This window comes from Pseudonocardia sp. ICBG1293 (assembly GCF_020131355.1).
GTDB lineage: Bacteria > Actinomycetota > Actinomycetes > Mycobacteriales > Pseudonocardiaceae > Pseudonocardia.
Genome location: NZ_JAHLEL010000047.1, coordinates 1 through 115,343, shown reverse-complemented (window position 1 = coordinate 115,343; position 115,343 = coordinate 1). Strand labels below are relative to the sequence as shown.

The window sequence follows — 115,343 nt, the reverse complement described above, 5'->3', positions numbered from 1 at the left end:
CGTCAAGCGGCGGCGAGTTCTGGATCGGGGTTGTTGACCGTGGGCGGGTTGTAGGGGCGGCGGTCGCGGAGCATGGCGTAGATGACGTCGGTGCGGCGTCGGGCGAGGCAGATCAGGGCGGCGTTGTGTCGTTTGCCGGCGGCTCGTTTGCGGTCGTAGTAGGCGCGGCTGGCGGGGTCGGCCAGGGCGGCGAATGCGGACAGGAACAGCGCGGATTTCAGGGCGTGGTTGCCGCGCTGGGATCGGGTTTCGCCTTTGATCGAGGTGCCGGAGCGGCGGGTGACTGGGGCGAGGCCGGCGTAAGCGGCGAGGTGCCCGGCGGTGGGGAACCCGGAGCCGTCGCCGACGATGGTGAGGATCTTGATGGCGGTCCTGACCCCGAGTCCGGGCATCGAGGTCAGGACCGGTCCAAGAGGGTGGGCCTCCAGGCGGGCTTCGAGCTCGTCGGCGAGCTGGTCGCGTTCGGTGTGGACCTGGCGCAGCTGCCCGGCGACGCCGGTGATGACACGGGCGAACGCGGCCGTGCCGGGAACGGTCAGGCTCTGGGCGTCGAGCGAGGTCAGGATCTGGGCGGGAAGGGTGCGGGCCAGTCGAGGCGACCGGGCCCGCATCGTCTCGGCGATCCCGTCAGCGCCGAGCTCTCGCAGGGCTTGCGGGGTGGGCGCGGCCGCGAGCAGGTCGAGCACGCCACCGCGGTCCAGGCGTGGCCCGAGCAGGCGTTCCAGGGCGGGATGAACATGCAGCAGGGCGTCGCGCAGCCGGTTCGTCAGCCGGGTGCTCTGCCCAGCCAGGTCATCGTCGTAACCGGCGAGCACAGTGAGTTCGGCGAGGGTCTCGTCGTCGGTGCCGACCCGGCGCAGGGTGTGCGGCATCGTCCGGGCGGCCTCGGCGATCACGTGGGCGTCGCGGGCGTCGGTCTTGGCCTGCCCGGGATGCAGGTCGGCGATGCGGCGCATCGCCAGCCCGGGCAGGTAGGCCACCGTGATCCCCAGATCACGAGCGACGGCGATGGCCAGCGCTCCGATCGAGGCGGGCTGGTCGATGACCATCAGCACCGCGCCGTGCTCGGCCAGCCCGGACAGCACGGTGCGCAGCGCCGATTCGTCGTTGGGCAGGGCCTTGTCGTGCACCCGCTTCCCGTTGGTGTCGACCGCGCAGGCGTGGTGTTCGGACTTGCCCACGTCCAGGCCGCAGAACACCGCGAACCCGGTCGGGTGCTGGTCAGGATCGGGCAACCGCCGCTCCCTTCTCGTCGCGGCAGGCCGACCACGAGCACCCGCGCCGGCAGCCACGTTACGAGCAGACCACACGGGTCAGGTCTCTATCAGCGGTCGTTGGCGCCCTCCGGCCACGGCGACAACACCCCCCAGATCATCGGGCGACAGGGGCAGTCAGTCATACCGCGGCCGGCGGCCTGCAAGCCCTCAGCGGGCTTGATCAAGAAGGTAACGGGTGCAGTGACCGGGGTGAGACCCGGTCCACCGCCGAACCACCCCTCGGAGGCCGATCGCGGCGCGGTGCGGGTGTCGGCCTGCTCAGACGGGCCCTCTTCGAAGAAGACGGCGTCGAGCGCGGCGACGATCGGGAGGTCGAGCACGTCCATCCAGATCATCGGACGGTCGCCGGGATTGTGATGCTCGTGGAAGGTCCAGCTGGGGGTGAGCACCAGATCGCCGGGGCCCATGTGGATCGGGTCGCCGTCGACGAGGGTCCATACGCCCTCACCCTCCACGATGAACCGCAGCGCAGCCGGGGTGTGCCGGTGTGCGGGGGCCACCTCGTGGCCGCGCAGGTACTGCACGGCCGCCCACAGCGTCGACACCGCGTAGGGAGCGCCACCCAGGCCCGGATTGCAGCAGGCGAGGACCCGGCGGTCCCCGCCGCGATCCACCGGGACGAGTTCGCCCGCCCGGGCGCCCAGCTCGCGGAGGTCGCGGCCGGCCCACCGGTGGGGCACTCCCGCGACGTGCGGCTCCCGGGTGAGCAACCCGGACAGCTCCCACAGCGGTTGGACGGATCGTGCGGCGAGGTGACCGTAGAGCTCGTCCAGCTCCGGGTCGGTCGCGGCGAAGCGCCGAGTCGTCATCTCCACTCCGATCTGCAAAACGATCCGTGTACGTACTAACACAAGACGGTACGACGGGCCTGATGAGTCGTCAAGGAAGTCGGGGTGCCCCGGGGAGAGTGCTCCGTGTACAGGCTATTTCGCGAACGCCAGCGCGTGCAGTCCCTCGAGCAACGCCTGTCGCTGCGTCGCGTCGAGCGGTGACAGCACTCGCTCCTGCACCCGCCGCACGGCCGGGGTGAGCTCGGTCAGTTCGGCGCGCACGGCATCGGTGAGGCCGAGGAGGCGGCGCCGCGCATCCGCGGGGTCGCGGGTACGGCCGACCCAGTCGCGATTCACCAGCCGGCGCACGATGTCGGCCATGCTCGACTTGTCGACCGACGCGAGCTCGGCCGCGGTGGTCTGGTCGATGCCGCCGGGATGGGCCCAGAGGGCGCTGAGCACCGCGTACTGCGGCGCGGTCATCGTGCGGCCGACCTCCTCGCTCCAGATGGTCGTGTGCACCTGCTGGGCCCGCCGGATGAGGTGGCCCGGAGTGGTGTCCAGTGCGAGTACGTGCCCGTCGGCCCGTCCCCGCACCGGTGGGTCGCCCTCGTAGGCGACCAGCCGCAGAGCGGCCAGCATCTCCTCGCCCCCCTCGCCGGGTAACGGCTCGAGCAGTCGTTGCTGTACCTGCGCGACCCGGCGGGTCACGTCGCCGAGCGCGGTGCGGGCGAGCTGGGTCAGTCGCAGTGTCTTGCGGCGCGCGTCCTCCGGGTCGCGGGTCCAGCGCAGCCAGCCCTGCCCCTCCAGTCGGGCCACGACATCGGCGGTGCTGGACTTGTCCAGTGAGGCACGCTCGCCTGCTGCGCGCTGGTCCAGGGCGTCGTCCCCGGCGATCGCGCAGATCACCGCGTACTGCGGGCCGGTCAGGTCGCCGTGGAACTCCTGGCTCCACAGCAACGTGTGCCTCTGCTGGGAGCGGCGGATGAGGTGACCGGAGGCCTGGTCGAGCGACAACATCGGCGCCGACGCCACCCGGACCTCGTCCGGCCGTGCGTCCGTCACGTTGGGGAGACCTCCGCTGCAGTACGTCTTCCGTGTGCGAACGACTGTATCGCACCACGGTAGATGTTGTACGGAGTTTTTGGATCTGTCGGGGGATCGTCCTGCTGAGAGGCGGTTGACAGGGGTCCTGATCGCTCGTAGCTTCGCCAATCGATCCGTACACGTAATTTTTGAACCGGTCGGAGTGGTCGGTACGGAAACCGGACGTGCCGGGCCGCCGACGCCGTCGAGGAGGACGCCGTGACCACTGCAAGCATCACCGAGGCGCGCCATCCGGTCTTCAACGATCGGACCCTGCACCTCGGGACGTTCTCGTCGAACCTGAGCGGGGGCTGCGCGATCTCGACGGTCGACGGCGTCCTCGAGGCGACCTGGGAGCAGACTCTGTCCCTGGCGCGGATGGGCGACGACATGGAGTTCGAGGCGCTCGTGCCGGTCGGCCGTTGGCGCGGCTTCGGCGGTGAGACCAACTTCAACGGTGCCGGTTTCGAGTGCTTCACCTGGGCCGCCGGCATGGGCAGCGCCACCGAGCGGGCCGGGCTGTTCGTCACCTCGCACGTGCCGACCATCCACCCGGTGATGGCGGCCAAGCAGGCGACCACGATCGACCACATCTCCCGCGGCCGGCTCGCGCTGAACATCGTCACCGGCTGGCACACCCCGGAGATCGAGATGTTCGGGATCAAGCAGCTCGCCCACGACGACCGCTACGCCGTGGCCCAGGAGTGGGTCGACATCATCCGCCGGCTCTGGACGACCGACGAGCCGTTCAGCTTCGACGGGAAGTACTTCCGCGTCACCGACGCCTCCATCGCCCCGAAGCCGGTCCAGGGGCCGCACCCGGTGCTGATGAACGCCGGCGGCTCCGGCGCCGGCAGGCACTTCGGCGCCCGGAACTGCGACGTCGTGTTCGTCAGCGCCGATCTCGCCCAGCAGAACCCGCAGGCGATGCGCGCCAAGGTGGACGACTTCAAGCGGCTGGCCCGGGAGGAGTACGGCCGCGAGATCAAGGTCTGGACCAATGCCTACGTCCTCCAGGAGGACACCGAGGCCGAGGCGAAGCGGTTCCTCGACCACTACGTCAACGAGCGCGGCGACTGGGAGGCGGCGCAGAACCTGGTCACCGGGATGGGACTGAACTCGCAGTCGTTCGACCCGAAGACGCTCCAGGAGATGAAGTTCCACTTCATCGCCGGCTGGGCGGGCTACCCGATCGTCGGGACGAGGGAGCAGGTCGCCGACACACTGATCGCACTGAGCACCGAAGGTGGGCTCGACGGCGTGCTGTTGTCCTGGCCGCGTTACGTGCAGGACATGGCACGCTTTAGAGGTCGCGCGGATTGGTTGGTGATCATGGACGTCGTGCAGGTCGGGCGTTCCAGCGGTGTGTGGTCCAGGCCTGCCGAATCAAGCTACGGAGTGTGACGATCGTGTCGGCGAGGTCGAAGAACGCGTCGACGACGATTTCTCGTCGTTCGTAGCAGCGCTGCAGCCGGTTGAAGCTGTTGTGCCAAGCGTTGGTCCGCTCGACGTGCCAGCGGCGGGTGGCCTGGATCGGCGCTTTCTCACCCTTGTGCGCGATCTCGCCGTGCAGGCCTCGTTCGGCCAGCGTGTCGCGGGTCTTGCCGGAGTCATAGCCGGCGTCGAGGTGCACGGTGATGTCGTCGGGCAGCGGGCCGAGAGCATCGAGGCGGTCGAGGGTGGGGCCCAGTAGCGGGGAGTCGTGCCGGTTGGCTCCGGCCAGGACTCGGCCCAGCGGGATGCCGTATCCCTCGACGAGCACCGAACGTTTCATACCCTGTTTGCGCCGGTCCACCGGCGACGGACCGGCGACCTCGCCGCCGCCGGGGGCCTTGGTGATGGCGCCATCGACGGCGATGTCGTGCAGCAGCAGACCGACGATGCGGTCGTAGGCGTCCAGGACGATCCGACGCAGCTGGGCGAAGACCCCGAGCCTGATCCACTCGTCACGACGATCGCGGATGGTGGTCGCCGAGCAGGTGCTGTCAGCGATGCCCTCATACGAGCAGCCGAACCGCAGTACCTGCAGGAGCTTGTCGAACACGATCCGATCCGCGATCCGGCGGCGATGGCAGCCCAGCGGATGGGTGGGATCGAACTCGTCTCGATGAGGCAGCAGCGCGGTGAACTGGTCCCACAACGGCTCGGTCAGCCATGATGGCAGGGTGGGCACGCGGCCTCCAGACGATCACGAAGCGTAGATAACTTCATGATCGGCAGGCCCGTACCCGCCCTCGCCCCCAGACACTCGACCGCGGCCAAGCTGTGACCAATCCGCGCGACCTCTTAGAGGTCATTTCAGAACGAGGTCGACGTGTCTGTTGTAGACGACAAGCGGCTATCTGACCTGCCGTTTGATCTGTCGTCGAGGGGTCAATGGAAACTCGACAAGTCGTTCTGAAACGACCTCTAAGGCCGAGACCCATCCGCTGCTCGTCGAGGCCGGGGTGCGCTGATGGCGGTCGTCCTGCCGCCGGAGACCCTGGCCGTCAACGAGCGGCGGGCCGCTGAGCTGCTCGATCGCGAGTGGTCGTTGCTGATCGGCGGCGAGCTCGTCGGCGCGCGGGGCGGACGGACGTTCCCGGTGAGCAGCCCCTACACCGGCGAGGTCCTCGCCCACGTGCCCGACGGCGACCGGGAGGACGCCGACCGGGCAGTGGCCGCCGCCGCCGCGGCCTGTCCCGGATGGGCGGCGCGCAGCGCGGGGGACCGGGCAGCGGCGGTGCACGCGCTGGCCGACGCGATCGAGAAGCGGTCGCGGGACTTCGCGCTGCTGGACACCGTGAACGGCGGTTCGCCGATCGCGATCATGTCCGCCGACGTACGCGCCGCGGTCGCGACGCTGCGTTACTTCGCGGGCCTCGCCCTGGAGCTCAAGGGCGACACCGTCCCGGCCAGCACGGATCTCCATCTCACCGAGCGGCAGCCCTACGGGGTGGTCGCCAAGATCATCCCTTTCAACCATCCGTTCATGTTCGCCGCGGGCAAGATCGCCGCGCCGTTGGTCGCCGGGAACGCGGTGGTCCTCAAACCGGCCGAGGCGACGCCGTTGTCGGCGCTGCTGCTCGCCGAGGTCTGCCGGGACGTGCTGCCCGCCGGGGTGGTGAACATCGTCGTCGGGGACGGGACCGCAGTGCCGGACGCCCTGGTCCGCCACCCGGACGTGTTCCGCATCGGCTTCACCGGAAGCGAACCGGTGGGCCGGGCGATCCAACGGGCCGCGGCCGAGGTCGCGGTCAAGGTGATCACTCTCGAGCTGGGTGGGAAGAACGCGTTGATCGCCTTCCCCGACGCCGACCTCGACGAGGTGGCCGACGCGGCCGTGCGCGGGATGAACTTCACCTGGTCCGGACAGTCCTGCGGGTCCACCTCGCGGCTGCTCGTGCACGAGTCGATCGCCGACGAGGTGGTCGCCCGGATCGCCCGGCTGCTCGCGGACCGCGAGTACCGGCACCCGCTGGACCCCGCGGCGGTGCAGGGCACTCTGGTCAACCGCACCCAGTACGACCGGGTGCTCGGCTACCTCGACACGGCTCGTGCCGAGGGTGCCCGTGTGGTCACCGGCGGTGGCCCACCGGATGGCGCCGGCACAGCCCTCTTCGTCGCGCCCACCGTCCTCGACGACGTGACTCCCGACCACCGGGTGGCGAACGAGGAGGTCTTCGGCCCGGTGCTCACGGTGCTGCGCTGGACCGCCGAGACCGAGGCGGTCGCACTGGCCAACGACGTGCGATACGGGCTGACGGGCAGCGTGTTCACCCACGACATCCGACGCGCCCACCGCGTCGCACGTGCGCTGGAGACCGGCTTCGTATGGATCAATACGGCGGGTCCGCACTATCTCGGCCTGCCCTACGGCGGCTGGAAGAACTCGGGCACGGGTACCGAGGAGGGACTCGACGAGCTGCTCAGCTACACCCGCGTCAAGTCCGTGACCGTCGCCCTGTAGCCCGCCCCTCGCCACACCCGGTGGGGAACCCGGCCGTCGAGCCGGGGTGCGGCGGGCTCCCGGGGTCCGCAGTGCCCCCTCCGCCGTCGATCCACCCGGATCACCCTCAGCACGAGGACTCGTGAGCTGCCGGCCGGTCCGTCCGCGGACTGCCCCGGTGGTCGCAGAAGGGTAGTGACGTCCATGCACATCGATGTGCTGGCAGGAATCCTGCTCGTCGCGGTGTTCGTACTCGGAACCACGACCCGCGCCAACATCGGGATCCTCGGTCTGCTGGCGGCCTTCGCCCTCGGCGGGTTCGCGATGGGGGAGAGCACGACCGAGGTCCTGTCCGGGTTCCCGGCATCGCTGTTCCTGTTGATCCTGGGTGTGACGTACCTGTTCTCCGTCGCGAACAGCAACGGGACGATGGAATGGGTGATCGGCGTCGCCGCGCGGGCGGTCCGCGGGCGGGCTGTCGCGGTGCCGCTGGGCCTGTTCGCCGGCGCCGTGGTCATCACCGCGTTCGGCGCGCCTGCCCAGGTGGCGGTCGTGATGCTGGCTCCCGTCGGTATCCGGCTGGGCCGCTCGTGCGGGATCAGCCCGTTCATCGCCGGGCTCATGGTCATCCTGGGGGTCGGGGGCGGCAGCTTCTCGCCGCTGAACATCCTCGCGGCCATCGCGAACCAGAGCATGCGGGACAACGGACTCGCGCCCCAGCCCGCGGCCCTGTTCGCCGGGGTCCTGGGCGCCAACCTGGCGCTGGCCGCATCGGTGATCGTGTTCGGGGCCGTCCGGGCCCGACGGCTCGCGACGCAGCCGGTGTCTGCGACGGTGGGTAGTGCGAGTGGGGACGACCCGAGTTCTGGTGAGGGTGATGAACCGGAGTGCAGCAACGGGACCGACCTGCCGCCGCGCCGCCCGATCGACCTGACGGTGGCGACCACGCTCGCCGGGTTCCTGTTCGTGCTCCTGGGCTCGGTGGCCCTGGAGCTGGATCTCGGGGCGCTCGCACTGGCCGTCGCGCTGCTGCTGCACCTGCTGTTCCCCCGGCCGCACGCGATGGAGGGCATCAACTGGAACGTGCTGCTGCTGATCTGCGGGCTCGTCACCTTCATTGCGGTCATGACCCGAGCCGGGACCTTCGACCGGGTCGCGGAGGGGCTCGCCGGCGTCGGCTCGCCCGTCGTCGCCGCGCTGTTGATCTGCTTCGGTGCGGCGCTGGTGTCCGCTTTCGCCTCCAGCACCGCCACCATCGGGACCGGGGTGGTCCTGGCGGTCCCGCTGCTGTCCGACGGCACCCTGGGCGCCGTCGGACTGGTGATCGCCATCTGTCTCTCCTCGACCCTGGTCGATGCGAGCCCGTTCTCCTCGGTCGGTGCGCTCACCGTCGCCGCGTCGCCGAAGCGCAGTGCTCCGCGTCTGTTCCGCAGCCTGCTGATCTGGGGGTTCAGCATGATCGTCGTGGCCCCGGTGTCGTCCGTCCTGGTCTTCGTGGCCTGGTGACGTCCCTCGTCCTCGCCGGGGGACGCGCTGCCACGACCGGGGGTGTCCTCCGCCCGGGGACAACGCGTGCGACCGGTCAGGCGTCCGACGTGCTCCGGGGCGTGGTTGCCGGGCTCCCGGTCTGCACGCCGTCGTAGACGTCGCGGTCGATGTCGCCGTCGGGGTGGGCGACCAGCATGGCCACCAGGGTGTCGGCGTTGACGTTGAGGAAGGTCCGCAGGATCCCGGTGAACCAGTCGACGGCGATCAGCAGGCCGACGGCCGCGGGGGGCAGCCCGAGGGTGGTCGCGAGGAACAGAGCCACGACGGGGAACCCGCCGGGCACGGTGATCGTGCCCATGTTGAGCAGGATCGCCAGCGCCATCCCGAACACGATCTGACCGGCCGTCAGGTCGACACCACCGGCCTGGGCGAGGAACAGCACGACGATCGTGTAGTTGAGGACGGCCCCGTAGGAGCCCATGGTCAGCCCGACCGACAGCGTGAAGTTGGCGACCCGGGGGCTCACGCCGACCTTCTCGATCGTGGTGCGCAGGACGGTGGGGTAGGTGACGGCCGAGCTGGTCGTCGTGACCGCGACGGCGGTCTGTTCGGCGAGCATGCGTGGCAGGCGCGCGGGGTTGAGGCGAGTGCGCGCGGCGACGATCGCGACGACGAGCGCGGTGAGCAGGACGACGCCCAGCAGGGTGGTGCCGAGGTAGGCCAGCGCCGACCCGACCACGGCGAATCCGACGCGGCCGGACAGGTCGGCGAGCAGCGCAAAGACCCCGATCGGTGCGACGTACATGACCAGCCGGATGAGGGTGAGCAGGACCTGCTGGAACTGTCCGACGACGTCCAGGACCAGGGCGTTCCCGGTCGCATGGACGTGCCGGTTCAGCGCTACGCCGAACAGCAGCGAGAACAGGATGATCGGGACCATCGCCGCCTCGGCCATCGACTCGACGACGTTGGTGGTGAAGAACCCGAGGACCGTGTCCTGCCAGCTCTCCGGTGCCGCCGCGGGCGGCACCGCGGCGTCGGGCGCACCCGTCGCGACCATGCCGGCGCCCGGCCGGAACAGCAGACCGAGCACCACCGCGACCACCGCGGCCACGACCGAGAGGCCGATCATCCAGGCGAAGGTCCGCAGGGCGAGCCGGCCGGTGCCGGATCCGCTCATGGACCCGCAGGCCGCGATCACCGAAGTCATGACCAGCGGCACGATGGCCATCTGGACGAGCCGGATGAACGCGTCGCCGACGACCTTCAGGTTGCCGGCCCACTCCCCGGCCACCAGACCGAACGCGATTCCGGCGACCGCGGCGAGCGCGATCAGGACGGCGGGATGCTTCATCGCGGCGAGTCTCATCGGGTCCTCACGTCGAGGGTGGCCGGGACGCGGTGGCGGTCCCGGGTGCGGGTGGCGAGCAGGGCGCGGCCGGCGCGCTCGGTGACGATCTCCAACGAGGCGCCCATGTGCTGGTGCAGCAGGTCGCGGGCGGTGTCGAGCCGTCCGGCGAGAACCGCCTCGGCGACGGCGACGTGCTCGGACACGGCCGCCTCGACGCGGCCGGGGAGCAGGTAGTCGTTCATCCGGACCCGCCGGATCCGGCGATGGACGTCGGTCAGCACCGCGACGAGCTCGACGTTGCCCGACGCACCGAGCAGGGTGCTGTGGAACCGTTCGTCCTCCAGCACGAAGCCCGGGCCCGCCTCGGGCGGCTCCTCGAGCATCCGGTGCCAGCGGGCCAGCTCGGCGCGCAGCGCCCCGGCGTCGTGCACGGTGCCCGGGTTCTCCCGGCACCGGTCGATCCCGCGCAGCTCGACCGCGATCCGGACCTCCCAGAGGTCACGCACCCCCACCAGGTCGGGGACGACCACCGAGTAGCCGTAGTCCTCCTCGCGCTGCAGGAGGCCGTCCGCGACGAGCCGGCCGAGGGCCTCGCGGACCGGGGTGCGGGAGATGCCGAACCGTGCGTCGAGCTTCGGCTCGGTGAGGCGGGTGCCCGCGCCGATGTCACCGTTGACGACGTCGTCCCGCAGCACGGCGTAGACACGCTCGCGCAGTGACGACGTCCCCGTGGCGCCGAGGGGCTCCGACATCGACGAGCCTCCTCACCTGCTGTGTCCAGGGCTGGACACAGCAGGTGGGACGCTAGGGGCCCTGCGTTGCGGCAGGGTCTCGTGCCCGTGTCGCCGTGTTTCGTGCGCAGGTGGGTCCTGCCGTGCGCGGGCGGTGGCCGATGGCGGGAGTCCGCGGTGCGGAGGTCCGGCGTGGTGTCGACGCGCGCGGGCTCGGAGCGCGAGCCGCGGACCGACCGACGTGGCGATGCCGGCGCCGACCCGCATCCGTGTCCGGGGCGGCAGGTTCCAGGAGTACCTGATCTTCATAAACCCCGGCCCCGTCGTGGAGGCCGCACGCCGGGATCGACCGGTCCCGCCACGTCCCGGCTCCGCCGACCACGGGCGACGGTGCCGTGCTCGACTGCCGCCCGTGGCCCCGTGCCCGGAACACACACGAGCCGTCGCGGCCTCCCGACGGTGCGCCCGCTCGGCCCGGTCAGCCCGATGTGATCACCGTGGTGCGGTCACCGCGGCGTAGGCGTCGACGATCCCGTCGCCGTAGTGGCCGTTGCGCTCCGGGGTCCCCACGCACGGTGCGTCGTACTCGGGCCCCCGGCCCTGCGGGGCGTAGCTCAGCACCGGAGCCGGGCAGGCACGGTCCGCCGCGGTGTCGCGCAGGATCTGCTCGACCCGGAGCGGGTCCATCCCGAAACCGCCGCCGGGCTGCTCGGTGCCGAACCTGCTGACCACCAGCGCGGCGGCCGCCGCGACGTGCGGCGCGGCCATCGAGGTGCCCTGCAGGTAGGCGTAGTAGCCGCACCCGCCGGTGGCGTCGCAGCCGCGCTGCACGCCGAAGCCCTGGCCCTGCTCGGTGATCGAACCGTCGGGCGCGACGTCGCCGATCGCCTGCAGGATCTCCTTCGGGAAGGTCGACAGCGTGAGGTTCTCGTTGGACTCGTACGCCGGGGTCCCCAGACCGTCGCGGAGCCATCCGCCGGGCGCGGCCAGGTCGGTCTGCTCGATCCCGTAGTTGGAGTAGTCGGCCTTGATCCTCGACGGTCCGACCGAGGACACCCCGAGCACGAACGGTCCCTCGACCGGCAGGCTGTGACAGGTGGCGTTGTCGATCGGTCGCGGGTACGCGCTGCCCACCGGGTAGGTCGGGCTGAGCCGGTCGACCTTCGGGGCGCCGAGGTCGTCGTAGTTGTTGCCCATCGAGCCGACCAGGGTCACGCCGCGCTCGTGGACGTAGCGCAGGGTCCGGTCCATCGTGGCGACCACGGTCTGCTGCTCGATCCGGGCCTCCGCCGAGTCGGGCTCGGACGACGAGCAGTTGTAGACCCAGGGATCGACCCCGAACGACATGTTGATCACGTCGACGCCCACGTCGGCGCCGTGGGTGAGCGCGTCGACCACCGGCTGCAGGAACAGCAGTCCGCTGTCCTGGCCGCCGCGCAGGTCCACCAGGGTGATCTCGGGCGCCACGCCCGAGATGCCGCGTCCGTCGGCCGCGGCCGCGATGATCCCGGCGACGTGGGTGCCGTGCCCCAGGTCGTCCCGGCCGACCGGGTCCAGGCAGGACGGGTCCTCGCAGGGACCGTCGAACGGCGTGCCGTTCGGGTCGGTCGGGATGTCGGGTGCGAAGTTGCGCGACAAACCGGTGTCGAGCTGGCCCGCGAGGTCGGGGTGGCCGGCGTCGACCCCGGAGTCCAGCACTCCGACCAGGACCCGGCGGTCACCGGGCTCGACGGCGCGGGCGGCGTCGGCCCGGGTCATGGTCATCCCGAACCGGGTGGCGTCGAGCGGGTCGAGGCCCGGTGCCTGGGGCTCGGCGGGCGTACGCAACCGCGGGGACGGAGCCGGTCCGGGCCTGCTGCGGTGCTCCTGCTCCACCGGGTCGATCCCGGGGATGTCGGCGGCCGGTGCGGCCGTGCGCAGCCCGGCGGTCGGGAGCGAGCCGATCGGGCGCACCCGGCCGGCGCCGAGCACCGCGGGGGACTGGGCGACGCGCTCGACGAACCCGGTGGCCGGGCCCCTGGCGACGACCAGCCCGACGGCCGGGTTCTCCCGCACCACCGTCGCCCCCGCGTCCTCGACGGCCACCCTGGCGGCCGCGAGATCGGACGGGCGCTCGGCGAGCACGGTGTACTCGGTGTCGGCCGGCTGCGCCGCCGCCTCGGTGGCCACCACGGCGCCGGCCACCAGTGCGGTGACGGTGGCGGCGACCATGGTCACCGTCCGTACCCGGATCCCCCGGCGTCGTGCGCCCGACTTCTCACGTGTATCCCCCATAGGGGCAATCTAGTTCACCGTTTCGGATGGTTCGGGTGGATCACCCACTGTTCGCCGACCGATCACCGAATCGCGACCGACCGGTGCCCGCGCCCCCGGTCAGGCCAGCCGGGGCAGGGCGGCCCGGACCAGCCAGCCGTCACCGTCGGGGCCACCGGTCAGCCTGCCGCCGACGGCCTCGGCGCGTTCCCGCATGGTCACCAGGCCCCGGCCGCCGCCGGTCTCGGCGACCGACGCCGGCCCGGTGCCGAGGGGGAGGTCGTTGCGCAGTTCGACCAGCAGCGACGACCCGTCGTGGGTGATCGTGAGGGTCGCGGCGCAGTTCGGCGCGTGCTTGCACGCGTTGAGCAGGGCCTCCTGCACGATGCGGTAGGCGGTCAGCTCGACCGTCCCGGTGAGCTCCTCCGTCGCGGGCAGCGAGCGCAGCTCGACCCGCAGCCCGCTGCCGCGTGCCGAGTCGACCAGGAGCGGCACGTCGGAGAGCTTGCCCGGCGAGCTGTCCTCGGCCATCCCGACCCGTCGGCCCGCAGAACGTCGATCATGGACCGCATCTCGCGCAGCGCCCGCACGCTCTCCTCGCGCATCCGGCCGACCAGGTCGCTCACCGCAGGGTCGTGCACGGCCGCCGAGGTCACGGCGGCCTCGGCCTGCAAGGCGATCGACGCGACGTGGCCCGCGACGACGTCGTGCAGGTCGCGCGCGATCCGGTTGCGCTCGGCATGGACGGCCGACGCCCGGTCCAGGTCGGCGATGTGTGCCGCCTGCTCCGCGAAGCGCCGCTCGGCCGAGGCGGTCTCCTGGTGGTGGCGGACGTTGCGCCCCCAGGCGACCGGGATCAGCACGAGCGGGATGGCGCCCACGGCGGTGACCAGGCCGTCCTGCCAGGCGGGGTCCAGCGCCACCAGGGTGATCATCAGCAGCGCCGCGAGGACGGTGGCGAGCGGGACCATGTGGCGACTCAGACGCTGCGGCCCGTGGAGCGTCGCCGCGTAGAGCAGGTCGGCGTAGACGATCCACGCCGGGATGCTCGGTCCGGGTACGACGTCCATCAGCAGCAGCACGGTGCCCACCGCGAGCGCGGGCACCGGGGCCTGGCGGCGGAAGAGCTGGGCCACGCACAGCCCGAGGAAGGTGGCGACGAGCTCCACCGCGAGCGGGCCCTCGACCCGCCCGCCGAGCGCGGGCACGACCATCAGCGGGTACAGCACCGCCCCGATCGCGAGCGACCCGGTGACCAGCGTGAGGTCCTGCCTGTTCACCAGGGGGTACCGCCGCCGGAACCACGCGGGCGCGAGAGTCATGCCTCCAGCTGACCACATCCGGCCCGCTGTTTCGAATGCGACTTTCGCACGATGCCGGACCCGGATCCGTGCTGCCAGAATCGGATTCGAGCACGCGCACATCGACGATTCCGTCGAAGATATACGAGGAGAGACCCGTGGCCGAACCGGACAACCGCTGGGCACCCTGGTGGGTGTACCTGATCGCGATCATCGGATCGAACATGCTGAAACAGCAGTTCATGGACGGTGTCTCCGTCCCCGTCAACGTCGGCGTCACGGTGGTCGTGGTCGCGCTGGTGGTGGTCGTCGTCACCTGGGTCTGGCGGGTCTCGCACGGATCCGGATCCAAGTCCTCCCCGCGCTGACCCGTCCGCGACACCTCCCGACTCCGGCCGGGCGCTCTCCACCCCCCGGGAGCGCCCGGCCGGTCCTGTTCCGGGGCGCGGAAACACGTACGGAAATCGGCCGACCCGGGAAATGCGATGATCCTTCTTTCGTTCGATGCCGCCCCACGGCGGCACGGGCACGATGATCGTGTGCACCCTCCACCCGACTCACCCGGCCCCACCGGGCCGGATCCGGACCGGCCGCCGACCCCGTCCCGGGCCACCGCCTCCTGGCCGCGGTCCACGCAGCGTCGACGGGGCGCCCGGCTGCTCGGCCTCGATGCCGCCCGCGGCCTCGCGGTGCTGGGCATGTTCGTGGCGCACTTCAACCCCTACCAGACCTTCCCGGACTCGACCCTGCAGGCGATCGTCTCGGGGCGGTCCGCCGGGCTGTTCGCCGTGCTGGCCGGGATCACGACCGCGCTGCTCAGCGGCGCGGACGACCCGCCCGCCGGGGCCGCCATGCGGGAGCGGCGGGTACGCCTCGCGGTGCGCGCGGTGCTGCTGTTCGGGCTCGGTCTCGCGCTCACCGCGCTGGGCACCTCGGTGAAGGAGATCCTCACCGCGTTCGCCGCGCTCTTCCTGCTGGCCCTGCCGATCCTGCGGGTACGACCGGTGCTGCTCGCCGCCGCGGCGGCGCTGCTCGCGGTGCTGGGGCCGGTCGTGTCGTTCCTGCTCCGTGCGGGGATCGTCGGCGACGAGGGCGTCGGCGAGACCATCGCTCCGTGGCACCTGACCTCACCGGCCGGGATCGCCCATGCCGCGCTCGTGCTGACCGTGACCGGCGTGTACCCGCTCCTGACCTGGGCGCCCTTCCTGCTCGCCGGGATGGCGATCGGCAGGTTGCCGCTGCGCGAGGCCGCCGTGCGCCGGGCCCTGGTCCTGGGCGGGGCCACCGTGACGGCGGCCTGCTACGGACTGTCCTGGTTGCTGACCGGGCCGTTGGGCGGATACGCACTGATGGCGGCCGACCTCGGCACCGACGTCGCCGAGGCCAGGCGGCTGGCCACGACCGCGATCGGGGCGGTGCCGACCGTGCACCCCGTCGCGCTGCTGACCACGGCCGGGCACAGCGGCGCCCCCCTGGAGATCGGCGGCGTCATCGGGCTCTCGATGGTCCTGCTCGGTGTCCTGCTCGTCCTCGGCGACCGCGTGCCGGGACCGCTCACACCGCTCATCGCGGTCGGCAGCCTGGCGCTGACCTGCTACGTCGGTCACATCGTCGTGATCGCGATCCTGGGCCCCGAGCTGCTGGCCCGGCTGTTCATCGAGCACCTCTACCTGGTCCTGGTCGCGATGGTCGTCGGCGCACTGGTCCTCGCGACGGTGTGGCGCAGCCGGCTCGGGCAGGGGCCCCTCGAACGTCCCATCAGCTACCTGTGCCGGCGCATCGCCGCGCCGGCAGCCCCACGGCATCTGCACCCTTCCGAGCACAGGAGGCCGACATGACCACCGCGCGCTGGACCACCCTCATGATGGACGACGCGCAGCTGAGCGAGATGCCTGCGCTCCCCGCCGAGGCGGTGCTCGGCCACGCCGAGTACGTCGCGGCCGACCGGCCAGGGCCGGTCGACCTCTACCGCCGCTGGGAGCGCCAGCAGTGGTCGGCGGCCGACGTCGAGCTCGGCCCGGACGCCGACGCGCTCGGGCACCTCCCCGAGGCGCTGCGCCGCACGGTCGTCGACTCGATCAGGACGTTCGTCGTCGGGGGGGTACACCGGCCTGGACATGCTGGGCCCGATCCTGGTGGGGTCCCCGGACGAGAGCTACTCGGTCTTCCTCGGCACCCAGATCGCCGACGAGACCCGGCACACCCACCTCATGCTGCGCCTCGGCGCGGAGGTCGCGGGCTTCGACCCGGAGCCGCGCCGGATGCTCGCGCAGGCCTGGAACGACTCCGACACGCCGCACCGTGAGCTGACGCTGCTGGAGGGGGAGCTGGTCGCCGACCTGCTCGGCACGCCGATGGACTACCGGCGGTGGCTGCGGGCGGTGGTGCTGTTCCACCTCGTCACCGAGGGCATCCTGGCGCTGGTCGGGCAGCGCGCGCTGGTCCGGACCCTGCGCCGGCTCGACGTGCTGCCCGGGATCCGCACCGCCTACACCGCGATGTGTCGCGACGAGTCGCGACACATCGGGTTCGGGACCCACGCGCTGAGGGTCGGGATGCAGGAGGGCTGCGCCGACGACATCTACGACGTCCTGGAACGGGCGATACCGATCGCACTGCGGTTCGACGACCGGGACGGCCGCCGCGGTGAGGCGTACCGCGCGATGTGCGCCGACCTCGCCCGCAAGCACCTGCGCACGATCGGGGCCGACCCGGCCTTCGCCGAGCACCTGCTCGGCACCGGGACGACCACCGCCGGGAGCATCCGATGAGCGCCGCCGGGACGGTCGGCGACACCCCCGGGCAGGCCGCCGGCGACGTCGTGCAGGGGGCCTGGCCCGCGGTCCTGGCCGAGCTCGCCGCGGCCGGGGTGGGCACGGTCTTCGGGCTGCCCTCCGACGACGTCGCGATGCTCCGGGCCGCGGCCGGACCGGCTCCGGCCGCGCCGCACCTGGTCGTGTGCCGTGACCAGCGCGCCGCCGGGTACATGGCCGTCGGGCACGCCCAGGCGGCCGGGACGACCGGGGTGGTCGTGGTGGGCAAGGGACCCGCCGTGACCACCGTCAGCACCGCGGTGCTGGAGGCGTCCGCGTCGCGCACACCGTTGCTCGTCCTCGCCACCGGCACCGCGCCGGAGCACCGCGACACCGGGGCGTTCCAGGAGCTCGACCAGGTCGCCGTCCTCGGTCCGCTGGTACGCCGTGCCATCCGGGTCGAGACCCCGGCGCGGCTGGTCCCGGCGCTGCGTCAGGCACTGTGGACGGCGACCGGCCCGGTGCCGGGCCCGGTCTACCTCGAGATCCCCGAGCACCTGCTCGACGCCCTCGTCCCGGTGCCGCCCGGGGACGGGCCGTCGATCGAGGAGGCCACGGCGGGCCCGCTCCCGGAGGGGTCCCGAGCCGGGAGGCTGCTGGCCGGGGCGCAGCGCCCGCTCATCCTGGCGGGCGGCGGTGCCCGGGGTGCGGCGCCCGAGGTGCTCGCGCTGGCCGAGGCCCTGGACGCCCCGGTGTTCCTCACCGCGTCCGGCCGGGGGCGCATCGACGAGGAGCACCCGCACGTCGTGGGGCTGAGCGGGCTCTACTGCCACGCCGAGGTCGTTGCACTGTGGGCGGAGGCCGATCTCGTCGTCGCGCTGGGCAGCCGGTTGGAGGAGACCGCGACGATCGGCTGGCCGGACGCGATCGGGACGACGGTCCCGGTGCTGCAGGTCAACCGCGCGGCCGCGGAGTTCTCCGCGGGACACGGCGGTCATCGGGTGGTCGGCGACGTCGCCGCGGTGGCCCGCGGCTGGGCGGCCTGCGCGGGGCCGGACCGGGGGCCGTGGCGGCGACGGGGCGAGGTGTGCCGCGCCGCCGCGCTCGCCGCCGGGACGGAGCAGGCGACGACCCCCGGGGCCGGGGTCCGTCCGGCCCGGGTCGCCGACGCGCTGGCCGCGGTCGCGGCCCACACCCCGGACGACCGGGTCCTCGTCGCCGAGAACGGGCTGGCCGACATGCTGACCTACCACTGGCCGGCCTACGTGTGCCGCGGTGGCGGCGGCTGGGTCGCGCCGTCGGAGCAGACACCGCTCGGCTTCGGGGCCGCGGCCGCGGTGGGCGTCAAGCGGGCGGTGGGGGAGCGCTGTGTGGTCGCGGTCGTCGGGGACGGGGCGTTCACCCTGGTCGACGCCGACCTCCCGACCGCGGCCGACCACGGGCTCGGGGTGTTGTACGTGGTCGTCGACAACGGTGGGTACGGGTGGCTGGAGAGCCAGCGCAGGCCGGGGGACGGCATCCCGGCCGGCATCTTCGCGCGGGCAGGACGTGACCTCCCCGGGTCCCCCGACCCCCGGGTCCGGCTGTTCGGGGTCACCGAGGCCGCGCAGGTCGGGCCCGCGGTCGCCGAGGCCTACGCCGAGACCCGCGCCGGACGGGTCGCGGTGGTCTGGGTCCGGGTCGGCCTCGACGACGGCCCGCACGCCGGTGCACCGCTGGACGGGGACGTGCCCGTGCTGCCCGGCTGACCGCCGAGCGCGGCGGCGGGTGTCCACCCGCCGCCGCGCCCCGTGTCGCCGGGCCCGGGCTACCAGCGGGTGGGGTCGCCCAGGAAGCCGTCGACGCGCACGAGGTCGCCCGCGGCGCGGGCCCGTTCCAGCACCCGCACCCCCACGGCGAGGTCGAGGACGCCGAGCCCGAACGGCGAGAAGACCGTCGGCCGGGCCGGATCCAGCCCGACCTCGCCACGGAGCAGACCCGCCAGTGTGCCGGACACGAACTCCCGGTGCCCGACCTGCTGCTCCGCCAGGTGCACCGAGGTCGCCGCCGTCAGGCAGTGGTCGACGTCGTCGACGATGTTGTTCGCGCCGAGCACCGCCGACACCGGCAGGTCGCGCAGCGACAGCTCCAGCACCGTCTGGCCCGGGGGCAGCGGCTGCTCGTACCACGGGGCGGGTGCGGTCGTCGCGAAGACGACGAGGTCGCTGTCGGCGGCGGCCGTGGCGGGATCGGTGACCGTCCCTGCGGCGATCCCGCCCGCGGCCGCGTGGTCGGCGAGCCGCTGCGCGTACTCCGGCACCGTGTCGAGGACGGTCAGCCTGCCGATCGACCAGCCGTCGGCCAGCAGGTGGTCGACCACGGTCCGCGCGATCACCCCGCCGCCCACGACGAGGACGTGCTCGGCCCGCCGGCCGCCGGTCACGGCCTCGGCGCCGAGCACGGCCGAGGCGGCCGTGCGGGCGGCACTGATCCGGCCCGCCTCCAGGCACGCGACCGGGTAGCCGGTCGCCCGGTCGTTGAGCACCAGCACCGCCGACGCGCGCTGCCGGTTGCGGGCGACGTTGCCGGGGAAGCTCGCGATCCACTTCACCCCGGCGACCCCGTGGCCGTACTCCAGGCTGGCGGGCAGCGAGATGATCCGGGCGTCCGGTGTGGACGGGAACCGGAGGAATCCGCTCGCCGGGTTGACGGTCCGTCCGGCGTCGTGGGCCCGGTAGGCCTCGGCGACGGTCCCGGTCAGGGTGGGGCGCAGCTCGTCCAGTGCCCGGCCGACGGCGGCCGCCGGCACGATCTCGAGGGCGCCGGGCTCGGCGCCGTCGTGGGCGGCGGCCTGTCCTGCCGGATCGGTGATGGTCACGGGAGGTCCTCCTCGGTCGGGTACGACGGTCGGGATCGGCGGGATGCGGGCCGGCGACGACCGGGTCGGTGTGGTCACCAGCGCACGCGCAGCCGGGTCAGGCCGCGGGTGGCGCCGAGCGGTTTCCACGGCAGGTCGGCCGGGTCCTCGTCGAGGCGCAGGCCGGGGAAGCGCGTGGTCAGTCCGGTCACGGCGGTCACCAGCTGCATCCGGGCGAGCGGGGCGCCGACACAGCGGTGCGCGCCGTACCCGAACGTCAGGTGTGGCGATCCGGCCGCTCGCGGGCACCGGTTGGCCCCCATCGAGAACACGACCAGCGGGTCGCCGGCGCGGACCGTGACGTCCCCCAGCTCGACGTCCTCGGTGGCGACCCGGGTGAAGGACAGCGGGGTGGACGGCGCCAGCCGCAGCAGCTCGTCGACCTGTGCCGGGACGACACCCGGATCGGTGCAGGCGGCCTCCCAGCGGTCCCGGTCCAGCAGCATCGTCAGCACCGACAGGGTGAGCTGGTCGGCGGTCGTCTCGTAGCCCGCCATCAGCAGGGCCAGGCACAGCGTGACCAGCTCCCGGGAGGTCAGGCGGTCGTCGGCGTCGCGCGCGGCGATCAGGGAGCTCAGCAGGTCCGGGCCGGGGTCGGCTCGTTTGCGCCGGACGAGGCCACTGATGTAGGCGGCCAGCCGGTATCCCTTGCGACGCGCCTCCGAGCGGTCCTCGTCGAGGGCGAACAGCACCCCGACCAGCGATCGGAACTCGTCCTCGTCGCGCAGCGGGATGCCCAGGATCCGGCAGAGCACCGACAACGGCAGCCGGGCGCACAGGGACCCGACGAGATCGGCCGCGGGCTCGCCGTCGGCCATCGCGTCGAGCAGCCGTGCGACGTCGGTCCCGACGTCACCGGCGAACCGGGCCGTCGCCCGCTCGGTGAAGGTGCCGGCGATCAGCCGCCGCAGCCGGCCGTGCGGCGCGCCGTCCATGCTGACGATCGACTCGGCGGCCGGGCTGAGCGCGGTCAGCTCGGTCGCGCCGGGCGCGACGGCGGCCTCGCGGCTGAAGCGCGGGTCGGACAGCACCGTCCTGGCCAGGTCGTAGTCGCCGACGCTCCAGTAGTGCGTGCCCTCGAAGGGAATGCGCCGCACGGCCGTGACCGACTCGGGGTCCAGGCCGTCCGGCAGCGGTCCGACGGGCAGCGAGCCGGGAGCGGGGGCAGCCGTCGTGCCGGTCGCCTCGGGCGGGTCGGGGGTCACCGCGTCCTCCGGGAGACCTCGAGGGGGTGGGCCGACTCCTCGGCGCGCAGGCGGCCGGCGAGCACGGCCACCACCGCCAGCACGGCCGGGATCATGGCGGCTCCGAGGAAGGTGGCCTGCAGACCGATCGCGGAACCGACCGGCCCGGCGAGGGCCATCGACACCGGCAGCAGACCGAGCGAGACGAAGAAGTCCAGTCCGGACACCCGTCCGAGCAGCGCGCGCGGCACGCGCTGCTGCAGGAGCGTCCCCCAGATCACCATCGGGGCGTTGAACAGCGTCCCGACGACGAACCCGGCGGTCACCATCAGCCACAGCGGTGCCCCCGTCCCGAACACGGCGAGCGGGAGGCAGGCGAGCGCCCAGAGGACCATCATCGCGCTCAGGTGGCGGCGGGGCGGGGCCACCACCAGGAAGGCCGCCGATCCCGCCGCCGCGCCGATCCCGAGAGCAGCAAGTACGAGCGCGTGCTCGGCGGGCCCACCCCCGGAGTCCCGGACCGCGAACGGGGTCAGCAGCGCCATCGGGCCCATCACGACCAGCGTGGCCACCGAGGAGTAGAGCAACGTGGTGAGCAGCCAGCGGGTGCGGACGACATGCCGCAGCCCGCCGCGCAGCCCGGCCGTCAGCGACTCCGAGAGGGCGGCCGGGTCCGGATCGGTGTGCGGCAGCCGGGCCGCCGCGACCGCGGCGGCGACCGCCGCGCAGGCGGCCGCCGCGACCGCCGCGGCCGGCGACCACACGGCGACCAGCGCACCCGCCGCCGCCGGGCCGAGCGCCTGGACCGTGACCGGGCGGAGCATGCCCTCGATGCTGTTCGCCACCGGGAGCTCGGAGGGCTCCAGGACCCGGACCAGCAGCGCCGAGTAGGACGGCATGTACAGCGCCGTGCCGACCCCCTGCACCGCCGCGGCGAGTACCAGGTGGACCAGCGTGAGATGACCGGACACCGAGGCCAGCGCCACCGCACCCGTGCTGCAGGCGCGCACCGCCTCGACCCCGGTCAGCAGCCGACGGGCCGGGACCCGGTCGGCGAGCACCCCGCCCAGCAGGAACGTGACGACGGCGAAGGCCGACCCGGTCGCACCGACCACCGAGACCTCGACCGGGCCGCCGCCCAGGTCGAGCACCTGCCAGATCAGGGCCAGGGTCCAGGCCCCAGTGGCGAGCAGCGAGCAGGTCAGCGACGCGAGCAGGGCGCGGTAGGCGGGGCGCCGCAGCGGCGCGACCGTCCGTGCGAGCGGGGCACTCACGGGGCGGTGAGCGTGTCCCCGCCGTAGGTGCGGTGCACCCAGTCGTCGGCGTAGACGGTGTCGAGATAGGGCACCCCGGTGTCCGGGGAGACCGCGACCACCGGTCCGTCCGGCCGGTTGCGCCGCACCCAGCTCTGCGCCCCGCTGACGACGGTGCCGGTGGACCCGCCCAGCAGGTAGCCCGACGACGCGAGCCGCCTGCACATCCGGACGGTGTCCACCTCGTCGACCATCACCACCTCGTCGACGACCGACTCGTCCATGATCCCCGGGCGGATCGCGTTGCCCAGACCGGGGATCCAGCGCGGTGCGGGCGGTCCCCCGAACAGCGTCGAGCCGACCGCGTCCACGGCGATGATGCGGGTCTCGGGGCGGGTCTCCCGGAAGTAGCGGGCGCAGCCGGTCAGCGTGCCGGTGGTCCCCACCCCGACCACCAGCACGTCCAGGTCCGGCCAGTGCTTCGCGATCTCCGGCCCGGTGCTGTGGAGGTGGGACGACCAGTTCGACGGGTTGTCGTACTGGTTGAGCCAGACGTAGCCCTCGGACTCGCGCAGCTCCCGCACCCGACGGGTCCTGGCCCCGACCAGTCCGGTCCGGGGGTCGGGCTCGGACACCACCTCGACGACGGCGCCGAGTGCGAGTATCTGGCGCCGCATCACCTCGTTGCACCGGACGTCGGTGACGCAGACGAACCGGTAGCCGCGGCTCGCGGCCACCGCACTGAGCGCGACCCCGAGGTTCCCCGACGAGGACTCGACGAGCGTCGCCCCGGGGCGGAGCAGACCCGCGTCCTCGGCGGCGGTCACCATCGCCACGGCCGGCTTCAGCTTCACCGAGCCCGCGAAGTTGAAGCCTTCGTGCTTGAGGACCAGTGGTGTACCGAGAACCGGGTACAGGTCGAGATAGAGATCGTCGGTGTGGAATTCCTCGGCGCGTGAGATCAGCATCAGCCTTCTCGGCAATCAGGGTTCGGTGTGGTTGCCACGGCATTCGGTGGCGGCACCTGTGGGATGTCGACCGGAATGCGGGGCCCCCGTTGCATTCCACGGTCCGACGTGCGCGAACGGACTGCCCCCGAGGTCGTGTACGGACCTGTGGAACGTCCTGATGCGACCGAGCCATGGTGGCACGAACGACTGACCTGGGCATCGTTCGAAAGTAGGAGATCGAGTCCGGACGGGCACCCTCCGTGCCCGCGGAGGGCAGGTAAGGCTCCACTTACGGGTGAAATGCGTCGAGCAATAGAGAACTGTGAGGCATGGCGACATGGTGTTGACCGACGCCCGGCGACGTGCTTAGAGGTCGTTTCAGAAGTCGGCGTGTCGGTCCTGTGTGGATCGGCGCTGGTAGCTGATCATGTCCGGTCGTGGCGCGGCGATCTTGTGTCGAGCGATTGGTGAGCGACGAGCTGTGGGCGCTGGTGGAGCCGCTGCTGCCCAAGCCGCGCAAGCACAAGCGGGGACGGACAGGCCGTCCGCGGGTGCCGGATCGGGCCGCTCTGGCCGGGATCGTGTTCGTGCTCAAGACCGGGATCAGCTGGAACGCGCTGCCCGCCGAGCTCGGCTGTGGGTCCGGAGTGACCTGCTGGCGGCGGCTACGGCAGTGGCAGCAGGCCGGGGTCTGGGCCCAGCTGCACCGGGTGATGCTCGACCGCCTCGCCCAGCAGGGCCTGCTGGACTGGTCGCGGGCGGCGGTGGACAGCGTGAGCGTGCGGGCCAAGCGCCGCGGCGAGGCCACCGGGCCCTCGCCGACCGATCGCGGGAAGGCGGGCAGCAAGTACCACGTGCTCTGCGACCGAGGCGGGCTCCCGCTGCATGCGCTGGTCACCGGGGCGAACGCCCACGACAGTCGGATGCTCGCCCCGCTGCTGGACACCAACCCCGGCGTCCGCGAACGGGCGGGACAGCCGGGGCGTCCGCGACGTCGGCCGGACAAGGTGCACGCCGACAAGGGCTACGACTATCCCCGCTGCCGCCGCTACCTGAGTGGGCGTGGGATCGGGGTGCGGATCGCCCGGCGCGGGATCGAGGACTCCACCCGGCTCGGGCGGGTCCGCTGGGTCGTCGAGTGCACCATGTCCTGGCTGCTGGACTTCCGCCGCCTCGCGCTGCGCTACGACCGCGCCGAATCCACGATCACCGCGCTGTTATCGCTGGCCTGCGCCCTGATCTGCCACCGCCGCCTCACCAAGCCGAAGCCGAAGCCGAAGTGATGGTCGACCCAGCCCTCGCTGAGGCACTCGCCTACGAGGTCGGGGCCAGCGGCCGCCAGGCCAGCCACTCCAAGGCCCGGTCGGCCTCGTCAGGGTCGAAGCGGTGCGGGTCGAACGGCCCGCCCGCCCACTCCAGGCGCTCGGCGCGGTCGGGATGGTCAGGGTCGGCGAGCACGGCCTGGAAGTCCTCATACCCCCCGATCCCGCCGACGTCCTCGGGCGGGCACGCCCCCTGCCCGGCGACGCATCGCGGATAGCACACTCCCGGCTCGACGGCCGCGACCGCCTCGACGGTGATCTCGTGGGCCCAGTTGTCACCGAAGTCGTAGACGTAACCGAACCGGTCACCAGCCTTGACCAGCCGAAACAGCTTCTCTTTCGTCTCGTCGGCGACATCCTGTCCGGGCCAGTCCGGGTCTGGGATCCCGTAGCGGCGCCCGACGATCTCGAACTCGTGCAGATGAGAGTTCGTCCAGCCCATCACTGACTGCACCACCTCGTGTAACACCGCCAAGTCGACCTCGCCCGGCACCTGCACCCGACGCCGGACCGCCGGCACCACCTCGGTCAGGACGATCTCCAACTCGAAAATCTTCGTCTTCTCAGACACACGAGGCGCGACCATCAGCCGATGCTGCCAGCCCCGCCGTCACCGGCAGAACCGGGCCCACCACTTCTGAAACGACGTCTTAGAGGTCGCGCGGATTGGTCACAGCTTGGCCGCGGTCGAGTGTCTGGGGGCGAGGGCGGGTACGGGCCTGCCGATCATGAAGTTATCTACGCTTCGTGATCGTCTGGAGGCCGCGTGCCCACCCTGCCATCATGGCTGACCGAGCCGTTGTGGGACCAGTTCACCGCGCTGCTGCCTCATCGAGACGAGTTCGATCCCACCCATCCGCTGGGCTGCCATCGCCGCCGGATCGCGGATCGGATCGTGTTCGACAAGCTCCTGCAGGTACTGCGGTTCGGCTGCTCGTATGAGGGCATCGCTGACAGCACCTGCTCGGCGACCACCATCCGCGATCGTCGTGACGAGTGGATCAGGCTCGGGGTCTTCGCCCAGCTGCGTCGGATCGTCCTGGACGCCTACGACCGCATCGTCGGTCTGCTGCTGCACGACATCGCCGTCGATGGCGCCATCACCAAGGCCCCCGGCGGCGGCGAGGTCGCCGGTCCGTCGCCGGTGGACCGGCGCAAACAGGGTATGAAACGTTCGGTGCTCGTCGAGGGATACGGCATCCCGCTGGGCCGAGTCCTGGCCGGAGCCAACCGGCACGACTCCCCGCTACTGGGCCCCACCCTCGACCGCCTCGATGCTCTCGGCCCGCTGCCCGACGACATCACCGTGCACCTCGACGCCGGCTATGACTCCGGCAAGACCCGCGACACGCTGGCCGAACGAGGCCTGCACGGCGAGATCGCGCACAAGGGTGAGAAAGCGCCGATCCAGGCCACCCGCCGCTGGCACGTCGAGCGGACCAACGCTTGGCACAACAGCTTCAACCGGCTGCAGCGCTGCTACGAACGACGAGAAATCGTCGTCGACGCGTTCTTCGACCTCGCCGACACGATCGTCACACTCCGTAGCTTGATTCGGCAGGCCTGGACCACACACCGCTGGAACGCCCGACCTGCACGACGTCCATGATCACCAACCAATCCGCGCGACCTCTTAGAGCGCCCGGCAAATGAGGTCGTGGGGGTGTCGTTGCAGGTAGAGGCACGGACCCTCCAGGCGACCATCAGGACATCAGCAATCCCATGATCACTTGCAGGTCCGTGCCTCTACCTGCAACGACACCCCCACGACCTCATTTGCCGGGCGCTCTTAAGAGCGTCCGGCGATTGATGGTTATCGGAGTCGACGGGTCGTGGGTCGGGTTGTCCAGCGGTAGCGGCTGCGGGCACGGTTGATCAGCCGGCGGATCACGGTGAGCGCGGCGGCGAGGTCGAGGTAGAACTCGACGATGATCTTCCGGCGATCGGTGAACCGGCGCAGCTTGCCGTAGCCGTTCATCCAGGAATGGGTGCGCTCGACCGGCCACCGCTTACCGACCTGGATCGGGGCGGGCCGGCCCTTGGTGGCGATCTGTGCGTCGAACCCGAGTCGTTCGAGCAGATCGCGGGTCTTGCCTGAGTCATAGCCCCGGTCCAGGTGCAGGCACGGTCGCTCGGGCAGCGGCCCGATCATGTCGTAGATCCCGATCAGGGTCGGTTTCAGCAACGGCGAGTCGTGGTCATTGGCGCGGGCGCTGATCAGGTGCAGCGGGATCCCCGCACCGTCGCAGACCACGGAGCGTTTGGTGCCCTGTTTGCCCCGGTCGACCGGGTTACAGCCGGCGACCTCGCCACCGCAGGGAGCCTTGGTGATCGCTCCGTCGGCAGACAGATCGTCGAGGTCGAGACCGATCATCTGGTCATAGCCGGCCAGCGCGGCCCGAAGGACCTGCTCCCCGACGCCAGCGGCGGCCCACTGGGCGAGACGGCGGCGGATCGTGCGGTCCGAGCAGCCGGGGGTGGCAATGCGTTCGTAGCCGCTGCCGTGCACCAACGCCGCGAGCACGTGCTCGAACACCAGGCGGTCGGGGATACGGCGGCGGTGACATCCCCACGGATGGGCCGGGTCGAACTCCGGGCGCCGCTCTGCCTCGATCAGGGCAGCGAACTCGACCCAGAGGGGGTCAATCAGCGATTCTGGCAATAGAGGCACGGACCCTCCAGGCGACCATCAGGACATCAGCAATCCCATGATCACTTGCAGGTCCGTGTCTCTACCAACACCGACACACGGCCACCTCTACTGCCGGACGCTCTAAGAGGTCGTTTCAGAACGACTTGTCGAGTTTCCATTGACCCCTCGACGACAGATCAAACGGCAGGTCAGATAGCCGCTTGTCGTCTACAACAGACACGTCGACCTCGTTCTGAAATGACCTCTTAGAGGTCGTTTCAGAAGTCGGCGTGTCGGTCCTGTGTGGATCGGCGCTGGTAGCTGATCATGTCCGGTCGTGGCGCGGCGATCTTGTGTCGAGCGATTGGTGAGCGACGAGCTGTGGGCGCTGGTGGAGCCGCTGCTGCCCAAGCCGCGCAAGCACAAGCGGGGACGGACAGGCCGTCCGCGGGTGCCGGATCGGGCCGCTCTGGCCGGGATCGTGTTCGTGCTCAAGACCGGGATCAGCTGGAACGCGCTGCCCGCCGAGCTCGGCTGTGGGTCCGGAGTGACCTGCTGGCGGCGGCTACGGCAGTGGCAGCAGGCCGGGGTCTGGGCCCAGCTGCACCGGGTGATGCTCGACCGCCTCGCCCAGCAGGGCCTGCTGGACTGGTCGCGGGCGGCGGTGGACAGCGTGAGCGTGCGGGCCAAGCGCCGCGGCGAGGCCACCGGGCCCTCGCCGACCGATCGCGGGAAGGCGGGCAGCAAGTACCACGTGCTCTGCGACCGAGGCGGGCTCCCGCTGCATGCGCTGGTCACCGGGGCGAACACCCACGACAGTCGGATGCTCGCCCCGCTGCTGGACACCAACCCCGGCGTCCGCGAACGGGCGGGACAGCCGGGGCGTCCGCGACGTCGGCCGGACAAGGTGCACGCCGACAAGGGCTACGACTATCCCCGCTGCCGCCGCTACCTGAGTGGGCGTGGGATCGGGGTGCGGATCGCCCGGCGCGGGATCGAGGACTCCACCCGGCTCGGGCGGGTCCGCTGGGTCGTCGAGCGCACCATGTCCTGGCTGCTGGACTTCCGCCGCCTCGCGCTGCGCTACGACCGCGCCGAATCCACGATCACCGCGCTGTTATCGCTGGCCTGCGCCCTGATCTGCCACCGCCGCCTCACCAAGCCGAAGCCGAAGCCGAAGTGATGGTCGACCCAGCCCTCGCTGAGGCACTCGCCTACGAGGTCGGGGCCAGCGGCCGCCAGGCCAGCCACTCCAAGGCCCGGTCGGCCTCGTCAGGGTCGAAGCGGTGCGGGTCGAACGGCCCGCCCGCCCACTCCAGGCGCTCGGCGCGGTCGGGATGGTCAGGGTCGGCGAGCACGGCCTGGAAGTCCTCATACCCCCCGATCCCGCCGACGTCCTCGGGCGGGCACGCCCCCTGCCCGGCGACGCATCGCGGATAGCACACTCCCGGCTCGACGGCCGCGACCGCCTCGACGGTGATCTCGTGGGCCCAGTTGTCACCGAAGTCGTAGACGTAACCGAACCGGTCACCAGCCTTGACCAGCCGAAACAGCTTCTCTTTCGTCTCGTCGGCGACATCCTGTCCGGGCCAGTCCGGGTCTGGGATCCCGTAGCGGCGCCCGACGATCTCGAACTCGTGCAGATGAGAGTTCGTCCAGCCCATCACTGACTGCACCACCTCGTGTAACACCGCCAAGTCGACCTCGCCCGGCACCTGCACCCGACGCCGGACCGCCGGCACCACCTCGGTCAGGACGATCTCCAACTCGAAAATCTTCGTCTTCTCAGACACACGAGGCGCGACCATCAGCCGATGCTGCCAGCCCCGCCGTCACCGGCAGAACCGGGCCCACCACTTCTGAAACGACGTCTTAGAGCGCCCGGCAAATGAGGTCGTGGGGGTGTCGTTGCAGGTAGAGGCACGGACCTGCAAGTGATCATGGGATTGCTGATGTCCTGATGGTCGCCTGGAGGGTCCGTGCCTCTATTGCCAGAATCGCTGATCGACCCCCTCTGGGTCGAGTTCGCTGCCCTGATCGAGGCAGAGCGGCGCCCGGAGTTCGACCCGGCCCATCCGTGGGGATGTCACCGCCGCCGTATCCCCGACCGCCTGGTGTTCGAGCACGTGCTCGCGGCGTTGGTGCACGGCAGCGGCTACGAACGCATTGCCACCCCCGGCTGCTCGGACCGCACGATCCGCCGCCGTCTCGCCCAGTGGGCCGCCGCTGGCGTCGGGGAGCAGGTCCTTCGGGCCGCGCTGGCCGGCTATGACCAGATGATCGGTCTCGACCTCGACGATCTGTCTGCCGACGGAGCGATCACCAAGGCTCCCTGCGGTGGCGAGGGCGCCGGCTGTAACCCGGTCGACCGGGGCAAACAGGGCACCAAACGCTCCGTGGTCTGCGACGGTGCGGGGATCCCGCTGCACCTGATCAGCGCCCGCGCCAATGACCACGACTCGCCGTTGCTGAAACCGACCCTGATCGGGATCTACGACATGATCGGGCCGCGGCCCGAGCGACCGTGCCTGCACCTGGACCGGGGCTATGACTCAGGCAAGACCCGCGATCTGCTCGAACGACTCGGGTTCGACGCACAGATCGCCACCAAGGGCCGGCCCGCCCCGATCCAGGTCGGTAAGCGGTGGCCGGTCGAGCGCACCCATTCCTGGATGAACGGCTACGGCAAGCTGCGCCGGTTCACCGATCGCCGGAAGATCATCGTCGAGTTCTACCTCAACCTCGCCGCCGCGCTCACCGTGATCCGCCGGCTGATCAACCGTGCCCGCAGCCGCTACCGCTGGACAACCCGACCCACGACCCGTCGACTCCGATAACCATCAATCGCCGGACGCTCTAAGAGGTCGTTTCAGAACGACTTGTCGAGTTTCCATTGACCCCTCGACGACAGATCAAACGGCAGGTCAGATAGCCGCTTGTCGTCTACAACAGACACGTCGACCTCGTTCTGAAATGACCTCTAAGAGCGTCCGGCAGTAGAGGTGGCCGTGTGTCGGTGTTGGTAGAGACACGGACCTGCAAGTGATCATGGGATTGCTGATGTCCTGATGGTCGCCTGGAGGGTCCGTGCCTCTATTGCCAGAATCGCTGATCGACCCCCTCTGGGTCGAGTTCGCTGCCCTGATCGAGGCAGAGCGGCGCCCGGAGTTCGACCCGGCCCATCCGTGGGGATGTCACCGCCGCCGTATCCCGACCGCCTGGTGTTCGAGCACGTGCTCGCGGCGTTGGTGCACGGCAGCGGCTACGAACGCATTGCCACCCCCGGCTGCTCGGACCGCACGATCCGCCGCCGTCTCGCCCAGTGGGCCGCCGCTGGCGTCGGGGAGCAGGTCCTTCGGGCCGCGCTGGCCGGCTATGACCAGATGATCGGTCTCGACCTCGACGATCTGTCTGCCGACGGAGCGATCACCAAGGCTCCCTGCGGTGGCGAGGGCGCCGGCTGTAACCCGGTCGACCGGGGCAAACAGGGCACCAAACGCTCCGTGGTCTGCGACGGTGCGGGGATCCCGCTGCACCTGATCAGCGCCCGCGCCAATGACCACGACTCGCCGTTGCTGAAACCGACCCTGATCGGGATCTACGACATGATCGGGCCGCGGCCCGAGCGACCGTGCCTGCACCTGGACCGGGGCTATGACTCAGGCAAGACCCGCGATCTGCTCGAACGACTCGGGTTCGACGCACAGATCGCCACCAAGGGCCGGCCCGCCCCGATCCAGGTCGGTAAGCGGTGGCCGGTCGAGCGCACCCATTCCTGGATGAACGGCTACGGCAAGCTGCGCCGGTTCACCGATCGCCGGAAGATCATCGTCGAGTTCTACCTCGACCTCGCCGCCGCGCTCACCGTGATCCGCCGGCTGATCAACCGTGCCCGCAGCCGCTACCGCTGGACAACCCGACCCACGACCCGTCGACTCCGATAACCATCAATCGCCGGACGCTCTAAGAGGTCATTTCAGAACGAGGTCGACGTGTCTGTTGTAGACGACAAGCGGCTATCTGACCTGCCGTTTGATCTGTCGTCGAGGGGTCAATGGAAACTCGACAAGTCGTTCTGAAACGACCTCTAAGAGCGTCCGGCAGTAGAGGTGGCCGTGTGTCGGTGTTGGTAGAGACACGGACCTGCAAGTGATCATGGGATTGCTGATGTCCTGATGGTCGCCTGGAGAGTCCGTGCCTCTACCTGCAACGACACCCCCACGACCTCATTTGCCGGGCGCTCTAAGGTGGAGGACATGGCCCGAACTGACGTCCGGGGTGGCGTACCGCGGACCGAGCGGACGGCCGTGACCACCGAGTCGGTCCTGGACGCCGCGCTGACGCTGTTCGCCGAGCGCGGCTACCACGGCACCGCGGTCAGCCAGATCGCCGCGGTGCTCGGGGTGCGGACGCCGAGCCTCTACAACCACATGACGTCCAAGCAGGAGCTGCTGGAGACGATCGTGAGCCGGACCCTCGACGACGTGCACGTCGAGTTCGACGCCGCCGTCGCCGGGGTCGACACGCCTGCCGACCAGCTGTACGCCGCGGTCCGCGTGTACGCCCGACGGCACGCCACCCACCGCCGCGAGGCCCTCGTGGTCAACCGGGACACGACGAGCCTGCCCGAACCGGCCCTGAGCCGGATGCGCCGACGGCGACGCGATCACGAGACCGCGGTCCGGGCGGTGATCTCCCGCGGGGTGGAGGACGGCTCCTTCTCGGTCGGCAACGCCGGGCTGGCGTCCTTCGCGATACTGGAGATGAGCGTCAGCATCGCGCGCTGGTTCCGCGAGGACGGCCCCCGGAGCGTCGAACAGGTGGCCGACGAGTACGCGCAGTTCGCCCTGCGGGTCGTGCGGTTCCGCCCGTGACCGCCGCGCGGGACAGCGTGAGCAGCGCGGCCGTCGTCGACGCCGCGCTGACCCTGTTCGCCGAGCGGGGCTACCACGGAACGGCGCTGAGCCAGATCGCCGACGTCCTGGAGGTCCGTACGCCGAGCCTGTACAATCACATGCGGTCCAAGCACGAGCTCCTCGAGACGATCGTCGGCGACACCGTCCGCGGCGTGCTCGACGACTTCCACCGGGCCACCGCGGACCGCGACACCCCCCTGGACCGGCTGTACCACGGCGTTCTCGTCTACTCCCGACGGCACGCCACGCACCGGCGCGAGGCGATCGTGGTCAACCGCGACACCTCGAGCCTCGACGAGCCCGTACGGTCGCAGATGCAGGCCCTCCGGCGGGAGCACGAGCACGCGATCCGTTCGATCATCGCCGACGGCGTCGACGCGGGGCAGTTCTCGGTCGACTCACCCGCACTGGCCTCCTTCGCGATCCGGGAGATGTGCGTCAGCATCGCCCGCTGGTACCAGGACGACGGGCCCATCACCCCGGGGCAGGTGGCCCGCGAGTACACCGAGTTCGCCCTCGGCATCGTGGGGGCGGGGTCGGCCTGACCGCACCGTGCCGGTCGGCGCGACCGCCACGGGGGGCCCGCCCGCCGGCGCCCGGGCCCGCTCAGGCGCTCGGCACGCCGTGGCCGGGTGCCTGCTTGACCACCTTCATGATGAACTGCGACTTCGTCGTCGCCACCCCCGGAAGTGCCGTCAGCGTGCCCATGTAGAGCCGCTCGTAGGCCGCGAAACCGCTGACCGCCACGGCCAGCAGGTAGTCCGGGTTGCCGAACATCCGCCGGCAGCTCACGACCTCCTCCACCTGCTGCACGGCCGCCTCGAATGCCTCCACGGTCGCCTGCCGCTGGTCGGCCATGTCCACGTGCACCAGCACCTGCAGCCCGTGGCCGAGCGCCGCCGGGTCGACGGCCGCGTGGTACCCGGTGATCACCCCGGCCTCCTCGAGCGCGCGGACGCGACGCAGACAGGGGGAGGGGGACAGGCCCACCCGGTGGGCCAGCTCCGTGTTGGCGATCCGCCCGTCCTGTACCAGCTGGTCGAGAATTGCTCGATCGACGCGATCCATGGCCGATCATGCTAATCGCGCCGGCCTGTCCCGCACGATTTGGCATCGTCGACCCCGGATCCTTGGCTAATCTGGGGCGAACGACGGCACACGTGAGGGAGTGGGAATGAGTCTGGTTCTGACCGACGGCGAACGTCGCCTCGCGAACGAGCTGCTCGGTCGGTTCATGGACGGCTACGAGCGGGACCTGGCCGACCGGCCGATCGTGCCCGAGGTCGACCGCGACACCCTGCGGGGGCTGCTCGACGAGCCCTTCCCGGCGCAGGGCGTCGGCGTCGAGGGCTTCTTCCGCGACCTCGACGAGCGGATCCTGCCCAACTCGACGACGGTCTCGCACCCCCGCTTCCTCGCCTACGTGCTGGGCCCGCCCCACGGCATCGGCGCCCACGCCGAGGCCGTCGCCGCCACGCTCAACCAGAACTGCAACTTCTGGCAGCTCTCGCCCGCGGCGTCGGTCATCGAGCGCAGGGTGCTCGACTGGTTCGCCGGTCTCCTCGGCTTCGACACCTCCCGCTCGGCCGGAATCCTCACCGCCGGGGGCTCCATCGCCACTCTCGACGCCCTGACCACGGCCCTGCACGACCGGCGACCGCACTTCCGGGAGCAGGGTCTGCAGGCAGGCGGCCCCCCTCTGGTCGTCTACACCTCGGCCGAGGCCCACCGCTGTGTGGACAAGGCGGCGGGCATCCTCGGGCTGGGGCTGGACAACGTCGTCCGCATCCCCACCGACGGGAACCAGCGGATGCGGGTGGACCTGCTGGCCGAGGCGGTCCGCGCCGACCGCGCGGCGGGCCGCGAGCCGTTCTGCGTCGTCGCCACCTCCGGCACGGTCACCACCGGCGCCGTGGACCCGATCGCCGAGATCGCGGACCTCGCCGGGGCCGAGAACCTCTGGCTGCACGTCGACGGGGCCTACGGTGCCCTGTTCGTGCTCGCCGAGCGGGCCGCGAGCCGGTTCGCCGCGGTGCGCCGGGCGGACCCGGTGGCCCTGGACCCGCACAAGCTGTTGTTCGCGCCGTTGGAGTCGGGCTGCCTGCTCGTCAAGGACGGGGAGAAGCTGCGCCGCACCTACGCCTACTCCTCCTCGTACCTCACCGTGCAGGAGGACCCGCTGATGCGGGACTACATGGACTACGGACCGCAGCTGTCGCGCAACTTCAAGGCACTCAAGATCTGGGCCGCGCTGCGGACCTTCGGCACCGACGCCTTCCGCTCGGCGCTGGGGGAGATGCTCGACCTCTCGACGTACATGGGGGAGCGGATCGAGCGCGAGCCGTCGCTGCGGCTGATGGCTCCGGTCACGCTGACCGCGGTGTGCGTGCAGGTCCCGGGGCTGTCCCACGACGGGCACACCGCCCTGCTGGCGAGGCTCGCCGCCGAGGGCACGGCCCTGCTGGGCCCGGCCGTCGTCGACGGCGGCAGCGGGATGCGGGCCTGCATCACGAACCACCGCACCACGCGGTCGGACATCGACGCGATCGTGGACCGGCTCGTCGAGCTGGCCGAGGTCCCCGCCGAGGTCGTCGGCCCGACGGTCTGAGCGCGTCGCCCGTGCCCCGGGTCCCCACGGGCGTCCGGGCCGCGACCTGTGCCGGGCCGGACATGTGTCCGTGCGGGCCCGCAGGTGCGGCGACCGGACGGATTGACCACGGGTGTCCGACGGCGGCATAGTCCTCGTGCTCGCGGTCGCCGGTGTGCGTCACGCGGTGCGGGGTCCGGGCGACGGTGCCGGGAGGTGCTCATGGCGGTACGGCGGTACGCGGGTGAGCACCACGGATGGACCCGGCCGGCGGCGGTGTCGGTCACCTCGCCGTTCCTGACGACCGAGGAACCGTCGATCGCGCAGCAGATCGCGGGGCTCGGGGAGGCCCGCCGCTTCCGGGCCGGGGAGTTCGTCTACCGGCAGGGCTCCCTCTCGGACTACTTCTTCCAGGTCGTGACGGGCCGGCTGCGGATCTACCTGACCCGCACGGACGGCTCCGAGCGCGTGCTGTCCTACGCCGAGCCCGGTGCGGGGATCGGCGAGTCCACCTGCTTCGACGGGCTGCCGCGCTACGCCTCGTGTGTCGCGATCACCGACAGCGAGCTGCTCGCCGTGAGCAGGGGAGCGGTGCTCGAGGCGGGCCGGCGCGAGCCCGGGATCCTGGTCGAGATGACCCGGCGGATCTCCCGCAAGGCCCGGCTGTTCGCGATGCACATCGCCGTGGACGGGCTGCCGGCACGCGGGCGCGCCGCGCTGATGTTCGACCACCTCGTGGAGGCCTACGGGGTCCAGCGGCCCGAGGGCGTCGAGCTGCAGGTGCGGTACTCCCTCGACGAGCTCGCGCTGATGATCGGGGTGACCCGCGTGACGATGAGCCGCGAGCTCTCCCGGCTGGTCGACGGCGGCCTGCTCGTCCGCCGGGGCCGCCGGATCGTCGTGCCCGACGTCGCGGCACTGCACGCCGTCGCCGGCGGCTACCGCCCCTGAGGCGGCTCCGACCGGGCACGACCGGGTCCCGCCGTGATTCCCGCGGTCGGTATCACCTGTTACCGACGGTGGCTCCCGTCACTTGCCACGCTGCGAGCGTCATCACTGACGAGCACGTGGAGCACTCATGACAGCAGTCGACGCCCGGCGCGTCGAGGACCCCCGTCCGGCGAGCACGGTCTCGCTCGGCGACCGGTTCCGGCTCGAGGAGGGGCGGATCTTCCTCACCGGGGTGCAGGCACTCGTGCGGGCGCCCCTCGACCAGGTACGCCGTGACCGTCGGGCCGGCCTGCGCACCGGCGGGTTCGTCACCGGCTTCCCGGGGTCACCGCTCGGGGGGTACGACCTCGCGCTCCAGCAGAACCGCAGGCTGCTCGACGAGCACGACATCGTGCACCGGATGGGCCAGAACGAGGAGCTCGCGGCCTCGGCCCTGATGGGGACCCAGCTCCTGGAGCGCTACCCGCACAGTCGCTACGACGGGGTGACGGGGTTCTGGTACGGCAAGGGCCCCGGTCTCGACCGCGCGGGGGACTCGCTGCGCCACGGCAACTTCGCGGGCACCACCACCCACGGCGCGGTCGTGATCCTCTCCGGTGAGGACCACGAGGCCAAGAGCTCGTCGCTGCCCTACGAGCAGGAGTACGCCTACGCCCACGCCGGCATCCCGGTGCTGTACCCGTCCTCGGTCGAGGAGTTCCTGACCTACTCGGCGCACGCGGTCGGCATGTCCCGCTACTCGGGCTGCTGGGTGGCGCTGAAGCTGATCGGGCAGCTGTGCGACGGCGGCCAGACGATCGACCTCGACACCGGGACGGTGCAGATCGTCACGCCCGAGTTCGAGATCGACGGGCGCCCCTTCCGCAAGTGGCAGGACCACTCGTTCTTCCCCGGCAAGGTCGTGCGGACCGAGCAGCACGTCTTCACCGAGCGCCACCCGGCGGCCATGGCCTACGCCAGGGCCAACGGGCTCGACGCGATCACGGTGCGCGGCGAGCACGACACGCTCGGCCTGGTCACGGCGGGCAAGAGCTACGCGGACACCGTCCAGGCGCTGCGCGACCTCGGCATCGGCGAGGACGACCTGCACGCCGCCGGGGTCCGGCTGATCAAGGTCGGTGCGGTCTACCCGTTGGACCAGGAGTTCGTCCGCGAGGCCACCCGCGGCCTCGACGAGGTCGTGGTCGTGGAGGAGAAGCGGCCGACCCTCGAGGACGCGGTCAAGGTCGCCCTCTGCAACCGTGACGCGCGCACGCGCATCCACGGCAAGCGCGACCTCGAGGGCCGGGTGCGCTTCGCCGAGTACGGCAGCCTCGACGCCGACGCCGACGCCGACGCCGTCGCGCGCGGGCTCGCCCCGCTGCTGCGGCCCCGCCTGCGCGAGCGGATCGTCCTGGACCGGCGCACCGATGAGCTCACGGCCGTCGAGGCCCGCGACTACTCGTCGCACCTCACGCGCTCGCCGAACTACTGCTCCGGCTGCCCGCACAACGTCTCCACCGTCGTCCCCGAGGGCCGGGTCGCCTGGGGCGCACCGGGCTGCCACATCTTCGCGGCGGTCATGGACCAGCCCGAGCGGCAGATCGACGCCACCTTCCCGCTCGGGGGCGAGGGCGTCGCCTGGATCGGGCTCAGCCCGTTCACCGACATGGAGCACGTGATCCAGAACCAGGGTGACGGCAGCCTCTTCCACTCCAGCTATCTGAGCATCCGGTGGTCGATCGCGGCCGGCGTCCGGATGACCTACCGGATCCTCTACAACGGCGCGGTGGCCAACACCGGCGCCCAGGAGCCGATCGGCCGGGCCGAGGTCCCGAAGCTGGCCCACCTGCTGGCGCTCGAGGGGGTCAGGAAGATCGGCATCGTCGCCGAGGACCCGGCGGTCTACCGCCGGGCCGACCTGCCCTCGATCGCCTCGGTGCACGCGGCGGGAGACGTGCAGAAGGTCCTGGAGGACCTCGAGCAGGTCGACGGGGTCACGATCTTCCTCTACGACGGGGAGTGCGCCAACGAACGCCGACGCCGCCGCAAGCGCGGCACCGCGCCCAGGGCCACCACGTTCGTGGTGATCAACGAGGACGTCTGCGAGAACTGCGGCGACTGCGGCGAGATCACGAACTGCATGTCCCTGCACAAGGAGGACACCGAGTTCGGGCCGAAGACCGCGGTCCACCAGTCCTCGTGCAACCAGGACCACTCGTGCCTCCGGGGCGACTGCCCGTCGTTCCTCACCGTGCACAGCGAGGAGGGCCTCGCGGCGCCGGTCCACCCGCCGCTCGGGATCGACGCGGTGCCCGAGCCGGACCGCCCCCCGCTGGACCGGCCCTACCACGTGTTCGTCCCCGGGGTCGGGGGCACCGGCGTGCTCACCCTGAACTCGATGCTGGCCTGGGCCGCGCTCGTGGACGGTGCCGAGGCCGTCAGCTACGACCAGACCGGTGCCGCCCAGAAGTGGGGTGCCGTGCTGAGCAGCCTGGTGGTGAGCCCGCGCGGCCGGCGGGCGGGCTCGAACAAGGTCGGCATCGGCCGCGCGGACCTGTATCTCGCCGTCGACGCCATGGCCGCGGCGGATCCGGCGAACCTGGACCGCTGCTCGCCCGAGCACACCGCGGCGGTGGTGAACACCGGCCTGCTGCCGAGCGGCGAGATGATCCGCAACAGTCGCCTGGACGTGTCGGTCGACCCGATGCTCGACTCCGTCTCGCGGTTCACCGCCCGTGTGGTGGCCGTGGACGCCCGGGCCGTCGCCGAGACGCTGTTCGGCGACTACATGGCCACCAACATGGTCGCCGTGGGCGCTGCGTACCAGGCCGGCCTGGTGCCGATCTCGTCGTCGGCGATCGAGGAGGCCATCCGGCTGAACGGCACGGCCGTGGTGCAGAACCAGCAGGCGTTCCGCTACGGACGGCTCGCCGTCGCCGACCCGGCCCGGGTCGCCGTCGTGCTCGCACCACCTCCGCGCGACGCCGCACAGGAGAACGACCACGCCCGTAGCAGGCTGCCCGACCGGGAGCGGGCGGCCCACGACCGGCTCGTGGCGACGGTCGCGGACCTCCCGGAGGAGGACCGGCGCCTGCTGGCCGTCCGGATCGGCGAGCTGATCGCCTTCCAGGACGCCGACTACGCGAGCCGCTACGTCGACGTCGTGCTGGACGTGGCCCGCCGGGAGCGGGAGCGCCTGGGCGACTGGACGGGCCTGCCGATCACGCGCGAGGTGATCCGCAACCTGTACAAGCTCATGGCCTACAAGGACGAGTACGAGGTCGCCCGGCTGCACCTGCGCGCCAGTCGTGAGCACCGCGTCTCGAGCCGGTTCGCCGGGCGGGTGAGGATCGCCTACAACCTCCACCCGCCGATGCTGCGCGCGATGGGCATGACGACCAAGCTCACGCTGCCCGCCACGGTGCTCGACCCGGTCTTCGCCGTGCTGAGCGGCTTGAAGAGGATCCGTGGCACCAGGCTGGACGTGTTCGGCCGCGACCGCGTGCGCGTCGAGGAGCGCCGCCTGATCGAGTGGTACGTCGACCTCGTCCGGACCTCGATGGACGAGCTCAGGCTGCAGAACAAGGCCGCCGTACTGGACATCGCCCGGCTGCCCGACGGCATCCGCGGCTACGAGGACATCAAGCTCCGCACGGCGGCCGAGGCCGCCGAACGCGCCGAGGTCCTGCGCGGCCGGCTCAGGAACACCCTGTCCCTTCCCCTGCTGACGACGACGGAGAGCTGACATGGCCGACATCGCTGCGAGCACGATCGAGCTGACCCGCGACTTCGACAAGGACGCGGCGCTCGTCTCGGAGCTGTTCGCCGGTCTGGACGCCGAGCTGGCGGCGCTGCCCGCCAGGCCCGGGCGCACCGGAGCCAAGCAGGCCTCGGCCGACGCGGTCCTGGACCGGGCCCGCCGGGCCCGCGAGGACTTCCTCGGGGTGCACGTCGGGACCCTCTACGACACCCTGACCGAGGACCGCAGCCGCCTCCTGCGGGTCGCGGAGCTGGCCTACGCCGCCGCCGAGCTGGTCCCCGGCCTGGTGCCGACCCGGGAGCGGATCGCCGAGGAGCGCCGGCACCCGCAGAAGCACAAGGAGGGCTGGGAGTACGACCAGGGCATCCTGATCTCCCACGTCCTCGACGACCCGGTCGCCGGCTACCACCTGATGCACGCCATGGCCCAGCCGCTGCCGGAGGCACGGGACCTGCTCGAGGAGTTCCGCCGCACCGACCGGGTGGACCTGGGCAGCAGCCTGGTCGAGCGCGACGGCAACGTCGGCCACCTCACCATCCAGCACCACGCGTACCTCAACGCCGAGGACGACGAGTCCACCCGGGCGATGGAGATCGCCACCGACCTGATCCTGCTCGACGACCGGATCGACGTCGGCCTGCTGCGCGGGGCCGAGGCCCAGCACCCGAAGTACCGGGGCCGCAGGGTGTTCGACGCGGGGGTCAACCTGACACGGCTCTACCACGGCGAGGTCTCGCTCATCGAGTTCTTCATCGAGCGCGAGCTGGGCCTGATCACCAAGTGGTTCCGCGGGCACTCGGTCGGCGACGGCGAGGTGTCGGTGGTGGAACGCCGCCACGAGAAGCCGTGGATCGCGGCCGTGGACACGTTCGCCATCGGCGGCGGCTGCCAGTACCTGCTGGTCATGGACCGGGTCATCGCCCGCTCCGGTGCCTATGTGAACCTGCCGGCCCGGCGCGAGGGCTTCCTGCCCGGCTGCGGCAACATGCGCCTCCCACGCTTCGTCGGCGAGAGGGTGGCCCGCCAGGGCATCTTCTTCAACCGCGACATCTACGTGGACTCGCCCGAGGGCCGCCGGATCGTCGACGACCTGGTCGTGGACGAGGAGGGGATGCAGGCCGCCATCGCGGACGCGGTGGACGCGCTGACCGCCACCGGCCCGGTCGGCATCAACGCCAACCGCACGCAGATCCGCGTCGGCGCCGAGCCGTTGGAGACGTTCCGCCGGTACATGGCCAACCTGGCCATCGGCCAGGCCCGGTGCGTGTACTCGCCCGCGATCATCCGCAACCTCGAGCTGGCCTGGGACCCGAAGCGCCGGGGTGGGGTCAAGTGACCGGGCCGCAGGCCGTCCCGCTCGCCGGTCTCGAGCCGGGCACGGTCGAGCACCGCGTCGCCGCGGCGGACTGCGTGCACCGCGGCGGACACGACGTACTCGGCACCCCGTCGGTCGTACGGCTGCTGGAGGAGGCCGCCACCGTCGCGATCGAGCCGCTGCTCGCGCCGGGCCAGACCTCGGTCGGCTCCACGGTGGACATCGCGCACATCCGCCCGACCGTGCTCGGACAGCGCGTCACGGCGACCGCCACCGTGGTCGAGATCGACCGTCGCCGGATCGTGACCGTCGTCGACGTGGTCGACGACGTCGAGCGGATCGCCCACGGGCGGCACGAGCGGTTCGTGGTCGACGACGAGGACTTCGGGGCCCGCCTCGCCCGCAGGACCGGGCGGGTCACCGAGGTCGGTGGCTGAGACATGAGCGTTCCCTAAGAGGTCGCGCGGATTGGTCACAGCTTGGCCGCGGTCGAGTGTCTGGGGGCGAGGGCGGGTACGGGCCTGCCGATCATGAAGTTATCTACGCTTCGTGATCGTCTGGAGGCCGCGTGCCCACCCTGCCATCATGGCTGACCGAGCCGTTGTGGGACCAGTTCACCGCGCTGCTGCCTCATCGAGACGAGTTCGATCCCACCCATCCGCTGGGCTGCCATCGCCGCCGGATCGCGGATCGGATCGTGTTCGACAAGCTCCTGCAGGTACTGCGGTTCGGCTGCTCGTATGAGGGCATCGCTGACAGCACCTGCTCGGCGACCACCATCCGCGATCGTCGTGACGAGTGGATCAGGCTCGGGGTCTTCGCCCAGCTGCGTCGGATCGTCCTGGACGCCTACGACCGCATCGTCGGTCTGCTGCTGCACGACATCGCCGTCGATGGCGCCATCACCAAGGCCCCCGGCGGCGGCGAGGTCGCCGGTCCGTCGCCGGTGGACCGGCGCAAACAGGGTATGAAACGTTCGGTGCTCGTCGAGGGATACGGCATCCCGCTGGGCCGAGTCCTGGCCGGAGCCAACCGGCACGACTCCCCGCTACTGGGCCCCACCCTCGACCGCCTCGATGCTCTCGGCCCGCTGCCCGACGACATCACCGTGCACCTCGACGCCGGCTATGACTCCGGCAAGACCCGCGACACGCTGGCCGAACGAGGCCTGCACGGCGAGATCGCGCACAAGGGTGAGAAAGCGCCGATCCAGGCCACCCGCCGCTGGCACGTCGAGCGGACCAACGCTTGGCACAACAGCTTCAACCGGCTGCAGCGCTGCTACGAACGACGAGAAATCGTCGTCGACGCGTTCTTCGACCTCGCCGACACGATCGTCACACTCCGTAGCTTGATTCGGCAGGCCTGGACCACACACCGCTGGAACGCCCGACCTGCACGACGTCCATGATCACCAACCAATCCGCGCGACCTCTAAGACGTCGTTTCAGAAGTGGTGGGCCCGGTTCTGCCGGTGACGGCGGGGCTGGCAGCATCGGCTGATGGTCGCGCCTCGTGTGTCTGAGAAGACGAAGATTTTCGAGTTGGAGATCGTCCTGACCGAGGTGGTGCCGGCGGTCCGGCGTCGGGTGCAGGTGCCGGGCGAGGTCGACTTGGCGGTGTTACACGAGGTGGTGCAGTCAGTGATGGGCTGGACGAACTCTCATCTGCACGAGTTCGAGATCGTCGGGCGCCGCTACGGGATCCCAGACCCGGACTGGCCCGGACAGGATGTCGCCGACGAGACGAAAGAGAAGCTGTTTCGGCTGGTCAAGGCTGGTGACCGGTTCGGTTACGTCTACGACTTCGGTGACAACTGGGCCCACGAGATCACCGTCGAGGCGGTCGCGGCCGTCGAGCCGGGAGTGTGCTATCCGCGATGCGTCGCCGGGCAGGGGGCGTGCCCGCCCGAGGACGTCGGCGGGATCGGGGGGTATGAGGACTTCCAGGCCGTGCTCGCCGACCCTGACCATCCCGACCGCGCCGAGCGCCTGGAGTGGGCGGGCGGGCCGTTCGACCCGCACCGCTTCGACCCTGACGAGGCCGACCGGGCCTTGGAGTGGCTGGCCTGGCGGCCGCTGGCCCCGACCTCGTAGGCGAGTGCCTCAGCGAGGGCTGGGTCGACCATCACTTCGGCTTCGGCTTCGGCTTGGTGAGGCGGCGGTGGCAGATCAGGGCGCAGGCCAGCGATAACAGCGCGGTGATCGTGGATTCGGCGCGGTCGTAGCGCAGCGCGAGGCGGCGGAAGTCCAGCAGCCAGGACATGGTGCGCTCGACGACCCAGCGGACCCGCCCGAGCCGGGTGGAGTCCTCGATCCCGCGCCGGGCGATCCGCACCCCGATCCCACGCCCACTCAGGTAGCGGCGGCAGCGGGGATAGTCGTAGCCCTTGTCGGCGTGCACCTTGTCCGGCCGACGTCGCGGACGCCCCGGCTGTCCCGCCCGTTCGCGGACGCCGGGGTTGGTGTCCAGCAGCGGGGCGAGCATCCGACTGTCGTGGGTGTTCGCCCCGGTGACCAGCGCATGCAGCGGGAGCCCGCCTCGGTCGCAGAGCACGTGGTACTTGCTGCCCGCCTTCCCGCGATCGGTCGGCGAGGGCCCGGTGGCCTCGCCGCGGCGCTTGGCCCGCACGCTCACGCTGTCCACCGCCGCCCGCGACCAGTCCAGCAGGCCCTGCTGGGCGAGGCGGTCGAGCATCACCCGGTGCAGCTGGGCCCAGACCCCGGCCTGCTGCCACTGCCGTAGCCGCCGCCAGCAGGTCACTCCGGACCCACAGCCGAGCTCGGCGGGCAGCGCGTTCCAGCTGATCCCGGTCTTGAGCACGAACACGATCCCGGCCAGAGCGGCCCGATCCGGCACCCGCGGACGGCCTGTCCGTCCCCGCTTGTGCTTGCGCGGCTTGGGCAGCAGCGGCTCCACCAGCGCCCACAGCTCGTCGCTCACCAATCGCTCGACACAAGATCGCCGCGCCACGACCGGACATGATCAGCTACCAGCGCCGATCCACACAGGACCGACACGCCGACTTCTGAAACGACCTCTAAGAGGTCATTTCAGAACGAGGTCGACGTGTCTGTTGTAGACGACAAGCGGCTATCTGACCTGCCGTTTGATCTGTCGTCGAGGGGTCAATGGAAACTCGACAAGTCGTTCTGAAACGACCTCTAAGTTCGGGGTTGATGCCCCGGATGCCCGGGACGACGGGGTGTGGCTGATGAGCTGTTGCCGCTTCGGTGGCTCGGAAGGAATGGCCGCCCCGTCGTTCTGGACAGGCCTGGCCACTGATTCGGATCTGATGCGAACCGTCGCTGATTAGGGACCTGATGGCGGGTTGTCCACGGGCGTGAACTGCAACAACAGGAGTTTGTTCGTGGCGCGACGAGCAGTGGTCTGGATCGGGATCGACGTCGGGAAAAGGACCCACCACGCCTGCGCTGTCGATGCCGAGGGCAAGGTTGTGTTCTCCCGCAAGGTCGGCAACGACCAGGCCGCGATCGAAGCTCTGCTCGATCGGGCGTCCGCCGCGGCCGAGGACGTGCGGTGGGCGATCGATCTGACCAACAGCTATGCCGCGCTGTTGCAGGTCGTCCTCACCGCAGCCGACCAGCGGGTGGTCTACGTTCCCGGGCGGGTCGTCAACCGGATGAGCGGCGTGTTCCGTGGGGAGGCCAAGACCGACGCCCGCGACGCAAAGGTCATCGCCGACACCGCCCGCATGTCCGGCGCCGACCTCACCGTGGTTACCGCCACTGACGAGACCACTGCTGAGCTGCGTCGGCTCGTGGCCCACCGCGAGGACCTGATGGCTGACTGGGTACGCGGGGTCAACCGGCTGCGTGACCTGCTCGGGTCGATCTTTCCCGGTCTCGAGGCGGCCTTCGACTACTCCACCCGCAGCGCTCTGGTGCTGGTCACCGGGTTCCAGACACCGCAGGCGCTCCGAGACGCGGACACAGCCGGAGTGATCGAGTATCTGCACGCCCACCGGGCATGGGCACCAGGCATCCCCACGATGGCGGCCACCGCGGTCGCCGCAGCCCACGCCCAGACCGTGACCCTGCCCAGCGAGACGCGGACCGCGGTCCTTGTCGCCGGCCTGGCCCGGCGGCTGTTGGAGCTCGACCGGGAGATCAAAGACACCGACAAGCTGATCACCACCGTGTTCCGCACCCACCCGGACGCGGCGATCATCGAGTCGCTGCCCGGACTCGGCCCCATTCTGGGCGCGGAATTCCTCACCGCCACCAACGGCGGTGTCAGCAGCAGTATCGGCGCTGATGTCGGCTCCGAGCTGGGTGGCTTCGCCAGCTCGGGACGGCTGGCCTCCTACGCCGGCCTCGTCCCAGTGCCCCAGGACTCCGGCCGGATCAGCGGGAACCTGCGCCGCCCACGACGCTACAACCGCCGCCTGCGGCGAGTGTTCTACATGGCCGCGCTGTCCAGCCTCAAGGTCAACGGCCCGTCCCGGGCCTTTTACCAGCGCAAACGCAGCGAAAGAATGCTGCACACCCAAGCTCTGCTCGCCCTGGCCCGACGCCTGGTCGACGTCCTGTGGGCCCTGCTGCGTGACCGGAGAATGTTCACCATCACCGCACCACAACCCGCTACCGCGGCTTGACACCATCATTCGGATTCCGTCCTACGCGCGCGGGCGCGCGGACCTGCCGCTGCTCGGTGGGACCATCGGCGAGAACCTGCGGCGGGTGGCCGAACGCCTCGGCGAGCACGACGCCCTCGTCGACACCTCGGCCGGTACGCGCGCGACCTACGCCGAGCTGTGGGAGCGGTCCGGCCGGGTGGCCGGTGGTCTGCTGGCCCGGGGCACCGGCCGGGGCGACCGGGTCGGGGTGTGGTCGGCCAACCGCGGTGAGTGGGTCGTGCTGCAGTTCGCCGTGGCGCGGATCGGCGCGGTGCTGGTCGCCCTCGACCCGACCCACCAGGTCCCCGAGCTCGCCTTCGCCCTGCGGCACTCGGGCACGCAGCTGCTGTTCCACCCGGCTCGGTACCGCGGAACGGACTGTGCCGCCGTCGTGGCCGAGGCGTCCGCGCAGTGCCCGCGGCTGCGCGGCACCGTCGTCATCGAGGAGGGGTGGGCAGAGTTCGAGACCGCCGATCCCACCGCGGTGGCCGAGGCCGAGCGGCAGGTGGACGAGCACGACCCGGTCGCGCTGCTGTACACCTCCGGAACCACCGGACGCCCCAAGGCCGCCACGCTGACCCACCACAACCTGCTCAACAACGCGCACCTGGTGGGTGCGCAGATCGGCTACACCGAGCAGGACCGCATCTGTGTCCCCGTCCCGTTGTTCCACTGCTTCGGCATGGTGCTCGGCACGCTCGGCGCCAGCACGCACGGGGCCACCATCGTCCTGCCGGGCGGGGGCTTCGACGCCGGACGGACCCTGGACGCCGTCGCGGCGGAGCGGTGCACCGCCGTCTACGGGGTCCCCACGATGTACCTCGCGATGCTGGACCAGCCGGACCTCGCGACCGTCGACCTGACCTCGTTGCGCACGGGGTTGATCGGGGGCGCGCCCTGTCCGCCGGACCTGCTGGGCGACATCCGGTCCCGGCTGCACGTGCCGGAGCTGTCCACGGTGTGCGGGATGACGGAGACGTCGCCGATCTCCACCCAGACCCTGCCGACGGACCCCCTCGACGTCCGGGACCACTCGGTCGGCAGACCCACCCCGCACGTCGAGGTCGAGATCGTCGACCCGACGACGGGTCTGGTGGTGCCGGTCGGCATCACCGGCGAGCAGCGCACCCGCGGCTACAGCGTCATGCGCGGCTACTGGGAGGACGACGGGGCCACCGCCGAGGCCGTCGACGCGGACGGCTGGATGCGGACCGGCGACCTCGCCGTGATGGACGAGCACGGGGTCGTCCGGATCGTCGGCCGGATCAAGGACGTGATCATTCGCGGCGGGGAGAACATCCACCCGCGCGAGATCGAGGAGCTGCTGTGCACCCACCCCGACGTCAGCGAGGCCCATGTCATCGGTGTGCCGCACGAGCGCTACGGGGAACAGGTGATGGCCTGGGTACGCCCCCGTGACGGGGCCCGGCCGGACGGCGACGAGCTGAGCGCGTTCTGCCGGGGCCGGATCGGCCGGTCGAAGATCCCGTCGCTGTGGCGGTCCACCGACACCTTCCCGACGACGGCGAGCGGGAAGATCCAGAAGTACCGCATGCGGCAGATCGCGATCGAGGAGCTCGCCGAGCCGGTCGGCGCCGGTCGCGAGCCGTCCCGGCCGGCGGGGGGCTGAGCCCCGTGGGCGGGACCGACACGGCATCGGTCCGGATGACCGTGACCGGTGCGATGCTGGACGACGACGGGACCCTGACGACGGGGCACCTGCTCGTCCTGGCCGAATCCGCCGGCAGGCTGGTGCTACCGTCCCGCCCGGGATGTCCGTCCCGGTGCGTGATCGACGTCCTCGGCCCCCGTCCGGGGGCCGGCGCGGTCCTGCTGGCCGGGTCGACGACCCGTACCGCGGGCGAGCAGATCGTCGTGGACACGGTCGTCCGGCGGGAGGACGCGGACCGTCCCGTTCTCGCGGTGGTGCGTCAGCTCTTCCCGCACCCCTGACGGTCCCCGCCCCCCGGGGACCCCGTCCCCCCGGGTGACGCGACCGACGTCCACGGAGCACCGGTCCGGCACACCGCCGTGGGGTTCACGGCCCCGGTGGGCGGTCGGCGCCGCCGCTCCGACGCCGGTCCCGGTGTCATACCGGTGGCGCGGGCAGGTGCACCGCGGTGACGAGCAGGCCGCCCTCGGCGTGCCAGCGCCCGGCGAACACCGGAACGCGTTCCCCGCTGACCACCGGGCCGGGGACGAGCAGACGGGCGGAGAAGGTGCCGGCCCCGGCGTCGAAGGCGATCTCGGCCTCGTCGAAGTCCAGCTCGCGACCGGTCAACGGGTACCAGGCCTTGAAGACGCTCTCCTTGGCGCTGAAGTACATCCGGTCCCACGCGACGTCCGGCCGTCGCCGACCCAGCCCGGCGAGCAGCGCCCGCTCGGAGGCCAGGGTGACGGTCTCCAGGACACCGTCGGGCAACGGCGCGTCCGGTTCGGCGTCGATGCTCACCGCGGCGGACTCGGCGACGGGGGACACGGCGGCCGCCCGGTACCCGGTGCAGTGCGTCATGCTGCCGACCACCCCGGACGGCCACTGCGGGGCGCCGCGACGGTTCGGGAGGATCGGAACGGGGGAACGGCCGAGCCGGCCGAGCGCGCGGCGGGCCAGCCTGCGCACCGTGGTGAACTCGCGCCGCCGGGACTCCACCGCCCGGGCGACGAGCTCGCGCTCCTGCGGGAAGAGGCCCTCGCCGGGATGGGCCTCGTCGTCGTAGGCGCACTCGGTCACGACCCGGGCGGGCAGCACGTGCTCGATCACCGCAGACCCCCGGTGACCGGCACCGGCAGCACCGCGCGCAGCGGCTCCCGGGGCGGTCGGGGCCGCCATTCGCGCGGATAGCCCACCGACACCTCCTCGAACCGGACCCCGTCGTGGAAGGTGACGCGGGGGATGTGCAGGTGGCCGTAGACGACGGCCGCGGCACGGAACCGCACGTGCCAGTCGGCCGTCAGCTCGGTGCCGCACCACTGCGCGAACTCCGGGTGGCGCAGCACCCGCGTCTCGTGCCGCAGCAGCGGCCAGTGGTTCACCAGCACCGTCGGCAGGTCCGGGTCGACCGCGGCCAGCCGGGCCCGCGTCAGCTCGGCCCGACGCCGGCACCAGGTCGCGCGGTCCGGGTAGGGATCGGGGTGCAGGAGGAACTCGTCGGAGCACACGACGCCCGCGTCGTGGGCGATCCGGAGCGACTCGGCCGCCGTCGTCGCACCGGGGGCCAGGAAGGAGTAGTCGTAGCCCACGAACAGGGGTGCCACGGCGACCGGCCCGCCGGGACCGTCCCACACCGGGTACGGGTCCTCCGGGGTGCTGACGCCCAGCTCCCGGCAGGTCTGCACCAGCGCCCGGTAGCGCGCGTCGCCGCGCAGCGTGCACGGGTCCTGCGGATGGGTCCACAGGTCGTGGTTGCCCGGGGTCCAGAGCACGCGGGCGAAGCGGCTCGCGAGCAGACGCAGGGTCGACTCGATGTCGGCGTACATCTCGCCGACGTCGCCGGCGACGATCAGCCAGTCGCCGTCGGCCCCGGGCCGCAGCGACTCGACGATCGCCCGGTTCTCGGCGTGCACGACGTGCAGGTCGGCGACGGCGAGCAGCTGGGGTTCGGGCACGGTGAGTCCTCCCGGTCGGTGGGGGAGCGGTCAGGGTGCGGGGGTGTCGGCGTCGGGGGTGCGCGCGGTGTACAGCCGGGCGTAGGCACCACCGGCGCGCAGCAGCGTGTCGTGGGTGCCCTGCTCGACGATCCGGCCGGCGTCCATCACGACGATCCGGTCGGCGTCGCGGACCGTCGACAGCCGGTGCGCGATGACGAAGCTGGTCCGGCCGGCGCGCACGGTGGCCATCGCCCGCTGGATCAGCAGCTCGGTGCGGGTGTCGACGGAGCTGGTGGCCTCGTCGAGGACGAGCACCGCCGGCCGGGCGAGGAACGCCCGCGCCACCGTGATCAGCTGCTTCTCCCCGGCACTCGTGCCGCCGGAGTCCTCGTCCAGGACGGTGTCGTAGCCGTCGGGCAGCGTCGCGACGAAGGTGTCGACGCAGGTGGCGCGGGCCGCCTCCTCGATCTCGTCGCGGGTCGCGCCCGGCGCGCCGTAGGCGATGTTCTCGGCGATGGTCCCGCCGAACAGCCAGGTGTCCTGCAGGACCAGCCCGAACCGGGACCGCAGGTCCGCGCGGGTCATCGTCGCGGTGTCCACGCCGTCGAGCAGGATCGTCCCGCCGTCGATCTCGTAGAAGCGCACGAGCAGGTTGCCCAGGGTGGTCTTCCCCGCGCCGGTGGAGCCGACGATCGCGACCGTGCTGCCCGGCTCCACGGTCAGCGACAGGTCCTCGACGAGCGGGACGTCGGGGAGGTAGCGGAACGACACCCGGCGGAACTCGACGCGACCGGCCGGGGCCGCGGGCGCGACGGGGCGGCGCGGCTCGGGCCGCTGCTCGGGCGCGTCGAGCAGCGTGAACACCCGCGTCGCCGACACCACCCCGGACTGGAGCCGACCGGCCACCGAGGCGATCTCGACGATCGGCTGGCTGAACTGTCGGGCGTAGAGGATGAACGCCTGCACGTCGCCGAGGGTGAGCGAGCCCGACAGCACCTTCCAGGCACCGAGGACGGCCACCACCAGGTAGCCGACGTTCGCCACGAACATCATGACCGGCTCCATCGCGCCGGAGGAGGTCTGGGCCGACGCCCCCGCCCGGTACACCGCGTCGTTGCACTCGGCGAACCGGCGCCGCGCCTCGGCGCGTCGGTGGTGGCCGCGGATCAGGGAGTGCCCGGTGCAGACCTCCTCGACGTGGGCGTTGAGGGCGCCGTTCGCCTCCCACTGCGCGGTGAACTGCGGGTGCGCGCGGCGACCCAGCCCGACCGCGAGCAGGCCCGCCACCGGCACGCTGAGGATCATCACCACCGCCAGCGACGGCGAGATCACCACCATCAGCGTCAGCATCGCGACCAGCGACAGGATCGAGGTGATCAGCTCGGCGAGGGTCTGCTGGAGGGTCTGCTGCAGGTTGTCAATGTCGGTGGTGGTGCGTCCGAGCGTCTCGCCCGCCGGGTGCCGGTCGTAGTGCCGCAGCGGGAGCCGGGACAGCTTCGCCCGGGTCCGGCCCCGCAGGTCGTGGATCACCTGCCACACCACGGACGCGACGATCCGGCCCTGGACCAGGGTGAACAGCGACGCCCCCAGGTAGACCACGAGCAGGACCAGCAGCAGCCCGGCGACCGCGTCGAAGTCGACACCGTCGGCGGGTCCGGGACTGCCCGCCGCGGGCCCGCCCGCTCCGCCCGGCCCCAGGACGCCGACCGCGATCAGGTCGGTCACCCGGCCCAGCAGCAGCGGGCCCACGGCGTTGAGGGCGATCCCGGCGACGCCGGTCAGCAGGGCGAGCACCACCGGCCCGCGGTGCGGGCGCAGCAGCCCCACGAGCCGCCGGGCCGGCCGGTCACCCGGCGCGGACCTGTCCGGTGGTGCCGCCGCGCCCGCCGCCGGCCGGGCGGCCGCGGGCGCGGCGGGCTCAGTGACGTCCGGCGAGGCCATGGGCGACGTCCTCCTCGGTGGGCTGGGAGCTCGCGATCTCGCGGTAGGTCGGGCTGGCGCGCAGGACCTCGTCGTGGGTGCCGTCGGCGACCAGCCGACCGGCGTCGAGGACGACGACCCGGTCGGCGTCGCGCGCGGTGGCGACGCGCTGGGTCACGGTGATCACGGTGGCGCCTGCGGTCCACGGCACCAGCGCCGCCCGGAGCACGGCGTCGGTGGCCTGGTCCAGCGCCGAGAAGCAGTCGTCGAACAGGTAGACCTGCGGGCGGCGCAGCAGGGTGCGGGCGATGCACAGCCGCTGGCGCTGGCCGCCGGACACGGTGGTGCCGCCCTGCGCGATCTCCGCGTCCAGGCCGCCCGGCATCCGCGCGACGAACCCGTCGGCCTGCGCGACGCGCAGCACCTCCCACAGCTCGTCGTCGGTGGCGTCCTGGCGCCCGAACCGCAGGTTGCTCGCGACCGTGCCGGTGAACAGGTGGGGCCGCTGCGGGACGAACCCGACGACGCCGGTGAGCACCGCGGGGTCGAGCCGCCGGACGTCGGTGCCGCCCAGCCGGACCGAGCCCGCGGTCGGGTCGACCAGCCGCAGCACGAGGTTCAGCAGGGTCGTCTTGCCGCTGCCCGTGCTGCCCAGCACCGCGACCCGCTCGCCCGGCTCGACGACCAGGTCGACCCCGCGCAGCACCGCGCGCTCCGCGCCCGGGTAGCGGAACTCCGCGGCCCGGACCTCCACCCGGCCCGCGGGGCCCTGCAACGGCGCCGGGTTCGCCGGTGGCGCCACCCCCGGCTCGGTGTCGAGCACCTCCAGGATCCGGCCCGCCCCCACCCGGGCCCGCGGTACCTGCAGGAACACGAACGCGAGCATCACGACCGACATGAGGATCAGCGACAGGTAGAACAGGAACGCGCTGAGCGCGCCCAGCGGCATCACGCCCGCGTCGATGCGGTGGGCGCCGAGCCACATCAGGACGACCGTGAACAGGTTCATCAGCAGCAGCACCAGCGGCAGCATCGTGGCGATCAGCCGGCCGACCCGCTGGGACAGGTCGAGGAAGGCGTCGTTGCTGCGGGTGAAGCGCTCCTGCTCGTGGTCCTCGCGGACGAACGAGCGGACCACCCGCACCCCCGTGATCGACTCCCGGAGCAGCCGGCCGAGGTCGTCGAGGGCGAGCTGCATCCGGCCGTAGAGGCTGCCCATCCGGGCCAGCAGCAGACCGAAGGCCACGCCGACGACCAGCACGAGGACGACCAGCAGCAGGGCCAGCGGTACGTCCTGGGCCAGCGCGAGCACGATGCTGCCGATGCACATCAGGGGGGCGGAGACGACGACGCCGAACCCGGACCGGGCGAGGTTCTGCACCTGCTGGACGTCGTTGACCGTGCGGGTCAGCAGCGACGCCGTCCCGAACCGGCCGACCTCGCGGGCCGAGAAGTCCAGGATGCGGTCGAACACCGCGGAGCGCAGGTCCCGGCCGACCGCGGTGGAGGTCCGCGCGCCCAGCGCGGTCGCGGCCAGGGCCGCGGCGATCTGGACCACGGCGATACCGGCCATCAGCATGCCGATCTCGACGATCCGGCCGCGATCCGCGCGGACCACGCCCTGGTCGATGAGGGCTGCGCCGAGCGTCGGCAGCAGCAGCGTGCCGGCGATCTGCGCGGTCTGGAGCACGACGAGCACGCCGGCGGGCCCGGCGTAGCCACGCAGCTGGGTGCGCGAGAGTCTCCACAGCACGTCAGGACACCCCGGTTCACGGCGACCCACGGGCCGCCCGGTGGACGATGCCGGTGGCAGACCGGCCCGGACAGCCGACCAGACCGCGGACCCGGAATCCCCCAGTTCTGCGCACCATTTCCCGCGGCCGCACTCGTGAATTCCCTACATCCCGGCGGATTCGTTGACACCGTCTCGCCGATCTTGCCAGCGTGCGGCGTGTCTCTCGTCCGGACAGCGTATTCGCCGCCGTGCCGACGGCCGGTCGACGCGTATGGGCGGGCCCGATGACGGTCGAGAAGGGAATACCCGATGTCCAAACGCGCTCTCATCACCGGAATCACCGGTCAGGACGGCTCCTACCTGGCGGAGCACCTGCTGTCGCAGGGCTACCAGGTCTGGGGTCTGATCCGGGGGCAGGCCAACCCCCGCAAGACACGGGTCAGCCGGCTGGCCTCCGAGCTGGAGTTCGTCGACGGTGATCTGATGGACCAGGCCAGCCTGGTCTCGGCCGTCGACACGGTCCAGCCCGACGAGGTCTACAACCTCGGCGCGATCTCGTTCGTCCCGATGTCCTGGCAGCAGGCCGAGCTCGTCACCGAGGTCAACGGCACCGGGGTGCTCCGGGTGCTCGAGGCGATCCGGATGGTCTCCGGCCTCTCGATGTCGCGGACCGCGTCGCCGAACGGGCAGATCCGCTTCTACCAGGCCTCGTCGTCGGAGATGTTCGGCAAGGCCGCGGAGACCCCCCAGCGCGAGACCACCCTGTTCCATCCGCGCAGCCCCTACGGCGCCGCGAAGGCCTACGGCCACTACATCACCCGCAACTACCGCGAGTCGTTCGGCATGTACGCGGTGTCGGGCATGCTGTTCAACCACGAGTCCCCGCGCCGTGGCCAGGAGTTCGTCACCCGCAAGATCTCCCTGGCGGTCGCCCGGATCAAGCTCGGGCTGCAGCCCGACCTCGCCCTGGGCAACCTCGACGCGGTGCGCGACTGGGGCTACGCCGGCGACTACGTCCGCGCGATGCACCTGATGCTGCAGCAGGACGAGCCCGACGACTACGTGATCGGCACCGGGCAGATGCACTCGGTGCGTGACGCGGTGCAGATCGCGTTCGACCACGTCGGGCTGGACTGGCGGGACAAGGTCGTCATCGACCCGGCGCTGGTGCGCCCGGCCGAGGTCGAGGTGCTGTGTGCCGGCAGCGTGCGGGCCCGGCGGCTGCTCGACTGGACGCCCGAGGTCGACTTCCCGGAGCTCATGCGGATGATGGTCGACTCCGACCTCGAGCACGTGGCGCGGGAGAACGAGTACGGCCACCTGCTGCTGGCCGCCAACTGGTGAACCGGGCGAGGCCACACTAGTGTTGCGGTAACTAGGTTACTTTACTCACGGGCTGGTTTACGGGATCATGAGCTGTGCCGTTGACTGTGACCGTGGACGTTCCGGCCGCCGACCGCGAGGTGCTGGAGTCCTGGCTGCGTTCCTCGTCGGTTTCGGCGGGACTGGCCCGACGGGGCAGGATCGTGTTGCTGGCCGCGGACGGGGTGGCGGTCAAGGACATCGTCACACTGGTCGGGGCGTCGAAGGCGACGGTGATCGGGTGGAAGAAGCGTTACGCCGCTGAGGGGATCGCCGGGCTGGCCGACCGGCCCAAGGCGGGCCGGCCGCCGGTGATCGACGAGGTCGCGGTCGTGCTCGCCACGCTGGAACCGCCGCCTGAGCGGCTCGGAGTCACGCACTGGTCGTCACGGCTGCTCGGTGCCGAGCTCGGGATCTCCCACGTGTGGATCGGCAAGATTTGGCGGCGGTGGGGGCTGCAGCCGTGGAAGTCCGAGACGTTCAAGTTCTCCACCGATCCCGAGCTCGAAGCCAAGGTCCGCGACATCGTCGGGTTGTATCTGAACCCGCCGGACAAGGCCGTCGTGCTCTGCGTCGACGAGAAATCCCAGGTCCAGGCCCTGGACCGGACAGCGCCGATCCTGCCGATCATGCCCGGTATCCCGGAGAAACGGACGCATGACTACGTCCGTCACGGCACCACCACGCTGTTCGCGGCGTTAGAGGTCGCGACCGGGCGGGTCGAGCAGGCGTGCCTGCCGCGGCATCGCCATCAGGAGTTCCTGCGGTTCCTCAAGCAGGTCGCGAAGGCCTACCCGCGGCGCAAGCTGCACCTGGTGGTGGACAACTACGCGACCCACAAGCACCCCGCAGTGAAGGCCTGGCTGGCCCGCAACCCGCGGATCACCCTGCACTTCACCCCGACCTCGGGATCGTGGCTGAACATGGTCGAGGTCTTTTTCGGGGTCATCACCCGCCAGGCCATTCGCCGTGGCAGCTTCGGCAGCGTCAGAGAACTGATCGGCGCGATCGGCCGGTTCATCGACGGCTGGAACGAACGCTGCCACCCGTTCATCTGGACCAAACCCGCAGACCACCTACTCAACCACTGCCGACCCGGTCAAAGAACATCGTTTACGCGACACTAGGGATTTCCGGCCCGGATCGTCCGCAGAATCGTCTGCGGTGAGCCCCGCCGCCGTGCGGCGGAAATGGGGCGGCGATTCGGTTCCTGCCGGACGCGTGCGGAATTGCGGCGCGATTGTCAGCGGGCGTCGGCTGCGAGACGGGTGGAGTTGGGATGGACAACGAACAGAAGCTCCGGGACTACCTCAAGCTGGCCACGGCCGACCTGCGCCGCACCCGCCGGCGGGTGAGCGAGCTCGAGTCCGCCGCCCAGGAGCCGATCGCCGTCGTCGGGATGGCGTGCCGCTATCCCGGCGGTGTCCGCAGCCCGGAGGACCTGTGGCGGATGGTCGAGGCGGGGGAGGACGGCGTCACGCCGTTCCCCACCGACCGCGGCTGGGACACCGCCGCGCTCGCCGGCTCCCCGACGCGCTCGGGCGGGTTCCTGCACGACGCCCCCGACTTCGACGCCGAGTTCTTCGGGATCTCCCCGCGCGAGGCCGTCGCGATGGACCCGCAGCAGCGGGTCGTCCTGGAGTCCGCGTGGGAGGCGTTCGAGCGGTCCGGGATCGACCCGGTGTCGCTGCAGGGCACCCGCACCGGCGTGTTCGTCGGAGCGATGGCGCAGGACTACCGGGTCGGTCCGGCGGACGGTGCCGAGGGCTTCCAGCTCACCGGCAACACCGGCAGCGTCCTGTCGGGCCGCATCTCCTACACCTTCGGCACGGTCGGCCCGGCGGTCACGGTCGACACCGCGTGCTCGTCGTCGCTGGTGGCGGTGCACCTCGCCACCCAGGCCCTGCGGGGCGGGGAGTGCTCGCTGGCACTGGCCGGCGGCGTCACCGTGATGTCCGGGCCCGGCACGTTCATCGAGATGGGCCGCCAGGGTGGCCTGTCCGCCGACGGCCGCTGCCGGTCCTTCGGCGACACCGCCGACGGCACCGGCTGGGCCGAGGGCGTCGGCCTGCTCGTCCTGGAGCGGCTGTCCGACGCGCGCCGCAACGGGCACGAGGTGCTGGCCGTCGTCCGCGGCTCCGCGGTCAACCAGGACGGCGCGTCCAACGGGCTCACCGCCCCCAACGGACCGTCCCAGCAGCAGGTCATCGAGCAGGCGCTGGTCAACGCCCGGCTGTCGGCCGGTGACGTCGACGTCGTGGAGGCGCACGGCACCGGTACCACCCTCGGCGACCCGGTCGAGGCGCAGGCGCTGCTGGCCACCTACGGCCGGGACCGCGACGCCGAGCGCCCGCTGCTGCTCGGCTCGGTCAAGTCGAACATCAGCCACACCCAGGCCGCCGCCGGCGTCGCCGGGATGATCAAGATGGTGATGGCGATGCGGCACGGGGTGCTGCCCCGCACGCTGCTCGCCGAGGATCCCAGCCGGCACGTCGACTGGTCCCCGGACACCGTCCGCATCCTCACCGAGAACACCGACTGGCCGGTCACCGGCGCCCCGCGCCGCGCCGCGGTCTCGTCGTTCGGGATCAGCGGCACGAACGCGCACACCATCATCGAGCAGGCCCCCGCCCCCGGGACCGGTACCCCTGCCCCCGAGGACGACGGCCCGGCCGTCGGCGAGCCCGGCCCGACCGAGCCCGGCACCCTCCCGGTCCTGCTCTCCGGGCGCACCCCCGAGGCGCTGCACGCCCAGGCCGCCGCGCTCGGCGAGGCACTCGCCGCCGCCCCCGACACCCCGCTGACCGACGTCGCGTGGTCGCTGGCCACCACCCGGACCACGTTCGCCCACCGAGCCGTGCTGCTCGCCGCCGACCGCGACGCCCTCGCCGGTGGCCTCGACGCGCTGGCCGCAGGCGATCCGGCCGCGTCCCGGGACACGGTGACCGCCGAGGCCCGTGCGGAGAGCCGGCTCGCCGTGCTGTTCACCGGGCAGGGATCGCAGCGGATCGGCGCCGGGCGCGAGCTCGCCGCCCGCTTCCCGGTGTTCGCCGAGGCCCTGGACACCGTGCTCGCCGCGTTCGACCCGGAGCTGGGGCGCCCGCTGCGCGAGATCCTCCACGGCACCCCCGACGGCGGCACCCCCGACGGCGCCGAGGCGGCCGCCGCGCTGCTCGACGACACCGCGTACGCCCAGCCCGCGATCTTCGCGGTCGAGGTGGCGCTGTACCGGCTCGTCACCTCCCTCGGGGTCACCCCGGGCCACCTGCTCGGGCACTCGGTCGGCGAGATCGCCGCCGCGCACGTCGCCGGGGTGCTCTCGCTCGACGACGCCGCCACCCTGGTCGCCGCCCGCGGCCGCCTGATGGCGGCGCTGCCCACCGGCGGGGCAATGGTCGCCGTGCAGGCGACCGAGGCCGAGGTGGAGGCCCTGCTCGACGGGTACCGCGACCGGGTCTCGGTCGCCGCGGTCAACGGCCCGTCGGCGGTCGTGCTGTCCGGCGCCGAGGAGGCGGTCACCGCCGTCGCCGGGCTGCTCGCCGACCGGGGACGCCGGACCCGGCGGCTGCGGGTGAGCCACGCGTTCCACTCGCCGCTGATGGAACCGGTGCTCGAACGCTTCCGTGCCGTCGTCGAGGGCCTGGACCTGCAGGCACCGCTGATCCCGATCGTCTCCGACGTGACCGGCGAGCTCGCGACCGTCGCCCAGCTCACCTCGGCCGACTACTGGGTCGAGCACGTCCGCAGCGCCGTCCGGTTCGCCGACGGCGTCGACTGGCTCGTCCGCCACGACGTCACCGCGTTCCTCGAGCTCGGCCCGGACGGGCCGCTGTCGGCCATGACGCGCGACTGCCTCGACGCCGCGGACCGGGACGCCACCGGCTCCGTCGCCGTGCCCGTGCTGCGCGCCGGACGGCCCGAGGAGCACACCCTCACCGCGGCGCTGGCCGCCCTGCACGTCCACGGCACCACCGTCGACTGGGCGGCCTGGTTCGCCGGCACCGGCGCCCGTCGCACCGACCTGCCGACCTATGCGTTCCGGCGCCGCCGGTTCTGGCCCAAGGCCCTCCAGACCGGTGCCGCCGACCTGCGCTCGGCCGGGCTCGGCGCCGCCCGTCACCCGCTGCTGTCGGCGACGGTGTCGCTCGCCGACTCCGAGGGCGCGCTGCTCACCGGGCGGCTGTCGTGCCAGACCCACCCCTGGCTCGCCGACCACACCGTGCGCGGGACCCCCCTGCTGCCGGGGACCGCATTCCTGGAGCTGGCCGTGCGGGCCGGCGACGAGGTCGGCTGCGACCGGGTGGAGGAGCTGACCCTCGCCGCCCCGCTGGCCCTGCCCTACGAGGGCGGGGTCGCGGTCCAGCTGTGGGTCGGGGCCCCGGACGCCGGTGGCCGCCGCACCCTGACCGTCTACGCCCGGCCGGACACCGACGCCGACGCCGAGCACGACGTCCCCTGGACCCCGCACGCCACCGGCGTCCTCGCCGCGGGCGGCGCCGTCCCGGCGACCCCGGACGCGACCGAGTGGCCGCCCGCCGGGGCCGAGCCGCTCGGGGTCGAGGACCTCTACGACCGCCTGGCGCAGGCCGGCTTCGGCTACGGCCCCGCCTTCCGCGGCCTCACCGCGGCCTGGCGTCACGACGACGCCGTGCTCGCCGAGATCGTGCTGCCCGAGGCCGGCCGTACCGACGTCGACGCCTTCGGCCTGCACCCTGCCGCGCTCGACGCCGCACTGCACGCCGCAGGGTTCGTCGAGCTGGGCGAGCGCAGTCGCGGGGGCATGCCCTTCTCCTGGGAGGGCGTGACCCTGCACGCGAGCGGAGCGGGGACCCTGCGGGTGCGCCTGACCCCGGTCGCCGACGACGCGATCGCGCTCGCCGTCGCCGACGGGACCGGTGCACCGGTCGTCACCGTCGAGTCGCTGGTGCTGCGCGGGGTCGCCGACCACGCCCTCGACTCCGCCGGTGCCGTCGCCCGGGACGCGCTGTTCCGGCTCGACTGGACCCCCGTCACCCCGGCCGGGGAGACCCCCGCCAGCGTCGTGGTCGCCGGCGACGACGTGCTCGGCCTCGCCGCCCACCCGGGGCTCGGCGCCGCGGCGGACCTGGCCGCGCTCGTGAGCGCCGACGGTCCCGCCCCCGACGTCGTGCTGCTCGGGCTCGCCGGGGGGACGGGAGCCGCGCAGGCGCACCGCTGTGCCACCGACGCGCTCGCCGCCGTCCGTACCTGGCTCGACCACGCCGACCGCGTGGACGGCTCCCGCCTGGTCGTGGTGACCCGGGGCGCCACCACCGGTGACGACGTGGCCGCCGCGGCCGCGTGGGGACTGCTCCGTTCCGCCCGCTCGGAGAACCCCGGCCGGCTCGCGCTGCTCGACCTCGCCCCGGACGCCGACCCGGCCGACCTCCCGCTCACCGCGCTCACGGCCGACGAGCCCGAGCTCCTGCTGACCCGCGACGGTCTGCGGGCGGCCCGGCTGGTGCGCCGCCCCGCACTGCGTGAGGCCCTCGCCGCCCCGTCGTTCGGGGACGGCGCCGTGCTGGTCACCGGAGGGACCGGCGGTCTCGGCGCCGTCGTCGCCCGGCACCTGGTCACCACCCACGGCGTGACCGACCTGCTCCTGGTCGGGCGCCGCGGCCCGGCCGCCGACGGCGCGGCCGAGCTGGTCGACGAGCTCACCGCCGCCGGTGCCCGCACCCGGGTCGTCGCCTGCGACGTGAGCGACCCCGCGGCGGTGACCGAGCTGCTCGGCGCGCACCGGGTGACCGCGGTGGTGCACGCCGCCGGTGTCCTCGACGACGCGACCGTGGGGTCGCTGACCCCGCAGCGGCTCGCGACGGTGCTGCGCCCGAAGGTCGACGCCGCGTGGAACCTGCACACCGCGGCCGCGGCCCTGGAACTGGACCTCGACGCGTTCGTGCTGTTCTCCTCGGTCGCCGGGGTGTTCGGCAGCCCCGGTCAGGCGAACTACGCCGCGGGCAACGCGGCCCTCGACGCGCTCGCCGCGCACCGCCGGGCCGCCGGGCTGCCCGGCCTGTCGCTGGCCTGGGGCCCGTGGGAGCGGACCGGCGGGATGACCGGTGGCGTCTCCGACGAGGACATGGCACGGATGGCCCGCGCCGGGACCCCCGCCCTCACCGTGGAGCAGGGACTGGCCCTGTTCGACGCCGCGCTCGGCGCCACCGAGCCCGCCCTGGTGCCGGTCCGTCTCGACCTGCCCGCCCTGCGCGCGGGCGGCGACGTCCCGCCGCTGCTCCGGTCCCTGATCCGCACCCGGGCCCGGCGCACCGCCGCCACCGGCTCGGCGACCGCGGGCGGCCTCGCCCAGCGCCTGGCCCGCCTGGACGCCGAGGGGCGCGAGGAGCTGGTGCTCGACCTGGTCCGCAGCCAGGTAGCCCTGGTGCTCGGGCACGCCGGCGCGACCGACGTGGACGCCGGCCGCGCGTTCCGCGACCTCGGGTTCGACTCGCTGACCGCCGTCGAGCTGCGCAACCGGCTCGGTGCCGTCACCGGGCTGCGGCTGCCCGCCACGCTCGTGTTCGACCACCCGACGGTCCGGCACCTCGCGGCCCACGTCACCGACGAGCTGCTGGGCGCCGAGACCGAGGCCGTCCCGGCCGCCCGCGTCGCGGTGGACGTCGAGGACCCGATCGTCATCGTCGGCATGGCCTGCCGCTACCCGGGCGGGGTGTCCACGCCGGACGAGCTGTGGCGCCTGGTCACCGAGGGCACCGACGCGATCTCCGGTTTCCCGACCAACCGGAACTGGGACCTCGAGGCGCTGCACCACCCGGACCCGGACCACCCCGGCACCACCTACACCCGCTCCGGCGGGTTCCTGCACGAGGCGGGCGAGTTCGACCCGGCCTTCTTCGGGATGAGCCCGCGCGAGGCGCTGGCCACCGACTCGCAGCAGCGCCAGCTGCTGGAGACCTCGTGGGAGGCCGTCGAGCGGGCGGGCATCGACCCGTCGACGCTGCGCGGCACCGCGACCGGCGTGTTCGCCGGTGTCATGTACAGCGACTACAACGCCGTCCTGGCCGGGGGCCCGAGTTCGAGGGCTTCCAGGGGGTCGGCAGCTCGCCGAGCCTGGCCTCGGGCCGGGTCGCCTACACCCTCGGGCTGGAGGGGCCCGCGGTCACCGTCGACACCGCGTGCTCGTCCTCGCTGGTCGCGATGCACTGGGCGATGCAGGCGCTGCGGACCGGGGAGTGCTCGCTCGCGCTGGCCGGCGGTGTCACCGTCATGTCCACCCCGGCGGCGTTCGTCGACTTCGCCCGCCAGCGCGGCCTGTCCCCGGACGGGCGCTGCAAGGCCTTCTCCGACGACGCCGACGGCGTCGGCTGGTCCGAGGGCGTCGGCATGCTGGTGCTGGAGCGGCAGTCCGACGCGCTGCGCCACGGCCACGACATCCTGGCCGTGGTCCGCGGGTCCGCGGTCAACTCCGACGGCGCCTCCAACGGGATCACCGCCCCGAACGGGCCGTCCCAGCAGCGGGTGATCCGCCAGGCGCTGGCGAGCGCGGGGCTGTCCACCGACGACGTCGACGTCGTCGAGGCGCACGGCACCGGCACCTCGCTGGGCGACCCGATCGAGGCCCAGGCGCTGCTGGCCACCTACGGCCGGGACCGGGACACCGACCGGCCGTTGCACCTGGGTTCGCTGAAATCCAACATCGGGCACACCCAGGCCGCCGCGGGCGTCGCCGGTGTGATCAAGATGGTGCTGGCGATGCGGCACGGCGTGCTGCCCCGCACGCTGCACGCGGACACCCGTTCCTCGCACGTGGACTGGACCGAGGGCGCCGTCGCGCTGCTCACCGAGCAGACCGCGTGGCCGGAGACCGGCCGTCCGCGCCGGGCCGCGGTGTCGTCGTTCGGGATCAGCGGCACCAACGTCCACACGGTGCTGGAGCAGGGACCGGACCCCGCGCCCGCCCCCGACCCCGGTCCCGGGGCCACCCCGGCCGTGGTCCCGCTGCTGCTCTCGGGCCGCGGCCGCCCGGCGCTGCGCGCCCAGGCCGTCCGGCTGCTGGACCACCTGCGGGACCACCCGGGCGTCCGCACGGCCGACCTCGCCCACTCCCTCGCCACCACCCGCACCCGCTTCGACCAGCGCGCCGCGGTGCTGGCCGGTGACCGCGAGGACCTGCTCACCGCGCTCGGCGCGCTCGCCGCCGGGCGCCCGGACCCGCGCGTCGTGGAGGGGGAGGCGCCCGGGCGCGCCCGGACCGCGGTGCTGTTCACCGGCCAGGGCAGCCAGCGCGCCGCCATGGGCCGCGAGCTGTACGCCGCCCAGCCGGTGTTCGCCGCGGCGTTCGACGAGGTCTGCGCCGCGCTGGACCCGTGGCTGGAGCGCCCGCTGGCCGAGGTCGTGTTCGCCGACGAGGGCACCGCGGAGGCCGCGCTGCTCGACGACACCGGCTGGACCCAGCCCGCCCTGTTCGCGGTCGAGGTCGCGCTGCACCGGCTCGTCGAGAGCTGGGGCGTGCGGGCCGACCTCGTGGCCGGGCACTCGATCGGCGAGATCACCGCCGCGTACGTCGCCGGGGTGTTCACCCTGGCCGACGCCGCCCGGCTGGTCGCCGCCCGGGCACGGCTCATGCAGGCGCTGCCCACCGACGGCGCCATGATCGCGATCGCGGCCGGCGAGGACGAGGTCACCCCGCTGCTCGACGACGAGCGGCTGGCGATCGCCGCGGTGAACGCGCCGGGATCGGTGGTGGTCTCCGGCGACGCCGACGCCGCCGTAGCACTCGCCGCGACGTTCGCCGGGCAGGGCCGCCGGACCCGCACGCTGCGGGTCAGCCACGCCTTCCACTCCACGCACATGGACGGCATGCTCGAGGACTTCCGCGCCGTCGCGGAACAGCTCGACTACCACGCACCCCGGATCCCGGTGGTCTCCAACCTCACCGGCGCCCGGGCCACCGACACCGAGCTGTGCGAGCCCGGGTACTGGGTGCGGCACGTGCGCGAGGCGGTCCGGTTCGCCGACTGCGTGACCGCGCTGCACGCCCAGGGCGCGACCGTCCTGCTGGAGCTGGGCCCCGACGCGCCGCTCACCGCGATGGCCCGCGAGACCCTCGGGGACGGCGCCGACACCGCGCTGGTGCCCTTCCTACGCGCCGACCGGGGCGAGGAGCTCGCCGCCGCGACGGCGGCCGCCCGGCTGCAGGTCCACGGCGTCGACCTCGACCCCGCCGCGCTGCTGCACGGGACCGGTGCCCGCCGCACCGCGCTGCCGACCTACGCCTTCCAGCACGAGTTCTACTGGCCGCAGCTGCCCGCGGCCACCGCGTCCGGCGGTGCGGGCACCGACCCGGCCGACCGGCAGCTGTGGGCCGCCGTCGAACGTGGCGACGCCGCCGAGCTCGCCGGCATCCTCGGCCTCGACGCCGACGAGGTCGCCACGCCGCTGCTGCCCGCGCTGACGACCTGGCGGCGCGGCAACCGGGAGAAGGCCCGGCTCGACACCCTGCGCTACCGCGTCGAGTGGACGCGGCTGCGCCGCCCCGCCGCGCCGGTCCTCGACGGCACCTGGCTGCTGGTCGCCACCGGCGCCACCGCCGACACCCTCGGCGCGCACGGCGCCCGGGTCCGCAGGCTCGTCCTCGACGACGACTGCCCGGCCGACCGCGCCGCGGTCGCCGCGCGGCTGGCCGCGGGCACCGCCGACGGCGACCCCGCCGCCCACCTGCTGTCCCTGCTGCCGATCGACGAGCGCCCCGCTGCGGGCGCCGCCCCGCTGACCCGCGGCCTCGCCCTGACCGTCGCGCTCGTCCAGGCCCTCGCCGACGCCGACGCCGGTGACGGCACCGGGACGACCGCACGGCTGTGGACCGCGACCCGCGGCGCCGTCTCCACCGGTCCGGCCGACCCGCTCACCCGCCCGATGCAGGCCACCGCGTGGGGCCTGGGCCGCAGTGCCGCCCTGGAGCACCCGCGGGTGTGGGGCGGTCTGGTCGACCTCCCGGCCGAGCTGGACCCGCGCAGCGCCCAGCGCCTCGCGGGGGTGCTCGCCGACAAGGACACCCCCGACGGGGAGGACCAGGTCGCGTTGCGCGCCGCCGGTGTGTCCGGGCGCCGGCTCGTCCGGCACACCGTCGACGCGCTGCCGCCCGCCGCCGCGTTCACCGCGACCGGATCGGTCCTGGTCACCGGGGGTACTGGTGGGCTCGGAGCCGAGGTCGCCCGCTGGCTGGCCCGCTCCGGCGCAGCCCACCTGGTGCTCACCAGCCGTCGTGGCCCCGACGCTCCCGGTGCCGCCGAGCTGCGTGACGAGCTCACCGCGCTGGGCGCCTCGGTCGCGATCGAGGCCTGCGACGTGACCGACCGCGACGCGCTCGCCGCCGTGCTGGACGCCGTCCCCGCCGCCGCGCCGCTGACCGGCGTCGTGCACACCGCGGGCGTCGGCCACTACGACGCCCTCGACACCCTCGACGTGGACGGTGTCGCCGCCCGCGCGGCCGCCAAGATCGCCGGCGCCGCGCACCTCGACGACCTGCTGGCCGACCGCGAGCTCGACCTGTTCGTGCTGTTCGGCTCCGTCGCCGGGGTGTGGGGGAGCGGCGGGCAGAGTGCCTACGGCGCCGCCAACGCCTACCTCGACGCACTCGCCGCGCACCGCCGCGCCCGCGGCGCCACCGCCACCAGCATCGCCTGGGGCCCGTGGGCCGGGTCCGGCATGGCCACCGAGGAGTCCGTCGCCACGACCCTGCAACGGCAGGGACTCGGCCTGCTCGACCCCGGCCCGGCCATGGCCGAGTTGCGGCGCGCCGTCCTCGACGGCGACACCCAGGTCACCGTCGCCGACGTGGACTGGGACCGCTACGCGCCGCTGTTCACCTCGGCCCGGCCGAGCGCGTTGATCGCCGGCCTGGCGGACCTCGGGGAGCCGGAGCCCGACGCCGCGGCCACCGAGATCGTCACGAAGGTCCGTGCCCTCGACGAGCCCGCCGGGATGCGTCTGCTCACCGAGCTGGTCCGCGGAGCGGCCGCGGCCGTGCTGGGCCACGGCTCGGCCGAGGCCGTCACCGGGTCGCGGGCGTTCCGCGACCTCGGGTTCGACTCGCTGACCGGGGTCGAGCTGCGCAGCCGGCTCGGTGCCGCGACCGGTCTGACGCTGCCCAGCACCCTGGTGTTCGACCACCCGAGCCCGCTGGAGCTCGCCCGGCACCTGCGCGCCGAGATCCTGGGCACCGCGGCGGAGGTCACCGGCCCGGTCGCCGTCGGTGCCGCCGACGCCGAGCCGATCGCGATCATCGGCATGGCCTGCCGGTTCCCCGGCGGGGTCTCCTCGCCCGAGGCACTGTGGGACCTGGTCACCTCCGGCACCGACGCGATCACCGACTTCCCGACCGGCCGCGGCTGGGACACCGCCGCGCTGTTCGACCGCGACCCGGACCGGCCCGGGACCACGTACTCCACCCGGGGCGGGTTCCTGCACACCGCCGACGAGTTCGACCCGTCGTTCTTCGGCATCTCCCCGCGCGAGGCGCTGGTCATGGACCCCCAGCAGCGGTTGCTGCTGGAGACCACCTGGGAGTCCTTCGAGCGTGCCGGGATCCGTCCCGACACCGTGCGGGGCAGCCTGACCGGCACCTTCATCGGCTCCAGCTACCAGGAGTACGGCCTGGGTGCCGGTGACGGCGCCGAGGGCCACCTCGTCACCGGCACCAGCCCCAGCGTGCTGTCGGGCAGGCTGTCCTACGTGTTCGGGCTGGAGGGCCCGGCCGTCACCGTGGACACGGCGTGCTCGTCGTCGCTGGTGGCACTGCACCTGGCCTGCCAGTCGCTGCGCAACGGGGAGAGCACCCTCGGCGTCGCCGGCGGCGCCACCGTCATGACCACCCCCAACCCGTTCATCGCGTTCAGCCGCCAGCGCGCGCTGGCCCGCGACGGCCGCTGCAAGGCCTTCTCCGACGACGCCGACGGCATGACCCTCGCCGGGGGCGTGGGCATCGTGCTGGTCGAACGCCTCTCCGACGCCGAGCGCCACGGCCACCCGGTGCTCGCGGTGATCCGCGGCTCGGCCATCAACCAGGACGGTGCCTCCAACGGCCTCACCGCCCCGAACGGGCCCTCCCAGCAGCGGGTCATCCGCCAGGCACTGGCCAACGCCGGGCTGGCGCCGGGCGACGTCGACGCCGTCGAGGCGCACGGCACCGGCACCCCGCTGGGCGACCCGATCGAGGCCCAGGCCCTGCAGACCACCTACGGCCGCGACCGGGATCCGGCGCGTGCGCTGCTGCTGGGCTCAGTGAAGTCCAACATCGGGCACACCCAGTCCGCGGCGGGCGTCGCCTCGGTGATCAAGACGGTGATGGCGCTGCGGCACGGGGTGCTGCCCCGCACGCTGCACGCCGAGGAGCCGTCGTCGCACGTGGACTGGTCGGCGGGCAGCGTCGCGTTGCTCGCCGAGCAGACCGCGTGGCCGGAGACCGGCCGCCCGCGCCGGGCCGCGGTGTCGTCGTTCGGGATCAGCGGTACCAACGCCCACGCCGTGCTGGAGCAGGCGCCCGAGGCGTCCCCGGTGCCCGCGGCCGCCCCGTCCGGGCCCGCCGTGGAGACGGCCGCCGGTCCGGTCCTCCCGTGGGTGCTGGGTGCCCGCGGCGCCGCCGCGCTGCGTGGCCAGGCCGACCGGCTGCTCACCCACCTCGAGACGACCGACGCCCGCCCGGCCGACATCGGGTTCTCCCTGGTCAGCGCGCGGACGCCGTTCGAACACCGGGCCGTCGTCGTCACCGCCGACCCCGCCGAGCGGGAGGCCGGTCTGCGCGCGGTCGCCGCCGACGGCCCGTCCGGCGTCGTCGCCCGCGGTGTCGCCGACGTCGAGGGCCGCACCGTGTTCGTCTTCCCCGGGCAGGGATCGCAGTGGCTCGGGATGGGTGCGCGGCTGCTCGAGGAGTCCCCGGTGTTCGCCGACCGGGTCGCCGAGTGCGCCGAGGCACTGGCCGAGTTCACCGACTGGTCGCTCCTGGACGTGCTGCGCGGCGCCGAGGGGGCGCCGCCGGCCGACCGGGTCGACGTCGTCCAGCCGGCCAGCTTCGCCGTCATGGTCGCCCTCGCCGCGCTGTGGCGTGCGCACGGCGTCGAGCCGGACGCCGTCGTCGGCCACTCGCAGGGCGAGATCGCGGCCGCGGTCGTGTCCGGGGCGCTGTCGCTGCGCGACGGGGCCCGGGTGGTCGCGCTGCGCAGCCGGGCGATCGGCCGGACCCTGGCCGGGCGTGGCGGCATGATGTCGGTCGCCCTGCCGGTCGACGAGGTCGCCGGCCGGCTCGAGGGCTACCCGGGCCGGGTGTCGGTGGCCGCGGTCAACGGGCCCCGCTCGGTGGTCGTCTCCGGCGAGCCGCCTGCACTCGACGAGCTCGGCGCGGTGCTCGCGGGCGAGGGGGTCCGGGTCCGCCGGATCGCGGTGGACTACGCCTCGCACTCCCACCAGGTCGAGGAGCTGCGCGCGGAGATCCTGGAGACCCTCGCGGGCCTGTCCCCGCAGCCCTCCCGGGTGCCGCTGTACTCCACGCTGACCGGCGAGCTGCTGGACACCTCCACGATGGACGCCTCGTACTGGTACGAGAACCTGCGCAACCGGGTCCGGTTCGCCGACGCGGTCGGGGCGCTCACCGCGACCGGCCACCGGGTGTTCGTCGAGTCGGCCGCGCACCCGGTGCTGTCCCCGGCCGTCCAGGACGCGCTCGACGACGCCGGCATCACCGGTGTCGCGGGCGGCACGCTGCGCCGCGAGCAGGGCGGCTACGACCGGTTCCTGCTGTCCGCGGCCCAGCTGCACGTGCGGGGCCTCGACGTCGGCTGGCCGGTCCTGTTCGACGCCGCCGCCGCGGGCCGGGTCGACCTGCCCACCTACCCGTTCCAGCACGAGCGGTTCTGGAGCACCCGCACCGCGCCCGCCGCCGCCCCGGACGCCGGCGCCGTGGACGCCGAGTTCTGGGACGCCGTCGAGCAGGCCGACCTGCCCGCCCTGACCGCCGCGCTCGGCACCGACGAGGACGCGGTCGCCGCGATCCTGCCCGGCCTGTCCGCCTGGCGCCGCTCCCGCGCCGACCGGGCCGACGTCGACACCTGGCGCTACCGTGTGGAGTGGGCCGCGACCCCGCAGCCGCCCCGCACCGGCCCCACCGGCACCTGGCTGGTGGTCACCGCCGCCGGCACCGACCCGGCCGACGTCGTCGGCGTCCTGGAGCGCCACGGCGCCGCGACCCGGCCCCTCGTGCTCGACGCGAGCACCGACCGGGACGACACCGACCGGGAGATCCTGCGCGCCCGGATCGCGGACGCCACCGCCGACGGGGACATCGCCGGTGTGGTCTCGCTGCTCGCCGCCGCCGAGGACGACGACCCCCGCCACCCGGGGCTCACCTGCGGCCTCGCGCTGTCGGTGACCCTCGTCCAGGCCCTCGGCGACGCCGGCGTCGACGCCGGGCTGTGGCACCTCACCCGTGGCGCGGCCACCGCCGCGCCCGTCGACACCGTGACCCGGCCGCTGCAGAGCCAGGTCGCCGCGCTCGGCTGGACCGCCGCCGTCGAGCAGCCGCACCGCCGGGGCGGCACCGTCGACCTGCCGGAGGTCCTCGACGCCCGGACCGGGGACCGGCTGGCCGCCGTCCTGGCCGGGCGGCTCGGTGACGAGGACCAGCTCGCGGTCCGCCCGCGCGGCGCATCGTCCGCGCCGGTCGTGGCGGCCGGGCCCCCGCGCGGCGCTGGAGCCCGCGGGGCACCACGCTGGTCACCGGCGGGTCCGGCACCCTGGCCCCCGACCTGGCCCGCAGGCTGGCCGCCGACGGTGCGGAGCACGTCGTGCTGCTGTCCCGCCGCGGCCCCGACGCCCCCGGTGCGGCCGTGCTGGTCGCCGAGCTGGCCGAGGCGGGCACCGAGGCCGAGGTCGTGGCCTGCGACATCACCGACCGGGACGCGGTCGCGGCCCTGCTGGCGCGGCTGGCAGCGCAGGGGCGCACGGTCGGCACCGTCCTGCACACCGCGGCGGTGATCGGGCTGGCCGCGATCGCCGACACCACCCTCGACGAGTTCGCCGAGGTCGTGCACGCCAAGGTGACCGGTGCCCGGATCCTCGACGAGCTGCTCGACGACCCGGCCACCGACCTCGTGCTGTACTCCTCGACGGCCGGCATGTGGGGCAGCGGTGTGCACGCCGCCTACGCCGCCGGGAACGCGTTCCTGTCCGCGCTGGCCGAGCAGCGCCGCGCGCGCGGGCTGCGCGCCACCTCGGTGCACTGGGGCAAGTGGCCCGCCGCCGACCCCGAGCGCACCGCGGCCGACCCGCACCGGATCCGGCGCAGCGGCCTGGAGTACCTGGACCCGCAGCGGGCGCTGACCGGGCTGCGCTGCGTGCTCGACGACGACGAGACCGTCGTCGGCCTGATGGACGTCGACTGGGACGTCTACCACGACGTGTTCACCGCGGGCCGGGTCTCGCACCTGTTCGACGCGATCCCGGAGGTCCGGGCCCGGCTCACCCGCGGCGCCGCTCCGGCCGCGGGTCCGCGCGGGGCCCTCGCCGACCGCCTGGCGCCGCTGTCGGCGGCCGAGCGGACCCGGCTGCTGGTCACGCTGGTCCGCACCGAGGCCGCCGCCGTCCTCGGGCACGCCTCCGCCGACGCCTTCGGGGAGCGCCGTGCCTTCCGCGACGCCGGGTTCGACTCGGTGACCGCGGTCGACCTGCGCAACCGGCTCGCCGCCGCGACCGGTCTGGTGCTGCCCTCCACCCTGGTCTTCGACCACCCGAGCCCCGCCGCGCTCGCCGGCCGTCTCCAGGAGCTCGCGCTCGGCTCCACCGGCGCGGCGCCGCAGCCGGCGGCCGGTCCGGCCACCGACGACGACCCGATCGCGGTGATCGGGATGAGCTGCCGCTACCCGGGAGGCGCCGACACCCCCGAGGCGCTGCTGCAGCTCGCGCTCGACGGGGTCGACGCGATCACCGGCTTCCCCACCGGCCGCGGCTGGGACGCGGCCGCGCTGCACGACCCCGACCCGGACCGGCACGGGCGCACCTACTCCGTGCAGGGCGGATTCCTGCACGACGTGGCCGACTTCGACGCCGGGTTCTTCGGGATCTCCCCGCGCGAGGCCGTCGCGATGGACCCGCAGCAGCGGATCCTGCTGGAGACCTCCTGGGAGGCCTTCGAGCGGGCCGGGATCGACCCCACCTCGCTGCGCGGCACCAGCACGGGCACCTTCGTGGGCGCCACCTACCAGGACTACGCGACGACCGTCGCGCACGCCGCGGGGGACACCGAGACCCACATGGTGACCGGCACCGCCGCCAGCGTCCTGTCCGGCCGGGTGGCCTACCTGCTGGGCCTGGAGGGTCCCGCGGTCACCCTGGACACGGCGTGCTCGTCGTCGCTGGTCGCGATGCACCTGGCCTGCCGCTCGCTGCGCAGCGGGGAGAGCTCGCTCGCCCTGGCCGGCGGCGCCGCGGTGATGGCGACCCCGCAGGCCTTCGTCGGGTTCAGCCGGCAGCGGGCACTGGCCGCGGACGGCCGCTGCAAGCCCTTCTCCGACGCCGCCGACGGGATGACCCTGGCCGAGGGGGTCGGCGTCGTCCTGCTGGAGCGGCTGTCCGACGCCCGCCGCAACGGGCACCCGGTGCTCGGCGTGATCCGCGGATCGGCGATCAACTCCGACGGCGCCTCCAACGGGATGACCGCCCCCAACGGGCCGTCCCAGCAGCGGGTGATCCGCCGGGCGCTGGCCGACGCGGGGCTCACCGCGGCCGACGTCGACGTCGTCGAGGCGCACGGCACCGGTACCGCGCTCGGCGACCCGATCGAGGCCCAGGCGCTGCTGGCCACCTACGGCGGCGACCGGACCGAGCCGCTGCGGCTGGGCTCGGTGAAGTCCGCGATCGGGCACACCCAGGCCGCCGCCGGCGTCGCCGGGGTGATCACCATGCTCGCGGCGATGCGCGCCGGCGAGCTGCCCGGCATCCAGCACCTCGACGCGCCGTCGAGCCACGTCGACTGGTCCACCGGGGCCGTCGAGCTGCTCACCGCGCGGACCGCGTGGCCGGAGACCGGCCGTCCCCGCCGGGCCGGGGTGTCGTCGTTCGGCATCAGCGGGACCAACGCCCACGTCGTGCTGGAACAGGCTGCCCCCGCCGAGGTGGACGAGCCGGCCGACCACACGCACGGACCGGTCCCGTGGCCGGTCACCGCCCGCTCGGCCGACGCGCTGCGCGCCCAGGCCGGCCGGCTGCGCGACGCCGTGGCCCGCGACCCGCAGGACCCGGCCCGGACCGGGCACGCCCTGGCCACCACCCGCGCCGTGTTCGACCACCGCGCGGTCGTCGTGGGGGAGACCCCCGAGGAGCTCTCCCGCGGGCTGGCCGCGCTGGCCGACGGCACGTCGGCGGCCGGACTGGTCACCGGCACCGCGGCCGAGGACCCCGCCGGCCCGGTGTTCGTGTTCCCCGGACAGGGCGCCCAGTGGTGGGGGATGGGGCGCGAGCTGCTCGCGACCTCGCCGCCGTTCCGCACCGCGGTCGACGACTGCGCCGCCGCGCTGGCCCCGCACGTCGACTGGTCGCTGCACGAGGTCCTCACCGGCGACGGCGATCCGGCGCTGCTGGAGCGCGTGGACGTGGTCCAGCCCGCGCTGTTCGCGATGATGGTCGGCCTCGCCGCGGTCTGGCGCGCACACGGCGTGGAGCCGGGCGCGGTCGTCGGGCACTCGCAGGGCGAGATCGCGGCCGCCCACGTGGCGGGCGCGCTCGACCTCGACGACGCGGCCCGGGTGGTGGCGCTGCGCAGCCGCGCGCTGCCCCGGCTGTCCGGGCGCGGCGGGATGGTGTCGGTCTCGGCACCGGTCGACCGGGTCACCGAGCTCCTCGCCCCCTGGGGCGGCGCGCTGTCGGTCGCCGCGGTCAACGGGCCGTCGTCGGTCGTGGTCTCCGGTGACGCGGACGCGCTCGACGCGCTGCTCCCCGCCTGCGAGTCCGCCGGGGTGCGGGCCCGCCGGGTCTCGGTGGACTATGCCTCGCACGGCCCGCACGTCGAGGCCGTGCGCGACGAGCTCGCCGAGGTCCTCGCCGCCGTCACCCCACGCACCCCGACGGTGCCGTTCTACTCCACCGTCACCGGGGGGCGCCTCGACACCGCCGAGGACGGTGGCCTCGACGGCACCTACTGGTACACCAACCTGCGCAACACCGTCCGGATGCAGGACGCGACCGAGGCGCTCCTCGCGGCCGGGCACCGGATCTTCGTGGAGGTCAGCCCGCACCCGGTGCTGGCGGGGCCGATCCAGGAGACCCAGGAGGCGGCCGACCCCGACGGCACCGCCGCCGCGGTCGTGCTGGGCACGCTGCGCCGCGACGAGGGCGGCGCCGCCCGGGTGCTGACCTCGCTGGCCGAGGCCTACGTGCACGGCGCCACCGTCGACTGGACCACCACCCTGCCCGACGCCGGCGGCGGCCACCGCGAACTCCCGACCTACGCGTTCCGGCGCCGCAGCTACTGGCCCGAGCCGAAGGCGGACCCGTCGGGCGCCGCCGACGACGCCGCGTTCTGGGCACTGGTCGACGGGCAGGACCCGGCGGCGTTCGCGGATGCGCTCGGCCTGCCCGGCGGCGCACTCGACACCGTGCTGCCCGCGCTGTCGGCGTGGCGCACCGGGTCCCGCGCCCGCACCCGGGCCAACGACCTGCGCCACCGGGTCGACTGGGCGCCGGTCCCCGAGCCCGCCGCGGCCCCGCCCGCCGGGCGGGTACTGGTCGTCGAGCACGACGCGACCGGCGCCGCCGACGACGGGCTGCTCGCGGCGTTCGGACCCGGCGCCGTCCCGGTCACCGACCCCGGGACCGGACGCTCCGGGTGGGCCGCCGAGCTGGCCCGGCACGCCGCCGAGGGCCCCGTCGCCGCGGTCGTGGTCCTCCCGGACCCGACGGGACGGCCGCACCCGGAGCACCCGGGCGTCCCCGGCGCGCTGGCCCGGACCCTCGCGCTGGTCCAGGCGCTCGGCGACGCCGCCGTCACGGCGCCGCTGTGGTGCCTGACCCGCAGCGCCGTCGGCACCGCGCCCGGTGACCCCGTCACCGATCCCGAGCAGGGCACCCTCTGGGGCCTGGGCCGGGTCGTCGCGCTCGAGCACCCCGACCGGTGGGGTGGGCTGATCGACCTGCCGGCCACCCCCGACCCCCGGACCGCCGCCCGGGTCGCCGGGCTGGTCACCGGGGCCGGCACCGAGGACCAGCTGGCGGTCCGGCCGCACGGGGTCCTCGCCCGACGGCTCGCGCACGCGGCCCCGGCCGCGCCGCGCCCCGGGTACGGCGGCTGCGACCGCGGCACCGTGCTGGTGACCGGCGGGACCGGCGGCATCGGCGGGCGGACCGCGGTGTGGGCCGCCGGCCGCGGTGCCGAGCACCTGCTGCTGACCAGCCGCCGCGGTGAGGACGCCCCCGGCGCGGCCGCGCTGCGCAGCGAACTGGAGGCGCTCGGCGCCCGGGTCACGATCGCCGCCTGCGACGCCGCCGACCGCGACGCCCTCGCCGCCCTGCTCGACGGGCTGCCCGCGGACCTGCCGCTGACCGCGGTCGTGCACTCGGCCGGCGTCGCGGCCGGGGACGCGCCCGTCGCGGACCTGACCGTGGACCGGCTCGACGCGTTGCTGCGGTCCAAGCTGACCGCGGCCCGGAACCTGCACGAGCTCACCCGTGGGACCGAGCTCGACGCGTTCGTGCTGTACAGCTCCGGGGCGGCGGTCTGGGGCAGCGGCGGCCAGCCGGGCTACGCCGCGGCCAACGCCTACCTCGACGCCCTCGCCGCGTACCGCCGCGGGCTCGGGCTCCCGGCGACCTCGGTCGCCCGGGGCACGTTCGGCGAGGTCGGCATGGCCACCGACCCGCAGGTGCACGAGCGGCTGCACCGCCAGGGCGTCCCGGCGATGGCTCCGGCCGACGCACTGGCCGCGCTGGAGCTGACCCTGGGCGAGGGGGACACCGCGGTGGCGGTGACCCGCATGGACTGGGAGGTCTTCGCACCGAGCTTCACCGCGCTGCGCCCCAGCCCGCTGCTGGGCACGGTGCCCGAGGCCGTCGCCGCGCTCGCCGACGGGCCGGCCACGGTCCCCGGCGACACCGCCGCGAGCACGGCCGTCCCGCCGCTGCGCGGGCGCCTGGAGGCGTTGCCGACCGCGGAGCGGGCCCGGGCGCTGGTCGAGGCGGTCCGCGGCGAGGCGGCGGCCACCCTCGGCCACGACGGCGCCGACGCGATCCCCGCCGGGCGCGCGTTCCGCGACGTCGGGTTCGACTCGGTGACCGCGGTGGAGCTGCGCAACCGGCTGCGCGCCGGGCTCGGGCTGCCGCTGCCCGCGGCGCTCGTCTTCGACCACCCGACACCCACCGACCTGGCCCGCCACCTGGGGACGCTGCTGTTCGGCGACACCTCCGGCGAGCAGGCCACCACCCGGACCGACGACCCCGACGCCCACATCCGCGAGCTCCTCGCCGCCGTCCCGATCGGACGGCTGCGGCGGGCGGGCCTGCTGGACATGGTGCTGGGCCTCGCCGATGCCGAGCCCGGTGCCGCCGACGCCCCCGACCCCGACGCGGGCCGGGCGGACGACGGCACGGAGTCCCTCGACGACATGGACGCCGAAGCGCTGCTGCGGCTCGTCACCGAGAACTCGGCGAACTGACCTCGGCGAACTGAACGACACGCAGGAGACAACGATGAGCACGTCGGACCAGAAGTACGTCGAGGCACTCCGGTCGTCCCTCAAGGAGGTCGAGCGGCTCCGCCGGCAGAACGAGCAGCTGGTCGCCGCCGCGTCCGAGCCGGTCGCGGTCGTCGGCATCGGCTGCCGCTTCCCCGGTGGCGTCGCCTCGCCGGAGGACCTGTGGGACGTCGTCGCGCACGGCCGCGACGTCCTCGGGCCGTTCCCGACCGACCGCGGCTGGGACCTCGACGCGCTCGCCGGTGACGGCGCGGGCGGCAGCCTGGCCCAGGTCGGCGGCTTCGTCGACGACGTCGCCGGCTTCGACCCCGGCTTCTTCGGGATCTCCCCGCGCGAGGCCGTCGCGATGGACCCGCAGCAGCGGATCCTGCTGGAGATCACCTGGGAGGCGCTGGAGCGGGCCGGGATCGACCCGACGTCGCTGCGCGGCACCGACACCGGTGTCTTCGTCGGCACCACCGGTCAGGACTACGGCGAGGTGATCCGCGCCTCCGACGAGGACGTGGCGGTCTACTCGACCACCGGGCACGCCGCGAGCGTCATCTCCGGGCGGCTGTCCTACACCCTGGGTGCCGAGGGCCCGGCGGTCACCGTGGACACCGGCTGCTCGTCGTCGCTGGTCGCCATGCACCAGGCGGTGCAGGCGCTGCGGGCCGGGGAGTGCTCGACGGCGCTGGCCGGTGGCGCGTCGGTGATGGCCACCCCCGGCCCGTTCGTCGCCTTCACCGCCCAGAGCGGGCTGGCCGCCGACGGCCGCTGCAAGCCCTTCGCCGAGGGCGCCGACGGCACCGGCTGGGCCGAGGGCGCCGGGATGCTCGTGCTGATGCGGCTCTCCGACGCCCGCCGGCAGGGCCGCGAGGTCCTGGCGGTCCTGCGCGGGTCCGCGATCAACCAGGACGGCGCCTCCAACGGCCTGACCGCCCCCAACGGCCCGTCCCAGCAGCGGGTGATCCGGGCCGCGCTGGAGAGCGCGCGGCTGGGCTCCGGCGACGTCGACGCCGTCGAGGCGCACGGCACCGGCACCACCCTGGGCGACCCGATCGAGGCCCAGGCGCTGCTCGCGACCTACGGTGCGGACCGCGACCACCCGCTGCTGCTCGGCTCGGTGAAGTCCAACATGGGCCACACCCAGGCCGCGTCGGGCGTCGCCGGCGTCATCAAGATGATCATGGCGTTGCGGCACGGGGTGCTGCCCCGCAGCCTGCACGCCGAGCGCCCCTCGGCCGACGTCGACTGGACCGCGGGCGCGGTGGCGCTGCTCGACGGTGCCGTCGACTGGCCGGAGACCGGCCGCCCGCGCCGGGCCGGGGTCTCCTCGTTCGGGATCAGCGGCACCAACGCGCACGTCATCCTGGAGCAGGCCCCGCACACCGAGGAGCCCGCGACCGCCGCCGCGCTGCCGGTCCCCGCGGTGGTGCCGTGGCCGCTGTCCGCCCGCACCGCCACCGCTCTGGACACCCTGCGCGCCCGGCTCACCGACTCGGCCACCGGGCTGCGCCCGCTCGACGTCGGCGCCGCACTGGCCACCGGGCGCGCGACCTTCGAGCACCGCGCCGTGCTGCTCGGCTCCGGGGACGAGGTCACCGACATCGCCCGCGGCGTCGCGGGGGAGGGCCTGACGGCGCTGCTGTTCTCCGGGCAGGGCTCCCAGCGCCTGGGTGCCGGCCGCGAGCTGCACGCCCGCTTCCCGGTGTTCGCCGAGGCGTTCGACGAGACCGCCGCGCTGCTCGACGCGGCGTTGCCCGACACCGGCGTCACCCTGCGCGAGGTCCTGTGGGGCACCGACGCCGAGGCTCTCGACGACACCGGCCGGGCGCAGCCCGCACTGTTCGCGATCGAGGTCGCCCTCCACCGCCTGGTCACCTCGCTGGGCGTGGTCCCGGACCTCGTCGGCGGGCACTCGATCGGCGAGATCGCGGCCGCGCACGTCGCGGGCGTCCTGTCCCTCGACGACGCCGTCACGCTCGTCGCCGCCCGCGCCCGGCTGATGGCCGCGCTGCCGCGCGGTGGCGCGATGCTGGCCGTGGGCGCGACCGAGGACGAGGTCGTACCCCTGCTCACCGCCGGGGTCTCGCTCGCCGCGGTCAACGGTCCGTCGTCGGTCGTGGTGGCCGGGGACACCGACGGGATCGCCGCAGTCGAGGAGCACGCCCGCGCCCAGGGGTGGCGCACCTCCCGGCTGCGGGTCAGCCACGCGTTCCACTCGCCGCTGATGGACCCGATGCTCGACGAGTTCCGGGCCGTCGCCGCCGGTCTGACCTACCACGAGCCCCGGATCCCGGTCGTCTCCAACCTGACCGGCTCGGTCGCCGAGGTCTCCGACATCTGCTCCGCGGACTACTGGGTGCGCCACGTCCGCGGCACCGTCCGCTTCGCCGACGGTGTCGCCGCCCTGACCGCGCGCGGCGTCACCACGCTGGTCGAGCTCGGCCCGGACGGCGTGCTCTGCGGCATGGCGCAGGAGTCGCTGCCCGAGGGCGCCGTCGCCGTGCCGCTGCTGCGCCGCGACCGCGCCGAGGAGCTGTCGCTGGTCACCGGTCTCGCCAGGGCCCACGTCCGCGGCACGACCGTGGACTGGGCCCGGCTGTTCGACGGCACCGGCCCGTCCCGGGTCGACCTGCCCACCTACCCGTTCGAGCACACCCGCTACTGGCCCGCGCCGGCGCGGGGCGCCGCCGACGTCACCGCGGCCGGGCTCACCACCGCCGACCACCCGCTGCTCGGCGCCGCCGTCGAGCTCGCCGGCGACGACGGCGTGCTGTTCACCAGCAGGCTGTCGGTCCGCACCCACCCGTGGCTGGCCGACCACGGCGTGCAGGGCCGCGCGCTGCTGCCCGGCACCGCGTTCGTCGAGCTGGCGGTGCGCGCCGGTGACGAGGTCGGCTGCACCCGCGTGGAGGAGCTGACCCTGGCCGCGCCGCTGGTGCTCCCCGAGCGCGGCGGCGTGCGGGTGCAGGTCCGGGTCGGTCCTGCGGACACCCGTGGCCGGCGCACCCTCGGAGTGTTCTCCCGGCCGGAGGACGCCGACGGTCTGCCCTGGTCGCAGCACGCCACCGGTGTGCTCGGCTCGGGGGCACTCGCCCCCGCCGGCGACGGGTTCGACGCCACCGTCTGGCCGCCCGCGGGCGCCGAGCCGGTCGATCTCGAGGGCTGCTACGAGCGGCTCGCCGGGATCGGCTTCGACTACGGGCCCTCCTTCCGGGGCCTGCGCGCGGCCTGGCGCCGTGACGGCGAGGTCTTCGCCGAGGTCACGCTGCCCGCCGGCGCCGGGACCGACACCACCGGGTTCGGCCTGCACCCCGCCCTGCTCGACGCCGCCCAGCACGCCGCCGCCTACGGTGACCTGGGCGCGATCAGCCGGGGTGGCCTGCCCTTCACCTGGGAGGGCGTGCAGCTGTTCGCCGCGGGTGCCGGCACCGTCCGCGCCCGGATCGCGGCCGTGGGCGAGGACACCGTCACGATCTCGGTCCACGACGCCGCGGGCGGGCCGGTGCTGACGGCGGAGTCGCTCGTCTCGCGCGAGGTCCCGGCCGACACCGGCGCCGACCGCTACGACGCCGCCCTGTTCCGCCAGGACTGGGTCCCGCTGGGCGAGCACGCGGGCCCGCCGCCGTCGGCGGTCGCCGTCGTCGGCGCCGGGACCGGCGGCCCCGGCCCGGTCGGCACGGCCGCGCTGCGCGCCGCCGGCATCCCCGTGCGCACCCACCCCGACCTCGCCGCGCTGGCCGCCGCGGGCGAGCCGGTCCCCGAGCTCGTGCTGGCCGGGGCCGCGTCCTGCGGCGGGACCGTCGCCGACGCCACCCACACCGTCGCCGCCGCGGCCCTGGACCTGGTGCAGCAGTGGCTGGCCGGCGCGGAGTTCGCCGACTCCCGGCTCGTGCTGCTCACCCGCGGTGCCACCGACGGCACCGACCCGGCCGCCGCCGCGGTGCACGGCCTCGTCCGCACCGCCCGCACCGAGAACCCGGGCCGGCTGGCGGTCCTCGACCTGCCCGACGACGCCACCGGCGCCGACCCGGTGGTGCGCCCCGCCGCGCTGGTCGCCGCGCTCGCCGCCGCGCACGACGAGCCCGACCTCGCCGTCCGCGCCGACACGGTGCTCGTGCCGCGGCTGGTCCGGGTGCCGGCCGGCGCCGAGCCGCACCGGTGGGACCCCGACGGCACCGTCCTGGTCACCGGCGGCACCGGCGGGCTCGGCGGCGTCCTGGCCCGTCACCTCGTCGTCGAGCACGGCGTGCGGCACCTGCTGCTGGCCGGCCGTCGCGGTCCGGACGCCCCCGGTGCCGCCGAGCTGGTCGACGGGCTCGCCGCGCTGGGCGCGACCGCGCACGCCGTGGCCTGCGACGTCACCGACCGGGCCGCGGTCGCCGCGATGCTCGCCGACATCGACGACACCCGTCCGCTGACCGCCGTGGTGCACACCGCGGGCGTCGTCGACGACGGCGTGATCGGCTCGCTGACCCCGGAGCGGCTCGAGACCGTGCTCCGCCCCAAGGTCGACGCGGCCTGGCACCTGCACGAGCTCACCCGTGACCTGGACCTGGACGCCTTCGTCCTGTTCTCCTCGGTGGCCGCCACCTTCGGCAGCCCCGGGCAGGCCAACTACGCCGCGGGGAACGCCTTCCTCGACGCACTGGCGGTGCACCGCCGGGCGGCCGGGCTCCCGGCCGTCGCGCTGGCCTGGGGGCCGTGGAGCCGTGCCGTCGGCATGACGGGCTCGCTCAGCGACGTCGACGTGGAGCGGATCGCCCGCTCCGGGATGCCGCCGCTGACCCCGGAGCAGGGGACCGCCCTGTTCGACGCCGCGCTGGCCGCGACCGCCGGGGGACCCGCCGCACTCGCCCCGGTCCGCCTCGACCTGCCCGCCCTGCGTGCCCAGGGGGAGCCCGCACCGCTGCTGCGCGGCCTGATCCGGCGCCCGGCGCGCCGGGCCGCCGCGACGGCGTCGCCGACCACCGGTGACCTCGCCGACCGGCTCCGCCCGCTGGACGGGACGGCCCGCGACGAGGCGCTGCTCGACCTCGTGCGCGAGCGGATCGCCCACGTCCTCGGGCACGCCGACCCCGGCCAGGTCGAGACCGGCCGTCAGTTCCAGGACCTCGGGTTCGACTCGCTGACCGCGGTCGAGCTGCGCAACGGCCTCACCGCGGCCACCGGGCTGCGGCTGCCCGCCACCATGGTCTTCGACTACCCGACGCCGGGTGTCCTGGCCCGTCACCTGCGCGACGAGCTGCTCGGTGCCGACGACACCGCCGACGCCGGCGCCGACAGCAGCACGGGCGCCGGCACCGGTACGGCCGTGGCCTCCCCGGGCGGACCGGCCGCGACCGGCGACGACCCCGTCGTGATCGTCGGCATGGCTTGCCGCTACCCGGGCGGGGTCGCGTCCCCGGAGGACCTGTGGCGGCTCGTCGACGACGGCGCCGACGCGACCGGCCCGTTCCCGACCGACCGCGGCTGGGACCTGGCGAACCTGTTCGACCCGGACCCGGACCGCCCCGGCCACACCCACGTCCGTGCCGGGGGGTTCCTGCACACCGCCCCCGAGTTCGACGCCGGGTTCTTCGGCATGAGCCCGCGCGAGGCGCTGTCCACCGACTCCCAGCAGCGGCTGCTGCTGGAGACGAGCTGGGAGGCGATCGAGCGCGCCGGGATCGACCCGACCGGGCTGCGCGGCAGCGCGACCGGGGTGTTCGCCGGGGTCATGTACAACGACTACGGCACCACGCTCACCGGCGACGAGCACGAGGCGTTCCGCGGCAACGGCAGCGCCCCCAGCGTCGCGTCCGGCCGGGTGTCCTACACCCTGGGCCTGGAGGGACTGGCGGTCACCGTCGACACCGCCTGCTCGTCGTCGCTGGTCGGGATGCACCTGGCCGCGCAGGCGCTGCGGGCGGGGGAGTGCAGCCTCGCCCTCGCCGGCGGTGTGACGGTCATGTCCACCCCCAGCACCTTCGTCGACTTCTCCCGCCAGCGCGGACTCGCCCCCGACGGCCGCTCCAAGGCCTTCGCCGACGCCGCCGACGGCGTCGCCTGGTCCGAGGGCGTCGGCGTGCTCGTCCTGGAGCGCCGGTCCGACGCGCTGCGGAACGGGCACGAGATCCTCGCGGTGCTGCGCGGGTCGGCGGTCAACCAGGACGGCGCCTCCAACGGGCTCACCGCGCCGAACGGTCCGTCCCAGCAGCGCGTCATCCGCCGGGCGCTGGCCTCGGCCGGCCTGTCCACCGGTGACGTCGACGTCGTCGAGGCGCACGGCACCGGCACCACCCTCGGCGACCCGATCGAGGCGCAGGCGCTGATCGCGACCTACGGGCGGGACCGGGACCCGCAGCGGCCGCTGCTGCTCGGGTCGGTGAAGTCCAACATCGGGCACACCCAGGCCGCCGCCGGTGTGGCGGGTGTGATCAAGATGGTCCAGGCGATGCGGCACGGGGTCCTGCCCCGCACCCTGCACGTGGACGCGCCGTCCTCGCACGTGGACTGGTCCGAGGGCACCGTCGCGCTGCTGACCGAGCAGACCGCGTGGCCGGAGACCGGCCGTCCGCGCCGGGCCGCGGTCTCCTCGTTCGGGATCAGCGGGACCAACGCCCACGTGATCGTCGAGCAGCCGGAGCCGACCGCGACCGCCGCCGCCCCCGCCCGCACCCGGGAGCTGCCCGTCGTGCCGTGGGCGCTGTCGGGCGCCTCCGCCGACGCGCTGCGCGACCAGGCCGCCCGCCTGCTCAGCCACGTCCGTGACGGCGACGCCCTCGGCACCGCCGACGTCGGCTGGTCGCTGCTGTCCACCCGCGCCGCCTTCGAGCAGCGCGCCGTCGTCGTCGGCACCGGGGCGGAGGAGACCCGGCGCGGTCTGGCGGCGCTCGCCGCGGGCGAGGCCGACCCGGCCGTCGTCACCGGTACCGCCGCGACCGGCCGCACCGCGTTCCTGTTCTCCGGGCAGGGCTCGCAGCGCCCCGGCATGGGGCGCGAGCTGTACGCCCGCTTCCCGGCCTTCGCCGACGCGTTCGACGCGGCGTTGTCCGCGGTGGAGTCCGAGCTGGGCTCGGACCTGCGCGCGGTCGTGTGGGGCGACGGTGACACCGCCGGTTCCCCGCTGGACGCGACCGGCGCCACCCAGCCGGCGTTGTTCGCGCTGGAGGTCGCGCTGTACCGGCTGCTGGAGTCGTGGGGCGTCACCCCCGACCTGGTCGCCGGCCACTCCGTCGGCGAGATCGCCGCCGCCCACGTGGCGGGCGTGTTCACCCTCACCGACGCCGCACGGCTGGTCGCCGCCCGCGGCACCCTGATGCAGGCCCTGCCCGCCGGCGGCGCGATGGTCGCCGTCGAGGCGACCGAGGACGAGGTCGCCGCGCTGCTCACCCGCGACGACGTCGCGATCGCCGCGGTCAACGGACCGTCCGCCGTCGTCGTCTCCGGGACGCAGGACGGCGTCGACGCCGTCGCGGCGGCGCTGGCCGACCGGGGACGCCGGACCAGCAGGCTGCGGGTCAGCCACGCGTTCCACTCACCGCTGATGGAGCCGATGCTCGAGGAGTTCCGCACCGTCGTCGCCGGCCTGGACCCGGCCGCTCCGACCGTGCCCGTGGTCTCCTCGCTGACCGGCGACGTCGCCGGCGCCGACGAGCTGTGCGACCCCGACTACTGGGTGCGCCACGTCCGCGAGCCCGTCCGGTTCGCCGACGCGGTGACCACCCTCGCCGGCCGCGGCGCCGTCACGTTCGTCGAGATCGGTCCCGGTGGCGTGCTGTCGGCCATGGCCCAGGACTCGCTGCCCGCCGGTGGCGCCGTCACCGTGCCCGTGCTGCACGGCGACCGTGCGGAGGACGTCGCCGCCCTCACCGCGCTCGCCGCGCTGCACGTCCGCGGCGTGCGGGTCGACTGGGCCGCCCTGTTCGAGGGCACCGGTGCCACCCGCGTCGACCTGCCGACCTACGCCTTCCAGCACCGCCGCTACTGGCCGGGCGCCGGCACGGCCCCCGGCGACGTCCGCGCCGCCGGGCTCGGCGCCGCCGGGCACCCGCTGCTCGGCGCCGCGGTCGCGTTCCCCGACGGTGCGGGCGCGCTGCTCACCGGCCGCCTCTCGACCTCCGCGCAGCCGTGGCTGGCCGACCACACGGTCGCCGGGACCGTGCTGCTGCCCGGCACCGCGCTGCTGGAGCTCGTCGTCCGCGCGGGCGACGAGGTCGGCTGCGGCGGCGTCGAGGAGCTCACCCTCGCCACGCCGTTGACCCTGCCCGCCGCGGGCGGAGCCGTCACCGTGCAGGTCCGGGCCGGTGCCGACGACGGGTCCGGGCGCCGCCCGGTCACCGTGCACGCCCGTCCCGAGGGCACCGACGCGTGGACCGAGCACGCCACCGGCACCCTCACCACGCACGCGCCCGCCCCGGCGCGCTTCGACGCCACGACCTGGCCGCCCACCGGCGCGGCCGAGCTCGACGTCGAGGGCTGCTACGAGCGCTTCGCCGGGGCCGGGTTCGGCTACGGCCCGGTGTTCCGGGGGCTGACCGGCGCCTGGCGCGACGGCGACACCGTCTACGCCCAGGTGTCGCTGCCCGATCCCGACTCCACCGCCGACGACGCGGCCCGCTTCGGGCTGCACCCCGCCCTGCTCGACGCCGCCCTGCACGCCGCCCTGCTGACCGGGGACGGCACCGGTGGACTGCCGTGGGCCTGGGAGGACGTCACCCTGCCCGCCGCCGGCGCCACCGCGCTGCGGGTGCGCCTCGCACCCGCCGACGGCGGCGGCCTGACCGTCGCGCTCGCCGATCCCGCCGGCCGGCCCGTCGCCACCGCCGGACGCCTGCTCGCACGCCCCGTCGACCCCGCCGCCCTCGGCTCCGCGACGGCCGTGCCCGACGGCCTGTTCCGGCTGGCCTGGACGACCGTCACCCCGCCGTCGGCCCCGTCGGCCCCGTCGGAGCCGTGCGCGGTGCTCGGCGCCGACGGCGACCCGGTCACCGACGCCCTCGCCGCCGGACACACCCGGTACGCCACCGTCGACGAGCTGCTCGCCGAACCCGACGCCACCGTCCCGGCGACCCTGTTCGCCCCGGTCCCGGCCGCCCCCGGCGAGGACACCCCCCACGCGGTGCACGACCGCACCCGCACCACCCTGGACCTGCTCCGGCGCCGGTCGACCGACGACCGGCTCGCCGGCACCCGGCTGGTGCTCGTCACCCGCGGCGCCGTCGCGTGCGGCGACGGGCCCGTCACCGACCTCGCCGCCGCCGCGGTGTGGGGCCTGGTCCGCTCCGCGCAGACCGAGAACCCCGGCGCGTTCGCCCTGCTCGACCTCGACCCGGCCGCCGACGTCCCCGCGACGGATGCCCTGCTCGCCGCGCTGTCGCCGGACGAGCCGCAGCTCGCCCTGCGCGACGGCGACGTCCTCGCCGCCCGCCTGACCCGGACCGGGGCGACCGCAGGCGCCACGCCCTGGTCGAGCGAGGGCACCGTCCTGGTCACCGGCGGGACCGGTGGGCTGGGCGGGCTGCTGGCCCGCCACCTCGTCACCACCCACGGGGTGCGGCACCTGCTGCTCACCAGCCGGTCCGGTGCGGACGCACCGGGGGCCGCGGAGCTCGTCACCGAGCTGGAGGGCCACGGCGCCCGGGTGTCGGTCGCCGCCTGCGACGTCACCGACGCCGACGCGGTCACCGCGCTCGTGGCCGCTGTCCCCGACGCGCACCCGCTCCGTGCCGTCGTGCACACCGCAGGCGTCCTCGACGACGGGGTGCTGACCTCGCTCACCCCCGAGCGCCTCGCCCGCGTGCTGGCGCCGAAGGTCGACGGTGCGTGGAACCTGCACCGGGCGACCGCCGACATGGACCTGGACGCGTTCCTGCTGTTCTCCTCGGTGGCCGGGGTGTTCGGCGGTGCCGGTCAGGCGAACTACGCCGCCGGTAACGCGTTCCTCGACGCCCTGGCCGCGCACCGCGCCGCGGCCGGCCTGCCCGCCACCGCGCTGGCCTGGGGTCCCTGGCAGCAGGGCCTCGGCATGACCGCCGACCTCGACCAGCGCGACGTCGCCCGGGCCGCCGCCGCCGGGATGCCGCTGCTCACCGTGGACGAGGGCCTCGCCCTCTTCGACGCCGCGCCGGCCACCGGCGACCCGGCGCTGGTCACCGCCCGCCTCGACCTCGCCGCGTTCCGCACCCGGACCCCGGTCCCCGCGCTGCTGCGCGGCCTCGTCACCGCCCCCCGCCGCACCGCCACCGGCGCCGCGCAGGCCACCGACGCGGGGCTCGTCGACCGGCTCGCCCGGCTCGACGACGACCGGCGCCACGAGGTCCTCCTCGACGTCGTCCGCGGTGCCGCCGCACTCGTGCTCGGGCACACCTCCGGCGCCGACATCGACGCCGACCGCGCCTTCCGCGATCTCGGGTTCGACTCTCTGACCGCCGTCGAGCTGCGCAACAGGCTCGCGACGGCGACCGGGCTGCGGCTGCCCGCGACGACGGTCTTCGACCACCCGACCCTCGCCGCGCTCGCCACCCACCTGCGCTCCGAGCTGCTCGGCTCCGCGACCCCGCCCGCACCGCAGCCCGCGGTCGTGGCGCCGCAGGCCGACGACCCGGTCGTCATCGTGGGGATGGCGTGCCGCTACCCCGGCGGGGTCACCTCGCCCGAGGACCTCTGGCAGCTCGTCGGCGACGGCGTCGACGCCATCACCGGGTTCCCCACCGGCCGCGGCTGGGACCTCGACGGCCTCTACGACCCCGACCCCGACCACGCCGGCACCTCCTACACCCGCGAGGGCGGGTTCCTGCACGACGCCGCCGAGTTCGACGCCGGGTTCTTCGGGATGAGTCCGCGTGAGGCGACGGCGACCGACGCCCAGCAGCGGTTGTTGCTGGAGACGTCGTGGGAGGCGGTCGAGCGGGCCGGGATCGACCCGGTCTCGTTGCGCGGCAGCGCCACCGGGGTGTTCGCCGGGGTCATGTACCACGACTACGCCGACAACCTCGGCGGACCGGAGCACGAGGGGATCCAGGGCCAGGGCAGCGCCGGAAGCGTCGCGTCGGGCCGGGTGTCCTACACGCTGGGTCTGGAGGGTCCGGCCGTCACCGTCGACACGGCGTGCTCGTCGTCGCTGGTGGCGATGCACTGGGCGATGCAGGCACTGCGGACCGGGGAGTGCACGCTCGCCCTCGCCGGCGGCGTCACCGTCATGTCGACGCCGGCCACGTTCGTCGAGTTCTCCCGGCAGGGCGGCCTCGCCGCCGACGGCCGGTCCAAGCCCTTCGCCGACGCCGCCGACGGGGTCGGCTGGGCCGAGGGTGCCGGGATGCTGGTGCTGGAGCGCCGGTCCGACGCGCTGCGGAACGGGCACGAGATCCTCGCCGTGGTGCGCGGCTCGGCGGTGAACCAGGACGGCGCCTCCAACGGGTTGACCGCGCCGAACGGTCCGTCCCAGCAGCGCGTCATCCGCCAGGCGCTGGCCAGTGCCGGGCTCACCGCGGCCGACGTCGACGCGGTCGAGGCCCACGGCACCGGCACCACCCTCGGCGACCCCATCGAGGCGCAGGCGCTCATCGCGACCTACGGCGCCGACCGCGACCCGGCGCAGCCGCTGCACCTGGGCTCGCTGAAGTCCAACATCGGCCACACCCAGGCCGCCGCCGGCGTCGCCGGTGTGATCAAGATGGTCCAGGCGCTCCGGCACGGGGTCCTGCCCCGCACCCTGCACGTCGACGCGCCGTCCTCGCACGTCGACTGGTCCGACGGCACCGTCGCGCTGCTGACCGAGCAGACCGCGTGGCCGGAGACCGGACGCGCCCGCCGCGCGGGTGTCTCGTCGTTCGGGATCAGCGGCACCAACGCCCACGTCATCGTGGAGCAGCCCGCCGACGCCCCGGCCCCCGCCCGGCCGGGCCCGGACCGGACGGCCCGCTCCCGTGGCTGCTGTCCGCGAGGTCAGCCGAGGCGCTGCGCGACCAGGCCACCCGGCTCCGCGACACCGTCACCGAGCACCCGGACCTGCGTCCGGTCGACGTCGCCCACTCCCTGGCGACCGGCCGGTCCGCGTTCGACCACCGCGCCGTCGTCCTCGCCGCGGACACCGACGGCGCCGTGCGCGCACTGGCCGCGCTCGCCGACGGTGGCAGCGACCCGGCGGTCGTCACCGGCCGGGCCCGCACCGGCCGCACCGCCGTGCTGTTCTCCGGGCAGGGCTCGCAGCGGCTCGGGATGGGCCGTGAGCTGTACGGGCGGTTCCCGGTGTTCGCCGAGGCGTTCGACGCCGTCGTCGCGGTGCTGGACGCCGAGCTCGGCGGTGACTTGCGGGCCCTGGTGTGGGGCGCCGACGCCGCGGCGTTGGACGAGACCGGCACGACCCAGCCCGCACTGTTCGCGGTCGAGGTCGCGCTGTACCGGCTCGTCGAGTCCTGGGGGGTCCGGGCCGACCTGGTCGCGGGGCACTCGATCGGTGAGATCGCGGCGGCGTACGTGGCGGGGGTGTTCTCGCTGGCCGATGCGGCGCGTCTGGTCGCGGCGCGGGCGTCGCTGATGCAGGCGTTGCCGACCGGTGGCGCCATGCTCGCCGTGCAGGCGAGCGAGGACGAGGTGCGCCCGCACCTCACCGACCGCGTCGCGATCGCCGCGGTCAACGGCCCGTCCGCCGTCGTCGTCTCCGGCGACGAGGACGCCGTCACGGCGGTCGCCGAGCAGCTCGCCGACCGCAGGACCCGGCGGCTCGCCGTCTCGCACGCGTTCCACTCGCCGCTGATGGAGCCGATGCTCGAGGAGTTCCGGGCCGTCGCCGAGCAGCTGGACTACTCCGAGCCGGTGGTGCCGGTGGTGTCGAACCTGACCGGTGCGCTCGCCGAGGCGGGTCGGCTGTGCGAGCCGGGGTACTGGGTGCGCCACGTCCGGGAGGCCGTGCGGTTCGCCGACGGGGTCCGCGCGCTGGCCGAGGCCGGTGCGACGACGTTCCTGGAGCTCGGCCCGGACGGTGTGCTGTCGGCGATGGCCCGTGAGTCGCTGCCCGACGACACGACCGCGACGGTCCCCGTCCTGCGCCGTGACCGCGGCGAGGCCGACGCCGCACTGACCGCGCTGGCCCGCCTGCACGTCGGCGGCACCCGCGTCGGGTGGACGGAGCTGCTCCCGGGCGGCCGCCGCGTCGACCTCCCGACCTACGCCTTCCAGCACGCCACCTACTGGCCCACCGCGACCCGCCCGGTGACCGACGCCGGCGCGCTCGGGCTCACCGCCACCGGACACCCCGTCCTGCACGGCGCGGTCGAGCTCGCCGAGGGCGAGGGCGTGCTCTGCACCGGGCGGCTCTCGCTCGCGACCCACCCGTGGCTGGCCGACCACACCGTGCGGGGCACCGTCCTCGTGCCCGGCACGGCACTGCTCGAACTGGCCCTGCGGGCCGGCGACGAGGTCGGCGCCGACCGCGTCGAGGACCTCACCCTCGCCGCACCGCTGGTCGTCCCCACCCGGGGCGCCGTGCGGACCCAGGTCCGGGTCGGCGTCGCCGACGACGACGGCCGTCGCGCCGTCACCGTGCACGCCCGCCCCGACGACGCCGGCGACGCACCCTGGACCCTGCACGCCACCGGCACGCTCACCACGGCCGACCCCGAGCCGGTGGGCTTCGACGCCACCACCTGGCCGCCGACCGGTGCGCGGGAGCTGCCGCTCCAGGGCTGCTACGAGCGGTTCGCCGAGGCCGGGTTCGGCTACGGCCCGGTGTTCCAGGGGCTCACCGCGGCCTGGCGCGACGGCGACACCGTCTACGCCGACGTCGCCCTGCCCGCGCAGGCCACCGACGACGCGGCCCGGTTCGGGCTGCACCCCGCCCTGCTCGACGCCGCCCTGCACGCCGGGATGCTCGACGACGACGACACCGCAGGCCTCCCGTTCTCCTGGGAGGGGGTCACCCTGCACGCCACCGGCGCCGTCGCGCTGCGCGTCCGCCTGACCCGCACCGACGGCGGCATCGCGATCGCCGCCACCGACCCCGCGGGCCACCCGGTCGCGACCGTCGGCACCCTCGCCGTCCGCCCGGTCGCCGAGGCACAGCTCGCCCCCACCGGCACCGGGGACGCCCTGTTCGCACTCGACTGGACCCCGGTCGACGACGCCGCGGTCACCCCTGCCCCCGGGACGGTCGCCGTCGTCGGGATCGGCGACGGCAGCGACGCCACCGCGGTCGCCGCCGGACTGTCCGCCGCGGGCGCCGAGGTGACCGTCCACACCGGACCCGGAACGGCGCTGCAGGCGCGTCCGGACACGGTGGTCGTCACCGTGGGGGGCGCGGCCGCCGACACCGCGGCCGCCGCCCACACCCTGACCGCCGCGGTCCTCGAACTGCTGCAGGAGTGGACCGCCGGTGCCGACACCGGGCGGCTCGCCGTCGTCACCCGCGGCGCCGTCGCCGCCGGTGGCACCGCTCCCACCGACGTCGCCGCCGCCGCGGTGCACGGCCTCGTCCGCTCCGCCCAGTCCGAGTTCCCCGACGGCATCGTGCTCGTCGACCGCGACCCGGGCACCGACGGTACCGACGGCGCCGCGGACGACGGCCGGCTGCTGCTGGCCGCGCTGCACACCGGTGAGCCGCAGATCGCGGTGCGCGACGGTGCCCTGCTCGCCGGGCGCCTGGCCCGCGCGCAGAGCGGCGCCGGGCTCGCCGTGCCGGCCACGGACGCCTGGTGCCTCGACAGCACCGCCCCGGGCAGCATCGACGGCCTCGCCCTCGTGCCCCACCCGGAGGCGACCGCCCCGCTCACCGGGCACCAGGTACGGGTCGCGATCCGCGCCGCGGGCCTGAACTTCCGCGACGTGCTCAAGTCCCTCGACATGTACCCCGGCGACGCCGGCCGCTACGGCCACGAGGCCGCGGGCGTGGTCGTCGCGACCGGCCCGGACGTCACCGGGCTCGCCCCCGGCGACCGCGTCCTGGGCATGATCTCGGGCAGCTTCTCCTCGCTGGCCGTCGACGACGCCCGCCGCTTCACCCGGATCCCCGACGGCTGGGACTGGGAGACCGCCGCGTCGGTCCCGCTGGTGTTCCTCACCGCCTGGCACGCCCTGCGCGAGCTCGGGAACCTGACCGCGGGGGAGAAGGTCCTCATCCACGCCGGAGCCGGTGGCGTCGGCATGGCCGCGGTGCAGATCGCCCGGCACCTCGGCGCGGAGGTCTACGCCACGGCGTCGGAGTCCAAGCAGGACGTGCTGCGCGGGCTGGGCGTCGCGCAGGACCACATCGCCTCGTCGCGGACCCTGGAGTTCGCCGAGACCTTCGCCGGGACCGACCTCGACGTCGTCCTCAACTCGCTGGCCGGCGAGTTCGTCGACGCCTCGATGGGGCTGCTCGGTGCGGGCGGCCGGTTCCTGGAGATGGGCAAGACCGACATCCGCGACGCGGACGCGGCGCCGGACGACGTCTCCTACCAGGCCTTCGACCTCGCCTGGGTCGACCCTGCGGCCGTCGGCGCCATGCTCGGCGAGCTGATGGACCTGTTCGAGGCCGGCGTGCTGGACCCGCTGCCGGTCCGCACCTGGGACGTCCGGGACGCTCCCGACGCGTTCCGCTTCATGAGCGCCGCCAAGCACATCGGCAAGATCGTCCTGACCCTCCCGCGGCCCTGGTCGAGCGAGGGCACCGTCCTGGTCACCGGCGGGACCGGTGGGCTGGGCGGGCTGCTCGCCCGCCACCTCGTCACCACCCACGGGGTGCGGCACCTGCTGCTCACCAGCCGGTCCGGTGCGGACGCACCGGGAGCGGCGGTACTGGTGGAGGAGCTGGAGGAGCTGGGTGCCGAGGTGACGGTGGCGGCGTGCGACGTCGCCGACGCCGTCACCGCGCTGGTGGCCGGGCATCCGGTCCGCGCGGTCGTGCACACCGCGGGTGTGCTCGACGACGGGGTGCTGGGCTCGCTCACCCCCGGGCGTCTGGCGCGGGTGCTGGCGCCGAAGGTCGACGGTGCGTGGAACCTGCACCGGGCGACCGCCGACATGGACCTGGACGCGTTCGTGCTGTTCTCCTCGGTGGCCGGGGTGTTCGGCGGTGCCGGTCAGGCGAACTACGCCGCCGGTAACGCGTTCCTCGACGCCCTGGCCGCGCACCGCGCCGCGGCCGGCCTGCCCGGCGTCTCCCTGGCCTGGGGTGCGTGGGACCAGGACGCCGGCATGACCGCGGGTCTCGACGAGCGCGACGTCCGCCGGGCCGCCGAGTCCGGGATGCCGCTGCTCGCCGCCCGGCAGGGCCTGGCCCTGTTCGACGCCGCACTCGACACGGGCCGTCCCGCGCTCGTCCCGGTGCGGCTCGACCTGGCCACCCTGCACCGTCGCGGGACCGTCCCGCCGCTGCTGCGCGGGCTCGTCCGCGCCCCCGCCCGCCGCGCCGCGACGACCACGGCCGCCGACGCCGGCGGCCTGGCCGGGCGGCTCGGCGCCCTCGACCGCGCCGAGCGGCGCGCGGCCCTGCTCGACCTGGTCCGCGGCGAGGCCGCGACCGTGCTCGGACACGCGGGCGGTGACCGCATCGACCCCGAGCTCGCCTTCCGCGACCTCGGCTTCGACTCGCTGACCGCCGTCGAGCTGCGCAACAAGCTCGGCACCGCCACCGGCCTGCGGCTGCCCGCCACCGCGATCTTCGACTACCCGACGGTCGCCGCGCTCGCCGAGCACCTGCTCGTCGGGCTCCTCGGGCCGGACGCCGACGGCGACACCGGGACCGGTGCCGACGTCGCCGGTGTCGTCACCGCGGACGACCCCGTCGTCGTGGTGGGCATGAGCTGCCGCTTCCCCGGCGGCATCGGCTCGCCCGAGGACCTGTGGACGGTCCTCGACGAGGGCACCGACGTGATCACCGGGTTCCCCACCGACCGCGGCTGGGACCTCGACGACCTGTTCGACGACGACCCCGCGCACCGCGGCACCTCCTACGCCCGCTCCGGCGGGTTCCTCGACGACGCCGCCGGCTTCGACGCGGACTTCTTCGGGATGAGCCCGCGCGAGGCGATGGCGACCGACGCCCAGCAGCGGCTGCTGCTGGAGTCGTCGTGGGAGGCGATCGAGCGCGCCGGGCTGGACCCGCAGAGCCTGCGCGACAGCCGGACCGGTGTGTTCGCCGGAGTCATGTACTCCGGCTACGGCAGCCGGCTCGACGGCGACGAGTTCGAGGGCTTCCAGGGCCAGGGCAGCGCGCTGTCGGTGGCCTCGGGCCGCATCTCCTACTCCTTCGGGTTCGAGGGCCCGGCGATGACGGTGGACACCGCGTGCTCGTCGTCGCTGGTCGCGCTGCACCTCGCCGCGCAGGCGCTGCGCAGCGGGGAGTGCGACCGGGCGCTCGCCGGCGGCGTCACCGTCATGGCGGGCCCCGAGACCTTCGTCGAGTTCTCCCGCCAGCGCGGCCTCGCCCCCGACGGCCGCTCCAAGCCGTTCTCCGACTCCGCCGACGGCGTCGGCTGGTCCGAGGGCGTCGGCATGTTGCTGCTGGAACGCCGGTCCGACGCGCTGCGCCACGGCCACCGGATCCTCGCCGTGGTGCGCGGCTCGGCGGTGAACCAGGACGGCGCCTCCAACGGGCTGACCGCGCCCAACGGGCCGTCCCAGCAGCGCGTCATCCGGCAGGCACTCGCCTCCGGTGGCCTGTCCACCGCCGACGTCGACGCGGTCGAGGCGCACGGCACCGGCACCACCCTCGGCGACCCGATCGAGGCCCAGGCCCTGCTCGCCACCTACGGGCAGGACCGCGAGCAGCCGCTGCTGCTCGGCTCGGTCAAGTCCAACATGGGCCACACCCAGGCCGCCGCAGGCGTCGCCGGCGTGATCAAGATGATCATGGCGATGCAGCACGGGGTGCTGCCCCGCACGCTCGGGGTCACCGAGCCCTCCTCGCACGTCGACTGGGACGCCGGAGCGGTCGAGCTGCTCACCGAGCGGACGGCCTGGCCGGAGACCGGGCGCGTCCGCCGCGCCGGGATCTCCTCGTTCGGCATCAGCGGCACCAACGCCCACGTCGTGCTGGAGCAGCCGTCGCCGGTGGAACCCGCCGACGCGGTCGCCCCGGCACCCGCCCGGGACGGCCTGGCGCCGCTGGTGCTGTCCGGCAGGACCCCCGAGGCGCTGCGCGGGCAGGCCGACCGGTTGCGCGCGCACCTGCAGGACCGGCCCGGCCTCGTCCCGGCCGACGTCGCGTCGGCACTGGCGAGCAGCCGGTCGCGGTTCGCCCACCGGGCCGCCGTCCTGGCCGCAGACCGCGACGACGCCCTGCGCGCGCTGGCCGCGCTCGCCACGGACACCCCCGATCCGGCCGTCGTGACCGGGACCGCCCGGCCCGGCCGGACCGCGGTGGTGTTCTCCGGGCAGGGTTCGCAGCGGCTCGGGATGGGCCGTGAGTTGTACGGGCGGTTCCCGGTGTTCGCCGGGGCGTTCGACGCCGTCGTCGCGGTGCTGGACGCCGAGCTCGGTGGTGATCTGCGGGCGACGGTGTGGGGCGCCGACGCCGCGGCGCTGGACGAGACCGGCGTGGCCCAGCCCGCGTTGTTCGCGGTCGAGGTCGCGCTGTACCGGCTGGTGGAGTCCTGGGGTGTGCGTGCGGACCTGGTGGCGGGGCACTCGATCGGTGAGATCGCGGCGGCGCACGTGGCGGGGGTGTTCTCGCCGGCCGATGCGGCGCGTCTGGTCGCGGCGCGGGCGTCGCTGATGCAGGCGTTGCCGACCGGGGGTGCGATGGTCGCCGTCCGTGCGACCGAGGAGCAGGTGCGCCCGCACCTGACCGACGACGTGGCGGTCGCCGCGGTCAACGGACCCGCCTCGCTCGTGCTGTCCGGGGCACGCGACGCCGTCCTGGCCGTCGCGGAGCAGCTGCGCGCGCAGGGCCGCTCGGTCACCACGCTGCGGGTCTCGCACGCGTTCCACTCGCCGCTGATGGACCCGATGCTCGAGGAGTTCCGGGCCGTCGCCGAGCAGCTCACCTACTCCGAGCCGGTGGTGCCGGTGGTGTCGAACCTGACCGGTGCGCTCGCCGAGCCGGGTCGGCTGTGCGACCCGGGGTACTGGGTGCGCCACGTCCGGGAGGCCGTGCGGTTCGCCGACGGTGTGCGGGCGCTGGCCGAGGCCGGTGCGACCACGTTCCTGGAGCTCGGCCCGGACGGTGTGCTCTCGGCGATGGCCCGTGAGTCGCTGCCCGACGACACGACCGTGACGGTCCCGGTGCTGCGCCGCGACCGCGACGAGGAGCACACCGCCCTCACGGCGCTCGCCACGCTGCACACCACGGGCGCACCGGTCGACTGGACCGCCCTGCTCCCGGCCGTGCCGGGGCACGTCGACCTGCCGACCTACGCCTTCCAGCACCGGCACTTCTGGCCGACCGGGACGACCGGGGCACCGGCCGGTACCGGTGCGACCGGGCACCCGCTGGCCGGCGACGTCGTCGCGCTCGCCGACGGCGAGGGCCTCGTGCTCACCGGGCGGATCTCCACCCGCACCCAGCCGTGGCTGGCCGACCACGCCGTCGGCGGCCGGGTGCTGCTGCCGGGCACCGCGTTCGTCGAGCTCGTGCTGCGGGCAGGCGAGGAGGTCGGGTGCGACCACGTGGAGGAGCTGACGCTCACCGCACCACTGGTGCTGCCCGACCACGACGCCGTCCGGACCCAGGTCCGGCTCGGCGCCGCCGACGCCACCGGCCGCAGGCCGGTCACCGTCCACGCCCGGCCGCACGGCACCGACGACGACCCGGACCCCGACGCCGGGTGGACCCTGCACGCCACCGGCACCCTGGTCGCCGCCCTCCCGCCGGTCCCGGACCCGCTCGACGGGGTCTGGCCGCCCACCGGCGCCGAACCGGTCGACCTGGACGGCTTCTACCCGGCCCGCGCGGCCGAGGGCTTCGACTACGGCCCGGCCTTCCAGGGGCTGCGGGCCGCCTGGCGGCGCGACGGCGAGGTGTTCGCCGAGCTCGTCCTCCCCGAGCCCGCCGACGGGACCGCCACCGCCTACGGCCTGCACCCCGCCCTGCTCGACGCCGCCCTGCAGTCCGCATGGCTGGTCGAGGACCGGGGCGAGGACCGGCGGGAGGACACCGCGGGTGGTACCGCCGCCGGGGTCCCGTTCGCCTGGAGCGGTGTCTCGCTCGCCGCCGCCGGCGCGTCCGCGCTGCGGACGCGGCTGCGCCGCGACCCCGACGGCACCCTCACCGTCTCCGCGACCGACCCCGGCGGCGCCCCCGTCGCCGAGGTCCGGGCGCTGGAGATGCGGTCGGTCGGCACTCCCGACGACGTCGCCCCCGGTGTCCGGGACTCCCTGTTCGGCCTCGACTGGACCCCCGTCCCCGATGCCGGGCCGCTCCCCGACGCCACCACCGCCGTCCTGGTCGGGGACGACCCGTTCGGTCTGACCGGCGCACTGGCCGGGCTCGGCGCGACCGTCGAGCAGCACGACGACCTGCCGTCCGGGCCGCCCGCCGGCCCGGTGCTGGTGCCCGTCGCCGCACCCGCGGACCCCGGTGGCGAGGACGCCGCCGCGGCGGCCCACACGCTCACCGCCCGGGTGCTCGGCCTGGTCCGCGCCCGCCTGGAGCAGGAGCGTTTCGCCGGGACCCGGTTCGTCGTCGTCACCCGCGGCGCCACCACCGGGCACGACCCGGCGGCGGCCGCGGTGTGGGGACTGGTCCGGTCCGCGCAGTCGGAGAACCCCGGCGCGTTCGGCCTGCTCGACCTCGACCCGGACACCACCGCCACGCTGCCGTCCGCGGCCCTGGACGGCGACGAGCCGCAGCTGCGGACCCACGACGGGGAGCTGCGGGCGGCCCGCCTGGCCCGCCGCGCACCCGCCGGCGACGACACCGCGGCCGCCGGCCTCGGCGCCGGCACCGTCCTGGTGACCGGCGGGACCGGCGGTCTCGGCGCCGTGCTCGCGCGCCACCTGGTGGCCGCGCACGACGTGCGTGAGCTGCTGCTGGTCAGCCGCCGCGGCCCGGACGCCGAGGGCGCCGCCGACCTCGTCGCCGACCTGGCCGACGCCGGGGCCCGCGCCACCGTCGTCGCCTGCGACGTGTCCGACCGCGACGCCGTCACCGCGCTCCTCGCCGAGCACCCGGTGCACGCGGTGATCCACGCCGCGGGCGTGCTCGACGACGGTCTGGTCGCCACGCTCACCCCCGAGCGGCTCGCCGCGGTCCTCCGTCCGAAGGTCGACGCCGCCTGGCACCTCCACGAGGCGACCCGCGACCGCGACCTCACGGCGTTCGTGCTGTTCTCCTCGGTCGCCGGTGTGCTCGGCAACCCGGGACAGGCGAACTACGCCGCCGGCAACGCGTTCCTCGACGCCCTGGCGCTGCGGCGCCGCACCGAGGGGCTCCCCGGCACCGCGCTGGCCTGGGGCCCCTGGGAGCAGGGCATGGCGGGCGAGCTGACCGAGGCCGACGCGGCGCGCCTCGCGCGCTCCGGGGTCCCGGCGCTGACCGTCGAGCACGGACTCGCCCTGTTCGACGCCGCCCTGGCCACCGGTGAACCGGCACTCGCGCCGCTGCGTCTGGACCCGGCCGCGCTGCGCGCCCACGGAGAGGTGCCCGCGGTCCTGCGGACCCTGGTCCGGGGCCGCTCCCGCCGTGCCGCGGTCGCAGGCTCGGCCGCCGCGTCGGGGCTGCGGGACCGCCTGGCCCCGCTCACCCCCGAGGAGCGACGCGAGGTGCTCCTCGACCTCGTCCGCGGGCAGGTCGCGCTGGTCCTCGGCCACGCGGGCGCCGCCGACGTCGACGCCGGGCGCGCGTTCCGCGACCTCGGCTTCGACTCGCTCACCTCGGTGGAGCTGCGCAACCGGCTCAACACCGTCACCGGACTGCGGCTGCCGGCCACGATGGTCTTCGACCACCCGACCGTCGACCTGCTGGTCGAGGTGATCGCCGACGACCTGTTCGGCACCGACGACGCCGTCCCGGCCGCCCCGGCGCGCACCGCCGCGGTCGCCGGCGCCCCGATCGTCATCGTCGGGATGGCGTCGCGGTACCCCGGCGGCGTCGCCACCCCGGACGACCTGTGGACCTTGGTCACCTCCGGCGGCGACGCGATCACCGGGTTCCCCACCGACCGCGGGTGGGACCTGGAGAACCTCTACCACCCCGACGCCGACCACCTCGGCACCTCCTACACCCGCGAGGGCGGGTTCCTGCACACCGCGGCGGAGTTCGACGCCGGGTTCTTCGGGATGAGTCCGCGTGAGGCGACGGCCACCGACGCCCAGCAGCGGCTGTTGCTGGAGACCTCGTGGGAGGCGGTCGAGCGGGCCGGGATCGACCCGGTCTCGTTGCGCGGCAGCGCCACCGGCGTCTTCGCCGGGGTCATGTACAGCGACTACGGCACGGTGCTCGCCGGGCCCGAGTACGAGGGCTTCCAGGGCAGCGGCAGCTCCCCGAGCGTCGCGTCGGGCCGGGTGTCCTACACCCTGGGCCTGGAGGGCCCGGCGGTCACCGTCGACACGGCGTGCTCGTCGTCGCTGGTGGCGATGCACTGGGCGATGCAGGCGCTGCGCTCGGGGGAGTGCACGCTCGCCCTCGCCGGCGGTGTGACGGTGATGTCGACGCCGGGCACGTTCGTCGAGTTCTCCCGGCAGCGGGGCCTGTCCCCGGACGGGCGGTGCAAGGCGTTCTCCGACGACGCCGACGGCGTCGGCTGGGCCGAGGGCGTCGGGATGCTGGTGCTGGAGCGCCGGTCCGACGCGCTGCGGAACGGGCACGAGATCCTCGCCGTGGTGCGCGGGTCCGCGGTCAACCAGGACGGCGCCTCCAACGGGCTCACGGCACCGAACGGACCGTCCCAGCAGCGGGTCATCCGCCAGGCGCTGGCGTCGGGCGGCCTGTCCACCGGCGACGTCGACGTCGTCGAGGCGCACGGCACCGGCACCACCCTGGGCGACCCGATCGAGGCCCAGGCGCTGATCGCGACCTACGGGCGGGACCGCGACACCGACCGTCCGCTGCTGCTGGGGTCGGTCAAGTCGAACCTCGGCCACACCCAGGCCGCCGCCGGTGTGGCGGGTGTGATCAAGATGGTGCTGGCGATGCGGCACGGGACGGTGCCGCGCACGTTGCACGTGGACGCGCCGTCGTCGCACGTGGACTGGTCCGACGGCACGGTCGCGCTGCTGACCGAGCAGACCGCGTGGCCGGAGACCGGGCGCGCGCGCCGGGCCGGGGTGTCGTCGTTCGGGATCAGCGGCACCAACGCGCACGTCGTGCTGGAGCAGCCCGCCGCCGTCCCCGGATCCGGTGAGCCCGCCGCGCCCGAACCCCGCGTGGTGCCGTGGGTGCTGTCCGGTCGCACGCCGGAGGCACTGCGCGCCCAGGCGGCACGACTGCGCGACGCGCTCACCGAGCGGCCCGGCCCGCGCCGGGTCGACGTCGCCCACGCGCTCGCGACCACCCGGTCGGAGTTCGCCCACCGCGCCGTCGTCCTCGCCGGGGCCGGTACCGACCCGCTCACCGCGCTCGACGCGGTCGCCGGCGGTCGCCCGGACCCGGCGGCGGTCACCGGGGAGAGCGACGGCGGCCGCACGGCTTTGCTGTTCTCCGGGCAGGGCTCGCAGCGTCCCGGCATGGGCCGGGAGCTGTACGAGCGGTTCCCGGTGTTCGCCGAGGCGTTCGACGCGGTCGTGGCCGCGCTGGACGCCGAGCTGGAGCCCGCGGGCGCCGGTACCCCGTCGCTGCGCGAGGTGATGTGGGCCGCCGACGACCGGGAGTCCGGCCGGCTCGACGAGACCGGCTGGACCCAGCCCGCGCTGTTCGCGGTCGAGGTCGCGCTGCACCGGCTGGTGGAGTCCTGTGGTGTGCGTGCGGACCTGGTGGCGGGGCACTCGATCGGTGAGATCGCGGCGGCGCACGTGGCCGGGGTGTTCTCGCTGGCCGATGCGGCGCGTCTGGTCGCGGCGCGGGCGTCGCTGATGCAGGCGCTGCCGACCGGCGGCGCGATGATCGCGGTGCAGGCGCGACCGGACGAGGTCACGCCGCTGCTCACCGGTGACGTCGCGATCGCCGCGGTGAACGGACCGTCCTCGGTCGTCGTGTCCGGTACCGAGGACGCCGTGCTGGCCGTCGGGACCCGGCTCGCCGAGCAGGGCAGGCGGACCACCCGGCTGCAGGTGTCGCACGCGTTCCACTCGCCGCTGATGGACCCGATGCTCGAGCAGTTCCGGGCCGTCGCCGAGCAGCTCACCTACTCCGAGCCGGTGGTGCCGGTGGTGTCGAACCTGACCGGTGCGCTCGCGCAGCCGGGTCAGCTGTGCGACCCGGAGTACTGGGTGCGCCACGTCCGGGAGACCGTGCGGTTCGCCGACGGTGTCGCGGCGCTGGACGCCGCGGGTGTCACCGCCTACCTGGAGATCGGCCCGGACGGGGTGCTGTCGGCACTGGCCGCACAGACCGTCCCGGAGGGCGCCGTCACGGTGCCCCTGCTGCGCCGCGACCGCGACGAGGAGACGACCGTGCTCACCGCGCGGGCACAGCTGCACACCGCCGGACGCACCGGCGACTGGCACGACGTGTTCACCGGGACCCGGCCGGCCCGGGTCGACCTCCCGACGTACGCCTTCCAGCGGCAGTGGTTCTGGCCTGCGGCCCGGACCGCGGACGGCGACGTCCGCGCGGCCGGCCTCGGTGCGCCCGAGCACCCGCTGCTCGGCGCCGCCGTGGAGCTCGCGTCCGGCGGGGGAGTGGTGTTCACCGGACGACTGTCCCGCGGTTCGCACCCGTGGCTGGTCGACCACACGGTGCTGGGGCACGTACTGGTCCCCGGCACGGCGCTGCTCGACATGGCGATCCGGGCCGGCGACCAGGTCGGATGCGACCGGGTCGAGGAGCTGACCCTGGCCGCACCGCTGGCCCTGCCCGAGCAGGGGGCCCTGCAGCTGCAGGTGACGGTCGACGCACCGGACACCGACGGCAGCCGGGGCATCGGCATCCACTCCCGGCCCGAGGGCGCGGGCGAGGACGCCTGGACCCGGCACGCGGCCGGTGCGCTGGCCCCGGCCGGCCCCGCCGCCCCGCTCGCGGCGGACGCGGCGGTGTGGCCGCCGTCCGACGCGGCCGCGGTCGAGGTGGAGGGCTGCTACGACGTCCTCGCCGACGCCGGGTTCGCCTACGGCCCGGTGTTCCGCGGCCTGCGGGCGGCCTGGCGCCGCGGCGAGGAGCTGTTCGCCGAGGTCGAGCTCCCCGACGGTGCCGGGGGCCCCGACGGGTTCGGCCTGCACCCGGCGCTGCTCGACGCCGCGCTGCACGTGTCGCTGCTCGCGGCCCTCGCCCCCGGCGGGACCGGCGGTGGCGACGGAGCCGGCGGTGGCGCACTGCCCTTCTCCTGGTCGGGGGTGTCGCTGCTCGCGGGCGGCGCCGCCACCCTGCGGGTGCGGATCGCGCCGGCCGGGGACGGTGTCCTGTCGGTGCAGGCCGTCGACGGGACCGGTGCTCCGGTCGTCACCGTCGAGGCGCTGCACACCCGGCAGGTCGGAGCCGAGCAGCTGCGGGCCGCCCGGACCGACCGTGACGCGCTGTTCGGGCTGGACTGGACGGACGTCGACGCCACGCAGGGCGCGGCCGGGTCGGTCGCGGTCCTCGGGGCCGACCCGTTCGGGCTGACCGAGGCGGTACCGGACGCCGTGCAGGTCGACGACCTGGCCACGCTCGCCGCGGGCACCGAGCCGGTTCCGGACGTGGTGCTGTTCCCGGTGGCGGCCGATCCGGGCGTCACCGGGCGGCCCGAGGAGGTGCGCGCCTGCACCGTCCGGGCCCTGGAACAGGTCCAGCAGTGGCTCGCCACCGAGGAGCTCGCCACGGCCCGGCTGGTGGTCGTGACCCGCGGCGCCGTCGCGGTGGACGGCGGCGCCGTCCCCGACCTGGCGGCCGCCGCGGTCCGGGGCCTGGTCCGGTCGGCGGGGAACGAGAACCCGGGCACCCTCGGGCTGCTCGACCTCGACCCGGAGGCGACCGGTACGGATCCGTCCCTGACGGCCGCCGCGCTGGCCGCACTCGTCACGGAGCCCGAGCTGGCGGTCCGCGACGGGCGCCTGCGTGCCCCGCGCCTGGTCCGGACCGCCGTGACGCCCGAGCAGCGGGACGGCACCGACGGCCCCGACGGCCCCGACGGCCCCGACGCGCGTCCGGCCCTGCGCACGGACGGCACCGTGCTCGTCACCGGCGGGACCGGTGGGCTCGGCAGCCTGGTCGCCCGGCACCTCGTCACCCGACGCGGTGCGCGGGACCTGGTCCTCGCCGGCCGTCGCGGGCCGTCCGCACGGGGCGCGGCGGAGCTGGTCGCCGACCTCGAGGCGCTCGGCGCCCGGGTCCGGGTGGTGGCCTGCGACGTCGCCGACCGCGACGCCGTCGCGGCCCTGGTCGCCGAGGCCGGGCGGGAGCGCCCGCTGCGGGCCGTCGTGCACACCGCGGGTGTGCTCGACGACGGTGTGGTCGGCGCGCTGGACGCGGCCCGGCGCGACACGGTGCTGCGGCCCAAGGCCGACGCCGCCTGGCACCTGCACGAGGCGACCCGGGAGCTGGACCTCGACGCGTTCGTGCTGTTCTCCTCGGTCGCCGGTGTGTTCGGTGGCGCGGGGCAGGCCAACTACGCGGCCGGCAACGCCTACCTCGACGCGCTGGCGGCGAGCCGCCGCGCCGACGGGCTGCCCGGGCTGTCCCTGGCCTGGGGCCCGTGGGAGCAGGGCAGCGGCATGACCGGCACCCTGGGGGAGGCCGAGGCGGCGCGCCTGGCCCGGTCCGGGATGCCGCCGCTGCCGGCCGAGCAGGGGCTCGAGCTGTTCGCCGCCGGGACCGCCGGCCGGGCGCTGGTCCTGCCGGTGCGGCTCGACCTGGCAGCGCTGCGCGCGCTCGAGGAGGTCCCGGCACTGCTGCGGGGCCTGGTCCGGACCTCCACCCGCCGGACCGCGAATGCGGCCGGTGTGCCGGACGCCGACGCGCTCGTCGGCCGGCTGAGCGGGCTCGGCGCGGCCGAGCAGGACGAGATCCTGCTCGCGCTCGTCCGGGTCGGGGCCGCGGAGGTGCTCGGACACACCGACGCCACCGCGGTCGGGGTGTGTCAGCAGTTCCAGGAGCTGGGCTTCGACTCGCTGACCGCGGTCGAGTACCGGAACCGGCTCAACGCGGCCACCGGGCTGCGGCTGCCGGCCACCCTGCTGTTCGACTTCCCGACCCCGGCCGACGTCGTGCGGCACCTGCGGAGCAGGCTCGTGGTCACCGAGCCGGTGGGCGCCGACGCCGTCCTCGCCGCACTCGACGGTCTGGAGCGGGCCATCGCGGGCCTGCACGTCGACGACGAGGGGGAGCACCGCCGGGTCGCGGGCCGGATCGAGGTGCTGCGGACCAAGTGGGCCGGTCGCCGCACCGAGGACCGGCCGGCGGACACCGACACCGACACCGGTGCCGGCGAGGACACCCTCGACGACGCCTCCGACGACGACATGTTCGCCCTGCTCAACGACGAGCTCGGGCTCGGCTGAGGTCCCGGGCCCGGGGGCACGACGGCCCCCGGGCCCGGGCCAGGACTAGGGAATCACCGGCCGCGCCGCCGGTTCACTGGGTACGTCGTCCGGCAGCACGCCGGGTGCGTCCCCGAGGAAGGAACCCCATGACGACGACCGCCACCGAGGAGAGCCTGTGGGTCCGGTGCTTCCACCCGGCACCGGAGCGGCCCGTGCAGCTCGTCTGTTTCCCGCACGCGGGCGGTTCGGCCTCGTTCTGCTTCCCGGTCTCGGCGCAGCTGCAGACCACCGCGGAGGTGTTCGCCGTGCAGTACCCGGGCCGGCAGGACCGGCGCCGCGAGACCAGCCCCGGTGACCTGCACACCCGCGCCGACCGGGTGCACGGGGCGCTGCGGGACTCCTTGTCGGGCGACCGCCCGACGGTCTTCTTCGGCCACAGCATGGGTGCGACGCTGGCGTTCGAGGTCGCGCGGCGGCACGAGGCCGAGGGCGGCGGTATCGCCCACCTGTTCGCCTCGGGCCGGCGCGCACCGTCCCGCGTCCGCGACGAGCACGTGCACCGGCTGAGCGACGAGCAGGTCGTCGAGGAGCTGAAGCTCCTGGCGGGGACCGACACCGCGCTGCTCGGCGACGAGGAGATCCTGCGGATGATCCTGCCCGCCATCCGCAGCGACTACGAGGCGATCGAGACCTACCGCTGCGCGCCCGGGGCCACCGTGGCTGCGCCGCTGACCGTCCTGACCGGGGACAGCGACCCGAAGACCTCACGCGACGAGGCGGAGTCCTGGCGCGAGCACACGACCGGACCGTTCGACCTGCACGTCCGTCCGGGCGGGCACTTCTTCCTCGGCTCCGACGCCCCGGCGATCATCGCCATGCTGCGCGAGGTCCTCACCGCGCTGTCCTGATCCCGCAGGCTCCGGCACCGCCGTGTCGGGACCGCCGTGCCGACACCACTGTGCCGACACGCCGCGGCCGGTACACGGCACGGGCGGGGATCTCCTAGGCTCAAGATCGTCGCGTCGGGTCCGCCCGGCCGGGCCCGGTCGCTCGTGGAGGTAGCCCAGGATGTCCGATGCCACCGATCGCGGCGTGCGCCTGGTGGGTCGGGGGTCCGAGTCGGCGTGGCTGGCCTCGGCCGGTGCCGGTGCCGCCGCCGGGGCGCACGTCGTGCGGCTGCTCGTCGGCCCGCCCGGGATCGGCAAGTCGGCGCTGCTCGACCACCTCTGCGCCGAGGTCCCGGCGGGCGTGCGGACCGTGCGGGCGCGCGGCCGGGAACGGACCTGCGACATCTCGTTCGCGGTGGTCCGGGAGCTGTTCGGCGACCTCGTGGCCGACGCGGTCCCGGTCGACCCGGAGCTGTTCGAGGGCGGTGCCCGGTGGAGTGCCGCCGCGCTGGACGAGCCGTCGAGCGATCCCGGACCGGACAACCTGTACCCGGTGCTGCACGGCCTGTACTGGCTCACCGTGAACCTCACCGCCCGCGCCCCGCTGGTCCTGGTCGTCGACGACCTGCAGTGGTGCGACGACGCCTCGCTGGCCTTCCTCGGGTTCCTGCTGCGCCGGTCCGCGGGCCTCCCGCTCGCGGTGGTGCTCGCCTCGCGGACCGACGGAGCGGGGGCGCTGCCCGAACGGCTCGCCGAGATCCGCACCCAGGTCGGCGCGGCGGTGACCGAGGTGCGCCCGCTGGACCGTTCCGGTGTCGGACGGCTCGCCGCGGCCCGCGGTGCGGGCCCGACGGGCGCCGAGGCGCCGCAGGTGCCGTTCGTCGACGCGCTCACCGAGGCCTCCGGCGGGAACCCGCTGCTGGTCGAGCAGCTCGTCGCCGAGCTGGGCCCGGTGACCGGGGACGACGCGACCGAGCGGATCCACCGGCTCGGGCGCGAGGTCGTCGACGGCCTCGTCGAACGGCACGTGTTCGACGCCCCGTCCCACGTCCGCGCGGTGGCCGCCGCCGTCGCGGTCGTGGGGGCCGAGCAGACCACGGTGCTCGCGACCCTGTCGGGCGTACCCGCCGGGTCGGTGGTCGACGCGGTCGCGACGCTGGTCCGGACCGAGGTGTTCGCGCCGGACCGGTCGGACTACCGGCACGACCTGCTGCGCTCCGCGGTGCTGCGCGGACTCCCCGGCGACGAGCTCGACGACCTGCGACGGCGCGGCGCCCGGGTGCTGAGCGACGCGGGGCGCCCGGCCGAGGTGGTGGCGGCGGTCCTGCTCGTCCTGCCCGGCGCCGGCGAGCCGTGGATGGTCGACGTCCTGCTGGAGGCCGCCGCGGCCGCGGCGCACCGCGGCGCCCGGCCCGCCGTCGCCCGGTACCTGGAACCGGTGGTCGCGGCCAGGCCCGACGACGTGGGGGCGCGGATCCGGCTGGCCACGGCACTGGCCCAGCACGAGCCGGACCGCGCCGTGGCCCACCTGCGCGTCGCACTCGACCGGGCGGTGGACCTGCCCTCGCGGGCCCAGGCCGCCGTCGCACTGGCCATGACCTCGCTGGCGGTGCAGCAGGCCCCCCGCGCGGTGCGGGTGCTGCAGGACCTCCTGGACACGATGGACCGCGAGCTGCCGGCCGACCCCGGCCCCGAGGCGACCGAGCTGCGCACGCACGTGGAGGCCGCACTGCTGGTCGTCGGGCTCGACGAGAAGAAGACCGTGGCCGCGACGATCGACCGGATGGGGCGGATGGCGCGACCCGCCGGCCGCACCCCGGCCGAGCGGCAGAAGCTCGCGATGATGACGGTGACCCTGGCGATGGACGGCGACGACGCGGCCGCCGCCGTCGACCTCGCCCGCCGGGTCCTGCTGGTCGACGAGGCCACCCTCGGCGGCTGGGCGGTGCTGGCGTCGTCGCTGGTGCTGCGGCTGGCCGACGAGGTCGAGGAGTCGACGGCGGTGCTCGACCGGCTCGTCGCGCAGAGCCGCGAGCAGGCCTCGGCCTGGACCTACAGCCTCGCGGTGGGGACCCGCGCGACCAACCACGTCGTCGTCGGGGATCTCGCCGAGGGTGAGGCCGACGCCCGCACGGCGCTCGACATCGCCGAGCAGGAGGCGTGGCGGGGCAACACCGTGGTGCCGACGATCGCCCTGGCGAACGTGCGCCAGCAGCAGGGCGACCCGGAGGCCGCGCTCGAGCTGCTCGGCGGGATCGTCCGGCCACGGCTCGAGGACTTCGCCTGGGAGTACCACGACTACCTGATGGCGTTCGCGGGAGCGACCGCCGACGTCGGCGACGTCGACCGGGCCCTGGCGACCTACCGCCGCTGCGGGGACAGCCTCGAGGCGGCCGGCATCGCGAACCCGGTACTGGCGCCGTGGTGGGTGCACGCCGCCGTGCTGCTCGCCGACTCCGGCCGGGCGCACGAGGCGCACGGGATCGTCGAGGGGGGCGCCGACCGGGCCGCCCGGTGGGGGACCGGTCGCGGGCGGGGACTCGCGCTCCTGGCCCGCGGTGTGGTCACCGCGGGTCCGCGTGGGGAGGACATGCTGCGGGAGGCCGTCGCGGTGCTCGAGGGCTCTCCCGCCCGGACCGAGCTGATCCTGGCCCACCACCTCCTGGGCCGGGCGATGCTGGTGTCCGACCACGCCGAGGACGCCCGCGAGCAGCTGCGTCAGGCGGCGACCCTGGCCGCGCGGTGCGGTGCGCTGCGGGCGGCCCGGGTCGCCCGGGAGCTGCTCGTGCAGGCCGGCGGCCGGATGCGACCGCCCACCGGATCCCCGCTGGACCCGCTGACCGGTGCCGAACGCCGGGTGGTCGCACTCGCCGCCGAGGGCGCCCGCAACCGGGAGATCGCCGAGGCGCTGTTCGTCACCCTGCGCACCGTGGAGGTCCACCTCACCAGCGCGTTCCGCAAGCTCGGCGTCACCGACCGGGCCGCTCTCGCCGGTATCGTCGACGCCGCCAGGGCCGGCACCGCATGATCGACGGCGTGCTCCGGGAACGTGACGCCGCCTGCGCCGACCTCGACCGGGCCCTCGACGCGCTGGTGGCGGGGGGATCGCCGTTCGTCGCGGTGACCGGGGAGCCCGGCACGGGACGGTCGGCCCTGCTGCGCCGCGCCTGCGCCCGCGCCGCCGACCGCGGGGTACGGGTGCTGACCGCGCGGGCCGTGCCCGTCGAGACCGGGTACCCGCTCGCCACGGGGTACGGCCTCCTCGAGGGGCTCGACCCGGTACCCGCGCCACCCCGGACGGGGCCGGTGGGCGCGGAGGTCCTGCACGCGTGGTGCCGCGCCGTGCTCGACCTCGCCCGCACCGGCCCGGTGCTGCTGGTCGTCGACGACCTGCAGTGGGCCGACGAGGACACCGCACAGTGGCTGCAGATGCTGCTCCGGCGCCGCCGCGAGGCACCGGTCGGTCTGCTGGTCGCCCTGAACGGGACGCACGACGGTCTCGGCTGGGCCACCGCACCGACCGGCCCGTCGGACGTCGTGCTGCGGACCGGACCGCTGTCGCTCGCCGCGGTCCGGGAGGTGGTCACCGCCGGGTACCCGATGCCGCCCGACCGGGTGTTCGGCGTCCTCGCCCGGCGCAGCACCGGCGGCAACCCGGCGGTGCTGCAAGCGACCCTGGCCGGGCTCGACCGCGCGGTGCCCCCGACCGCGGCCGCCGTGCCGGAGCTGCTCCGCTGCGCGGCCACCGCCCGGCGTGACCACGTCTCCAGGGTGCTCGACGGGCTGCCCCCGCCCTGGTCGAGGCGCTCCGGGTGGCGGCGGTGTGCGGTTCCGAGCTGCAGCCGGTGCGCCGGCGGGTCGGCGGCACCGGACCGCCCCCCGGCGCCGGGACGCGTGCCGCGCTGTCCGCCACCGGCCTGGTCCGCGGCACCGACCACGAGCTGCCGGCCGATCCCACGGTGACCGAGGTCGTCCTGGCCGGCCTCGAGGCCGGCCGCCGACGTGCGCTGTTCGCCTCCGCCGCCGGTCTCGCGGCGCGGGCCGGGCTGCCCGAGGAACGCATCGCCCGCGCCCTGCTCGACGCCCCCGTGCTCGGCGAGCCCTGGGCGGCCGAGCTGCTGCACCGGGTCGCGGTCCGGCACCGGGCCGAGGACCGGCACGCCGCCGCCGCCGTCGCCGAGCGCGCGCTGCAGGAGCCGCTGCCGGACGCCCTGCGCGGGGCGCTGCTGGTGGAGCTGGCGCTGTCGCGCGCGCACACCGCGCCCGGTACGGCCGCGCGGGTGCTCTCCAGGATCACCCTCGACACCGACCCGGCGACGAGCCGGCACGGGGCCCGCGCGGTCGACCTGCTGCTGTCCGCCGGTGAGGTCGGCGCGGCCCGCCAGGCGCTCGACATCGCCGTCCGCCGATGTCCGGAGGACGCCCCGGGGCGGGCGGACCTGCTGTCGCTGTCCCGGCTGACCGACGACCTCGGCTTCGAGCAGCGGACCGTCCTGCGCGGGCCGGCCGCGGCGGTGACCGCCGCCCCCGACGACGACGGGCCGGTCGCCCGCGGGACCACCGCGTGGTCACTGGTCCTCCGCGGCCGTGACCGGGACCGCGCCACCCGGCTGGCCCGCGCCACGCTGGCCGGCCCGGTCGGGGCCGTCCCGGCGATACCGCAGGTGGTGGCGGCGCTCACCCTGGACGCCGTGGGCTTCGGCGGCGAGGCCGGTGACGCGATGCACCACCTCCTGCTCGAGATCACCCGCGAGCGCCCGGTGCCGCCCGCGGTCCTCGCGGTCTCGGCGCTGGTCGGGCTGCGGACGGGAGACCTCGACGGCGCACGGCGGGACCTGCGGGCCGCCGCCGACGCCCCGGTCTCCTCGGACGGGCCCGACCCGCTCGCCGGGGCCGCGCGGGTGCTGCTGCACCTGGCGGAGTCCGACCCGGACGCCGCGGACGCCGCGGCGTTCGGGCACCCCGCCGCCGGGGGAGTACGGCCGGGTGCGGCGTTGCTGGAGTACGCGCGGGGGCGTGTGCGGTCGGCGCAGGGCCGCCACCGCGACGCGGTCGAGCAGTACATGGGGTGCGGACGGCTCCTGCTGGACCGGGGGCGGGTGAACCCGGTCCTGGCACCGTGGCGGTCGGCGGCGGCGACGTCGCTGCTGGCCTGCGGCGCCCCGGCGGCCGCCCACCGGATGGCCGCCGACGAGCTCCGGCTCGCCCTCCGGTGGGGCGCGCCGGCCCCGGTCGCCGTGGCCGAGGCGGTCCTGGCCGGGCTGGACGCCGATCCCACCGTCGAGGAGCCGGGCGGGGACGGGGTGACCCGTGCTGCACGGCCGTGACCTGGAGCTGCGCACCCTGCGCGACGCCGTCGCCCGGGCCGCCGACGGGCGTGGCACGGCCGTCGTCGTCGGCGGCGGTGTCGGCACCGGCCGGACCGCACTGCTCGACGCGGTGGCGGTCGCGGCGGGCAGGGCCGGTCTGACGGTGCTGCGGGCCGCGTCGGCGCTCGTCGAGCGCGACTTCGAGTACGGCGTCGTCCGGCAGCTGTTCGACCCGCTCCTCGCCGCCGCGGGCGCGGACGCCCGCGGCCGGTGGCTGGCGGCGTCGGGCGGGAGCCTGCCCGCGGCGCTGGCGGTGGAGCCGCTCGACCGGCCGGAGCCGCACGACCAGCACGGCCGGGTGCGCGAGCTGCAGGCGCTGCTGGCGACGGTCGGCGCCGAGCGGCCGGTCCTGGTGCTGGTCGACGACCTCCAGTGGGCGGACACGGCGTCGCTGCAGTGGCTGAACCGGCTCGTCGCGCGGGTCGCGGAGCTGCCGGTGTCCTTCGTCGGCACCACCCTGCACGGCGATCCCGGGGCCGGACGGCCACCGGTGCGCGGCCTGGCCGCGGCCGCGGTACCGCTGCGCGCCCGGCCGCTGGGGCCCGCAGCGGTCCGCGGGGTGGTCGCCGGCCGCTTCGGCCGCGCGGGCGACCCGGAGTTCCTGCAGGTGTGCGAGGAGGTGTCGGGGGGGGTGTCTCTATGGGTTCGTCAAGCGGCGGCGAGTTCTGGATCGGGGTTGTTGACCGTGGGCGGGTTGTAGGGGCGGCGGTCGCGGAGCATGGCGTAGATGACGTCGGTGCGGCGTCGGGCGAGGCAGATCAGGGCGGCGTTGTGTCGTTTGCCGGCGGCTCGTTTGCGGTCGTAGTAGGCGCGGCTGGCGGGGTCGGCCAGGGCGGCGAATGCGGACAGGAACAGCGCGGATTTCAGGGCGTGGTTGCCGCGCTGGGATCGGGTTTCGCCTTTGATCGAGGTGCCGGAGCGGCGGGTGACTGGGGCGAGGCCGGCGTAAGCGGCGAGGTGCCCGGCGGTGGGGAACCCGGAGCCGTCGCCGACGATGGTGAGGATCTTGATGGCGGTCCTGACCCCGAGTCCGGGCATCGAGGTCAGGACCGGTCCAAGAGGGTGGGCCTCCAGGCGGGCTTCGAGCTCGTCGGCGAGCTGGTCGCGTTCGGTGTGGACCTGGCGCAGCTGCCCGGCGACGCCGGTGATGACACGGGCGAACGCGGCCGTGCCGGGAACGGTCAGGCTCTGGGCGTCGAGCGAGGTCAGGATCTGGGCGGGAAGGGTGCGGGCCAGTCGAGGCGACCGGGCCCGCATCGTCTCGGCGATCCCGTCAGCGCCGAGCTCTCGCAGGGCTTGCGGGGTGGGCGCGGCCGCGAGCAGGTCGAGCACGCCACCGCGGTCCAGGCGTGGCCCGAGCAGGCGTTCCAGGGCGGGATGAACATGCAGCAGGGCGTCGCGCAGCCGGTTCGTCAGCCGGGTGCTCTGCCCAGCCAGGTCATCGTCGTAACCGGCGAGCACAGTGAGTTCGGCGAGGGTCTCGTCGTCGGTGCCGACCCGGCGCAGGGTGTGCGGCATCGTCCGGGCGGCCTCGGCGATCACGTGGGCGTCGCGGGCGTCGGTCTTGGCCTGCCCGGGATGCAGGTCGGCGATGCGGCGCATCGCCAGCCCGGGCAGGTAGGCCACCGTGATCCCCAGATCACGAGCGACGGCGATGGCCAGCGCTCCGATCGAGGCGGGCTGGTCGATGACCATCAGCACCGCGCCGTGCTCGGCCAGCCCGGACAGCACGGTGCGCAGCGCCGATTCGTCGTTGGGCAGGGCCTTGTCGTGCACCCGCTTCCCGTTGGTGTCGACCGCGCAGGCGTGGTGTTCGGACTTGCCCACGTCCAGGCCGCAGAACACCGCGAACCCGGTCGGGTGCTGGTCAGGATCGGGCAACCGCCGCTCCCTTCTCGTCGCGGCAGGCCGACCACGAGCACCCGCGCCGGCAGCCACGTTACGAGCAGACCACACGGGTCAGGTCTCTATCAGCGGTCGTTGGCGCCCTCCGGCCACGGCGACAACACCCCCCAGATCATCGGGCGACAGGGGCAGTCAGTCATACCGCGGCCGGCGGCCTGCAAGCCCTCAGCGGGCTTGATCAAGAAGGTAACGGGGGGGGGTGCCGTCGGTGCTGCGGGCGGTGCTCGACGAGGTCGTCGCCGCCGGCGGCGGACCGGTCGCGGCGTGCGGCGCAGCGGTGCGGGCGGCCTGGCCCGCCGTCCTGCGGGAGCGGTTCGTCCGGTGCCTGCGCGCACAGGACGACGCGGCGCGCCGGTACCTGGGTGCCCTGGCGGTACTGGGGCCCGGCACCGACCCGGCGATCGTCGCGCGGCTGGCGGACCTGGACCCGCACGGGCTCCGTGCGGTCCAGGGGCAGCTGACCGACCAGGGCCTGCTCACCGACGACCACACCGGCTTCACCCACCCGCTGGTCCGGGACGTCGCCGCCGACCCCGCCGAGCGGGAACGGCTGCACCTGCGCGCGGCACGGCTGCTGCACGAGACCGGGCACCACGCCCGGCAGGTGGCCGCACACCTGCTCGCGGTCGCCGCCCCGCTCGACGGCTGGGCGGTCGAGGTCCTGCGGGCCGCGGCACACCAGACGGCCACCGCGCACCGCCCGGACGCGGCCGACGACCACGACACCGACCCGGTCGCGGTCCGGTACCTGCGCCGGGCGTTGCTCGACAGCGACGTCCGCGGCCACGAGCGCGGGGCCCTGCTGGTGGAGCTGGCCGCGGCGGAGCGGTTCACCGAGCCCGGCACCGCGGTCCGGCACGTGTCCCAGGCGCTGCCGCTGCTCGCCTCCCCGCAGGACCGGGCGGTCGCACTCACCCTGATCGACCCGTCGACGGTGCGGGAGGTACCGGCCCGGGTCCGGGAGGCGGTCCGTGCCGCCGACGCCGGAACGGACCCGGTCGCCGACGACGAGCGCGCGGTGGCCGTGCGGATCCGCGCCCGCGCCCGGCGCCTGGCCGAGCAGCACCCCGAGGGGCTGGCCCGGTCCTGTGCGCTGCTGCGCGAGGTCGTGGCCGCGCCGGACGGGTACCTCAGCACCGCGGCAGGCCGGGAGCTGGTCGGCGTGCTGCTGCACGCCGCGGCGCTGACCGGCGCGGTGCCGGCGGCCGACGTCGCCCATCTCGGCGAACGGCTGCTGCGGATCACACCGGCGCGTGAGGTGCGCCCCCCGCACGGCATCCCGCCCGGCGACGGGCCGCGCGGCCTGCTGGTGCTCGCACTCGTCGCCGCCGACCGGCCGCGGCCGCTGGAGGACTGGCTCGTCCCCGACCCGGCGTCGCCCGCAGCGGCCACCGCCGACGAGCTGGCACTGGTGCTGCTCGCCCGCGGACGTCCCGCCGAGGCCGCGGCGCTGCCCGGTGGGGTGCTGCGCGAGCGCGGGGTTCCGACGTCGGCCGCGTTCCACACCGCGCTGATCGCCGCGGCGATCGAGGCCGGGGCGCCGGCCCTCGGCCCGGAGCCCGCCGGGCGCCCGCCCGGCGGCGGTCTGGTCGCGCACGCGACCCACCAGCTCGTGCGCGCGGCCGGCGCACTGCGGGCCGACCGGCAGGACCTGGCGCTGGAGTGCCTCCTCGACTGCGGGCGTCACCTGGAGCACCTCGGCTGGTCCAACCCGGCCCTGTTCCCGTGGCGGAGCTGGGCGGCCCGGCTGCTGCGCCGGCGTGGTGCGACGGCGGCCGCGCTGGAGTGGGCCGACGAGGACCTGGCACTGGCGCGGGCGTGGGGCGCTCCCGCCGCGCTGGGGCGCGCCCTGCGGGTGCGGGGCGCGCTGGTCGGCGGGGCCGCGGGCGGGACCCAGCTGACGGAGGCGGTCGAGGTGCTCGGGGACTCGGCGGACACCGCCGCGCTGGGGCGGGCCGAGATCGCGCTGGGGCGACACCTCGCCGGGACGGGCGCGCCCGAGGGGGAGGAACTGCTGCGCCGCGGCCTGCGTCGCGTCGAGGAGGCCGGGGTCGGGGACCCGTACGGCGGGGCGCCGGCACCGGTACCGGCGGTCGAGCCGGGGGCCGGGGCCGCCGGCACCGGCGACGACGGGGAGGCGCCCGCGGGGCCGCTCGTGGTCGAGGGACTGACCGAGGCCGAGCGGCAGGTCGTGGACCGGGTGGTCGCCGGGGCGACCAACAAGATGATCGCCGAGGAGCTGGGCGTCAGCCGCCGGGCCGTGGAGAAGCGGCTGACCAGTGCCTACCGCAAGCTCGGGGTCAGCGGCCGCAGCGCGCTCCCGGGGGCCGGTCGAGCGCAGGCCCCGATGCCGGGCGTGCGGCACCGGGGCCGGGCCCCGTCAGGCGCGTCCGGTCCAGCTCGCGGGCGCCTGGTAGCCGCCCTGACCGGTCCAGCTCGCCGCGGGCCGGTAGCCGTCCGCGCCCGGCCAGGACGTGGCCCGGTGCCGCCGGGCAGGCGGGCCGGTCCGGGCCCGTCCGGCCAGGGCGCACAGCGCCACGGTCACCGCCGCCACCTCGGCCGGGGTCGGGTGGCCCCCGGTGATCAGGATCCGCGGCCCGGGGCCCGTCGCGGTGGTCACGTCGGGGGGTTGCCGTGCTTGCGGACCGGCAGCTCGGCGCGCTTGGCGCGCAGCATCGACAGCGCGTCGACGAGGACCGCGCGCGTGTCGGAGGGGTCGATCACGTCGTCGACCAGACCGGCCTCGGCGGCGTAGTAGGGGTGCATCAGGTCGTTGCGGTACTGCTTGATCCGTTGGGCGCGGGCGATCTCGGGGTCGGGCGCGGCGGCGATCTCGCGCCGGAAGACGACGTTGGCCGCGGCCTCGGCGCCCATCACGGCGATCTCGTTGGTCGGCCAGGCGAGCGAGAGGTCCGCCCCGATCGAGCGCGAGTCCATCACGATGTAGGCGCCGCCGTAGGCCTTGCGCAGGATGAGCTGGACCCGCGGGACGGTGGCGGCGCAGTAGGCGTAGAGCAGCTTGGCGCCGTGCCGGATGATCCCCCCGCGCTCCTGGTCGCCGCCGGGCAGGAAGCCCGGCACGTCGACCAGGGTGACCAGCGGGATGCTGAAGGAGTCGCAGGTGGAGACGAAGCGGGCGGCCTTCTCCGAGGCGTGGATGTCGAGTACCCCGGCCAGCGAGGCCGGCTGGTTCGCCACGATCCCGACCGTGTGCCCGTCGAGGCGGGCGAGGCCGCACACGATGTTGGTGGCCCAGTTCGCGTGCACCTCGAACAGGTCGCCGTCGTCGACCACCTCGGCGATCACGTCACGCATGTCGTAGGCGCGGGTGGTGTCGGCCGGGACGATGTCGAGCAGCGCGGGGGTGGTGCGGTCCGGCGGATCGGCCGTGGGCGCGACGGGCGGCTGCTCGCGGTTGTTCGACGGCAGCAGCGACACGAGGTGGCGCACGTCGGCGAAGCAGGACTCCTCGTCGTCGTAGACGAAGGCACCCGCCCCGGACTCGGTGGCGTGCACCTCGGCGCCGCCCAGCTCCTCGTGCGTGATCTCCTCACCGGTCACGGCGGACACGACGTCCGGTCCGGTGATGTACATCTGGGCGATGTCGCGGACCATGAACACGTAGTCGGTCAGGGCGGGGGAGTAGGTCGCGCCGCCGGCACACGGGCCGAGCATCACGCTGATCTGCGGGACGACACCGGAGGCCCGGACGTTGCGGCGGAAGATGCCGCCGTAGCCGGCCAGCGCCGTCACGCCCTCCTGGATCCGGGCGCCCGCGCCGTCGCTCAGGCTGATCAACGGCGCCCCGGCCGACTCGGCCAGGTCCATCACCTTGTGGATCTTGGTGGCGTGCGCCTCGCCGAGCGAACCGCCGAAGATCCGGAAGTCGTGGGCGTAGACGAACACGGTGCGGCCGTCGATGGTGCCCCAGCCGGTGACGACGCCGTCGGTGTGCGGACGGCGGTCCTCCAGCCCGAAACCGGTGGCGCGGTGCCTGCGGAACTGCTCGATCTCGCGGAAGCTGCCCTCGTCGAGCAACATCGCCAGGCGTTCGTGCACGGTCAGCTTGCCGCGGGCGTGCTGCTGCTCGGTCGCGGCGGTGGACGGGCCGGACCGGATCTGCTCACGGGCCGCGTGCAGCTCGGCCACCCGCGACCGCAGGTCCGCGGTCGTCCGGATGTCGTCGGTGGCGGTCATGTTCTCACCTTTCGCCTCGGGACGTCGTCGGGTCGAGCAGTCACTTCACGTGATCGGGCACGACCTGGGGCGGCCACGAACCCAGCTCGAAGAAGCCCATCGAGTAGGCCTTGGAGATCAGAGCCGGCCGGTTCTTGACCCGCATCTTCCGGAGCAGGGCGGTCACGTGGTACTCGACGCCGCCGCGGCTGAGGAACAGGGTGGAGGCCAGCTGCACGGTGGAGGCGCCGGAGGCGACCCCCTCCAGGATCTTGGCGTCCATGTCCGACAGGATCCGGCGCGGCCCGCTCCACGCCGCGGACGGCTCGGCGTCCCCGGTGCGCAGGACGACGACGACGCCCTCGACCCGGCCCGCGTTCCGCGCGATCGCGGTCGCCATCAGGTCACCCCGCAGCGACGAGTCGGCCCCGGCGATCGCGACCGACCGCTCCTGGAAACGGGGCTGCTGACCGTCCAGCAGCCGCTCCATCTGGTGTCGGACACGGGGCCGGATGCTCCCGTCCAGCAGATCGCAGAAGGCCGATCCGCACACGTCGCCGGAGCCGATGTCGCACATCCGGCGGAACATCTCCTGGTTCGCCGCGACGACGCGCAGGCCTCGGTCGAGCGATACCATGCAGGCACTGGTGGATTCCTGGGAAATGCGCTCGGCGGTGTCGCCTTCATAGGGCAGGACTCGCATCGAATAAGAGCGTCCGGCAGTAGAGGTGGCCGTGTGTCGGTGTTGGTAGAGACACGGACCTGCAAGTGATCATGGGATTGCTGATGTCCTGATGGTCGCCTGGAGAGTCCGTGCCTCTACCTGCAACGACACCCCCACGACCTCATTTACCGGGCGCTCTAACTCCCCGAAGTTCAACGGAACACGCTGTTCCGGGAGCGGACCGGACAGTAACCGATTCGACCGTA

Annotated in this window: 59 protein-coding genes and 4 pseudogenes (1 of these 63 running past the window's edge); 37 read left to right on the top strand and 26 right to left on the bottom strand. The window is 74.2% G+C overall.

Features of this window, described 5'->3' with window-relative positions; all coding sequences use genetic code 11:
* Positions 1-54, top strand: partial view of a molybdopterin-dependent oxidoreductase gene (locus KPF47_RS23835; RefSeq protein WP_224391032.1) — the 3' portion only. 2,256 nt of this gene lie to the left of the window's left edge; the window shows 54 of its 2,310 coding nt (coding positions 2,257-2,310); its start codon lies off the left edge, out of view; it ends in the stop codon at positions 52-54.
* Here KPF47_RS23835 and KPF47_RS23830 read toward each other — a convergent pair.
* The 3 genes from KPF47_RS23830 to KPF47_RS23820 all read right to left on the bottom strand — a co-directional run bounded on the left by KPF47_RS23830 (position 3) and on the right by KPF47_RS23820 (position 3,112).
* Positions 3-1,235, bottom strand: coding sequence for an IS110 family transposase (locus KPF47_RS23830; RefSeq protein ID WP_224386690.1), 1,233 nt, complete (start codon positions 1,233-1,235; stop codon positions 3-5). The two genes, KPF47_RS23835 and KPF47_RS23830, sit on opposite strands and share 52 nt — an antisense overlap.
* A gap of 89 nt (positions 1,236-1,324) precedes the next feature.
* Positions 1,325-2,086 (bottom strand): cupin domain-containing protein, encoded by a 762-nt coding sequence (locus tag KPF47_RS23825; RefSeq protein WP_224391031.1) that lies wholly within the window; start codon positions 2,084-2,086, stop codon positions 1,325-1,327.
* Positions 2,087-2,200: 114 nt separating this feature from the next.
* Entirely contained in the window at positions 2,201-3,112 is a 912-nt protein-coding gene (locus KPF47_RS23820; protein WP_224391030.1) for a MarR family winged helix-turn-helix transcriptional regulator, read from the bottom strand.
* Between the two features lie 240 nt (positions 3,113-3,352).
* On the opposite strand from KPF47_RS23820, the gene KPF47_RS23815 reads away from it, so the two are divergent.
* On the top strand, positions 3,353-4,537 hold the full coding sequence (locus KPF47_RS23815; RefSeq protein ID WP_224391029.1) for an LLM class flavin-dependent oxidoreductase: 1,185 nt from the start codon (positions 3,353-3,355) through the stop codon (positions 4,535-4,537).
* Here the strand turns inward: KPF47_RS23815 and KPF47_RS23810 are convergent.
* Positions 4,464-5,306: an IS5 family transposase gene (locus tag KPF47_RS23810; RefSeq protein ID WP_224386276.1), complete on the bottom strand. Its 843-nt coding sequence runs from the start codon at positions 5,304-5,306 to the stop codon at positions 4,464-4,466. The genes KPF47_RS23815 and KPF47_RS23810 overlap by 74 nt on opposite strands.
* A gap of 282 nt (positions 5,307-5,588) precedes the next feature.
* Between KPF47_RS23810 and KPF47_RS23805 the strand changes: the two genes are divergently transcribed.
* Both KPF47_RS23805 and KPF47_RS23800 read left to right on the top strand, forming a co-directional pair.
* A complete protein-coding gene (locus tag KPF47_RS23805; RefSeq protein ID WP_224391028.1) occupies positions 5,589-7,082 on the top strand; it encodes an aldehyde dehydrogenase family protein in 1,494 nt (497 codons plus the stop codon).
* Between the two features lie 183 nt (positions 7,083-7,265).
* Positions 7,266-8,567, top strand: a complete 1,302-nt coding sequence (locus tag KPF47_RS23800; RefSeq protein ID WP_224391027.1) for an SLC13 family permease — start codon at positions 7,266-7,268, stop codon at positions 8,565-8,567.
* A gap of 76 nt (positions 8,568-8,643) precedes the next feature.
* Here KPF47_RS23800 and KPF47_RS23795 read toward each other — a convergent pair whose 3' ends face one another.
* The 5 genes from KPF47_RS23795 to KPF47_RS40405 form a co-directional block, all read right to left on the bottom strand.
* Positions 8,644-9,903: a dicarboxylate/amino acid:cation symporter gene (locus KPF47_RS23795; RefSeq protein WP_224391026.1), complete on the bottom strand. Its 1,260-nt coding sequence runs from the start codon at positions 9,901-9,903 to the stop codon at positions 8,644-8,646.
* Positions 9,904-9,914: 11 nt separating this feature from the next.
* Positions 9,915-10,652, bottom strand: coding sequence for a GntR family transcriptional regulator (locus tag KPF47_RS23790; RefSeq protein WP_224391025.1), 738 nt, complete (start codon positions 10,650-10,652; stop codon positions 9,915-9,917).
* Positions 10,653-11,123: 471 nt separating this feature from the next.
* Complete coding sequence (locus KPF47_RS23785; protein ID WP_224391024.1) at positions 11,124-12,842, bottom strand: S8 family serine peptidase; 1,719 nt, start codon at positions 12,840-12,842, stop codon at positions 11,124-11,126.
* Positions 12,843-13,004: 162 nt separating this feature from the next.
* A complete protein-coding gene (locus tag KPF47_RS23780) occupies positions 13,005-13,379 on the bottom strand; it encodes a sensor histidine kinase (RefSeq protein ID WP_224391023.1) in 375 nt (124 codons plus the stop codon).
* Complete coding sequence (locus tag KPF47_RS40405; protein ID WP_224391022.1) at positions 13,283-14,164, bottom strand: histidine kinase; 882 nt, start codon at positions 14,162-14,164, stop codon at positions 13,283-13,285. The genes KPF47_RS23780 and KPF47_RS40405 overlap by 97 nt, the downstream gene beginning before the upstream one ends.
* A gap of 179 nt (positions 14,165-14,343) precedes the next feature.
* On the opposite strand from KPF47_RS40405, the gene KPF47_RS23770 reads away from it, so the two are divergent.
* The 4 genes from KPF47_RS23770 to KPF47_RS23755 all read left to right on the top strand — a co-directional run bounded on the left by KPF47_RS23770 (position 14,344) and on the right by KPF47_RS23755 (position 18,686).
* Positions 14,344-14,553, top strand: coding sequence for a hypothetical protein (locus KPF47_RS23770; protein WP_224391021.1), 210 nt, complete (start codon positions 14,344-14,346; stop codon positions 14,551-14,553).
* Between the two features lie 171 nt (positions 14,554-14,724).
* On the top strand, positions 14,725-16,023 hold the full coding sequence (locus KPF47_RS23765) for a heparan-alpha-glucosaminide N-acetyltransferase domain-containing protein (RefSeq protein ID WP_224391020.1): 1,299 nt from the start codon (positions 14,725-14,727) through the stop codon (positions 16,021-16,023).
* A gap of 279 nt (positions 16,024-16,302) precedes the next feature.
* Entirely contained in the window at positions 16,303-16,956 is a 654-nt protein-coding gene (locus KPF47_RS23760) for a hypothetical protein (RefSeq protein WP_224391019.1), read from the top strand.
* A complete protein-coding gene (locus KPF47_RS23755) occupies positions 16,953-18,686 on the top strand; it encodes a thiamine pyrophosphate-binding protein (RefSeq protein ID WP_224391018.1) in 1,734 nt (577 codons plus the stop codon). The genes KPF47_RS23760 and KPF47_RS23755 overlap by 4 nt, the downstream gene beginning before the upstream one ends.
* A gap of 59 nt (positions 18,687-18,745) precedes the next feature.
* On the opposite strand, the gene sbnB is transcribed toward KPF47_RS23755, so the two are convergent.
* The 4 genes from sbnB to sbnA form a co-directional block, all read right to left on the bottom strand.
* Positions 18,746-19,795 (bottom strand): 2,3-diaminopropionate biosynthesis protein SbnB, encoded by a 1,050-nt coding sequence (gene sbnB / locus KPF47_RS23750; RefSeq protein ID WP_224391017.1) that lies wholly within the window; start codon positions 19,793-19,795, stop codon positions 18,746-18,748.
* Between the two features lie 74 nt (positions 19,796-19,869).
* The gene (locus tag KPF47_RS23745; RefSeq protein WP_224391016.1) at positions 19,870-21,039 is read right to left on the bottom strand and encodes a cytochrome P450; all 1,170 of its coding nucleotides are present in this window, start codon (positions 21,037-21,039) and stop codon (positions 19,870-19,872) included.
* Complete coding sequence (locus tag KPF47_RS23740; RefSeq protein ID WP_224391015.1) at positions 21,036-22,292, bottom strand: MFS transporter; 1,257 nt, start codon at positions 22,290-22,292, stop codon at positions 21,036-21,038. Before KPF47_RS23740 ends, KPF47_RS23745 begins: the two co-directional genes overlap by 4 nt.
* A complete protein-coding gene (sbnA, locus tag KPF47_RS23735) occupies positions 22,289-23,242 on the bottom strand; it encodes a 2,3-diaminopropionate biosynthesis protein SbnA (RefSeq protein WP_224391313.1) in 954 nt (317 codons plus the stop codon). The genes KPF47_RS23740 and sbnA overlap by 4 nt, the downstream gene beginning before the upstream one ends.
* A 416-nt stretch (positions 23,243-23,658) precedes the next feature.
* On the opposite strand from sbnA, the gene KPF47_RS23730 reads away from it, so the two are divergent.
* Positions 23,659-24,504 carry an IS5 family transposase gene (locus KPF47_RS23730; protein ID WP_224389824.1) on the top strand — a complete coding sequence of 282 codons (846 nt, stop codon included), beginning with the start codon at positions 23,659-23,661 and terminating at the stop codon, positions 24,502-24,504.
* Between the two features lie 31 nt (positions 24,505-24,535).
* Here KPF47_RS23730 and KPF47_RS23725 read toward each other — a convergent pair whose 3' ends face one another.
* Positions 24,536-25,129 carry a plasmid pRiA4b ORF-3 family protein gene (locus KPF47_RS23725; protein WP_224386178.1) on the bottom strand — a complete coding sequence of 198 codons (594 nt, stop codon included), beginning with the start codon at positions 25,127-25,129 and terminating at the stop codon, positions 24,536-24,538.
* A 180-nt stretch (positions 25,130-25,309) separates the two neighbouring features.
* Here KPF47_RS23725 and KPF47_RS23720 point away from each other — a divergent pair, with 180 nt between their 5' ends.
* Positions 25,310-26,152 carry an IS5 family transposase gene (locus KPF47_RS23720; RefSeq protein ID WP_224386276.1) on the top strand — a complete coding sequence of 281 codons (843 nt, stop codon included), beginning with the start codon at positions 25,310-25,312 and terminating at the stop codon, positions 26,150-26,152.
* Positions 26,153-26,356: 204 nt separating this feature from the next.
* On the opposite strand, the gene KPF47_RS23715 is transcribed toward KPF47_RS23720, so the two are convergent.
* Positions 26,357-27,214 (bottom strand): IS5 family transposase, encoded by an 858-nt coding sequence (locus tag KPF47_RS23715; RefSeq protein WP_224389877.1) that lies wholly within the window; start codon positions 27,212-27,214, stop codon positions 26,357-26,359.
* 298 nt (positions 27,215-27,512) lie between these two features.
* Here KPF47_RS23715 and KPF47_RS23710 point away from each other — a divergent pair, with 298 nt between their 5' ends.
* Positions 27,513-28,358 (top strand): IS5 family transposase, encoded by an 846-nt coding sequence (locus tag KPF47_RS23710; RefSeq protein ID WP_224386179.1) that lies wholly within the window; start codon positions 27,513-27,515, stop codon positions 28,356-28,358.
* A 31-nt stretch (positions 28,359-28,389) separates the two neighbouring features.
* Here the strand turns inward: KPF47_RS23710 and KPF47_RS23705 are convergent, their stop codons facing one another.
* On the bottom strand, positions 28,390-28,983 hold the full coding sequence (locus KPF47_RS23705) for a plasmid pRiA4b ORF-3 family protein (protein WP_224386178.1): 594 nt from the start codon (positions 28,981-28,983) through the stop codon (positions 28,390-28,392).
* Positions 28,984-29,154: 171 nt separating this feature from the next.
* On the opposite strand from KPF47_RS23705, the gene KPF47_RS23700 reads away from it, so the two are divergent.
* The 4 genes and pseudogenes from KPF47_RS23700 (at position 29,155) to KPF47_RS23685 (ending at position 32,636) form a co-directional block, all read left to right on the top strand.
* Positions 29,155-30,012, top strand: a complete 858-nt coding sequence (locus tag KPF47_RS23700; protein WP_224391014.1) for an IS5 family transposase — start codon at positions 29,155-29,157, stop codon at positions 30,010-30,012.
* A gap of 250 nt (positions 30,013-30,262) precedes the next feature.
* Positions 30,263-31,119: pseudogene (locus KPF47_RS23695) on the top strand (IS5 family transposase).
* Positions 31,120-31,482: 363 nt separating this feature from the next.
* The gene (locus tag KPF47_RS23690) at positions 31,483-32,049 is read left to right on the top strand and encodes a TetR/AcrR family transcriptional regulator (protein ID WP_224391013.1); all 567 of its coding nucleotides are present in this window, start codon (positions 31,483-31,485) and stop codon (positions 32,047-32,049) included.
* Positions 32,046-32,636, top strand: a complete 591-nt coding sequence (locus KPF47_RS23685) for a TetR/AcrR family transcriptional regulator (protein ID WP_224391012.1) — start codon at positions 32,046-32,048, stop codon at positions 32,634-32,636. The genes KPF47_RS23690 and KPF47_RS23685 overlap by 4 nt, the downstream gene beginning before the upstream one ends.
* 61 nt (positions 32,637-32,697) lie before the next feature.
* On the opposite strand, the gene KPF47_RS23680 is transcribed toward KPF47_RS23685, so the two are convergent.
* Positions 32,698-33,159 (bottom strand): Lrp/AsnC family transcriptional regulator, encoded by a 462-nt coding sequence (locus KPF47_RS23680; protein ID WP_224391011.1) that lies wholly within the window; start codon positions 33,157-33,159, stop codon positions 32,698-32,700.
* A 106-nt stretch (positions 33,160-33,265) separates the two neighbouring features.
* On the opposite strand from KPF47_RS23680, the gene KPF47_RS23675 reads away from it, so the two are divergent.
* The 7 genes from KPF47_RS23675 to KPF47_RS23645 all read left to right on the top strand — a co-directional run bounded on the left by KPF47_RS23675 (position 33,266) and on the right by KPF47_RS23645 (position 42,782).
* A complete protein-coding gene (locus tag KPF47_RS23675; RefSeq protein WP_224391010.1) occupies positions 33,266-34,699 on the top strand; it encodes a pyridoxal-dependent decarboxylase in 1,434 nt (477 codons plus the stop codon).
* A 201-nt stretch (positions 34,700-34,900) separates the two neighbouring features.
* Entirely contained in the window at positions 34,901-35,629 is a 729-nt protein-coding gene (locus KPF47_RS23670; RefSeq protein WP_224391009.1) for a Crp/Fnr family transcriptional regulator, read from the top strand.
* Between the two features lie 127 nt (positions 35,630-35,756).
* Positions 35,757-39,356, top strand: coding sequence for an indolepyruvate ferredoxin oxidoreductase family protein (locus tag KPF47_RS23665; protein WP_224391008.1), 3,600 nt, complete (start codon positions 35,757-35,759; stop codon positions 39,354-39,356).
* Position 39,357: 1 nt separating this feature from the next.
* A complete protein-coding gene (locus KPF47_RS23660; RefSeq protein WP_224391007.1) occupies positions 39,358-40,707 on the top strand; it encodes an enoyl-CoA hydratase/isomerase family protein in 1,350 nt (449 codons plus the stop codon).
* Positions 40,704-41,123 carry a hotdog domain-containing protein gene (locus KPF47_RS23655; RefSeq protein WP_224391006.1) on the top strand — a complete coding sequence of 140 codons (420 nt, stop codon included), beginning with the start codon at positions 40,704-40,706 and terminating at the stop codon, positions 41,121-41,123. Before KPF47_RS23660 ends, KPF47_RS23655 begins: the two co-directional genes overlap by 4 nt.
* Before the next feature lie 131 nt (positions 41,124-41,254).
* The gene (locus KPF47_RS23650; RefSeq protein ID WP_224386276.1) at positions 41,255-42,097 is read left to right on the top strand and encodes an IS5 family transposase; all 843 of its coding nucleotides are present in this window, start codon (positions 41,255-41,257) and stop codon (positions 42,095-42,097) included.
* 91 nt (positions 42,098-42,188) lie between these two features.
* Positions 42,189-42,782: a plasmid pRiA4b ORF-3 family protein gene (locus KPF47_RS23645; RefSeq protein WP_224386178.1), complete on the top strand. Its 594-nt coding sequence runs from the start codon at positions 42,189-42,191 to the stop codon at positions 42,780-42,782.
* Between the two features lie 31 nt (positions 42,783-42,813).
* Here the strand turns inward: KPF47_RS23645 and KPF47_RS23640 are convergent, their stop codons facing one another.
* Positions 42,814-43,659 carry an IS5 family transposase gene (locus KPF47_RS23640; protein ID WP_224386179.1) on the bottom strand — a complete coding sequence of 282 codons (846 nt, stop codon included), beginning with the start codon at positions 43,657-43,659 and terminating at the stop codon, positions 42,814-42,816.
* A 397-nt stretch (positions 43,660-44,056) separates the two neighbouring features.
* On the opposite strand from KPF47_RS23640, the gene KPF47_RS23635 reads away from it, so the two are divergent.
* The 3 genes from KPF47_RS23635 to KPF47_RS23625 all read left to right on the top strand — a co-directional run bounded on the left by KPF47_RS23635 (position 44,057) and on the right by KPF47_RS23625 (position 47,278).
* Entirely contained in the window at positions 44,057-45,304 is a 1,248-nt protein-coding gene (locus tag KPF47_RS23635; protein ID WP_224386790.1) for an IS110 family transposase, read from the top strand.
* A gap of 85 nt (positions 45,305-45,389) precedes the next feature.
* The gene (locus KPF47_RS23630) at positions 45,390-46,955 is read left to right on the top strand and encodes an AMP-binding protein (protein WP_308015470.1); all 1,566 of its coding nucleotides are present in this window, start codon (positions 45,390-45,392) and stop codon (positions 46,953-46,955) included.
* Positions 46,956-46,960: 5 nt separating this feature from the next.
* On the top strand, positions 46,961-47,278 hold the full coding sequence (locus KPF47_RS23625) for a hypothetical protein (RefSeq protein WP_224391005.1): 318 nt from the start codon (positions 46,961-46,963) through the stop codon (positions 47,276-47,278).
* 136 nt (positions 47,279-47,414) lie between these two features.
* Here KPF47_RS23625 and KPF47_RS23620 read toward each other — a convergent pair whose 3' ends face one another.
* From KPF47_RS23620 to KPF47_RS23605, 4 genes are read right to left on the bottom strand one after another with little or no spacing between them, the layout of a single operon-like run.
* Positions 47,415-48,086 (bottom strand): 4'-phosphopantetheinyl transferase superfamily protein, encoded by a 672-nt coding sequence (locus KPF47_RS23620; protein WP_224391004.1) that lies wholly within the window; start codon positions 48,084-48,086, stop codon positions 47,415-47,417.
* Positions 48,083-48,931 carry a metallophosphoesterase gene (locus KPF47_RS23615; RefSeq protein WP_224391003.1) on the bottom strand — a complete coding sequence of 283 codons (849 nt, stop codon included), beginning with the start codon at positions 48,929-48,931 and terminating at the stop codon, positions 48,083-48,085. Before KPF47_RS23615 ends, KPF47_RS23620 begins: the two co-directional genes overlap by 4 nt.
* Positions 48,932-48,961: 30 nt before the next feature.
* The gene (locus tag KPF47_RS23610; protein ID WP_224391002.1) at positions 48,962-50,854 is read right to left on the bottom strand and encodes an ABC transporter ATP-binding protein; all 1,893 of its coding nucleotides are present in this window, start codon (positions 50,852-50,854) and stop codon (positions 48,962-48,964) included.
* On the bottom strand, positions 50,832-52,586 hold the full coding sequence (locus KPF47_RS23605) for an ABC transporter ATP-binding protein (RefSeq protein WP_224391001.1): 1,755 nt from the start codon (positions 52,584-52,586) through the stop codon (positions 50,832-50,834). Before KPF47_RS23605 ends, KPF47_RS23610 begins: the two co-directional genes overlap by 23 nt.
* Before the next feature lie 291 nt (positions 52,587-52,877).
* On the opposite strand from KPF47_RS23605, the gene KPF47_RS23600 reads away from it, so the two are divergent.
* The 11 genes and pseudogenes from KPF47_RS23600 (at position 52,878) to KPF47_RS23550 (ending at position 109,032) form a co-directional block, all read left to right on the top strand.
* Positions 52,878-53,912, top strand: coding sequence for a GDP-mannose 4,6-dehydratase (locus tag KPF47_RS23600; RefSeq protein WP_224391000.1), 1,035 nt, complete (start codon positions 52,878-52,880; stop codon positions 53,910-53,912).
* Positions 53,913-53,992: 80 nt separating this feature from the next.
* Entirely contained in the window at positions 53,993-55,057 is a 1,065-nt protein-coding gene (locus KPF47_RS23595) for an IS630 family transposase (RefSeq protein ID WP_255658826.1), read from the top strand.
* 113 nt (positions 55,058-55,170) lie between these two features.
* Positions 55,171-67,937 (top strand): annotated as a pseudogene (locus tag KPF47_RS41065) (type I polyketide synthase); the annotation flags it as partial.
* A 671-nt stretch (positions 67,938-68,608) separates the two neighbouring features.
* Positions 68,609-74,602, top strand: a complete 5,994-nt coding sequence (locus tag KPF47_RS23585; protein WP_224391310.1) for a type I polyketide synthase — start codon at positions 68,609-68,611, stop codon at positions 74,600-74,602.
* A pseudogene (locus KPF47_RS23580) lies at positions 74,487-86,450 on the top strand (SDR family NAD(P)-dependent oxidoreductase); the annotation flags it as partial. The gene KPF47_RS23585 and the pseudogene KPF47_RS23580, both read left to right, overlap by 116 nt.
* Positions 86,396-102,094 (top strand): type I polyketide synthase, encoded by a 15,699-nt coding sequence (locus tag KPF47_RS23575; protein ID WP_224390999.1) that lies wholly within the window; start codon positions 86,396-86,398, stop codon positions 102,092-102,094. The pseudogene KPF47_RS23580 and the gene KPF47_RS23575, both read left to right, overlap by 55 nt.
* 128 nt (positions 102,095-102,222) lie before the next feature.
* On the top strand, positions 102,223-102,984 hold the full coding sequence (locus tag KPF47_RS23570) for a thioesterase II family protein (protein ID WP_224390998.1): 762 nt from the start codon (positions 102,223-102,225) through the stop codon (positions 102,982-102,984).
* A gap of 184 nt (positions 102,985-103,168) precedes the next feature.
* On the top strand, positions 103,169-105,991 hold the full coding sequence (locus tag KPF47_RS23565; RefSeq protein WP_224390997.1) for a LuxR family transcriptional regulator: 2,823 nt from the start codon (positions 103,169-103,171) through the stop codon (positions 105,989-105,991).
* An 8-nt stretch (positions 105,992-105,999) separates the two neighbouring features.
* Positions 106,000-106,926: an ATP-binding protein gene (locus tag KPF47_RS23560; RefSeq protein ID WP_224390996.1), complete on the top strand. Its 927-nt coding sequence runs from the start codon at positions 106,000-106,002 to the stop codon at positions 106,924-106,926.
* Entirely contained in the window at positions 106,809-108,290 is a 1,482-nt protein-coding gene (locus tag KPF47_RS23555; RefSeq protein WP_224390995.1) for a hypothetical protein, read from the top strand. The genes KPF47_RS23560 and KPF47_RS23555 overlap by 118 nt, the downstream gene beginning before the upstream one ends.
* Positions 108,274-109,032 carry an AAA family ATPase gene (locus KPF47_RS23550; protein ID WP_224390994.1) on the top strand — a complete coding sequence of 253 codons (759 nt, stop codon included), beginning with the start codon at positions 108,274-108,276 and terminating at the stop codon, positions 109,030-109,032. The genes KPF47_RS23555 and KPF47_RS23550 overlap by 17 nt, the downstream gene beginning before the upstream one ends.
* Here KPF47_RS23550 and KPF47_RS23545 read toward each other — a convergent pair.
* Positions 108,981-110,213, bottom strand: coding sequence for an IS110 family transposase (locus tag KPF47_RS23545; RefSeq protein ID WP_224386690.1), 1,233 nt, complete (start codon positions 110,211-110,213; stop codon positions 108,981-108,983). The genes KPF47_RS23550 and KPF47_RS23545 overlap by 52 nt on opposite strands.
* A 223-nt stretch (positions 110,214-110,436) precedes the next feature.
* Here KPF47_RS23545 and KPF47_RS39080 point away from each other — a divergent pair.
* Positions 110,437-112,542 (top strand): annotated as a pseudogene (locus KPF47_RS39080) (LuxR C-terminal-related transcriptional regulator); the annotation flags it as partial.
* A 75-nt stretch (positions 112,543-112,617) separates the two neighbouring features.
* Here KPF47_RS39080 and KPF47_RS41060 read toward each other — a convergent pair.
* From KPF47_RS41060 to KPF47_RS23525, 3 genes are all read right to left on the bottom strand, one after another.
* Positions 112,618-112,776 carry a hypothetical protein gene (locus KPF47_RS41060; protein WP_374108893.1) on the bottom strand — a complete coding sequence of 53 codons (159 nt, stop codon included), beginning with the start codon at positions 112,774-112,776 and terminating at the stop codon, positions 112,618-112,620.
* A gap of 77 nt (positions 112,777-112,853) precedes the next feature.
* Positions 112,854-114,434, bottom strand: a complete 1,581-nt coding sequence (locus KPF47_RS23530) for an acyl-CoA carboxylase subunit beta (RefSeq protein WP_224388466.1) — start codon at positions 114,432-114,434, stop codon at positions 112,854-112,856.
* Between the two features lie 40 nt (positions 114,435-114,474).
* Positions 114,475-115,116: a PAS and helix-turn-helix domain-containing protein gene (locus tag KPF47_RS23525; protein WP_224388464.1), complete on the bottom strand. Its 642-nt coding sequence runs from the start codon at positions 115,114-115,116 to the stop codon at positions 114,475-114,477.
* Between the last annotated feature and the right edge of the window lie 227 nt (positions 115,117-115,343).

What these genes read in the sequence shown, in the direction of transcription:
- KPF47_RS23705 (WP_224386178.1), bottom strand. Translation starts at nt 28,983, where the DNA reads ATGGTCGCGCCTCGTGTGTCTGAGAAGACGAAGATTTTCGAGTTGGAG.
- KPF47_RS23600 (WP_224391000.1), top strand. Translation starts at nt 52,878, where the DNA reads ATGTCCAAACGCGCTCTCATCACCGGAATCACCGGTCAGGACGGCTCC.
- KPF47_RS23790 (WP_224391025.1), bottom strand. Translation starts at nt 10,652, where the DNA reads ATGTCGGAGCCCCTCGGCGCCACGGGGACGTCGTCACTGCGCGAGCGT.
- KPF47_RS23570 (WP_224390998.1), top strand. Translation starts at nt 102,223, where the DNA reads ATGACGACGACCGCCACCGAGGAGAGCCTGTGGGTCCGGTGCTTCCAC.
- KPF47_RS23755 (WP_224391018.1), top strand. Translation starts at nt 16,953, where the DNA reads ATGAGCGCCGCCGGGACGGTCGGCGACACCCCCGGGCAGGCCGCCGGC.
- KPF47_RS23760 (WP_224391019.1), top strand. Translation starts at nt 16,303, where the DNA reads ATGCTGGGCCCGATCCTGGTGGGGTCCCCGGACGAGAGCTACTCGGTC.
- KPF47_RS23785 (WP_224391024.1), bottom strand. Translation starts at nt 12,842, where the DNA reads ATGGTCGCCGCCACCGTCACCGCACTGGTGGCCGGCGCCGTGGTGGCC.
- KPF47_RS23725 (WP_224386178.1), bottom strand. Translation starts at nt 25,129, where the DNA reads ATGGTCGCGCCTCGTGTGTCTGAGAAGACGAAGATTTTCGAGTTGGAG.
- KPF47_RS23680 (WP_224391011.1), bottom strand. Translation starts at nt 33,159, where the DNA reads ATGGATCGCGTCGATCGAGCAATTCTCGACCAGCTGGTACAGGACGGG.
- KPF47_RS23800 (WP_224391027.1), top strand. Translation starts at nt 7,266, where the DNA reads ATGCACATCGATGTGCTGGCAGGAATCCTGCTCGTCGCGGTGTTCGTA.
- KPF47_RS23825 (WP_224391031.1), bottom strand. Translation starts at nt 2,086, where the DNA reads ATGACGACTCGGCGCTTCGCCGCGACCGACCCGGAGCTGGACGAGCTC.
- KPF47_RS23610 (WP_224391002.1), bottom strand. Translation starts at nt 50,854, where the DNA reads ATGGCCTCGCCGGACGTCACTGAGCCCGCCGCGCCCGCGGCCGCCCGG.
- KPF47_RS23665 (WP_224391008.1), top strand. Translation starts at nt 35,757, where the DNA reads ATGACAGCAGTCGACGCCCGGCGCGTCGAGGACCCCCGTCCGGCGAGC.
- KPF47_RS23660 (WP_224391007.1), top strand. Translation starts at nt 39,358, where the DNA reads ATGGCCGACATCGCTGCGAGCACGATCGAGCTGACCCGCGACTTCGAC.
- KPF47_RS23530 (WP_224388466.1), bottom strand. Translation starts at nt 114,434, where the DNA reads ATGACCGCCACCGACGACATCCGGACGACCGCGGACCTGCGGTCGCGG.
- KPF47_RS23805 (WP_224391028.1), top strand. Translation starts at nt 5,589, where the DNA reads ATGGCGGTCGTCCTGCCGCCGGAGACCCTGGCCGTCAACGAGCGGCGG.
- KPF47_RS23645 (WP_224386178.1), top strand. Translation starts at nt 42,189, where the DNA reads ATGGTCGCGCCTCGTGTGTCTGAGAAGACGAAGATTTTCGAGTTGGAG.
- KPF47_RS23675 (WP_224391010.1), top strand. Translation starts at nt 33,266, where the DNA reads ATGAGTCTGGTTCTGACCGACGGCGAACGTCGCCTCGCGAACGAGCTG.
- KPF47_RS23795 (WP_224391026.1), bottom strand. Translation starts at nt 9,903, where the DNA reads ATGAAGCATCCCGCCGTCCTGATCGCGCTCGCCGCGGTCGCCGGAATC.
- KPF47_RS23670 (WP_224391009.1), top strand. Translation starts at nt 34,901, where the DNA reads ATGGCGGTACGGCGGTACGCGGGTGAGCACCACGGATGGACCCGGCCG.
- KPF47_RS23525 (WP_224388464.1), bottom strand. Translation starts at nt 115,116, where the DNA reads ATGCGAGTCCTGCCCTATGAAGGCGACACCGCCGAGCGCATTTCCCAG.